Below are 115,343 nucleotides of genomic sequence, written 5' to 3'. Positions count from 1 at the left end.
GTAATCTTTTATCCCCGTGTTACGTGCCTTACTCGGGACTACCCATATTTGATCCCTTTTGGAGCATTCGCCCCATAGGTTGGGGAAGTGAATGAGATAATCAATTTTGCCAAGAAACTTAATTATCTGTGTCCATCTGCGAAATCTGTGGTTAAACAACTCTTAAACTCCCCAAAACTATTTCCCATCTGGATCACTTGTTTTTCACCTTTCATAAATTCCATCAATCTTTCTGGGATAGGTAAATCAATGCCCAAGGTATCGTCCACGACGGATTTGAATTTAGCTGGATGGGCGGTTTCCAGGAAAACCCCGACATATTCACCGGGATTCATTTTCATGTAATTCCTCAAACCCAAATACCCCACAGCACCGTGTGGATCCATGATATATCCCGTTTCTTCTTTGATTTGGACCATGGCTCTCTGGGTATCCTGATTGTCAAAATAGAAACCTTTTACTTTACTGCGGAACAGTTTTTCATCATTGCCATACAGCGCCAAAAGCCTAGAAAAGTTGCTCGGATTACCCACATCCATGCTGTTGCTGATGGTGGCCACGGAAGGCTTGGATTGAAAAGGATTTCCCTCCAAAAAATCCGGTACAACCCGGTTCACATTGGTGGAAGCGATAAAAGTGTCTATCGGCAAACCCATTCTCTCAGCCAAAATCCCTGCTCCGAGATTTCCAAAATTCCCACTTGGAACGGAGATCGCCAATTTTTTATTACTCTTTGGAAGTCGGGAAAAGGCATAGAAATAATACAGACATTGTGGAATCCACCTTGCCACATTGATCGAATTGGCGGAAGTCAGGAGCATTTTTTGGTTGAGTTCGGCATCGGAGAAAGCCTGCTTCACCAAAGTCTGACAATCATCAAACACACCATCCACCTCAAGGGCGGTCACGTTTTCTCCCAAAGTGGTAAACTGCATTTCCTGCAATTTGCTCACTTTCCCCTTTGGATACAGGACAATGACCTCGACTCCTTCTACTTTAAAAAACCCATTGGCAACAGCACTTCCCGTATCACCGGATGTCGCCACCAAAACCCGGATTTTCCTTTCTTCCCCTTCCATCAGGATTGCCATCAACTTGGAGCAAAACCTCGCCCCAAAATCCTTGAATGCTAATGTAGGGCCGTGAAACAGTTCCAAGGCATAGACATCCTCTTCCACTTTTACCAATGGCGCATCAAAAGCCAAGGTATGGTCCACCAATTCTTTGATCTGATCCTTGGTCAAATCACCACTGAAAAGCGCTCCGATCACTTCATAACCAATTTCCCGGAAAGACATATTCGGCAAGTTCTCAAAAAAAGCCTTTGACAAAACCGGAATTTCCGTAGGCATATACAATCCCTGATCCGGAGCAAGTCCTTTGACCACGGCATCTTTGAGGCTGACTATATGGCGGGGGTTGTTGGTGCTGTAGAATTTCATATCTGGTTAAAAGGTTGAAAAGTTACAAGGTTGGAAGGTTGATGGATTGTAAATGTTGCAATGGTTGTAATTGTTGTCTGTTTCGTGTTGTCAGGTTGTCGAGCTTTCGGGATGTCAAGTTCTATCGGTTATATTGATTGTAGTTTTGGCTTCGACAAGCTCAGCCACCGGGGTTAATTGGGCGCTAGGGGAGGAGGGAAAAGCGGCTGCGCCGCTTTTCCCTCCTCCCCTTTAAGATCACAAAATTCCCGTTCCCTGAGCTTGTCGAAGGGCGAATTTTCAATTCTGTCATTAGTAGTGATCCTGTCCGCTGTATTGGAGAAGAACCTCTATTTTTGGTTTTAATTGTTGTATTTGTTATCTGCTTCGCGTTGTCAGGTTGTCGGGTTGTGGATCCGTCATTCTGAGTGTAGCGAAGAATCTCTTGGTTATAATTGTTGTAGTAGTTGTAATTTTTATCTGCTTCGCGTTGTCAGGTTATCGAGTTTTCGGGTTGGAAGAGTTGTATTGTTGTCGAGTCCAGTCATTCTTCATTTCGAATTCATCATTCTGAATTTATTGTCTCTCGTCTCTCGCATCTCGCTTCTCGTCTCTCGGTTCTAATCTCACATCTCCTACACAACAAAAGCTCCCCGCTTATTCACTTCCGACACAAATACATCGACGCCAAGGCCGATTTTTTGGAATACTTCTTTGGCTTTTTCACCTGCCTCATGTGCTATGTCCCCATTTGGAGAAAGGACAAATATGGTCGGTCCTGAACCTGAGATTCCCGAACCCAAAGCCCCGATGGACTTGATGGCATCCCGCAATTCATAAAATCCCGGAATCAGCAATGCACGGGAAGGCTCGGCGATGACATCTTTCAATGAACGGCTCAGCAAAGCCAAGTCTGACTTATACAGTGCCGCTATAAACCCGGCAATATTTCCGGATTGCATCACGGACTCTTTTAAAGAAATCTGCTTGCGCAGCACACTTCTCGAATCGGATGTTTTCAATTCAATATGGGGATGTACCAAGGTACAGAAAATGCCTTCGGGAACCGGAAGCTTCACAATATCCAATGGATCATAATCCCTGATCAACACAAAACCGCCCAAGATAGAAGGCGCAACATTGTCCGCATGGGCTGAACCGCAGGCGATCCGTTCTGATTCCATTGCAAAAGGAACCAACCCTTCTTTGGTAAATGGATTGCCCAAAAGCACATTCGCAGCTTCCAATGCCGCTGCCGCACTTGCAGCCGAGGAACCCATTCCTGAACCTAGCGGCAATCCTTTTTCCAGGAAAATATCAATGCCCTGATTCGAACCAAGCTTGTTGAGCATGGACTGAATGGCTACAGAACAGGTATTTTTCTCTGGCTCCAATGGAAGTTTTCCCCCATCTCCTTCGATACCTATCACTCTCAATATCCCATCCTGATTGAAAGACACTGTCACCTTGTCGCCCAATCTATCGATGGCAAATCCCAGGATATCAAATCCGCAGGACACATTGGCGACAGTTGCCGGGGCGAAAGCTGTAACGACCCGTACCATTATCTGGAGAAATTACCCAAGCGTATCACATCTGCAAATACTCCGGCTGCGGTCACATCTGCCCCTGCACCCGGACCTCTGATGATCATCGGGAAGTCATGGTAGCGCTCGGTGGTAAACAAAATCATATTGTCAGATCCTTTCAAAGTAAAGAAAGGATGCGTGCTGTCAAGAGAATTCAAACCCACTTTTGCTTTGCCGTTTTCCAAAGTGGCCATAAACCTAAGTTTCTCGCCTTTGGATTTTGCGGTTTCCAGCATTTGGGCAAACTCACCATCGTGCGCTTGGAGTTTGACAAAAAACTCTTCTATTGAGGCTGTTTCCCTGCAATCTTCCGGTACCATACTTTGAATAGTAATGTCCTCAAAATGCAGGTCCTGCTCGGCTTCCCTTCCCAAAATCAGGATTTTTCTACCCACATCCATGCCACTCAAATCATCCCTTGGATCCGGTTCGGTGTAACCTTTTTCCTTGGCAATTTTGACCACTTCGGAAAAAGGAGCTCCTTTTTCCAATTCACTGAAAATATAATTCATCGATCCGCTCAAGACCGCTTCTATTCTAAGGACTTTGTCTCCGCTGAGCATCAAGTCTTGTAGGGTGTTGATGACCGGGAGGCCTGCAGCCACATTAGTTTCATAAAGAAACTTCACTCCCCGCTTGTAGGCGAGTTTTTTCAGGGATTTGTAATTCTCCAAAGACCCTGAGTTGGCTTTTTTGTTTGGAGTAACGATGGCCACTTTGGCTTCCAAAACTTGCTCGTAGGTATCTGCCACTTCCTGACTTGCTGTACAATCCACAAAAACCGTATTGGAGAAATTCATGTCCTCCATCTGCGTAATAAATTTTTTCAAATCCATCGGCTGTGCACCTTTGGCGTCTTCAGGCGCCGGGCAATTGGCCAAGTCAAAGCCATCTTCATGGAAAGCCATGAATCTTGAATTGGCAATGCCGTGGATCTGCACATCCAAATCGTTTTCTTTCTGAAGCTTCTTTCTCTGCAGGGAAATCATTTTGATCAAAGCCTTTCCGATCAATCCGACGCCTATTAAAAAGACGTGCAAAACTTTGTTTTCCGAAAGGAAAAATGCCTCATGGAGTGCATTGAGTGCTTTTTGAAGATCGGCTTGGGAGACTACCGCAGAGATATTCAATTCTGAACTTCCCTGGGCAATGGCATATACGTTAACATTGTTTCTGCCCAAAGCCATAAACATCCTGCCACTCGCACCGGGATTGTGTTTCATATTTTCTCCCACAGCAGCTACTACGGCCATCTCCGAAACCACGATCACAGGATCCATCTCCGCATTTCGGATTTCGTTGATAAATTCCTTTTCTATAGCTTCCTTGGCAAGATGCACTTCATGGGTTCGGATGGCCACACAGATGCTATGTTCTGAAGAAGCCTGACTGATGAGGATAACATTGACTCCTGCATCTGCCAAAGCTCCAAATACCCTTCGGCTAACACCGACAACTTCAATCAATCCTGCGCCCTGAATATTAAGCAAGGATATTCCTGCCAAAGAAGAAATTCCCTTGATCAGTTTTCCAGTTGGTGCGTCACTGTTGATCAAGGTTCCCGGGTGCTCGGGTTCAAAGGTGTTTTTGATGTAAATCGGAATTCCCTTCCGCATCGCAGGCTGCATGGTGGCAGGGAAAATTACTTTTGCCCCAAAGTGGGAAAGCTCCATAGCCTCGTTGTATGTCAACTGGGGAATGGTAAAAGCTGAATACACGAGCCTTGGATCCGAAGTCATCACGCCGGACACATCTGTCCAGATTTCCAGCAGATCTGCCGTAAGGGCTGACGCAAAAATCGCGGCGGTATAATCCGAACCGCTTCTACCTAGTGTGGTGGTTTCCCCTTTTTCAGTTGAGGCCACAAAACCCGTAATAATTTTCATCCCCGGATGGGAATGGAAGTAATCCTGGATCAGGTCATTGGTGACAGGAAAGTCAACCTTGGCATTGCCAAAACGGTTATTGGTTCGGATAACATCTCGCGCATCCAGGTAGTGGGTATCTAAACCTTCGACTTTCAAGGCTTCCGCCAACACAAAAGCCGACAGCCTTTCTCCAAAACTTCCCACATAATCCAAGGTCTTGGGGGAACATTCTTTGATCAGGTAAATACCGTGAAAAAGATCCTCCAATTCATTGAAGCGGACTTTCACATAAGTAAGGACGGTGGATTGCTGCTGAATGGGAATTAGTTGTCTGACCAAATCATAATGCCGGTCTTCCAAAACCTTGATCTCGTCGGTGTAGGATTTGTCACCTTCGCGGGCTTTGATGGCACTTCGGAGCAAAACTTCCGTGACGCCTCCCAAAGCAGAAAAAACAACTGCGATTTCATCCTTTTTGGCCTGTTTCTTAATGATCTGAAACACCTTCCGGATATTTTCCTGATTGGCGACTGACGATCCTCCGAATTTTAAGATTTTCATAAAAATGAATTTTTTGATTTTGGCGTATATACTATGCTGTCGAGGTCCAAAATGGACCTAAAGATAAGGGGTCTATATGGATTTGGAAACGGGATTACCCCGTAATAGTGGTGGTTGTAAAAAACATGGAAGTAGATCCACCCAAAACACAGCTTTCTCCGGAAGGGGAGAGATTCCAATTGTTGAGTTCATTTGCTGTGAAAAACATAGAATGCTTTTTTTTGATGCGGCAATCTTAAGTACAATTTCCCGAAATGCAAAAATGTTTTGCTGTTATTTGAAAGAATCAGGAGTTTAATTATCATTTCATCAGCCATTAAGGAGAAATCTTAATTTAATTTTAATGTTTGTACAAAATATTATTTGGATATTGGAATAATGACCCGATTTGGGATAACTACCATTATTCTTCACTTTTCAAAAAGTCCTCCCGCATGGGACTAAACACATCGATCAACACCCCCGGCTCGATGCACACCACTCCATGCATCACATGTGGCTTGACATAGTACCCATCTCCGGTTTGGATCCTTTTAGTCTCCGTTCCGATGGTCATATCAAAAATGCCGCTTTCCACATACGTCACCTGACTATGGGGATGACTGTGCATGGAACCAATCGCGCCAGCCTCAAATTTGACTTTGACCATCATGACTGACTCATCATAACCATACATTTTCCTTTGGATTCCCTGATCGGCGTCTTGCCATGGCAGATTATTTTCAAATTGAAATGGCATACTTTTCATCGGGATAAAATAAAGGTTTGAAATTTGATTTTTTTGAAATTCCCTGACTAAATTAGGTCAACTCTTCACATGTAATCTTATGAAAAAAATTTCAGGTATCATTATTTTGACGATTTTCTTGAGTTTTTCTTCCTGCAGTTCGGTAGGTAATATAAATCCGCTGAGCCTCTTGACCGGAAACAATTGGGTGCTAAATTCCATGGTGGGAAAAGCTTTGGATCCTGCAAAGTTTGCCGGAGGCTTACCTTTTCTCAATTTTCAGGAAGGTGGAAAATTAGCAGGGTTTGCAGGATGTAATAATTTCAATGGCAACTTCAACCTTGAGGGAACTTCCCTGAAATTAGATCCCGGAGCCATGACGAGAAAAGCTTGTGAGGGAGATGGGGAAAAAGATTTCACCTCCGCCCTATCCCAAGTTGCCAACTTCAAAGTCAACAAAAACAAACTTACCCTACTCGACGGGGCCGCCAAAGAACTGATGAGTTTTATTCCGCAAGCGAAACCCTAAAGAAAAAGATATTGATGGATATTTGATATTGGTGGATATTGGACCGAACTGGAAGTTAAAGTAGGATTTGATGTTTTCCGCGCAAGAAAGGGAATAACAAAAAAATCGGAGATGGATTTTATTTCGCCTTCGATAACGTTATAACCTTCCAACTTTTTAACATTCTAACATTTTCAAACTCTACTTCCTCACCCTACTCCACACCTTGGTCGTAAACCTTGGTCTGTCCTCCATCACATTGAGGTCGTCTTCGCTGATTCTTTTGACGCTTTCGATGGTGTAGAATGCTTTGTCATTGATTGACTTTACTTTTCCGATAAATCCTGTGAGGTCATCCCGCTTCATGACTGTAAAGAGCAGGTTCACTTTGCCATAGCGTCCTTCAGCACCTACAGAGGTAAACCTGAAATTATGTTCTTTCATGTATTCGATCAAGGCCGGCATCGGTTCAGGAGTAATCACACGAACCAAAACCCTCCCCAAAGCGAGTTTTTCCTCGATGGTCATACCGACATATGTTCCCATCGCAAAGCCTCCTGCGTAAGCCACATAGGACATGGGATTGTTGACATTCTGAAAAATCTGCCCAATTGCCAAAAGCCAGATCAGGGACTCAAAGAACCCAAGAATCGGGGCGATTTTCTTCTTCCCGTTCATGACAAACATGATCCTCAGGGTATTGATAGACACATCCATCACCCTTGCACAGAATATCAGCAAAGGCATAATCAGGTAATTGAATACTTCAGGTGGGATCCCCAATGAAGTAAAATACTCTTGCATCGCAGTTTATTTTTTACAAAGGTAACAGCTTCGCCATTTGGAAACGTGAGAAACCAAAGAATATTCTATGATTATCAGAATTGGTGTAAGTTGTCAAAATCAGGCAAGGTCATAAAGTCAACAGTCCATAGACCACAGACCATAGCTTGCTCAACTGAACTTCAAGCCATCTAATTTTTAAGAAAAGGGATTTTGACAACTTGCTTTTTGGAGATCAGATGACTTTGGCGACTCCTGACTTTACTCCAAAATAGATAAAAAAAAGTACTACCAAGTAATTTTTGAAAACTTTTGAGCCTCGAGGAAAGGTAGTCTATAAATAGATTGAACCACAAAGTAACAAAGGTGACAAAAGACAAGCCTTTGTTTTCTTTTGTTTCTTTGTGGTTGATTAATACTCGATTCCTCCAAATTCCATTCATGGAAATTTACATAAGGATGCAATTCCTCATTTTAAGATTTTAAAAAAAATAAATACTGGTTCTAAGCTTTAGATAAGGCGGTCTGTGAATAGATTAATACCACAAAGAGTAACTAAGGAGACAAAAAACAGACCTTTGTTTTATTTGTTTCTTTGTGGTTGGTTCATACTCGTCTGGATTTAGATAATTTCAGATTAGATAACCTTTGCGACTCCTGATTTCGCTCCAAAATAGATAAAGAGAACCGAACAGGTGAGCATCAGGTAGATGAGAAAATTCCAATCGTGAAAAATATCAAAGGTAATCCCAAAAAGCAGCGGTCCCAAAGCAGCAAGGTAATAACCGGTGGATTGGACCATTCCGGAAAGTGAGGCGGTGGTTTTTTGATGGTGGGTTCGCAATCCGATCAGGGTGTAGGCAAGGGAGACACTTGAACCCAATCCCAATCCTGCCAAAGCAAGTCCTGCATAATTTACCCAATGCACCTGACTGAAAAGACTGGAAAAACCGATCAGGTACATGCAGCCAATTACCACCGCAATCCCAACTTGGTCCTTGAACCGGACCGCAATCATCGGCGCCAAAAATGAACCGATCAATCCGATCATCTGCATGATGGACAGTATCAATCCAGCCTCAACTGCTGAAAATCCCCTCGAAACCAGCATGTCAGGAAGCCAGGCAATAATGGTAAAGTACAGCAAAGACTGGACTCCCATAAAAAGGCAGATATTCCATGCCAAGCTCGATTTCCAGACATTCACTTTCGCATGAGTATCTGCAGTCTTTTTGTTTTTAGGATGCAGCTTGACCTGAGGCCACCAAATCAAAATCCCCATTACCAACAATCCCGCCCAAGTCAACAGCGATCCTCTCCATCCCCAACCCAAGTCAATGGCCATCGGGGCAGAAATGCCGGATGCCACAGCAGCAAATAAACTCATGCCTGTGGTATAGGACGCGGTAATCAGCCCGGTCTGGGTAGGCAAAAGGTGCTTGATCAAGGGAATCAACAATACATTGCAGATGACAATCCCGATTCCGGTCAGGCCTGTTCCGATAAAAAGCCATTCCGGTCCTCCCTGAACCCTAATGACTGTTCCGATAAGAATCAGCACCAAGGCATAAAGGATTGCTTTTGAGTTACCGAGTTGCTTTCCTATGGCTGCCGAAAAAAGAGAAAACGTCGCAAAAGTAAGCAGCGGCAAGGTGGTGAGAAATCCAGCCCAACCATTAGAAAGACCCAAGTCCTCCCGGATCATGGGTATCAATGGTCCGACGGCAGTAATGGAAGGCCGCAAGTTGAAAGAAACCAACAAAATCCCCAAAATCAGGAACCAGGGTTTTTTGTAGAAAGGTTGGGGCTTGGGAGTCAACTAAGGTAGGTATTATTTGGAGGTCCTTTTTTTTCAATAGAGACAAGATACGAGAACCGAGAGCCAAGACAATGTGATAGAAGGAATCTTAAAATTTTTCAATTTTGCAATCTTTCAATTCCACACTACGAATTCTCCTCCACCAAATCTTTGACACAGGCTACCCAGGTGTCCCGGGAGTTTAAGCTGGGAACAAGGTCCCATTTTTCACCGCCAAGCTCTTCAAATTGCTCCTTGTATTCTTCGCCTACTTCTACGGTAGTTTCCAAGCAATCCGCCACAAAGGCCGGGGAGAAAACGAGTACTTTTTTTACTCCTTTTGCGGATAATTCCTTGATCAGGTCTTCGGTATAGGGTTTGATCCAAGGGTCTTTCCCGAGTCGGGACTGGAAGCAGGTCACAACTTTATTTTCCGGCAAATCCAATTTGGCAGCGATCAATCTTGTGGTATGGAAGCATTGACCCCGGTAGCAGAACTGGTTTTTCTTGGTATAGTTGCCACAGCATTTGTCACTGAGTTGGCAGTATCCATCCACAGAACCTTTTCGGATCTGTCGCTCCGGAAGTCCATGGTAAGAAAAAAGGTAAGTATCGTATTCTTCCTTTTCCATCATTTCTTTTCCCAATTCCGTCCATGCCTGGACAAAAAGCGGGTGATCGACGAAGTTATTGATAAAAGTGATATTTGGGATGATCTGCCAGGTGCGTGCGATTTCCATGACCTTGTCTACCACAGAACCGTTGGTAGCGGAAGCGTATTGCGGGAAAAGCGGGAGTACGATGATTTTTTTGACATTGGCTTTGTTCAGCTTTTCCAGGCCTTGTTCGATACTTGGCGTCTGATAGCGCATGGCAAATTCCACATGGTATTTTTCAGGGTCAAGGACTTTGATGAGTTTCTCTGTCAGGTCTACGGTATGGAACATCAGCGGTGAACCCCTTTCGGTAAAAAGTTTGCGGTATTCATGTGCGGATTTTGGAGCACGGAATGGTGCGATGATGAGGTTGACCAATGCCCATCTTGGGATAAATGGAAAATCGATCACCCTTCCATCCATCAAAAATTCCCTTAAATATTTCCTGACATCGCCTGTGGCTGTACTGTCGGGAGTTCCGAGGTTGACCAATAATACGCCGATTTTCGCTTTATTTTTGCTCATTTCTGTTTCTAATTCTTGATAATTTTAAAGAGAACCAAATTACAGGCTTTTGGTTGGAAAATGCCAATGGATTTGGATAAAGAGTGGGTGGGATATGGCACTAGTACTGGGTGTTATTTGAAATTACACCCTTTTATCCTTACCAATTTGTAATTGAGTTCAAATTAGGATCTTCCATTTGAAAGATAATTCTCGGTAAATTGAATTAAAATTCATTTCAAATGAAGGGGAAATTACAAACGCATAGAGTCATCGCCAATCGTCGCCCATTTAGGCTACCTCCATTCTTATGCGATAAACTTATGTAATGACTCAGGAAGGCGCCTTTTTAGAATGTTTAACACAATTGTTTTCGGTGTATTTGAGTCTAGAATCAACAACTCTTCCTTGATGTACTCTACCGAATTCACTTTCGGGTTAATTTCTCTTTCAACACCGAAATCCTCAACATTGATTTTGAAAACTACCTCCCCGTTTAATCCGATGATAGATACCAATGTGTCATTTATCCAATTGATTTTTTTTGACAATATTGAGTAATCAAATTCAGTTGTGTCAAGCTTAAAAAGCAAAACTTCCTTAATCGATTCCTTTCCCTTAAATATTTCGGCAAAAATATCATTTGAATTCAGCCCTGGATTTAAGGTTACTCGCGCTCTTAGCTTTCGGTTTGGAGAACTTTCTTCTTTTTTCAGTTCGAAACGATGCTCGAACCCAGAAGATAACAAAGCCTTTTCAGCATCTCTGATCACCTTGGTTTCCCAACCGTTTTTTTGAAATATCTCCTGCAAGACTTTCGACAATTCCCTTGTTATTGAATGCCACCTTTTTAATTCGTTGGTTTCATCCAAATCCTCTTCTGGATGGAAAGGCCAATAAACTGATAAAACCGAGTACATAAATGGGTCAAAACGCGTTTTTTCGAATTTAGGTGAGAATTCAATATTTATCCTATTGACACCCTTGATACTGGCCTTTCTCAGCAACATGGTATATAACCTGGAAATAAGGAGACCCTCGTTTTTTAGAGTTGCATAAAAATGTGAGTTTTCAGACTGTAAGGTGATTCCAAGCCCTATGTGCATAAAGAATTAGGTTTACTGAGGTCGAATATTCAAAGGCAAATTTCAAGGTCCATCAATCCTTCTTTGGTCGTAGTCAAACGTCTGATGCTAGGACTGGGTGTATCCAGCGGGCCATCACAGATGAAATTATTATCCTTTATCCATCCATCCAAGAAAATTCTCGGGATGCAATTGGACTATTCAACCATACGTTCAAACGAAAGATAGTTCCAGGTCATTTGAATTACAAATTCAAAAAAATAAAAAGGTGCATGTAATTACGCTTGGTGCCATCGCCATTCTCCGCAAAGGGAGGAAAGTCAGTATTTTTTCCACCTGAAAAAAAGGATATAAATTTTATTTTTTGTAATTTTATTTTGAAATTTAGAACATTTTGTTTTACTTTTATACATGCGTATAATAACTTTTAAAAGGATCAAAGAATTTTCTGAGACACATGCAGACGCTGATATTCCCTTACGCCTTTGGTATTCAGTGAGCAGTAAAAGAGAATGGAAATCACTGTTGGATATAAAGAAAGACTTCAATTCTGTAGACTATGTTGGCAATCAAAGATTTGTATTCAATATCAAAGGCAACACCTATCGTTTAATTGCGATCATTTCATTTAATGCACAGAAGATTTACATCAGATTTATTGGTACCCATGCGCAATACGACAAAATAAAGGACATTCAAAATATCTGAATCATGATCAAGACAGAAAAAGAATATAATGCCATTATTGAAAGAATTGAGGAGCTTCTTTCCGTTCCCGAAAATATAGAAAATCAGGATGCTAAAGGATACTTGGAATTAAACCTACTTTCGGATTTGGTGGCGGATTACGAAGAAAGAAACTATGCTATTGAAGCCCCGCCACTTTCTGAAATTATAAAGCTTCGAATGAATGAGAGGGGCTTAAATCAAAAAAATCTTTCAGAATTACTCGGTGTCAGTACCTCAAGAATCAGCGAATATCTCAATGGGAAGAGTGAACCTACTTTAAAAATAGCGAGGGAAATAAGTCGGAAATTGGATATCGATGCTTCTATTGTATTGGGGGTTTGACAAATAAAAAAAAGGGAAGCAGATTGAATACCTGCTTCCCTTTCATTTTTCTTTTTGGTCAACTGAACATTTCCTAATGAGATCCTTCAGTCGTACCTCCTTCAGGATGACGCTATCAAAAACTGATTACTGCAAACTGAGACTGCTTACTTCTTAGCAGCCGCTTTCTTCATCGGATTATCTCCTCTTGAAGCTCCCCGTACTCCCGCTCCTCCTTTGAACATCTCAAACCTGCTTGGCGCATATTGTCTTGGCCAGGCATTGTTGGATTCGTCGATGTCAGCGGTCTCACGGTACGGATCGAGGACAATGCTTTTCACCTCTTTTTTCTTGGCAAAAACCTTGCTGACCTCAGATTCATTCAATCTCCAGATTTCTGCAGGGATTCTTTCGACCTCAGAAGTTCCGTCTGTATAGTTGAATTGGATGATCAAAGGCATTACCAATCCACCCACATTCTTGAATTTCATTTCGTAGAAATTCATGCCTGAGTTGACCAATTCTTTTTCCTTTGGATTAAGGCTTGCCATGAAATCCTTGTAAGCCTTTTCATCTTCAGGAGTTACAGAAAAAGGGTTGTATGAATTGTAAAAGTCTTTTGTACTTGGATCCGCTTCCACCACAGTTTGCGGAATGTCTTTTTGGTTGTACTCTTTGCTGATATAAGTTTCCTCTTTGTCAAAAGCTTTCTTTTGGTCCGCCTTTTTCTCAGCAGGAGTCCTGTTGTCGAGTTTGTACCAGTTTACCGTTTCCAAAGAAATATCCACCGGCTCAGTGCCATAGAACCAACCTCTCCAAAACCAGTCCAAATCCACTCCTGAGGCATCTTCCATCGTCCTGAAGAAATCATCCGGAGTCGGGTGCTTGAACATCCAACGTGTCGCATATTCCTGATAAGCAAAGTCAAAAAGCTCGCGGCCCATAATGGTCTCTCTTAGGATGTTCAATGCCGTTGCAGGTTTTGCATACGCATTTGGTCCAAATTGGATGATGTTTTCTGAGTTGGTCATGATCGGCTCGAGGGTGCTTTTTTCACTCGCCATGTATGGAGCGATTTTATGGGCAGGACCTCTTCTTGATGGATAATCTCTGTCCCACTCCTGTTCGGCTAGGAACTGCATGAAAGTATTCAAACCTTCATCCATCCAAGACCACTGTCTTTCGTCTGAGTTGACGATCATCGGGAAGTAATTGTGTCCCACTTCGTGGATGATCACGGAAATCATGCCGTATTTTACTGCATCAGAATAGGTGCCGTCCGCATCGGGACGGCCGTAGTTGAAGCAGATCATCGGATATTCCATGCCATTGGTTGCCTCCACGGAGATCGCCACAGGGTATGGATAATCAAAAGTTCTAGCAGAATAAGATTTGAGTGTATGGGCTACCACTTTGGTGGAATACTGTCCCCAAAGCGGATTGGCTTCTTTGGCATAGTAAGACATGGCCATAACTTCATTGCCGCCTTGCTTCACAGCCATGGCATCCCAGATAAATTTACGGGAAGAAGTCCAGGCAAAATCCCTCACATTTTCAGCATGGAATTCCCAGGTTTTTTTGTCCTTGGCTTTGGTCTTTTCTAATTTTTCAGCTTCTGCTTGGGTACGGATGACCACAGGTGTGTCAAAAGTCTTCTGTGCTGTTTTCCAACGGTCGAGTTCTGTTGCGCTGAGTACTTTGTCCGCATTTTGCAAAACCCCGGTAGAACCCACCATGTGGTCAGCAGGAACGGTGATCTTCACTTTGTAATCTCCAAATGTCAAAGCAAATTCTCCTCTTCCGACGAATTGCTTGTGCTGCCATCCTTGGAAATCTGAGTAAACAGCCATTCTTGGAAACCATTCCGCCATTGTGTAGAGGTAGTTTCCGTCTTTTTCAAAATACTCATATCCCGGACGTCCGCCGATGAAGCTCATCCTGTCATGGATATTGAAAGTCCAGTCCATTGTAAATTCAGTCTTCTGACCAGGCATCAGAGGCTGTGGCAAATCCACACGCATCATGGTTTTGACGATGGTGATTGGAATATCTTTTCCGGAAAGGTCTTTCACAGAAAGGATTTTATACCCCAAATCCAGGTCATGCCAAAGAATCCCTTCCAATTGACGGAGGTTCATCCTGTCATTGATATTGCTTTGTGCAATTTTCGGAGTATTGGAATCTTTTGCTCTTTCGTTTTGATCCAATTGGATCCAAAGGTATTTGAGCGGGTCAGGGGAGTTGTTGTAATACGTGACTTTCTGCCAACCTTTGATGGATTGGTTTTCGTCATTCAGTTCCACTTGGATTTCGTGATCGGCTTTTTGTTGCCAATATTGGTGTCCTGGAGCACCGGATGCAGTGCGGTACACATTTGGACTGCGGAGCATGGGGCCGAGTTGCTCAAAACGCTCTGCATGGTTTTGCTCTGACCATTGTGCCAAAGCGGGCAGGGAGAGCATTAAGCTAAAAGCAATAATTGCTGCTGATAAGATTCTTTTCATAATGATTTTTGTACTGAAATGGGCGAAACCTGGATTCCAATGAAGTCATCGTCGGGAGCCGTCACTCTGAGTGTAGCGAAGAGTCACTTTTTTTAAAGATTCTTCGCCTTCGCAAGCTACGGTTCAGAATGACGCAACACGATTTGGTAATCCAAGATCCAATTAATACTTTTTTTGTGAATGCTCAATTTAAATTTTTACCAAAGGCAAATATAATTTTGGCTACCAAAACTTAGTGTCGATCATCATCATGACGGCCATTCCCAAAATCACGGAAGAAACAACCAATGCCCAATCTTTTCTGTTGACACCAACTATCCCTACAAGGAGCCCCGAAATGACTACAGCAATAGCAACAATGACCAACTGTCCTACTTCTAAACCAATATTAAAAGCCAATAGCGGCTGAAATATGGAAGCTTCTTTACCCAATAAAGATCTGAGGTAATTGGAAAAACCCAAGCCATGGATCAATCCAAATAACAGCGCAAATACATAATTGATCTGTATGCCTCGTCCAGAACTTGGTTTTGGGCTGAAAATATTGCTCAGAGCGGTCACTGCTATAGTCACAGGAATCAGAAATTCGATCCAATCGGAATTGACTTTTACCAACTTTAAAGTCGCCAAAGCCAAGGTAATGGAGTGACCAATAGTGAATGCGGTAACCAAAATCAGAATTTTTTTCCAATCCCTCGTCACATAGATCGCACAAAGCGCCACCACGAAGAGGATATGGTCAAATCCTTTTAAATCCAATATATGTTGAATCCCTAACTGAAAATACAACTGAAACTGTCCCATTTGCGTTTTTTAAAATTTGTGCCCAAAAGGCGCACTAGGCTATTTTATTTCTGTCTAATTTGCAAAGAAAATAAAATATAGTGAGCCAAATGCAATTCAATTACATTTTCATATTCTTTTTGGGTTGGAAGTCTTTATTTCATCCCTTCTACATCAGTCTGACAGAAATCCGCTTTAATCCCACCAACCAAAGTCTTGAGATCGCCCAAAAGATTTTTTGGGATGATCTGGAAATAGTGTTGAGCGAAAAATTCAACACCAAAGTGGATTTCCTGAATCCAAAAAATAAGGCTGACCTAGAGAAAATGGTGCAAGCTTACCTTTTGGAGAAAAATGAAATCAAGGTCAATGGTCAAAAAGCAAACCTCAGCTATCTGGGTTATGAAATAGAGGAGGAAGCGGCTTGGTTCTATTTGGAAGCAACAGGTGTACCTGTTCCCAAAAAAGTGGAAATCAAAAATGAGATTCTGATCTCCAATTTTGAAAGCCAGCAAAACATCATCAACTTTTATCTGGAAAAAAGTCCCAAAAGTTTGATTTTATATAAGGACAATGAACATGGGGAGCTGAATTTTTAGGCTGCACCTTCCAACATGAATATAGAAATTGAGTCAATCATTTTTGCATCACCGTCCCACATTTCTTACAAGTGGTATGATCAGGATTATTCCAAAACCGCTCCATGATGGGAGGAAGTTGGTTGACGATATCGGTGATTTCGGCATATTCCTCATAGAGCTTGTTGCCGCAGTTTTCACAGTGCCAGATAAATCCATCTTTTTCGCCCGCTCTGCGATACCGCTCAAAAACCAACCCGATTGTATTGGCCGGTCTTCTTGGTGAATGGGGCATCCTAGCCGGAAGCAAAAACATTTCACCTTCTTTGATCTGCACATCCTTTACCTCGCCTTCATCCACAACCTTCAAGGTGATATCGCCTTCGATCTGATAAAAAAATTCCTCGCCCTCGTCATAGTGGAAGTCTTTCCTGGAATTGGGCCCGCCGACGACCATGACGATAAAATCATCATTGCCTTGGTAGATGACCTGATTTCCGATAGGCGGTTTGAGTAGATGGCGATTTTCTTCGATCCACTTTTGAAAATTGATAGGCTTTGAAATTGGCATTATTTTTTTGTTTTTTAAATATGCACTCGATTTGGCTGCAAATTAGTTTTGAACTTGAATCTTTTTCTACCTGATATTCATTGATATTTGATATTGGTTGATATCAAGCTGGAAGTCGACTCTAAAAAGGAAAGAACAGCGGTAGACCTGCATTGGTTTTCAACAGGAATGAATTTTAAAAGTATAAAAAAACTCTCATTTTATGCCTTACTTTGAGTTTCAATCCTTCTGATTTATGAATCTTCCCATCATCGATACCCATTGCGACATCCTTTCTTACCTGGCCAAAATCCCAAATGCAGCTCCTGACAAATCCAGCGACATTGCCTGTGCGCTGCCTTTGTTGAAAAAAGGAAATGTCAAAATGCAGGTCTGCGCCATCTATACCGATGTCGCTGCAGGAAGCATGGAATCCGCTACCCGCCAAGCAGAAAAGTACAGGATGATGCTCAAAGATTTCGCAAAGGACGTTTCTCAGGTGGACAAAGGTTTTTTGGAAAGCATGGATTTGGACAGTAAGATCGGTCTGATCGCAGCGGTGGAAAATGCTGCAGGATTGGCAGATGAGAAAGCACCGATCGCAGCTGCCTTTGAACAATTGGAAAATCTGATCAAGCTGACTTCCAAAATCGTTTATATCAGCCTTACCCACCATACCGAAAACAGGTTTGGAGGCGGCAATTACACCGAAGGCATCGGCCTCAAAGATGACGGAAAGAAGATCTTGGATTATATCTCAGGCAGGAACATCGCCATCGACCTGTCGCATACCTCCGATTTATTGGCTGAAGGAATACTGAAGCACATCGATACCAACAAACTTCATATCCCTGTCATCGCAAGCCATTCCAACATGAGGAGCATTTGGAAGCATAAGAGGAACCTTACGGATGAATTTGCCCAAGAGGTAATCAGGAGGAAAGGAATCATCGGCATCAACTTTCTGAGGGCATTTTTGGATGATAAAAATCCTGAAACGATCATCGACCATATCCTACACGGAATTGAAATCGGTGGGGAGGACTGTCTCTGTTTCGGTGCGGATTTTTTCTATACCAAGGATTTCCCAGATAAAAAGCGCCATCCGTTTTACTTTCCTTTGGTCGAGGATGCCTCCAAATATCCTTCCTTTTTGGATGAATTGTCGGATCTCCTTCCTCAAGAGCAATTGGAAAAATTAGCTTTTAAAAATTGTCAGCGGTTTTTTAAAACCATTCTTTAAAATTCCAACAGATTTCGTATTGATTCTAAGCCAAATTGAGTGTCCTCACTCACTTCCATTTTAAATTGAAGCCGTCAGTGAAGACACTGACGAGGGCGCTAAATCAATCTTCACGCCAAAGTGAGAGTCCTTACTTCCAATTTAAGTTGAATTGTGAGGACGTCAGTGCAGACAATGAGTGTGGCGCCCCCGAAAAATTGTAAACAGTTTTTCAAGAGTTTGTACTAAACCAAAAGGGAATAGGATTTATTTAGCCGATTATAATTTATCAGCTTTCAACTGTCTTTTTTATCTTTGAGGTAATGGCACAAAATAATTAGAACCTTTTAATTTAAGTACCTGTTTAGAACCAATATGTGTGTCAAAAAACTATTGTTCAGCCTGATCTTTTTGGTTTTTTCTTTTCAGGCTCTTTCGCAAGGCTTTGTCAAAAGATATATCAATGGGATCGTCAATGACACCTCAGACATCAGCAGACCTCAATTTTTGGTTTATCCAACCGTCGCTTATGCCCCGGAGACAAGTTGGGAGATCGGTTTGTCTTCACTTTGGGTTTATTATGCTAAAAGGGATACTACCAACCGCCTCAGCGAAATCAGTGGTTTTACCTTCATCACTTTGGAAAACCAATACGGTCTTTGGTTTGACCATGCCATCTATTCCGACCAAAGTAAATGGTTCTTTTTGGGTAGGCTTAGATTTCAAAGTTTCCCGCTGAAATACCACGGAATTGGAATTGATTCTCCGGAAGATTATTTGGCGCTAGTGGATGCCAATCAGATTATGATCAAAGAAAGGGTGCTTCGCCAACTCCGTCCCAATTTGTTTTTTGGATTAGAAGCAGATTTCCAGCGCATGTCAAGGGTTGATTTTAAGCCTTCTCCGGAAGCTCCTTCATTCATGCGGCCTTTGGGCTATGAAGGTTCTACCAATATTGGTCTGGGTTTCGGATTGGTATATGATGACCGACACAATGTATTGAATGTCAGGAAAGGCAATTTTGCTGAGTTTGCCTATTTGAAGTACTCCCCAGCTATAAGTACTTTTGGATTTGACGCCGTATTGATGGACACTAGGATTTTCAGACCTGTTGGCAAGAGCGGTGTCCTTGCATGGCAGGCGATTGGGCAGTTTTTCTCTGGTGATGTTCCTTTCAATCAGTTGGCGCTACTGGGTGGGGACAGCATGATGAGAGGTTATTACCTAGGTAGATTTAGGGACAGAAACCAGATTGCAACCCAGTTGGAATATCGGATTTTGCCTCTTCCTCTGGGATTCTCCAAAAGGATTGGAGCAGCGGCATTTGCGGGTACGGGAACAGTCTTTCCGGACTTTTCTTTGGCTTCCATTAATAAAGTAGTCTGGTCAGCAGGTGGAGGATTGAGGTTTTTGCTTTTTCCCAAAAAGGATATCTATACCAGGTTTGATGTCGCCTTTACACAGGAAGGATCTGGATTTTATTTGTTTATCGGAGAAGCGTTTTAGAAGCGAGAGGCGAGAAACGAGAGACGAGAAGCGAGAAACGAGAGGCTGGACACGAGAAGCGACTGCAAGAAGAGAATGACCAGAAGGGAGAAGAGGGTCAAGTTCTAGGATAGAATTGATCCTGAATGGTTCTATGATTAGCCCTGAGTGAGGCAAAAATCCCGAAAATTATTGATCTGTCCATTCCCTCTCAGAAGGTCCGCGATATCTGCGGGAGAAAATTGGACAAAATTATTCCCGCGGATCACGCGGATTGGCGCAGATAATTCCATTCTATTTCGGAACAGTTATTAAAATTGCAGTGAAGACACTGACGATGGCATCAGCGCAGATGAATTCAATCATATATTCAGAAAATCTTTCAATCTGTCCATTCCTTCTGCGAAGGTCAGCGATATCTGCGGGAACATATTTAGGTGCCAAAGTGAGTGTGTTCACTCACTTCATTTTTATTGCAGGATATCTGCGGGAGAAAATTGAACAAAATTATTCCCGCGGATCACGCGGATCGACGCAGATAATTCTCTGTTTCGGAACAGTTATTAAAATTGCAGTGAAGACTCTGACGATGGCATCAGCGCAAATGAATTCAATCATGTATTCAGAAAATCTTTCAATCTGTCCATTCCTTCTGCGAAGGTCAGCGATATCTGCGGGAACGTATTTAGGTGCCAAAGTGAGTGTGTTCACTCACTTCATTTTTCGGTTTTAATGAAGATGACATTGAAGACACTGACGAGGGCTACAGAGTACGTCAGTGAAGACTCTGATGACGGTATCATAAACAAACAAAATTGCAAATCATTCAAACCAACTCCGCTCCGATTCCATTTCCCTCGGGAAAAGTCACGCTATTGGGGGTAATGACCACGCCTTTGGCAATGTCCTCAGCAAGCAACATCGCCCCGTCCATATCCACATAGTTCAACAATGGTGCAATATGGGCGATGGCCGTGATGCCAATCGATGATTCGGTCATACAGCCCACCATCGTTTTCATCCCCAATGACTTGGCCTCCCGGATCATCCTCAAAGCCGGTGTGATTCCTCCTGCCTTTACCAACTTCACATTGATCCCGTGAAAAAGTCCGTGGCATTTTTTGACGTCTGATTCTACGATGCAGCTTTCGTCCGCCATCACAGGCAGTTTGGAATATTTGAAAACTTCCTTCATTCCTTCTAGGTCATCTTTTGCCAAAGGCTGCTCCATAAATTCGACACCGAGTTGGGCGAGTTCTTCCGAATAAGCAATCGCCTGCTGTGCTGTCCATGCACAGTTGGCGTCAATCCTGAATTTTGAATAGGTATGCTTCCTCAGTTCACGGATGATTTCGAGGTCATTGTTGGTTCCAAGCTTGATCTTATACAGCGGCCAATCGACTTCCTTCATCTTGGCTACCATTTTTTCAAGGGAATCAATGCCTATCGTGAAATTGGTCAAGGGAATATCCTGAGGATCCAAACCCAAATACTCGTAGAGTTTCTTTCCTTTTTTCTTGGTAAAAATATCCCATGCAGCCAAGTCCAATGCACATTGGGCGAAAGGATTGTCCTGAAAAACAACTTTGCCCATCTCCCAAAGTTCTTCAGGGGAAGACCAATTTCCATTCTCGACAATGCTTCTGCTTTCTTCGAGTTTGCTGCAGATATTCTCCGCCGTCATCCCATAAAAAGGGTTGGTCGTCGTCTCCCCCAAACCATAAAAGTCCCCGTCTTCCAGCTTTACGATGATCGTATCCTGCACATCACGGCTTTGGTGGGCAATGGTAAATGTGTGTTTGAGAACTAAATCACGGACAAAGAAAGAAAGCTTCATTTCGGTTTATTTTGGAATTGTGGCAAAAGTAAATTTATTTTTTTGGCTAAGTTTATAACTTAGACAATTAATTTCAATCACTAAGATACCATGCAAATCCTCCAGAAATCCATTTCCCTGATTGCCTTTTACTCGATTTTATTCTTCAGCATTTCATGTCAGCCAAAAGAATCGGAAACAGCATCGACGCCTGTTGATGTGACCGAATTGGACCTTGCTTATGAGAAATATCAGGAAAAAAGCATCACAGAACGCAGGTTTAAGCATGCGGATGTGATCCATTTGGTCAAAGACAGAAAAGGTAAATTCACAGTGGAAGAAATCGGGAGATCTGTAGAAGGAAAGGAAATCTATCAGATGACAATCGGCACAGGCGAAACCAAAGTCATGCTTTGGTCACAGATGCACGGCAATGAAAGCACGGCGACGATGGCTTTATTTGACCTGTTCAATTTTTTTGAAGGAGAAAATGATGGCTTGGATGAGTTGAGGAACAAATTATTGGAAAAGCTGACAATCCGATTTATTCCCATCGTCAATCCTGACGGCATGGATAATTGGATGAGGAGAAATGCGTTGGATATTGACCTCAACAGAGATGCTGCCAAGCTCGCTTCGCCTGAAGCAGTTATCTTGAAAAATGCGAGAGACGTATTTTCCCCGGCTTTTGGGTTTAACCTTCACGACCAACAGACCTATTACACTGCAGGGGAAGTAGCTACTCCGGCAACCATTTCCATATTGGCACCTGCATACAATTTCGAAACAGAAATCAACGATGTCCGCAAAAAAGCCATGCAGGTGATCGTCGGGATGAACAGGATGATGGAGGTCGTCGCTCCGGGCCATGTGGGTAAATACGACGATGCTTTTGAGCCGAGGGCTTTTGGTGATAATTTTCAGAAATGGGGTACCAGCACCATCCTGATCGAATCCGGCGGATATCCTAACGACCCCGAAAAGCAATATATCCGCAAACTCAATTTTATGATCATGCTCCACGCCATGGAAGAAATCGCCGATCAGTCGTTTGTGAATTATTCTTTGGACGAATATGATGCCATTCCCGAAAACGCCACAAGGCTGATGGATGTCATGATCAGGAACCTGCAGATGAAAAAAGATTCATTGTCCTACCCAATTGACTTGGGCATCCGCAGAAGAGAAATAGACGCCAATGGCGCTTTCTATGTGAGTGGAGGAATTGACGACTTGGGGGATTTGTCGATTTTCTATGGCTATGAAGAAGTGGATGCAAGCGGAATGGAAATCACAGTGGGTAAAATTTATGAAACTGCTTTTGCGAAAGTCTCCGATATCAGTGGTGATAAAGCTTTGGAATTGTTGAAAGCCGGTTATCTAGCCGTAAAAGTAAAAGAAGCCGAAGCCAGAGAATTACATGGCTTGCCGATTTTGGTATTTAAAAACGCCACATCAATACCTTTTGGGATCCGCACCGGAGGAAGTCCCAATTTCTTCCTTTCCAAAGATGGTGTTTTGAAATACGCCATAGTGAATGGATACCTGATTGATCTCGAAAAACCAATGGACAAAACCTATCGGATGAGTGTCAATTGATTTTGATTGGATTTATAGCTAATGGGATTATCTTCAAAAATCAATTGATCTTCTTGCTGATAATCATCCGTTTTTATTTATAAATTTAAGTACCACTTTTCTTAAAACTAATTTTAATTACGCAAACCATGAGAAAACACCTGACCTCAATCATTTTCGCCATAGCCATCATTATTTCCGCCGCGATTCTTGGCAATGCTGTGATCAACAGAAACAAAAAATCTGGAACTGTTGATGTAACAGGTTTGGGAGAAAAGAACTTTACCTCAGATCTCGTGGTTTGGGAAGGAAATTTCAGCAGGGACAATTTTGATATCAAAACAGCTTATTCTGATTTAGAGAAAGACAGAAAAGCTGTCACGGATTACTTGATTTCCAAAGGTATCCCCAAGGAAAAAATCATTTTTCAAGCAGTCAATACCAATCCCCTTTACCAGCAAAATTACAGTAGCAGCGGAAACTTCACAGGACAGACTTTCTTGGGATACCAACTCAATCAAAATCTTTCAATAGAATCGACTGAAGTGGATAAAGTAGAAAAAATCAGTAGGGAAATCACAGAACTCCTGCTTCAGGGGGTTAAATTCTATTCCCAACCTCCGCGCTATTACTATACCCAACTTGAAAGTCTCAAAATCGAAATGATCTCCAAAGCTACTGAAGATGCACGTGTCAGGGCAGAGAGAATCGCCGAAAATTCAGGCTCTAAGCTTGGTAGGCTGATCTCAGCCAACATGGGGATTTTTCAGATCACGGGTCAAAATTCCGCCGAGGATTATTCTTGGGGCGGTACTTTCAATACCTCTTCCAAAGAAAAAACCGCTTCGATTACGATGCGGTTGAGTTATGGGGTGAGGTGAAAGGTTTTGAATTAAAAATTTATAATTTAATGTCGTTTAGTTAGTGAAGATCCCATAAACTTTTCCAAAGTTCGTAAAGGGTATTTTAAGATCCTCCTGGACTTGTCCCAACTTTGGAAAAGCTTTTCACAACAGAGTATGAACCATCAAGATTATATTGAAATTCGGGCAGAGAAAAGATTTGGCAAACCTTGTATCAAAGGGACTAGGATTACTGTTTATGATGTTTTGAATTGGCTGTCAAATGGCATGAGTAAAGAAGAAATCATGAACGATTTCGAGGAGCTTAATGAACAGATGATCAATGCCTGTTTGGCATTTGCGGCGTATAAGGAACAAAAAATCCGGATTGCTTCTTGAAATAACTTTTTGAATTAATCATACCGGCGAAGAAAATTAGGCAAGTAACAATTTGAGATACTGGTATATCAGTGCAGACACCGCCAAAGGCGGGCAGAACAAAGGCTAAGTAAAGTGAGACATCTTTCAGCCAAACTTTGTTTTTAATATTCCATAAAATTCGATACCTTCATCAAGGTCCTAAATGCATGTACTATGAAAAAATTGATCCCAATTTTTGCTATCCTATTGCTCGCTTCTTGTACAGGCCAAAAAAAATTGATGAACAAGTGGGTTGGTTCAACCAAAGAAAACCTGATTTCGGATTGGGGAATGCCTTCAAAAATTGTTGAAATCGAACCAGGCGGAGAGATTCTGGTCTTTGCCGAAGAGGTGAATTTCCGTCACTCTTCAGCGAATATAGGATCTGCCTCGCAAAGTCAAATGGGAAATGTGGTACAGAACAATATCGAGGTTAGAAAGTGGCAATACACCATATTTATGGTTGATCCGGAAGGTACCATATATCATTTGACCCAAAAATTCTATTCAGTTTCTCCTGACAAAATCAATTTTCAGCTTAGTCAAAAAAGTGACAAGAACTAATAATTGTTCAAATTAAAGATAATGATTACGAATGTAATGCGCTATTTGCAGTTAATATATTTTTAGCAATTCTATTTCAATCTCAGCAAATCCAAGTCTAATTTCTTTACTGACTCATCCTGAATTATCAGCAAAAAATTTTGAGAGACTATGGCCACCCCTTTATTTTTAATTGATGCAATTTCAATTTGATTATGGTTGATTATCGAAATAAGGCCATCTTTTTGCAAAATCAAAAGGTCCTCATACTTCCCCACTACTTTATAAAAATCAAAAAGTGAAAATTTTCCTTCATATTCCAAATTCTCATTTATCATTATCAGTTGGTTTTTGAGAGTACTGATAAAATGGGCCTGGGGATTTTCTTCCAGAAGGTTATAGAACTTTTCGTTTTCTTTAAAAAATACTGGAAAATTCCATCGGGACACATATTCCTCTCCTTTTTCCAATGTTAAATTAAGCTCTTTGATGATTTGACCACTTTTTTTATCCAGTCTGACAAAGTCCTGATTGGACAGAATATCGATGGAAGTCTCATTCATTTGGTGGTCCAATACAAAACCATCAAAAGTAAAGGGTGTATAAAAGCCCTGTTTTCCTGTATTTGGGTCATATACTACCAAATAGGGAACGCCCATTTTTATTAGCCTTCCGTTGTTTTGTGCCCTGTCCAGATTCAATTGATACAATAAGCCATTATCCATGTATAGATAGCCCGAACTGACCAAATTATCTGAAAGCGGATTGCTCCAAATTACTTTTCCTGTAAGGGCATCTATGCAGGAGATTTTTTCATAAGAAGTTAGATAGAGTCTATTGTCAGAATAAATCGCATTTGAAACAATGTCAGTGACTACATTGATCCCAACACCATAATAATAAAACCCTGTAAGCAGACCCAAGCCTAATCCAACTGCGTTCATTGCTGCTGTGCTTTTGCCATCAATTTTTTCTGTCCCTGTGGTAGTATAATAGGCCCAACCCGACCCGTCATGAATATTGACAGCCTGTATTCCTGATGCTACTATGCCAACTGTTGAATCATTTAAGGTGATGACATCATTCCATCCATAATCCCGGTGAATGATCCTTTTCCACAGTTCTTCACCTGTATTGATATCAATTCCTTTGAGAACATTGGAAGGTTTTTGTCCGGGTTTCAAAAATGGGTATCCTATTCCAATGTTTGTTGGTTTATGAATATGGTAAATATCGGTTTTTGCTTCCCATTTGATTTCACCTGATTCAAGGTTTAGGCTGTAGCTATGTGTCAGGCTGGATTCTAAAAGGTAATCCGGAAATTGTTGAAATTCGGTGGTAGCATAATTGATAAGCTTTGACCATTTAAGCCTTGCTTCAGAAAGGTCAAAAAACAGAATTTCTCCTGAAATCAAGAATTTTGTCCTCTTTTTGTTGACTTCCCTCAGCTTTAAAGTAAAAGTGTTTCTAGGTGTATCCAGATAATAATCAATGATCATTTTATCAAACTGGTATTCAACAGCATTTATCGAATCATTTTGGACAAATGAATACCCAATTGGCACCTGATTAACCTGAATTTTAGAAGATTGTGCTATCCCTTGGAATACTAAAAGGATAAGCAAACAAAATAATAAATGGAATTTCATATAGACTCTTAAAGTTCTTAATCAGTAAAATATGCTTCTGAAAAGCAATGTCGGATTAAATTTGACTGACAAAAAAATGAATATTAGTTCAATATAAAAATATTACGACTCAAATTATTTTTGAATAAAATTGAAGACAGTTCCAGTTTAGTCCAAAGTTCGTTTTTTATAGAAATGCCTTTGGAAATTTTCAAGAAAAATCAGTGTTTAGAGAAAAAGTAGGTCAAAAAAAAAGCGGGACCTATTCGGTCTCGCTTTTTACGGTTAGTTCTATTTCTTCTCCTGAGTCGTCCAGGAATTTGTACTCCGTCACCGGGAGTGAAGAGTCTTTAGTCAGCTTTACCCACTTAAAGTATTTGAAAAACCACCTTACTCTCTGAGAGATGACTCCATGCGTGAAGTACGCATACAGGTAAGGGTGTAATCCGATCTGGATGTTGGAAACATTCTGGATAGTGGCAATATGCTCGAGGTCTTTTTCCAATTGATCAGCCACCAAGATGGAGGCTTGGATCTTGCCTGTCCCGTTACATGCCGGACAAGTTTCTTTGGTGACAATGTTGACTTCGGGTCTCACGCGCTGCCTTGTAATCTGCATCAGACCAAACTTGGTCAATGGCAATACGGTGTTTTTCGACCTGTCATCTTTCATTTCTTCCCTCATGGCATCATAAATAGCCTTTTTGTTGTCGGCCTTTTTCATGTCGATGAAGTCGATGACGATGATTCCTCCCATATCCCGGAGGCGAAGCTGTCGTGCAATTTCTTTTGCGGCGACCAGGTTGGTTTTCAATGCTGTTGTTTCCTGATCGCTTTCTTGGTTTGACTTGTTTCCACTGTTGACGTCGATGACGTGGAGCGCTTCGGTATGCTCAATAATGACATAGCCGCCCTGTGGAAGACTTATCGTCTGGCCAAACAAGCTTTTGATTTGCTTTTCTATTCCAAAACTTTCAAAGAGCTTCGCTTTACCGTTGTAAAGCTTCACAATTTTTTCCTTTTCAGGGGCAATAGATCTGATGTAAGACCTGATTTGATCATAGGTCAATTCATCCTCTACGGTGATTGCATCGAATGATTCGTTGAGCAGGTCTCTAATGATAGAGGAAGCCATGCTCATTTCTCCAATTACTTTGTCGCGTCCTTTGGCTTTAGCCAGTTTTTTCATGCCTTCTTCCCAGGTCGTCAATAGGTTCCGGAGGTCTTTGTCAAGTTCTAAAACTGACTGACCTTCAGCTACCGTTCTGATGATGACACCAAAATTGGCCGGCTTGATGGAGGTAATTAAGCGTACCAGTCTTTTTCTTTCTTCAGCACTACGTATCTTTTTGGACACGTTGACTGTATCTGAAAACGGGACTAATACCAGGTAGCGACCAGCGATGGAGAGCTCGCACGATAGTCTCGGGCCTTTTGTGGAGATGGGTTCTTTGACCACCTGCACCAAAACCTGATTTCCTTTAGTCAATACATTGGAAATTTTTCCAAGTTTTTCTATATCAGGTTCTTTCTCAAATCCTTTTAGATTCAAGTTGGGATAATTATTGTTGCGTACGAGTTTTGTAAACTTGTTAAGGCTTGTGATCTGGGGACCCAAATCCTGATAATGCAGGAAAGCGTCCTTTTCATAGCCGACATCAATGAAGGCGGCGTTGAGGCCATTGACAATTTTACGTACCGTACCCAGATAAATATCTCCGACTTTAAACTGATTTTCACCACCTTCTGAGTGGATTTCTACCAGGTTTTTGTCTTTGAGTAGGGCAATCCGACTACCGTTCTGAGCAGAATCGATTAATAATTCTGTGCTCAATCGTGTCTGTTTTTATATGATGTAAATGAACGTTTAGTGTAAAAACTCAAAAAGAAGAAGTGTATTACTTCTTCTTATGTCTGTTTTTTCTAAGTCTTTTCTTACGCTTGTGCGTAGCGATTTTATGTCTCTTTCTTTTTTTACCGCAAGGCATAGTTTTTAGGATTAAAGTTGAACAATTATTTATAGCCTATCAAGGTAACCCTCTACACTAGCCAAAACCATAGGGTCTTTGCTCATATTTTGGACCAACTCGAATTGCTGTTTTGCTTTGTTGTTTTGCTTGGATTCGAAGTAGCTTACGCCAAGATAAAATTGACCCTGCACATTGTCAGGATGGTGTTTTACCAATTCTTCAAATCTTTCGGCAGCTCTTTTGTACTGACCTGACTGCATTGACAAGACTCCCATATTGAAAAGGCCGTCTTCATTCCTAGGATCTTCTTCCAATACCTCTCTCAGCATGGTAATTCCCTGCATGGGATTGGCTGAAGACACATAAGTCATTGCCATTTTCGTTTTCAGATCAAGACGTTTTGGATCTTTTTCCAAAACTTTGGCAAGGTAAGTACGGGTTTTTTCTGCAAGAAGAGAAACTTTTTCTTGATCCATGGCAAAAGTGTAGGCTTCATAATAAGCAGCCCCTGCTTTTTCCCAGCTTTCCGTAGTTTCAAGTTTTGCAGCAGCCCGATCAAAGGTATAGGCTGCACTGTCAAATTTCCCTGCTTTGATGTAAAGGGAAGCAATTTCTTCTGACAGAGAGGCTATTTTTTCCCTATTATCCTGTTTTTCAAGATCAGTTAACAATCCGTTTAGAATATTTCTGTCACCGGCATCCATCGGCGTATCATGCATTGATTCGGCTGTAGCAGGTGTCGAAGTCTGTTCTTCGGAGATTTGGGTATTGCCCTCATCATTGTCTACCACCACACGCGGAAGAAAATACAGTATCGCAATCGTGGCTACCCCAAGGATTATGACTAGAATTTGGGATTTTTTCATAAGGAAAAAAGCACTCAGGATTAATCCTGAGGTGCTAGTTCTTTGATTTTTTTACTGTTTTTGATTTTTTCAATGAACACTTTTGAAGGTTTGAAAGATGGCACAAAGTGCTCATCGATCACGATCGCTGTGTTTTTAGAGATGTTACGAGCAATTTTTTTAGCTCTCTTTTTATTCACAAAGCTGCCAAAGCCTCTTACATAAATATTATCTCCCTCCGCCATGGAATCTTTTACCACTTTGAAGAATGCCTCAATTGTCTGAGTTACATCGTCTTTCTGGATACCGGTTTTGTCCGAAATCTTGGTGATTACTTCTGCTTTAGTCACTGTTTAATGAATTTAATTTATTATCGAATAAGCTTAACGACCTATTAACCAACTATTTTTGGGACTGCAAATTTAAAGGAAGCAATCCAATATAAAAACAAAATGCCCAAAATTAGATTGAAATGTTTAACATTGCCGTAACACCTTAACTGCTTAGATTTTGATTTCTGATCCGTTTGTCCATACTTTATTAGAGTGGTACCCCCATAATAAGCGTGATTTGCCATGGAGAAACACGAAAAATCCATATATCATTTGGTTGTCTGAAATTATTCTTCAGCAGACAAGAGTAGCCCAAGGCCTTCCTTATTTTGAAAAATTTTTAGAAAACTTCCCAAATGTGGAGGATTTGGCAAATGCAACTGAGGATACGGTCATGCGTCTCTGGCAGGGTCTGGGATATTATAGCCGTGCCCGTAACCTCCATTATTGTGCCAAAGAGATCAGGGATATGCATGCCGGCGTATTTCCTTTAAATTACCAATCCTTGCTTCAATTGAAAGGTGTGGGAAGTTATACTGCAGCTGCTATAGCATCTTTTGCCTTTGATGAACCTGTGGCTGTGGTGGATGGTAATGTCTTTAGGGTAATGGCAAGGTACTTTGGTATTGCTACTGACATTGCAGGAAATTCAGGAAAAAAAGAGTTCGAAGCCTTGGCAAACACGCTTATTCCAAAAGACCGGCCGGCAGAATTCAATCAGGCCATCATGGAATTCGGGGCCTTGCAGTGCGTCCCAAAAAAACCCGTTTGCATACAATGCCCAATGAAGTCAGCATGCTTTTCTTTCAAAAACGACCTGGTGGATTCCCTTCCTGTAAAAATTAAAAAGCTCAAAATCAAAGAAAGGTATTTTAGATATGCATTGATAATTTGCGATGATGAGGTGGTGGTCAAAAAAAGAGGAGAGGGTGATATTTGGCAGGGGCTTCATGATTTTCCAATGCAAGAATTGAAGGACCCCAAAGAAAATTGCGAGGAAATGGCTTTTTTGCGAGAAATCGAAAATTTTGCGACATCTTCTGTCAATGAACCTTTAAAGTGGTACAAGCATATCCTTACGCATCAAAGAATTTTTGCCAACTTTGTCAGGGTCATCGTTCAAAAAGAAAATAGAAACACACTTCAATCCTGGGTTGAAGACAACGGATTCCAATTGGTACGCTATGAAAAACTGGAACAATTGGGAAAACCACGATTGATAACAAAGTTTTTGGACGACCAAAAATAATCCTTAATTTAAAGACAAAGTTTTCGTTAACAATATAAACAAACAACAATATGGCCGGAGTAAACAAAGTAATATTGGTAGGCAACTTGGGAGCAGATCCTGAAGTGAAGCATTTGGAGGGAGATAAAGTGGTAGCAAATCTGAGGCTTGCGACCACTGAGGCTTATAAAGATAAATCAGGAAACAGGGTTGAAAACACGGAATGGCATGATTTGGAGCTTTGGGATGGGCAAGCAAGAATAGCAGAACAATATTTAAAGAAGGGAATGCAGCTCTTTGTAGAGGGTAAAATCAAGTCTGACACATGGCAGGATGACCAAGGCCAAAATAGGAAAAGGACCAAAATCAGGGTCTTGGGTTTCACTATGCTTGGCGGTAAGCCCGATGGTGGAGGAAGTGCCCCGGCTTCAACACCGAATTACAGTAATAATATGGCGTCAAATCAGCCTTCTTCTGTGAGTGAACCACCAATGGAAGATGACGATTTGCCCTTCTAAATCAAAAAGTTGAAAAATTTCTGAGTATTTGATTAATTTTGCAATGATCATATTCTGGAATTAATGGACGACCCCTACCCGAGTCTTATTTTACTGGCTGAAATTGTTCAGGTTTCAGCCGGTTACATTTTGTTTAATTCATTGACTTTTATTTTGCTTTTAATCGCCTCAGGGTTGGTTTCAGGCTCAGAAGTAGCTTTTTTTTCGTTAAACTCCGATGACATTGCATCCTTTGACGAAAAAGCAGACGCTAGAGCAACAAAAGCAATTTTGCTCATAGAATCCCCTAAAAATCTTCTTAGTACCATCCTTATTCTCAATAACCTGATCAACATCGGTATCGTCACCTTGACTACTTTTGTTGCTTGGAAGTTTTTTGGCCCTAATGCTACAGGTATTCTTGTTATCTTGGTACAAACCATCGGCGTGACCTTTGCTATTGTATTCTTTGGGGAAATCGTCCCAAAAGTCTATGCAACAAAGGCCAAAATAGAGTTTTCGCTAATGATGGCACCCATTATTTATTTTTTTTCGGTTGTGCTTAGACCCTTATCCTCTTTTTTGATGGTGATAAGTAATGTGGTCGAAAAAAGGATCGTCAAAAAAGGTTATTCTTTGTCAGTAGATGAACTCAATCAGGCTTTGGAAATCGCCACTGAAGACACATCTGAAGAAGAAAAAGATATTCTTAAAGGAATTGTAAATTTTGGTACGCTATCTGTCAAACAAGTGATGCAGTCAAGAATGGATATCACCGCCATAGAAATTGACATGGATTTTCATGAATTGATGGATAAAATCAATAAAAGCGGTTACTCCAGAATCCCTGTCTTTAGAGAGACAATTGACAATGTAGTAGGAATTTTATATATCAAAGATCTGCTTCCACACATCGATCAGGATGAAAACTTCGAATGGCACGCTTTGATCCGTAAAGGCTTTTTTGTCCCTGAAAACAAAAAAGTGGATACCTTACTGAAAGATTTTCAAAAGAAGAGAGTTCATATGGCCATTGTGGTAGACGAATATGGGGGAACTTCAGGTTTGGTAACACTCGAAGATTTAATTGAGGAAATCATCGGAGAAATCAATGATGAATTCGATGATATCGAAGATTATTATTTCAAGGAAATAGATCCGTCCACATTCATTTTTGAAGGGAAAATATCTTTGAATGATTTCTGCAAAAAACTTGAATTAGACCAACAGCTATTTGATGAGGTCAAGGGAGAAAGTGAATCTTTGGGTGGTCTTTTGCTTGAAATCAATTCCAATTTTCCCAAAAACGGTACCAAGATTACCTTTGAACAATTTGAATTTACCATCTTGGCAGTTGATGCCAAAAGAATAAAAAAGGTGAAAGTGCGGATTATCGGCAATGAGAAGGAGAATGGGGGACATAATGTGGATTAATGTGTTTTTTTAACAGAATATAATTCTGATATTTTTTTTATATATTACTATTTGTTCTTCACATTGATCTTTCTATGATTTTTCAGAGATTCGGTTCTACTTTTTACGATATAAAAAATTTTAAAAAAAATCAATTTTTTGTGAATTAACCATAATTCTATCTACGGTCAAAAAATTTTCATTTTAAGGTTAAAAAAAACACCCATTTTTTACATTTTTCTGTTTTTTTTCAGAAATATAATTTAATTTTTTACCAAATTATAATTTTTGTAATATGTAAACTTTACTCTATTTAAGTACAAACTATGTATTTATAAGCCCGTTTCATTGCTTCTATTTTAAAAAACACAAATTTTTTTGTAATATTCGCAACTATTTATTAAAACCTATTAAACCTGATTATAATGAATAATGGACTTTATCATGAGGAATTTGAACATGATTCCTGCGGTATTGGAGCGGTAGTGAATGTCAATGGAGTCAAAAGCCATGAGACAATCAGCGATGCGCTCTTTATGCTTAGCAATATGGAACATAGAGGAGGCAGGGGTAGTGATCCAAAAACAGGAGATGGCGCAGGTATTTTAATACAAATACCCCATTCCTTTCTCAGAGAAGTAACAGCTAGAGCAGGTTTTCAATTGCCCGAACAGGGAAGCTATGGCGTGGGAATGACTTTTTTTCCTAAAAACAGGCAGCTCTACAAAAAATCAAAAGAACAGCTTAACCAAATCATAGATGAATTGGGCTTCAACCTGATCGGGTACAGAAATGTCCCTGTAGATGAAACTGTACCTGGTTCGGGAGCTTTGGATGTCATGCCCAATATTGAGATGGTTTTTGTCACACACAAAAACGGACTCAGTGGCCTAGAGTTGGAAAGGAAACTGTATGTTTTGAGAAATTATTCCTCCAGTACCATCAACTTAGCTATTCCCGGTGTCAACTCTGCCTTTTATTTTGCGAGCTTTTCTGCATTTACATTGATTTATAAAGGTCAGCTAAGAACCGATCAGGTGCTGCCTTTTTATAAAGACCTTCAAAATAAAAATATCACCTCCGGATTGGCCATCGTCCATTCCAGGTTTTCGACCAATACTTTCCCAAATTGGCGATTGGCACAGCCATTCCGATACCTTTCGCATAACGGTGAAATCAATACCATCCGCGGTAACCTCAATAAAATGAAGTCCAAGGAGACATTGATGCGCTCGATTTTCTTCACCGATGACGAGCTTTCAAAGCTAATGCCGATCACCAACAAGAAAAATTCGGATAGCGCCAATCTAGATGCCATGGTGGAGTTGCTGACCTTAAGTGGCCGAACCCTTCCCCATGTGATGATGATGATGGTTCCGGAAGCTTGGCAGGACAATCAGATGATGGACAAAGACCGCAAGGCATTCTATAAATTCCATGCCTCACTTATGGAGCCTTGGGATGGTCCCGCAGCGCTGTTGTTTACAGATGGCAAATCCCTTGGAGCGACCTTGGACAGAAACGGGCTTAGGCCTCTCCGGTATTTCATTACCACGGATGACAGGTTGATTCTATCTTCTGAGGCAGGCGCTCTGCCCATCCGAGAAGCGACCATCAAGGAAAAAGGACGAATCAGTCCCGGAAGAATGCTTTGGGCAGATCTGGAAAAAGGAAAAATTTCTTTTGATGATGAAATCAAATCCTCCGTCTGCGACAACAAACCCTATGAGGCTTGGGTCAGAGAGGAGCGTCTGAAGCTCAGAATGATGCCTGATCCGGAAAAATTAGAGCATCCTTACACTACTGAAGAAATCAAAAAACGCCAAACTATATTCGGTTACACTTCTGAAGAATTGAAAGTAATCTTATCTCCCATGGGTGAATCCGGCTATGAAGCTGTAGGTTCGATGGGAGCAGATACTCCTCTGGCTGTGCTTTCAAAACAAAGCCAACATATATCCAATTACTTCAAGCAGTTGTTTGCCCAAGTCAGTAATCCGCCAATCGATCCTATCAGGGAGAGATTGGTCATGTCATTGTTTACAAGAATCGGAGAAAGCCACAATATCCTGGCCGAAAGTCCACGTCATACAAGGCAAATCCACATTTCCCAACCTGTCCTACTCAACGAAGACCTGGAAAAGATCAAACATCTGGAAGATCAGGGATACCGAACAGTGACATTATATGCGCATTTTGAAACTGATCACCAGCCGGGCAGGTTGCTTGAGGCCTTAAACCACATATGCAAAGAAGCAGAAGGCGCCATCTATGCAGGCAAGAATATTATCATTATATCTGACAGAAACAGTACAGCCTCCAAGGCACCAATACCTACTCTTCTTGCAATCGGTGCAGTCCATCACCACTTGGTGAAAAAGAAATTGAGGACCCGTGCAGGTCTTGTGGTGGAAGCAGGGGACATCCGAGAAACACACCACTTTGCAACAGTGATCGGATATGGGGCTTCGGCCATCAATCCTTACCTGGCTTTGGAATCCCTCATTCACTTAAATGAAAAAGGGGCCTTCGCCAAAGATATCCCACAGAATCAGCTCTTCTATAATTTCCAAAAAGCGGTCGGAAGCGGGCTTTTGAAAGTTCTTTCCAAAATGGGAATCAGTACTTTACAATCTTATCAAGGCTCACAGATCTTTGAAGCCATCGGACTTGGACCTGAAGTTATAGACAGGTGCTTTAAAGGAACAGTAAGTAGGATTTCTGGGATTTCATTTGATGAATTGGCTGAAGAAGTGCTGATCCGTCACCATGCCGCCTATGAAACCGAAAGCCCGATTTTAGAAACAGGGGGTGTGTACCAGTGGAAGAGAAGGGGTGAAAAGCACATGTTCAATCCTGAAACTATCCACCTGTTACAAAAGTCAACCAAGCTGAATGATTATGGGATGTACAAGAAATTTGCCCAGAAAATCAATGAGCAGACCAAGGATGCATTGACGCTTAGGGGACTATTTGAATTTAAAAAGAGAATCTCCATACCTATAGATGAAGTGGAGCCTGTTGAATCCATCCTGAAGCGTTTTGCCACGGGTGCAATGTCATTTGGGTCTATTTCACATGAAGCCCATTCTACTTTGGCTATCGCCATGAACAGGATCGGTGCCAAAAGCAACAGCGGGGAAGGTGGAGAGGATGAAATCCGATTTGAGAAAAAAGAAAACGGAGATTGGGAAAGGTCCGCCATCAAGCAGGTGGCATCCGGAAGGTTTGGCGTCACAAGCAATTACCTGACCAATGCCGCCGAGCTTCAGATCAAAATGGCCCAAGGTGCAAAACCGGGAGAAGGCGGTCAGCTCCCAGGACATAAAGTTGATGAATGGATCGGAAGGGTAAGACACTCCACTCCTGGGGTTGGCTTGATTTCGCCACCTCCGCACCATGATATTTATTCCATCGAGGATTTGGCTCAGTTGATATTTGACCTTAAAAATGCAAACAGAAAAGCACGGATCAATGTCAAGCTTGTTTCGCAAGCTGGTGTCGGAACCGTTGCTGCAGGAGTTGCCAAAGCCATGTCGGATGTGATTCTGATTTCAGGCGCAGATGGAGGCACAGGCGCCTCTCCTTTGAGTTCTATCCGTCATGCCGGATTGCCTTGGGAACTTGGATTGTCCGAAGCACATCAGACTTTAGTCAAAAATAATTTACGTAGCCGTGTGGTATTACAGACCGACGGACAATTGAGAACAGGAAGGGATATAGCCATTGCGACCTTGTTAGGGGCTGAAGAATGGGGTATTTCTACAGGCGCATTGGTAGTGGAAGGCTGCATCATGATGCGAAAGTGCCATCTAAACACCTGCCCTGTCGGTGTAGCAACACAAGACCCCGAACTGAGAAAACTCTTTACAGGAGATCCTGACCATGTCGTCAATTACTTCATGTTTTTGGCACAGGACCTTAGAGAAATCATGGCTTCGCTCGGATTTAGTACCATATCAGAGATGGTCGGACAAAGTGATGTCCTGAAAGCCACCGGTCACATGAACCATTGGAAATGGGATAAAATAGATTTGAGTCCTATCTTCCACAAAGTTGAGGTACCTGACCATGTAGGGATCCACAAGCAAATTGATCAGGAATTTGACCTCAAAAATGTTTTGGATAGACAGCTGATTGAAGCTGCAATTCCCGCTTTGGAACAGGCAAGCCCTGTTATAGGAACCTTCAAGATCCACAACATTGACAGGACTGTCGGTGCAATGCTGTCCAACGAGATTTCAAAAATTTATGGTAGTCCCGGTCTGCCGGAAGATACCATCCATTTTAATTTCTCAGGATCAGCAGGACAGACTTTCGGAGGTTTTCTGACTAAGGGCGTGACTTTTGAACTAGAAGGAGAATCCAATGATTACTTCGGAAAAGGTCTTTCTGGAGGAAAATTGATTGTGTATCCTAGCCGTAATGCCAACTTCCTAGCCCATGAAAACATCATTATCGGAAATGTGGCATTTTACGGTGCTACCTCCGGTGAAGCCTATATCAATGGAAAAGGAGGGGAAAGGTTCTGTGTAAGAAACTCAGGGGTACAGGCTGTGATCGAAGGGATCGGAGACCATGGCTGTGAATATATGACCGGAGGGCTTGTGATCAACCTCGGGGAGATCGGCAGAAACTTTGGTGCAGGAATGAGCGGTGGTATTGCTTACATCCTCAAGGATTATATCCACCTGATCAATCAAGAAATGGTAGATCTGGATCCGTTGAATGAGGACGATTTTGTAACTATCAGAGGACAGCTCAACCAACATGTTTCATTTACCAATAGCCAATTGGCTGCTGAATACCTCAGCAATTGGGATGAATACAGGGGACGTTTTATCAAGGTGATTCCGAGGGATTACAAAGAAGTTTTGAGAAAAAGAGCATTGGAAAAATCAACAACATTGGTGTAAGATGGGAGCTAAAGAGGGATTTATATTATTCAAGAGAGAACTTCCGGAATCCAGAAACCCAGAAGAAAGGATTCACGACTATAAGGAAATCTACAAGCCCTTTGAGGGAGAAAAACTCAATCATCAGGCCGCAAGATGTATGGACTGTGGTGTGCCATTCTGCCATCAGGGATGTCCATTGGGCAATATTATTCCGGATTTCAATGATGCTGTCTTCAGAAATGAATGGGAAGAAGCTTTTCAGATATTGAGAAGCACCAACAACTTCCCGGAGTTTACCGGTCGAATCTGCCCTGCACCTTGTGAGGGTTCTTGTGTACTTGGGATCAATAAAGATCCGGTGGCCATTGAACTCATAGAAAAAAATATTGCAGAAAAAGCTTATGAACTTGGCTTTGTCAGGCCAAAGATGCCAACTTTAAAAACAGGATTTAAAGTAGCAGTGATAGGTTCCGGACCAGCGGGATTGGCAGCCGCTGACCAACTCAATCAGGCTGGACATGAGGTTACTCTTTTCGAAAAGGACAAAAAAGTCGGTGGATTGCTACGGTATGGAATTCCTGATTTCAAACTCGAGAAATGGGTCATTGACCGTAGGGTGGAAATAATGGAAAAAGAAGGGGTGATTTTCAGTACAGGGACCGAAGTTGGTTTCAATATCAAAGCCGAAAATATCCTGCGAAATTTTGATGCAGTCGTACTTTCCACAGGGGCACAACAGCCCCGTGAACTTAAAATCAAAGGATCCGACCTGAAGGGAGTCCATTTTGCGATGGAATTTCTTGGTAAACAAAATCAGGTCATCGCAGGTGAAATTCAATCAAATCCGATTTCAGCCGAAGGAAAGCATGTCCTTGTCATCGGAGGCGGTGATACCGGAAGTGACTGCATCGGCACCTCCAACAGACATGGCGCTTCGAGCATTACCCAATTGGAATTGCTGCCCAAACCTCCCAAGCAAAGAACTGTACTCAATCCTTGGCCGGAATGGCCTATGACTTTGAAGACCTCAAGTTCTCATGAGGAAGGTGCAGATCGGGTATTCTCTGTATTGACAAAGGAATTTGTAGGCAATGACAAGGGGGAAGTCACTGGGTTGGTATTGGTAGATCTGGAATGGAAAGAACAAAACGGCAGGATGCAGTTTGTAGAAGTTCCCGGAACCACCCGTACAGTGCCTTGTGACCTAGCCTTCATCGCGATCGGCTATGCAGGTCCGGCACAGAATGGCCTGCTCGAGGCATTTGGAGTACAGACCATGGACAACACACTTCCAATATCAAAGGAATACCAAAGTACAAATAAGAAAGTATTCCTTGCCGGGGATATGCGAAGAGGTCAATCTCTGGTCGTATGGGCGATATCTGAAGGTAGGGAAGCGGCGGTCAAAGTCGATGAATTCCTTCAGGGCAATTCTGCACTACCAAGAAAAGACGAAGGATATTACGAGGTCGAACAACATATCCACAATTAAACCTAATGAAGCAATAAGCCTAAAATAAGAGTAAGCGTGATAATAAGTTTAGTTTGTGATTGTTATAATTTTTTAGCAATCTAATCAGAAAGAGCAGGTCGGTGGCCTGCTCTTTTTGGCTTTTCTGTTCTTATTCCTTTACTTTCAGTATGGCGATACATCTTTTTTAAGTCGTTTCCAACTAAAAAATACTGCTATTTAGGACATTTCTATTCCAAGTTTCGTCTCCATAAAAACCTCATTCCATGAAAATTTTCCAAAGCCTCATTTTTGCACCCATCTTTTTCCTAACTCTGTCCTGTAATTTTGATGACAAGGATTTTACTCAGGAAGATCTGCAGGGTATCTGGGAATTGAGTAGGTACCAAGCAGAATCACAATTATTTTTTGTCGATACTTATGTATTCAATGAAGATGGAACATTTGAAAATAGGGCAACGGCACGTCAACAGGATTCGAATGATGATACTGGAATCAATTCTCTTATTAGCGGGACGTACTCAATGGCAGGGAATAAGCTTTTTCTTCAAGAAACGGAATTTTTAACTCTCCCTGAAGGAAGTACGATTTGGCATACTTCTTTGGATAATCTTGTTGGATCAGACTGGAACAGGGAAACAGAAATAACAATATCCATGCAGGATAGGAGATCACAATTGGTGTTGGATTTTGGGCCATGCGCACCCAACGAATTGTGCACCGGTCCAATCACCTACTTCCGGAAGTAGAAATTAAGAGTTTAAAAAAAAAGCAGGCCAAAAGCCTGCTTTTTCGTTATAAATAAACCCAATCAATCTGTTTTAAATATTGTTTCCGGAGCCGGCTCTTCCTCCCGAAGAACCTCTGCCTCCTCGATGACCTCTTCCGTTTCCACTACGTTCTTGAATTTCCTTTCGGTTTTCTTTTTTGACTTCCTCCCATTTGGTTTTTTGTTCAGGAGTCAAAATAGCCTCAATCTGTTTATTCTGAGCTTGGTTCTGGGTCTGCATTTCTGTTCTTTTGGCCTTTCTATCTTCTTCCATGGCTGCTCTTTGGGCTTCTCTTTTTTGGGCATTCTCCAGGTTGATCTTATAGATCTTTTGTTTTTGATCTTCAGAAAGACCCAGCTCTTCGGTCATCCTTGTCGTCATTTTCTCTGCTCTTTGTTCGGCAGTCAGTGATTCCCTCTGTTGCCCTCCTTTTGAACCTCCTTGTCCTCTTTGCGCAAATGCACCTGCAAATGTCATGGTAAATATTGCGGCAATCATCAATAGCTTTTTCATCTCTTTATTTTGTTTTTAGATTTTTTTTGAAAGGAACATCTTAGAATCTTTGATTTCCCGGGCAAATCATTGGAACTCTAAGCTGTGAATTTGAAGATTAGACTTAGACCGCGCTAGTTGGTTTAATCTTTCTTTTGGAAAATACTGTTAACAAATCTTAAATTGGGAAATGGACAGTTTTTATTATTTCGGATATGCGAGCAATTTGGATACAAGTACCTTAGAAGGTAGGCTACAAACTAGACCAGTAAAAATCGGAATCGGCGTATTGCGCCATCATGGTTTTCGGTTCAACCATCCCAATCAGGATGGTTCTGCAAGGGCCAACATAGTACCAAGTGAAAATGAATCCGTGTATGGGCTAATTTTCAAAATTCGAAATCATGATATGGAATATTTTTTGACTTCCGAACCTGGATACGATTTGGAAGAAAAAGAGGTGTTTACCAAAGATGGAAAAGTCAATGCTTTTGTTTTTATATCCAAAAATACTCAGGAAGGAATTTTCCCAAAAGAAGAATATTGGAAATTGATTTTGAAGGGGGGCAAAGAATCCGGTATTCCAGATTCCTATCTCGCACAGGTCATCAATAGAGTGGGAAAAATCTGATTTTGTTTATTAATTACATCCTGTGGCTTCACTTGCATAATACCTCTCATCGCCGACATAGAGTTGCTCATCCTGTAAAATCAACGGAACAGTCAAGGGACTCAATCCTCTCTTGTTGAATGTCAAATTCAGAGTGGCTTCAGGTCCATCCCCCACTACGGTCCAAGTGCCGGACATCCTGTTTTTGTATTCAGGATTGGTATTTCTCATGATTCCCCTTTTTTTGACGTTGGCAGAAAAGGTCCCGTCCTGGCAAAGGTTGATTTGGGTTTGTCTAGCACCTCCCAATACTTCATCATAAGTGATCATGAGTTTATTTGAAAGGAATTCTTTCCAGTCAAAATTCTCATAAGGAGACTCCAAAGAAGGAAGTTCAAAGGTCCCTTTCTGTAAAAATTCCAAAGCTGCATTGGATACATTTGAAAAAGACTCCTCGGTTCCTACCGCTAAAACCGTGATGCATGTTCCCTGATTGCCGCATTTAGTTGCAGCAAAAGCCCTGGATTTTCTTTGCACATAATCTCCATCTGCTACTACTTCGGACTGCAGAATTTGTCCTGAAACTTTAGGATCTATTGCTTTCAATCTCAACTTTTCGGTCACATCCACCCCTTGTTTCCAAATCTCTGAAAGTTGCTGAAGGTCGGTCGCTGTTCTTCCAAAGACATACATCTCACCAAATCCACCGTTGCCTGTGGTCAATAGAAAAACCTCACTTTCCCGGGGCAAGGTTCCGACCCAACCCATAGGAACCTGAGTACTAAAACCATAACTCGGTGCGTATAGCGTATCTAGGGAATTATACATTTTTCCGGGCTGAATTCTTTTTTTGGATGATTGTCCCCACGACGGATAGCAAAAGGTGATGGCAATCATTATTATGATAAAGGAAATGGCATTTCTCATAAATCAAGGCTTTAAAAGACCAAATATAATTATTTATCAATCCTCATAATCTTTCTCCTCAAGCATCCACTGTCTTTTAAAATCCTTGATATATCTAGGGCGTATCAAAAGCCGCAGGCTTGGATCAAACGAAAGGTACTTCCAAGACCAGGTCAGAAAAACCATGAGCTTGTTTTTTACTCCCAAAATGGCCATCAAGTGGACAAAAAGCCAAACTAACCAAGCGAAGGAGCCTTGAAAACTTACAAAAGGCAAATCCACCACTGCCATTTTTTTTCCAATTGTGGCCATTGATCCAAGGTCATTGTATTTAAAAGGATTCCATGGTTTATTTTTCAGTTCATTTTTCAGGTTTTTGGCAAGATTTGCAGCTTGTTGGATGGCCACTTGGGCTACTTGGGGATGGCCATTTGGAAAGGCCTCTTCTTTTTGGACACATTGGTCACCTACTACGTAGATGTCCTGTTCCCTTACCAATTTGTTAAACTCATCTACCAACAGCCTTCCATTTGGGGACTTTTGGTCATCCTCGACACCAATTAGCGTGTTGGCTTTGATCCCCGCAGCCCATAATAAAGTAAGCGTTTTGATAGGTTCCTGACCTTTCAGCTTCACTATGAATCCGTCGTAATCTTCGACCATTGTATTGAGTAAAACCTCTACGCCCAATTTCTTGACATACTCTAATGCTTTGTCCCGTGATTTGGGTGTAAGGCCATTTAATAATGATCCGCTTGCCTCAATCAAAATCACCCGCATATTCTTGAAGCTGAGTTGCGGGTAATCTTTGGGCAGCACCTTATTTCTCAATTCGGCGATAGAACCTGCCAATTCTACACCTGTAGCTCCACCTCCAACAATGACTACGTTCATGATAGGCTTGCGTTCTTCCACATCAGCGATGTTGACTGCACGTTCATAATTGGAGATGATCTTGTTCCTAATATATAATGCCTCAGAGGTGGACTTCATCGGTGCACAGAATTTTTGGATGTTTTGGTTTCCAAAATAATTGGTATTAGCACCTTGGGACAGGATCAGAATGTCGTACTGAAGCGTACCCAAATTGGTTTGTACAGTTTTATTGGTTTTGTCAATTTCCCGGACCACTGACATTCTGAAGACAACATTATCAATTTTGTGAAAAATCCTTCTCAGAGGAAAAGAAACTGCACTTGGAGAAAGTGCTGCGGTAGCTACCTGGTATAGTAGAGGCTGAAACTGATGGTAATTGTTCTTGTCCAACAGCACCACTTGATAATCAGTGTGGGCGAGTTTTTGCGCAATTTTCAATCCCGCAAATCCAGCTCCGACGATTACAATCCTTTTATGTTTTGGTTGGGGGATATTGGGAATGGGAAGGTTTTCAGATTGGCTCATGATAAAAGTTATTGGATTCAAAATATCAGTAAATCTATATAATTTTGACTTAGAATTACCGTTCCAAGAAGATTTGTTAGCATTGGTTTTCTTTGTTTTAGGCACTTTAAAAAGATTTATTAATTTTACCCACCTTTTAAAAATAGATTAATAATGGGAAGAGCATTTGAATTCAGGAAAGAAAGAAAATTTAAGCGTTGGAGTCAGATGTCCAAGGTATTTACCCGCCTTGGAAAAGAAATCGTCATGGCCGTCAAAGCAGGCGGACCAGACCCAAGCAATAACACGAAGCTAAGAACTGTAATACAAAACGCGAAAGGTGCTTCGATGCCCAAAGACAGGATAGAAGCAGCTATCAAAAGGGCATCTAATAAAGACGAAAAAAACTACGAGGAAATCGTCTACGAAGGTTATGGTCCTTACGGCGTAGCTGTAATCATCGAAACCTCTACAGATAATATAAATAGAACAGTAGCCAATATAAGAAGTTATTTTACCAAATCCGGTGGATCTCTAGGGACTTCAGGATCGGTAAGTTTTATGTTTACCAAAAAGGCAGTTTTTCGTTTTGCCGCAAAAAGCTTTGATATAGAAGAGTTGGAACTAGAACTGATCGACCATGGTCTTGAAGAAATCGCCGAAAATGAAGGTGAGATTTTTGCTTACACCGAATTCGAAGATTTTGGGAAAATGCAAAAGGCCCTTGAAGATATGCATATAGAAGTGATCAATGCTGATTTTCAATGGTTTCCTTCCACGACCGTTGACCTTACCGAAGAACAGGAAGAAGATATCAACAAATTGATAGAGAGGCTTGAAGAGGACGATGATGTCAACCAAGTATTTACCAATGTCGCTTAAACCAATCAAAAACTTACTTTTCACATTATTTAATCCTTATAGCTGATCATCCATGACCGGACAAATGAGTTTTCCAAAAAGAAAGAATATCCAAGAGCAACAAAGACAAAATTTAGTAATCGTAGGAAGTAGAAATCCGGTAAAGATCAGTTGTACAAATGGGGGTTTTCATCAGGTATTTGAAGGAACCTACCTTGTAGAAGGTTTGAATGTAAGCTCTGATGTGGATGCACAGCCTGTGGGTGATGAGCAAACCTACAAAGGGGCATTGAATCGGGCAAAAAATTCCAAAGCAGTATTTCCAGAGGCAGATTATTGGGTGGGTATTGAAGGTGGCGTGGAAAAATTCCAGGGAGAAATGGCGGCTTTTGCATGGGTTGTGGTCTTGGATAAAAATGGAAAAATAGGCAAAGCCAAAACTTCCCTGTTCTTTCTCCCAAAAGCAATTGCTGACTTGGTAGATGGTGGGATGGAACTTGGTGCAGCTGATGATGCTTTTTTCAACAGGGAGAATTCCAAGGAAAATGATGGCGCAGTTGGTATATTGACTAAAGGAGCGCTTGACAGGAAAAATTATTACCAACAGGCTGTTATTTTGGCTTTGATACCTTTTGTAAAAGAAGATATATACTAAGGTTTACTAAATATCTGATAGATTTTTTCAATTGGATTTAAAAAATGGTTATGATTATCTTTAAATAATTGTTTCTCTTATCTGCCCATAGGTATTGTCAGGGTTTATAGAAAAGCAAAACAATTCGGTATAGTACTATTTAAGATACCAAGTTTAAAAAAAACACATGAGTATCCGCAATGTGGGACGTTGGGCAATAGGAGGTGGTATCGAATGCAGCTACTCGTCCACATGCGAAAGTCCACTGGGTGTTTAGTGGCTTCTCCAACAAATTATTGTTTGGCTACGTGCAAGAAAGCGGATACACATAAAAAAATAAAAGCTTGAATACTTTCTTACAGAAGAATTTCAAGTCTTACAGATAAATAGCAGAGAGTGTTTGGTCCCCACTACAGTCAACTGTAATTTTTAAAGAGCCCTTCCAAGGGCTCATTTTATTTTCAGGTTATTCAGAAAATTTCCCAATGATACCTTCCAATCAGGGTCTGCATCCCATACCGGACCGATATATAATTCGTTGCGGACCAAGAAGCGGATATAATATTTTACTACTATTCTGTTACCATCTTGGAGATTATCTGTATTCAAGCCCATATTCTGCATTAAGTCGGCCTCTCGGGCCTCCACCCTCATCAGGACAAATTGAACCCTCTCTTTGATCAGATCAGCATCAGACTTTGGACTACTTAGGAACTCTACTTGGTGGGGATATGACTGCGTGAAAATCGCCTGCAGCCCATTTCTTTCTTCATTCTGCTCTGCAAGTATGCTTTCCTCTGATTTTCCCAAAAGGTCATATCTAAATGTATTCAGGTAGCCACTCTCACCGGCAGCTCCCGAAAGTGGGATTCCAAGCTTGAATACATCAAGGTTGAGTGGATTTCTGTTTAGATACCTTTGGGCTGCAGAAGCAGTCGCATTGGCTCCGGAAGGAAACTCCGGTACTTCTAATACCATCAGGTTTTTAGATTTGACGGTCTGACCGATTGCTGACAAAGATTCTTTCATCTGATCTATCCCTGAAGCATCCATACCCCACATCCCCTCAGTGGGGATCATGTTTTTGTTATTGGTAAAGGGCCCAATGTTCAAAACAGTACCACCGTTTGCTTTTCTGGTTAAGATCACAACAGAAGCGACCATTCTTTTGGAAAACATCGCGGCAAAGCCTGCCTGCACCTCTTCCGAAATGGCCACATCTTCCAATTCATAATAAGCCACCGGGTCGCCACCTGCCGATACCAAGGCACCGTGTATGGCATGGGCAAGTTCAGTCCAAGATATCGGAGGCCTTGCCTGAGGGGAGTTTGAAATGAGTACAACAGATTTTCCGTCCAAAAAAGTCTCAGGTAGGGAGTTCTGAGCCATACTTGGTCTTAAGAAAGCCAAAACCATCAGCAAGGCAAAAAGATATTTCATAGGTGTTAAGATTCGAGCGATTATATCTTACTATTTTTACGAATATACATAACGGACCAATTTAAAAAGACATATGCTTAATTTATTGAAATTTTTAATGCTAATTTTTCTTGCAGCCCCATCGGCGGTATTGGCACAAAAAATCGACCAAAATAAGTTGCTCAAAGATATTGAGTACCTTTCTTCTGATGAATTGGGTGGAAGGAAACCACTTTCAGAGGGAAATTTAAAAGCCAGAAAATACATTCAAGATAGGTTTAAGGCATTAGGTATCAAATCCCAGTACCAGGATTATACCCAATATTTTGATTTCAATAACAGCCGAGAGGGCAAATTATATGAAAAAGCTGCCAATATAGTCGGCTTTATCGGGGGAAAAGAAACCGACAAGTTGATCGTGGTAATGGCGCATTATGACCATATAGGAAGAGACGGAGAAAAGATTTTTAATGGTGCAGATGACAATGCTTCAGGAACAGGTGGTGTTTTGGCCATAGCGGAGTACTTTTCCAAAAACCGACCCAATCACTCGATGTTATTTGTTGCTTTGGATGCTGAAGAAATGGGTCATCAGGGAGCAAAAGCTTTGGTAAATGATTTCCCTTTTCCAATTGATCAGGCTGTCCTGAATATAAACATGGACATGATCAGCAGAAACATTGATGGTGAAATATATGCCGTGGGAACTTACCATTATCCTCAACTTAAACCAACCATAGAAAAAGTCGCGGAAGGCCGGTTTCCAAAATTATTGTTTGGGCATGATGTCCCCGGCGAAAAAGCCGATTGGACCTATGCCTCTGACCATTCCCAATTTCACAGGAAGGGAATCCCTTTCATTTATTTTGGTGTAGAAGACCATGATGATTACCATAAGGAGACCGATACATTTGACCGGATTCAGCCCGAATTTTATATTGGTGCCGTTGAACTGATTTTGGATATTGTAATTGCCTTTGACCGGGACCTTAATAATGATTAGAATGAAATGAATATCTTCAAATGAACTTCGATAAATAGAATTGGCCAAAACAGACTACATAACACGATTCTTGATTTGGAGGCTCCGCCACCTCAGTACAAAAAACTTTGTATTATTAGTAAGCGGAGTAATAGGCATTGTTTCGGGAGTTGCGGCTGTGATTTTAAAAAGTTCTGTGCATGCTATTCAGGAATTTCTCACCAACAGCTTTTATGAGGAATACGCCAATTTTTTCTATATCATCTATCCTATCATCGGAATTTCTTTTGCTTACCTTATAGGCACCTACGTCCTCAAAGACAAGGGTGGACATGGAATTCCGGATATCCTGTACATCATTTCTAAAAAAGGAAGTTTAATCCCTAGAGTCAAAATGTACAGTCGGGTGATTACTTCCGCACTGACAGTTGGATTTGGAGGTTCCGTAGGATTGGAAGCGCCTATTGTCGTAACAGGTTCAGCAATCGGATCAAACATAGGTGTACTGATGCACCTTAATGCTAAAAAAAGAACCCTTTTGATAGGCTGTGGAGCGGCTGGAGCCATATCAGCCATCTTCGGTGCACCAATCGGAGCAGTCATTTTCGCCATCGAGGTAATCCTTATGGAAGTAAGTATCGGTAGTTTTATTCCACTATTGATAGCTTCGGTTACCGGAGCCCTGACCTCAATTCTTTTACAAGGCAATGAGAGTATGTTCAACTTTTCGATATCCGAAGAATTTGTGGCTTCCCATGTGCCCTATTACTTTGGCTTGGCAGTTTTTACCGGTTTTGTATCGCTTTACTTTAGTAGAACCATCCTAAGTACAGAGGGATTTTTGGATAAATTCGATGAACCTTTTTTAAAACTCCTCTATGGCGGCGCATTTTTGGGGCTGATTCTTTTTATTTTCCCTCCTATTTATGGGGAAGGATATGACACCCTCAACCACCTGGTATCCGGTCAACCCAATAACATCCTCTCAAAGAGCCCTTTTTTCTCAGAAATTGATAATCCTTATTTTATTATTCTGTTTTTATCAATGATTATTTTAATCAAACCCATTGCCTCAGCCATCACAATCGGTACCGGGGGAAGTGGAGGTATTTTTGCTCCTTCATTGTTTGTAGGAGGAATTGCTGGTTTTCTGTTCGCTTATTCTGCCAACCTTCTTAACCTTCCAATTGAACTTCCTTTGGCTTCATTTACATTGGTCGGCATGTGTGCGGTGATGAGTGGGGTGCAGCATTCCCCACTGTCAGCCATATTTTTGATCGCAGAGTTGACAGGTGGCTACGAGCTTTTGATACCACTGATGCTTGTTTCGTCCATTTCTTATGTCACTACTACCTATTTTGACAAGGATTCACTTTACAAAAAACAACTGATAGCCAAAGGTACTTTCCTCCCGGCCACCAAAGATGAAGAAGTGCTCGAACTCATGGACATCAAAAAAATAATGGAGACTGACCTGCTACCTGTTTCGCCTGAAGCAAGTCTTGGTGACCTTTGCGAACTGGTAAAACTTTCGAGGAGAAACATTTTTCCGGTAGTGAATGCAGATGGTGACCTGAATGGAATAGTCACTTTGGACGATATCAGAGAGCTTATGTTTGACTCACAAAGTCAGAAAACACTGAAAATCAAGCAACTGATGCATTCTCCCCCGGAAGTGATAAACAGTAACGAAAATATGCAAAATGTAATGGATAAGTTCGAAAAGTCAGGTGCCTGGAACCTTCCTGTGACAGAGTCAGGCAAATACATGGGTTTTATCTCCAAAGCCCGAATTTTTCACGCCTATAGAAAGAAATTGATCCGACAAAATCAGGATTAATTGCTTCGACCTTCTTTCGCTCTTCTTCGATATAAACAACCCAAAAAAATACAATGATTTTATAAAATTCTCATTTACAGTTAATTATCCACAAAATCACATAAAAGTGAAGTGAGTTAAATGATTGAAAATCAATATTTTATGCCCTATTTTTTGACCTGTGTGGAAAAGTATCCGAAAATGTGGATAAAAAAGGCTTGTATTTTTAGATATGTCATTACATGCTGATTTCGAAGTTTTTGGAGCTCTTCGTAGCATCCTACATTACTTAATCTAACCTTTGTTGACTTATTTTTATCACATCATTGCAAAAAATATTTCATACTCCTCACAACAAAAAAGTTAAGATGAAATACTAAAATTTCATTTTAAAAATTCCTGTTTGGATAATTAATAAAATTATAAAAAATATACAATTTTAACATAGAGAATACAATTTGATTGGTAGGATTGGAAACACATTCCAAGTAAGAAGTTTTACAGAATACTAAAAATCATAAGGGGGAAAAAACTGCCTCTTAAGAAGCAGTTTTTACTTTATACAGCCTTGGCTTTATCCATCTGGTAAAGTATGTCTTCATAATCCAATTTGTCCCAGTTTTGGGAAATCAATGGACTTGACATCACCTTGTCCATGATTTTTTCCTGCAGTTTTCCTTGGGCATATGCCTCCGAGTATGGCATATTGGAAAACGTCACCATGGTATAGAGAGGAATCCATTCCTTTGGGTAAAGGGCATGTAGCTTTGCTTCGATTTTTTTCCTGATCAGGAATTTTGGATCAGACACTTCATTCCTCATTTCTTCGAAATTTTCCATCGCAAGCTGACAGATTGCATCCGTGTCCTTCTTTCTCTTCTTCTGGAATTTGGCAAAAACCAACTCCCATGCATTGGTACCAAATTTTTCCACCAACTCATCCAAGATGAAGCAATCCTCAAATCCGCAATTCATCCCTTGACCATAGAACGGGACCATGGCATGGGAAGCATCCCCTATCAGGAGAGCACTTTTCAGCATCCAAGGATAACATTCAATATTGATCAGCGCAGAGGTGGGGTTTTTAAAATACTCCACTTGCAAGTTGGGCATCATTTTGTAAGCATCATCAAAGTAGGTCTGAAAAATGCTTGCCACATCTTTTTCGTCCCTTATATTTTCAAAACAAACCCGCTCGCCATCAAATGGCAGAAAAAGTGTACAGGTAAAAGATTTGTTGGGATTTGGCAGGGCGATGAGCATAAAGCTTCCCCTAGGCCAAATATGAAGTGCGTTTGGATCCATGGCAAATTCACCGGATTCTGTCGGCGGAATGCTCAATTCTTTGTAGCCATGTGTAATGTATTCCTGCTTGTAATTGAACCTTACCTGCTTGAGCATGGCGTTGCGAAGGGCCGAGTATGCCCCATCGGATCCGATGATCACGCTGGAAGAAAATCTCTCCTGTTTTCCTTCCTTGTCTGTAACCAACAACTCATTGCTCCGAAGATCCACATCTTCGATCTTGTGCTCAAAAAACATATTGACACCAAGCTTATCCGCCTCATCTATAAGTAATTGGTTGAACCTACCCCTTGAAATAGAGTAAATAGCTTGGCCTTCTTTTCCATAAGGAATAAAGCTTGTTTTCCCATGTTCGTCATGGATCTTGCGCCCATACATAGGCATGGTCAATGGGAGTACTTTTTCTTTTAATCCTGCCTTTTCGAGTGCATTCCATCCCCGGTCGCTCAGCGCCATGTTGATAGACCTGCCTTCTTCCTGGTATTGACCTTTTCGGTTGTCGGGTCTTTTCTCGTAAACATTTACGTCAAGACCTCTTTTTTTCATATATATGCTCAACAATGACCCGATAAGCCCGGAACCTAGGATGCTGATTTCATTTTTTTTCATGGTTTGAGAGATACTTTCTGCCTGATCAGGCAAATTTGTGAAGGGATTGTTCTAAGATCTTGGCAAACCTGTAGACATCCATAAAGCTGTTGTATAAAGGTGTAGGCGCGATTCTGATTACATTAGGATGACGCCAATCTCCAACTATTGCATTTTGGTAAAGTTCATCAAAGACAGCTTTTCCGCCTTTTAGGACAAGCAAAGATAATTGACAGCCTCTTTCGTTGGTGTTTTTCGGGGTAATTATTTCTAATACACCACGTTCGCCATTGATTTCTTGGAGTAAAAACTCCAAATAACCCGTCAAAAGTTCACTTTTTTGCCTCAGCCTATCCATGCCCGCCTCCTGAAAAATATCCAAAGCAGCCTGATGCGCCGCCAAGGCAATTACATTGGAATTGGCCAATTGCCAACCATCAGCGCCAAACATCGGCTTAAAACCCTTCTCCATCTTAAACCGCTCTCCCTCATCATGGCCCCACCAACCTGCAAATCTTGGCAAGTCAGGACTTTCGGCATGTCGCTCATGTACAAAAATACCAGAGATATTGCCAGGTCCTGAATTCATGTATTTGTAACTGCACCAGGTGGCAAAATCCACGCTCCAATCATGCAGCTGAAGGGGAACATTTCCTGCAGCATGGGCTAGGTCAAATCCCACTTTTGCACCTGCAGCATGACCGGCAGCAGTGATTGCCTCCATGTCAAACACCTGCCCGGTATAATATTGCAAACCTCCCATCATGACCAAGGCAAGTTGGCCCTGATTTTCTGATATGGTTTTAAGGATGTCTTCAGTTCTCAGCGTATATTCTCCCTCCCTTGGCTTCAATTCGATGATGGTCTGATCAGCATCCAAGCCATGAAACTTGACCTGCGTCTCTAGCATGTACATGTCGGAGGGAAAAGCACCCGCTTCAGTGATGATCTTAAAGCGCTCTTTGGTAGGCTGGTAAAAGGACACCATCAAAAAATGAAGGTTAGAACTCAGGTTATTCATCGCCACGACCTCATGTTCATGTGCACCGACAATCTCAGCCAAAGCTGGTTTTGATTTTTTGCGGACATGATACCAGGCATCTTCCCCATGAAAATGCCCATCTACTGCCAGATTGGCCCAATTATCCAACTCCTTTTGGATGTATTCTTTTGTGGTTTTGGGTTGTAGCCCAAGGGAATTGCCACAAAAGTAAATTGCCTCCCTTCCATCCACTTTGGGAAAATAAAATCTCGACCGAAATCCTCCTAAAGGATCCTTTTCATCCATTTCTCTGGCAAATTCTTCTGAAAATCGGTATTCTGTATTTTTCATTTTTTAGTAAAAGAAAGAAGGGTGTTGGCAAAGACTAAACCACCACCAAGGCAATAGGTTTGTCTTCATCATCAAAATTACCATGTTTCCGTTTTGAAAAAAACCGATTTGATTTCGGCGGTTGTTTCTGAATCTGTATTTTGCACAAAAATAGATATCCCATGTCCAAAGAAATCATCTTTTCAAGTGATGCCCCTGCGCCTATCGGGCCATATAGCCAAGCTGTCAAATCCGGAAATACGCTTTATCTGTCAGGTCAGATTGCCTTGGATCCTGTCACCGGAGAGTTGATCAATGAAAATATTACCGAGGAAACCCACGCTGTCATGAAAAACATCGACGCGGTGCTGAGAGCCGGAGGTTTTACCTTTGCCGATGTGGTCAAATGCACCATATTTATCAGGGACATGGGTCAGTTTGTGACTATCAACGAAGCATACGGACAGTATTTCAAAACCAATCCTCCCGCAAGGGAAACCGTAGAAGTCAGCAAACTTCCGAAGAATGTCAATGTGGAAATTTCCTGCATTGCTGTGAAATAATGAAGTCTCTCGGTTAGGGATAAAACCTTTGCCTTGTTTGCAGGCTGTGGTTTGCTCCACAACTTTTTTTATTGACTAGAGTTAGGATCCCATGAATCCATTTCCCAACCATAGTGAAGTGCTTGTTTCTTCTTTTTCCAAAAAAGAAGTGGAAGAGAGGCTATCCATGGTGACAAGGGACGTCAACTTTTTGGATTATGAAGAAAGACTCCAAAAGGGGTGTAAGTTTAACGGTAAACTAGGCAAAGACGCATTCAGACTTTCCTTGGTAGTCGATAAGCCCGATAGCTTTTTGCCACTGATTTTGGGCAAAATCGAATCCACTCCAAAAGGATGCATTCTTTTTCTTCAGTATAGACTTTTTCCAAGCTCAGCATTTTTTCTTGGATTTTGGACGGTAGTCACCTTGGCCTTGGCCATGTTTTTTGGTTTTGTTTCACAAAAGCCAATTTATGCGCTTTTATGTCTTCTTGCCTGCGTGGGCAATTACTACTTTGCCTGGAACTATTTCAAAAGAAAAATAAGCCTTTCGAAAGAAATATTTCATGAAATCCTCAACATCAAAGTGGTGGATTAATTCCCCTTATCCTTATGTATTCTTCCGATCAGGTAGTAATTTAGCGCATCAAAAAATAACCAAAGTATCAAAAATATGAGCATCAGGATAGAAAAAGATACCATGGGGCCTGTAGAGGTTCCTGCTGACAAATATTGGGGAGCACAGACCCAAAGATCCATCAACAATTTCAAAATCGGCGGTGAAAAAAATAGGATGCCTATAGAAATCATCAGGGCATTTGCCATCCTCAAAAAATCCGCTGCCATCACCAATGCCGAGCTCGGTGTCATGACTCAGGACAAAGCCGACATCATAGCCAAGGTCTGCGATGAGATATTGACAGGACAGCATGACGATCAGTTTCCACTTGTGATCTGGCAGACAGGCTCGGGAACCCAATCCAACATGAATGCCAACGAAGTAATCGCCTACAGGGCACACGTGCTTTTGGGAGGCTCATTGGAAGATGTCAAAAAGAAAATCCACCCCAATGATGATGTGAACAAATCACAGTCTTCTAACGATACTTTCCCTACCGCCATGCACATTGCGGCCTACAAGATGGTAGTGGAAACAACCATCCCCGGTGTGGAATTACTCAGAAATACACTGAAGTCCAAATCAGAGGAGTTTATGGGTGTGGTAAAGATAGGAAGGACCCACTTTATGGATGCCACGCCACTTACTTTGGGACAGGAGTTTTCTGGCTATGTCGCCCAACTCGATCATGGACTCAAGGCCTTGAGAAATACTTTGTCCCACTTGTCTGAACTTGCCCTTGGAGGAACTGCAGTAGGCACCGGATTGAATACCCCTGCAGGTTATTCTGAATTGGTGGCTGCCAAAATCGCCCAATTCTCAGGTCAGCCTATGGTCACTGCCCCCAACAAATTTGAAGCACTTGCAGCCCATGACGGCATTGTCGAAACACACGGCGCCTTGAAGCAATTGGCAGTAAGTCTGATGAAAATCGCCAATGACATCCGGATGCTTTCTTCAGGACCAAGATCAGGTATTGGTGAAATCCTGATCCCTGAAAATGAGCCGGGTTCTTCCATCATGCCGGGCAAAGTCAATCCTACCCAAGTGGAAGCCATGACCATGGTGGCAGCACAGGTCATGGGCAACGACGTGGCTATTTCTATCGGCGGATCCAACGGACATTTTGAACTGAATGTCTTCAAACCGATGATGATTGCCAACTTCCTGCAGTCAGCCCGTTTGATAGGGGATGCCTGTGTGTCCTTCAATGAAAACTGCGCCATCGGAATCGAACCAAATACAGCATTTATAAAAAGACATTTGGAGAATTCCCTGATGTTGGTTACAGCATTAAATCCTTATATTGGCTATGAAAATGCTGCTGCCATTGCCAAGAAAGCACACAAAGAAGGGACAAGTCTAAGAGAAGCAGCTTTGGCATTGGGTCTGTTGACAAACGAACAGTTTGACGAATGGGTCAAGCCAGAAGACATGATAGGCAGTCTTAAATAACCACATTAATTTTAGACTATATGAAAAAATCGAATCTTTTGATGACTACGGCAGCAGCCATGCTCCTATTTTCCACCACCCCTACTCTTGCTGAAGGCAAAAGCAAAAAAGAAGCAAAAGTTTTGACTGTCGAAGAGCAGGTAAAACTTGAGGAAATCGAAGCCCGGGTTCTTGAAATTAAAGAAATGGAACTTTCTTCTTTAGAAAAAGCTGAGAAAGCCGCTGTTAAAGAAGAATTGAAAGGTCTTGAAAAAGAAGCCAGAGCCCTCCGTGGAACAGGTCTTTACATTTCCACGGGGGCTTTGATCCTTATTATCATCCTTTTGATTATCCTTCTTTAAGATTATCAGCACTTCAGATTCAAAGCAGAGAGGTAATCAAAGCTTTTTTGAAGCGCATTTACATGGTCAGGAGTCAGGTCTTTTTCTAAAAGAAAATGCTTGGCCCCTGATTTTTTTGCCTCGCAAAGTATCCCCGACAAGTCCAAAACCCCATCGCCTGCATCAGCCAGGTAAGGGAATAATCCCATCCATTCTCCCATATTTCCGCCATCGCCCGGGAAAGTCTTTTTTTCACGCATGTCTTTCACATGAAGTAAAGGGAACCTTTTTGGGTTTTCTTTGAGGTATTTGATGGGGTCAATGCCCGCTGCGGTAAACCAAAAAACATCCATCTGCATTTTGACCAGATCAGCATCCGTATTGTCTAGGATCATCTGGAAAGGAACCATACCTTCTACGGCTTTGTGGCCATAGCCATGGTTATGATAGAAGAAAGTCAAGCCGTTTTTCTTGGCAGATTCCCCGACCTGATTGAAGATCTCAGCGGTTTTTTTGTAGTCGTCTAGGCTTTTCCTCATGTCATCCGGAATCATGGCGATGCCCACATATTTGTGCCCGACCACATGTGCTGCTTCAGCGACACCTTCCATGTTGTTTCTCAAAGTCGGTAAATCCACATGGATGCTTGGGGCAGAAAGTCCATACCTGTTTAAAATTTCCTTGACCTCTTTTGCTGTTTTCCCGAAATACCCACTTCCTGAAAAACCCAATGCATTGGCTGCCATTTTCCAACCTTCCTTGGTGGCTTCATCCGAAAATGTGTAGGGCCCAAAAAACTCCAACTCTTTGTAGCCAATTTCGGAGATTACTTTTAGCGTTCCTTCAAAATCCGACGAAAGGGCTCTTGGCACAGTAAATAAGGCGACGCCTAAGGAATCGACTTTTTGCATGTCATCGGCAATGGCCAAATGGGGCATCAAACTTCCTGCGGCTACCGCAACGGCACTTTTTTGGATAAAATTTCTTCTGTTCATGGGTTTAGGGTTGTTGAAATAAAGATTTGAAATCGAAGTCCACCCATAATTTCAGGGTGCAATGGTACCACCAACGATATTGGCTGGGATATTTTTTGAGTTTAGGTTGTGATTGAAGGCTACCAAATATGGGATTTAACTATCAAGTGTTTGGATATATTTTTTTACCTTGACGGAACGTAAAAATACGACAACAAGCAAAATCACCCAGATAATTTGATTGAAACCGATTTGGAACACAGTCCTTTTGTTCCATCCCAAATCAGGAATAAAAGCGATGAAAATCCAAACAAGAAGTGACAGATGCCCGACGATCCCGGCCAAAATTAAATACTGCCAACTGATCGGATAAAAGGCACTCATAAAAATCAGAAATCCCAAGATCATCCCGAAAATCCCGAAGACGTTGGTATTGGACTCAGCAAGGTAATCAGGATTCATAGACAGCCATTTCAAAAAGTCTTCTCCAAAATATCGGAAGAAAGCCGACCAAGCAAAGGTGTACATCCCTGTAAGCAATAACAGGCCGCGCAGGGGCATTGGAAAACTTGGTGTAATGCTGTTTTTGTCCATAATCTAAATTGGCTATATTCCTCGAAAATAACATTTACTTATCCCAATAGGTTTTTAGCAAACGTAAATCTACATGAAGAGAACCATAAATAGGAAACAGATTGGATTAATTGTTGGAGGAATACTTCTTTTGTCTGCTGGGTTTGTAGGCGGCAAAATGATGGCGGACATCAATCCGGAAAATATTGCCAATGCCGAAATCTTGATCGGACTGGAATTTTCTCCCGCCGAGAGGGACAGTATGAACCGCAACCTGACCAATTATAGGACAAGCTACGAGACCATGCGCAAGCAACCCATCACAAATTCAGTTGCTCCGGCCATTGGTTTCAATCCCCTGCCACATGGTTTTGTACCAAACCAGATTCAGGAAAAAAGTGATTGGGGAATACCTGCACCTGTCAATTTACCCAAAAAAGAATCCGACATCGCCTTTCTTTCTGTTGCTGAACTTTCTTCTTTGATCAAAAGCAAAAAGCTGAGCTCGGAAATATTGACCAGAATCTACCTCGACAGGATCAAAACTTATTCGGATACACTTCAGTGCCTCATCACCTTGATGGAAACTGAGGCCATGCAAAAAGCCAAAGCCATGGATGCAGAGCTTGCAAAAGGAATCTACCGCGGTCCGCTGCATGGTATTCCCTATGGTATCAAGGATTTGTTGGCTGTGAAAGGCACCAAGACCACTTGGGGCGCCATGCCTTACAAAGATCAGACGATCGATGAGACGGCCACAGTAGTAGAAAAACTCAATGAAGCAGGCGCAGTCTTGGTGGGTAAATTTACCTTGGGCGCATTGGCCATGGGAGATGTATGGTACGGAGGTGTGACTAAAAATCCCTGGAATATGAAGCAAGGTTCTAGCGGTTCATCGGCAGGATCGGCCTCTGCTGTGAGTGCGGGATTAGTGCCTTTTGCCATTGGAACAGAAACACTAGGAAGCATTGTCTCGCCTTCCACAAGAAACGGAGTGACAGGACTGAGACCTACATTTGGAAGGGTGAGCCGACACGGTGCCATGGCGCTGAGTTGGAGTATGGACAAGATCGGGCCAATTTCCAGGTCAGCTTTGGACAACGGTATCGTGCTCTCTGTCATTAATGGATTTGACCCCAAAGACAAAAGCACCATCGCTGCTGCATTCCAATACAACACCAAAAAATCGATCAAAGACCTTAAGATCGGTTATTTTGCTCCTTTCTTCGAAGGTGACAGGCCAAATATAGACAAAGACCAAAAAGTATTGGAAGACCTGAGGGCGATGGGATTGGAACTCCATCCTGTCGAACTCAAAACTTCTGTAGACCCGAGCAGTATGCTGATTTCACTCTATGTAGAAGGCGCCGCAGCTTTTGATGACTTGACGAGATTGAATCTCGATGACCAACTGGTCGCCCAACACCGCAATGCCTGGCCAAATCTCTTCCGTGCAGCGAGGTTTATCCCAGCGGTCGAATACATTCAGGCCAACAGGTACCGAACCATTTTGATCGAAGAGATGCACGTCTTGTTTCAGGAATATGATGTGATCGTGACTCCTTCATTTGCTGGAAACCAACTTCAGATCACCAACCTGACTGGACATCCTGCTCTTTGCATGCCAAACGGTTTTGCTGAAAACGGAAGCCCAACCTCCATTACTTTTCTCGCCAATCTTTTTGACGAAGAGAAGCTGGTCATGCTGGGCAAAGCTTATCAGGAAAAAACTGAATGGCAGAAAAAGAGACCTCCCTTTTTTGACAAATAAAAATCCATCCTATCCTCATGGAAAGAAATACATATGATGTGGCAGTGATCGGCCTTGGCGCATTGGGCTCATCGACCCTTTGGCAACTGAGCAAGTCTGGAAAAAGGATTCTTGGTATCGACCAATTCTCCCCTCCACATACCATGGGTTCTTCCCATGGGGAAACCAGGATTACCCGACTTGCGGTCGGCGAAGGAATGGATTTTGTACCCATTGTCAAGAGATCCCACGAAATCTGGCGGGAGTTGGAATCCCAAACCGGGACTACCATCATGACGACCACAGGCGGTTTGCTTTTTGACTCTGGAATACAAAGTTGGGCGAAGCATGGTTCGGAAGGGTTTTTCGAAAGGACAGTGAAATTCGCCGATGAAGGAAATATTCCCTATGAGGTTTTTGATGCCCAAGAACTCCGAAAGCGGTTTTCAGAATTCAATCTGGAAGAAAGTGGCAAAGTCTATTTCGAGCCGAGTGCAGGATTTCTCCGACCGGAGTTGGCGATTTCGACCCAACTCCAACTTGCAGGACAAAACGGCGCCGTGATCAAAACCCATACAAAAGTATTGGGGATCTCGCCTGTGTCGGGTGGAGGTGTGCAGATCCAAACCAACCAAGGGACATTCGAGGCGGGTCAGGCTGTGATCAGCGCCGGTCCTTGGGTCAAGGATTTCCTGCCTTCCTTTGTCAAAACCCAATTCAAAATCTGCAGACAGATCTTGCATTGGATTCCCAAAAAAGGAAAAGCATTTGAACTGGGAAAAACCCCCATATTCATGTGGGGCTATGATTCGGGTCCGGAAGATTTTATCTATGGTTTTCCTTCTTTGGATGGCGCTACGATCAAAGTCGCCTCGGAATCATTTGTAGAAAGAAACCATCCCGACACGATTTTGAGGGATGTTTCAGCAGCCGAATGTGAAGATTTTATCCAAAATAAAATTGCCAACCGGTTTTACCACATCGAAAAAAAGGTGGTCCAATCCAAAGTCTGCATCTATACCGTCACCTCCGATTCGTATTTTGTAGTGGATGAATTGCCTGATTTCCCCGAGGTTTTGGTGGCTTCTGCCTGCAGCGGTCATGGGTTCAAACACTCCGCCGGACTCGGAGAAGGCATTGCTGATAAAATCCTCGGGAAGAAGCCAAGGATTGATTTGGGGGTTTTTGGTTTCCGGGATTATTAGCTTAGGAGCATATATTTGTATGCTAATCCGGCCTTATCCATCATTTCATTTGTAAACAGATATTTATTGATATTGGATATTGATTGATATTGTTTTGGTCACAAGCCCCTTTATTTGCTTTAAGCGCCATGGTTGTCCTAGTTTATTTTGATTGTTCTTCATCTCGCATTCTTCTTTATCCAGTTATCCAAAGTAGGAATAACCGAATACTTTATCCCTTTGTATTGCTCCGGAGGTGTGGTGTCCAAGGCTTTTCGGACTTCGAGGATCGCAGGATAAAAATCCATACCCTGTCCCGCAAGTTGGCCATCAACTACACGGAGTAACCTTTCAATCCCAAAATGGTCAAACGCCCATTCCTGAAGGTTGTCCGCATTGGGAATGATAGCCCTGATATCTGTAGCTGTAGCCATCTGCAGGATACTGAGGCGGACCGGCTCGATAAATAACCTTGGATGGTCCACATTATTTCCATCCAAAAAATCATAGGCATAATGGTAATTGTATTCAGATACCAGAATCCCGATCAATTCACTTTCCCAATGAGGCCTTGATTTGATTTTGGCCACTGCTGCCTCCCTGACTTCCGCATCATGGTACTTTCCGGTGAGCGGTAAAATCCCGAGGATACTTTGGGTAGAATCCAAACCCTCAATTTCACTCATGTAAGTTTCATGTTGTTCTTTGTCTTGCGTCAGGATTTGGGAAATCATTTCTTTTTGCTGCTTACTCTGGTAGACAAGCCAATCCATCAACAGGCCGATCGTAAAGACAAGACTGAACATAAATCCTATGGGGAAAAAGATCCTGACCGGTGTAAAACTTGGCTCTTTTCCCAAAAAATGCACCAGAAACGAGGGAATAAAAATCAACAAAGGAAACCAAATCAGGGAATTCATGTTGGCTAGCCAAGGGGAAAAACTCACTGCCTCGGTGATATTGTCCCATTTTAGCGCGGCTGAAAAAAACACAGCAAATACAAATGCGGCGCAGAGTATTACCGCCAAAAAATTTTTCCAAAATGGATCCGTAGTCAACATACCAAAGACCCCAAGTTTGGACAGGTAGAAAAACAATCCAATGCTCCCCAAGAAAATTCCCAAACCGGATAAAGCCAACCCCAATCCATATCCCATGGCATGGTCGCCTACCATATTCGGCTTTGGATAATTCAAATACAACAGGCATAGGTAGAATACCAAGGTCAAAACAAATGAAAATTTACCCATACTATTTTGGGTTGAAGTTATTTTTGAGAAGAAATAAAATTACCGACAAAAAATCGGCTCAACATCAAGTGTGTAATCTCAGATGAGGGATTTCATAATTACCTGAAAATGACACCAATCATATTTTGGTAAAATTTTAATCACCGCACATTAGGCTATTTTTCGTCCAGAAATGAATAATTTAGGGTTGTGAAAATCAGGTAAAATTTAATCAAAAAATATAAAATTCTGAATAAAGAAAGAAATAGGCTTTTTGGAATGGATGCCTGTGTTTTTACAGCAAAAAAACTTACAATTAACTTTTAAACCCAAATTTTAACTTTAAAAAACAATCTGCTAAAATCAAGAAACTATGCTGACACAAATCAAAACTGAATTAAAGGACTGGGTGGATTCCATGATAAGCCACTTCGGACCTGATAATGTCCATTGGTGTGATGGTTCTGAACAGGAGTATGATACACTTTGCCAAAAAATGGTCGATAAAGGGACCTTCATCAAACTCAATCCTGAGAAGAGACCCAATAGTTTTGCTTGTTTTTCGGATCCAAGCGATGTGGCAAGGGTTGAAGACAAGACTTTTATCTGTAGCAGAAGAAAAGAAGATGCCGGACCGACCAATAACTGGATGAATCCCTCGGAAATGAAGGAGATTTTGAATGGTCTTACTGCAGGAAGTATGAAAGGCAGGACGATGTATGTTATTCCTTTTTGTATGGGACCCGTGGGTTCGCACCTTTCTAGATACGGTGTTCAGATTACGGATAGCGAATACGTAGTCGTCAACATGAGAATCATGACAAGGATGGGAGCTCCGATCTTAAAATACATCGATGAAGACTTTGTAAAGTGTATTCATACCCTTGGGGCGCCTTTGGAGCCCGGAAAGAAAGATGTCAAGTGGCCCTGCAATCCTGCTGTCAAATACATTTCCCATTTCCCTGAAGAGAGGCTGATCATTTCTTATGGCAGCGGCTATGGCGGAAATGCCCTTTTGGGTAAGAAATGTTTTGCACTTAGAATTGCCTCCACCATGGGAAGGGAAGAAGGATGGCTCGCCGAGCACATGCTGATCCTAGGAGTTGAAAGTCCTCAAAAGGAAAAAAGCTATATCGCAGCAGCGTTTCCAAGCGCTTGCGGCAAGACCAACTTTGCGATGATGATCCCTCCAAAAGAAATGGAAGGATGGCGCATAACTACCATCGGAGATGACATTGCATGGGTTCACAAAGGAGAAAATGGAAGGCTTCACGCCATCAATCCCGAAGCAGGATACTTTGGCGTGGCTCCGGGCACCAACTACAAGACCAACCCCAATGCCATGGAAAGCATCAGGGCAAACACGATTTTTACAAATGTCGCTGTTACCGCTGACGGAGATGTATGGTGGGAAGGCATGACAAAGGAAGTGCCCGAAGGTCTCACTGATTGGCACGGCAAACCCTATGACAAAGCAAGCGGAAAACCTGCAGCGCATCCCAATTCAAGGTTTACTGCTCCTGCAAACCAAAATCCTGCAATAGATCCGGAGTGGAATAATGCTGAGGGAGTACCCATCACAGCATTCGTTTTTGGAGGAAGAAGGAGCACTACAGTGCCTTTGGTATACCAGGCTTTCAACTGGAATTTTGGTGTCTATATGGCTGCGACAATGGGTTCAGAGACTACTGCGGCAGCTTTTGGCGAAGTAGGAAAGGTCAGAAGAGATCCATTTGCGATGCTGCCATTTATGGGCTACCACATGGGAGACTATTTCAACCACTGGCTACAGTTTGGCAGGGACCTGCAAAACGCCCCAAGGATCTTTGGTGTCAACTGGTTTAGAAAAGACGAGGAAGGCAACTTTATCTGGCCGGGATTCGGTGACAACATGCGTGTCCTTAAATGGATCATTGGTCGCTGCAAAGGAAGGATTTCAGCTGTCGAATGTCCGATTGGCTGGAGACCTAGGTACAAGGACATGGACTGGGAAGGCATGCATGATTTCAGCAAAGAGGATTTTGACAAGATCATGATGATTGAGCCTGAACCTTGGAAAACCGAATTGCTGGGTCACAGTGAGCTCTTTGAAAAAGCCTATGACAAAGTCCCGAAAGAGTTTTTCTTTATGAGGGAATTGTTGCTGTCGGCACTTTGGAGATCACCTGAGAAAGTAGACCTTGCGTCTGAGAGAGGAGATCATTAAGCCAATGAAAATTTTTAATGTATAAAAATTGATATTCATTGATATTGGATATTTATAGATATTTATCCCTCAATTGATGTAAAAATTGGTTTTTGAACCAACTGGAAACAAAGGGAATATCAAGATCCTTTTAAATTGAAAAATCCCTGTGAGAGCGATCTTATAGGGATTTTTTATTTCTCCCGCTTGGACCCTGCTATCCCTTCAGGGCTACCTAAAATCCAGACACTCCTATGGATGGGCTGCACCCATCCCTTTGGTATCCCGCCCTTTCAGGGCTTTTACCAAGAAAAAACAAAAACGCTGAGATTTCTTTGCCCGTGAGCTCCTGTGATAAGATATGTCTGAAGGGATAAACTTCTCCCTTTGCGTCCCATTGCGAAACCTTCTTTTCCGCGGTAAGAAATATACCTCGCGCAGAGACTGGGAGAAAATTAAGAATTAAAAAATGCTGAATGAATAATGGTTTGAGATGCACTATCATCGGCGCGAGAAATGATCCTGAAGGGATCAAATAAAAATAACCCCGAGTAAGGAACGCAACTCGGGGACAAAGACAAAAAAGACGATTCCGGTTTTTGGCCGAAACCATGCAAATTGTGAATTGAGGTTTCCGACAAAAACAGGGATGTTCAAAATCCTTTGCACCCCATTGCGAAACCTTCTTTTCCTATGCGGAAAAAAATAAACCTCACGCAGAGACTGGGAGAAAATTAAGAATTAAATGCTGAATGAATAATGGTTTGAGAGGCACTATCATCGGCGCGAGAAATGATCCTGAAGGGATCAAATAAAAATAACCCCGAGTAAGGAACGCAACTCGGGGACAAAGACAAAAAAGACGATTCCGGTTTTTGGCCGAAACCATGCAAATTGTGAATTGAGGTTTCCGCCAAAAACAGGGATGTTCAAAATCCTTTGCACCCCATTGCGAAACCTTCTTTTCCTATGCGGAAAAAAATACCTCACGGCAAAATGTGGGATATACATAACATGTTGTTTAATATCCGCAATGCTTACCGCTTCAAAGATGGTCACCTTTAAGATTGTAATAATTCTTTCATCTTTTAAACCATAACAAAATGGAAAACTTGAAAAGTTGTATTGACGCTTGCTTGGCCTGTATGGTGTCCTGCGAAAAGTGTGTCACCGATTGCATCAAAGAAAGCAACCTGAATTGTATTTCATTATGCCGGGACTGTGCTGACATATGCGCAATATGTGCAAGGTTTGATGCAAGGGGATCTGCTTACGGGTCGGGACTCCACGCCTTGTGTGCAGAAATCTGCAGGGCCTGTGCTGCAGAATGTGAAAAACATGCCGCACATCATGCCACTTGTAAAGAGTGTGCAGAGGCCTGCAAAAAATGTGCGGAGATCTGTGAACAAATGGATTCTGCAAAAGCCTGATCCCAATCAAGCCAGGAAAGGGAGGATTACCTATGCTGTCCTTCCTTGGCTTGATTACTTCGAAATACGGCAATTACCCATATTTCTCAAGGCAATTTTTTGAGCTAACAATCCAACAAATGCCAACCCTAGTCTAACACTTTGTGCTGGGGAGACACATCTTCATCAAAGCCTTCCTCTAGGTCTACTGCCATTTTTGATTCCTCTATTTCGGATTTTGGAATGGAAGTATGCTCTCGGAAATGCTTTCGACACAGGTAGGGAAGAGATCCTTATCCGATTAAATTAAAGACAAACCAATATGGCCATTCAAACAACCAATCCTTTTACAAATAAGACATTAAAGTCATTCAAAGAAATGACGGAGACGGCAGTGGAAGGTAAAGTAGCCAAAGCACAGGAAGCTTACACCAACTGGAAAGAAACCGGTTACCGGCACCGGGCTGATTTACTGCATAAAGTTGCAACATTGATGCGCGTCAAAAAATCAGAACTCGCCCGAACCATCACCCTAGAAATGGGCAAACTCCTAGCGCAGGCGGAGGGTGAAATCGACCTGAGTGCGGATATTTTTGATTATTACGCGAATCATGGAGAAGCTTTTTTGGAAGATAAAATTCTCGATCCTGAATATGGAACGGCCATAGTACACAGCAGTCCTATTGGGGTTTTGTTAGGCGTGATGCCTTGGAATTTTCCATTCTATCAGGTAGCCCGCTTTGTCGCTCCCAATATCATGGTCGGTAATTCCATTTTGCTCAAGCACGCCTCCATCGTGCCACAATGTGCCGCTGCCCTGGAAGAACTTTTTGCAGAAGCAGAAGCGCCTGAGGGACTGTACACCAATCTCTTTATTTCAGGCAAGCGTGCATCTGCACTTGTTTCCGACAAAAGAATCAAGGGAGTTTCCCTGACGGGAAGTGAAGAGGCAGGCGCAAGTATTGCCATGGAAGCCGGGAAATATCTGAAAAAGGTGGTCTTGGAGCTTGGCGGAAACGATGTCTTTATTATCCTGGAAGATGCCGATATGGATAAAACCGTCGAATGGGCAGTTGTCGGCAGGATGAATAACAACGGTCAATGTTGTGTTGCCTCCAAGCGTTTCATCGCAGTGGAAGCAATTGCAGACACATTTCTCCAAAAATTCAAGGACGCGCTCTCAAAAATGAAAGTAGGTGACCCAATGGATCCCGACACAGAATTGGGCCCTTTGAGCAGTGAAGAAGGAGCAGTTCAGGTAGCTGATCAGGTAAAACGCTCTGTTGAACAAGGCGCTACAATCTTATTGGGAGGAAAACGCGCAGACCGTGAAGGTGCCTTTATGGAACCAACGATTCTCACCGACCTGAAACCGGGCATTGTGGCCTATCATGAAGAATTATTTGGCCCGGTGGCTTCCTTCTATGTGGTGAAAGACGAAAAGGCAGCCATAGCCCTTGCCAACGATTCTGATTTTGGTTTGGGGGCATCCGTTTTTACCCAAGACATCAAGCGTGGTAAAAGGATTGCCGATCAGATCGATGTCGGAATGGTATTTATCAACCATCCTACCTGGACGCAGGCTGACCTTCCTTTTGGCGGAACCAAGCGTTCGGGATTTGGCCGTGAACTCTCCGAGCTGGGAATCCATGAATTTGTCAATAAGAAGCTTATCCGTGTAAGTGAGCTCAACGATCCTTTTTAACACATAAAAGAATAGATATGCACTTCCGGGCCAGTAATGGAATTATCTACTTCACGCGTGACGGAAGACCGAAGTCGGAAGACCGATGTACCGGACATGTCAGTCTCCATCATTGAATTACTTTGAATTAAAGTTTTCACTGGCATCATTGCTAACATAAATACAACATATGTAAACGCTACTTTGCCTGTAGCCAAACAAATAATGATTGGGGAACGATTAGCGGTTCCGTGGACAGTGGACTGTCGTCCGTGGACAAGTATCCAAATTCGATAAAGTCACCTCAAGCCCAAAGTGCAACATTGCGAATACTCATAAAAAACTAAACACTAAAACTATGAAAACACTACAAAAATTTGTTGGGCTTATTGCCCTCACCGCGCTGTTTGCTTCATGTCAGTCTCCGAAGCAGGTTCTTTCTGAATCAGATTCCAGGATGGAGATTATGAACAACATAGCCAGCGACCATGATATGTCAAAAGAAATGATGCAGGCCATCATGTCCGGTGACCATGGCAAAATGCTGATGCATGAAAGAATGAATATCATGATGGAAGACAAAAGTATGATGAAGAAAATGATGAAAGAAAATCCTGAAATGTCAAAACGCATGATGTCAGTAATGATGGAAACCGCCAAAGAAGACACCACCATGATGTCAGACATGTGCAAGTCCATGATGAAAAACAAGGAAATGATGGAAATGATGAAAAAGATGAAAGAAAAGGAATCCAATCAATAAAACTGACAAATCTCCGGCAGCAATCAGGATCTAAATATTAGATAATATATGTACGCAATTATGGCAGTAGATCTGATATCCATATAAATTCTTGCCTGCGGACTGAAATACCCGGTACATCCCTGCCCGACGGCAGGCGGGGGTCTTCCGACTTGCGTCTTCCGTCTTCCGTCCCCAATGAAAAAGAAAATAGGGTTACCGGCAAAGAAGAGTCTATCCACATAATAATAAACACAAAAACATATTGATTTTAATTAAAGCAATTTGACATGAAAAAATTAGAGAACAAGGTTGCCATCATTACCGGTGGTGCAGGCAGTATCGGCATGACCACAGCCAAGCTATTTTTAGAAGAAGGCGCAAAAGTCCTGTTGGTAGATTTGGAGGAAGAGCCTCTCAAAAAGGCCATGACTGATTTGGGAGGAAAAGCCGTGCAGTATTGTGTGGCGGATGTGAGCAAATCTGCGGATGTCCAAAGGTACGTGGACACAGCAGTAAAAGCCTTTGGGAAAATCGATGTCTTTTTTAACAATGCAGGAATTGAGGGAACGGTCAAACCGATCGTGGACTACCCGGAAGAAATGTTTGACAAAGTCATTGCCGTCAACGTGCGGGGTGTATGGTTGGGAAATAAATACGTCTTGCCCCATATGAATGACGGCGGCAGCATCATCATCACCTCCTCTGTGGCAGGATTGCTTGGCAGTCCCAATGTCAGTGCCTACATCATCAGCAAGCATGCCGGCGTAGGCATCATGCGGGCGACTTCGGTGGAGGCTGCCCCTAGAAAAATCCGTGTCAACAGTGTGCATCCTTCCCCGGTCGACAACCGCATGATGCGCTCGCTCGAAGAAGGATTTTCTCCGGGTCAGGGTGATGCGGTCAAGAAGCAACTCGAGCTGACCATCCCACTTGGCCGGTATGCCAAGCCCATCGAGATTGCCAAACTCGTCTTGTTTTTGGCAAGCGATGACAGTCAGTTTATCACAGGTACGACACAGGTGATCGATGGCGGTATCAATGTTCAGTAGAATAAAAATCTATCAGTACTCTTTTTATATTTCTTAAGAGTCTTTTTTATTACACCTGAATAGATTTTGAATTTTGTGTGTCCGCTTTATTGCACATAGCCAAACAAATTAGATTTGTAGAACAGTTAACTGTTCGGTGTACAGTAGACCCGTCGTCCGTGGACAAGTACCCGCATCAAGGAAAGTCTCATCAAGCACAACATGCAAAATTGCGGATACCCATATTCTTTTTCAATTCAGGTGAATTCAATTTTAATACATAAAAAGTCTTTTTTTTAGAGCGGGCATTCATTTTTGCTACATAGGTCCTTTTTCAAAGTTACTGATGGATCACTTTTTCACTTCTGAATAAATTATTAGGCCTCAAATCAAAAAATTCGTCTGATGGGCGGATTGGATTTGTAACTAAAAGGGAGTAAGTTTAGGTAATTGAAAAGTGTCACCTACACTTTTTGATAATCCATCTTTTTTTCAGCCCAAGGATTAATGACAAATGAAATTTGACCCAATAACCAAAGATGTTTTTACAGATCAGGGAGAATTTATCAAGCAATTGTATTGCCCTTATAAAATGAATTGGGCGGCACTAGAAGGAACCGACTCCAATAGAAGGAAATGTTCAAATTGTGACCATTTTATCATCAATACAGAACACCTTGGGGATTCAGAACTCCTAAAGATGGTCAAACAAAATCCTGAGGTTTGTTTAAAAATCGATTTAAATCAAGACAATGTAAAACTTACCTCAAATGGCTCATTCGGACAGAAATAAAACTACACCAAAACTTCGGATCATTGAAACTGTAAGGGATGAAAAAAGCATCAATCAGGCTGTGAAAAATGGATTTAAACCATTGATAAAAAAAGTGATCCCGTCTGAGGATATAAGCACAAAGTATAAAGTCGTTCAATACAAAGAAACAGGGGAAATTGAAGTGTTGGGAGATTATCGCGGCGATATGGTTATGGAGGATACCAGAGAATTTGACACTGTCATTGACTGGACATGGTATTATCCCTACAGTTTCAAATCACCCTTTGCGGCTTATCTGATTCCTAAAGACATCCAAGTTGGAGAAAGGGTTTTTATCAAAGACTTGATTGAAGATTATGTCGGATCTACTTGGAACCAAGGAGATACTTTTCGCCTTGAAAGTGCCGAAGCCATTTGGAATGGTTCAGATTTAGAAATCCAATTTGATCCAAAAAAGGATCGATCGGATTTTATTGGGTAGTGCGTTATGAGGGTAAGCTTTGCAAGGTCAGTATTCAAACAATTTAACTAAAAAATAAGTAATATCACAGTTTTAAAAACCTGAAAATACTTGAATTTTTAAAAACACATTAAATAAGTAAAATGGAACTTACAGATAAATTATTAAATGAACTTCAAAAGAGACTAAAAATAGGTAATCGAAGAGGGGTTCATCTAAATGCAATACCTGCAAATTCAAGATACAAGTTTGACTTAACCAGACTATCTCATATTGATAAGAATCTTCCCAACAGTTTCATAGAAAGATTACTTTCCGAACAGCCATTAAAATTCAGGATTAGTTGGAAGGGAAATGTTCCTGACTTAAACACTCTATTTGAAGATGATCAAACGCAATTAGTTAGGATCACAAAATCCTTTGAAAATTTAATTAATCAGACAGAGGCTATTGAATCAGAAAAAGGAATCAACACCTTCGGATTCGGTTTTCCAATTCTTGTTAGACGAGACCAATCAGACAACAAACTCACAGTCGCTCCAATTCTAATTTGGTCATTAAGAATTAAAAGAACCAAAGAATTCAATACTTGGGAAATTAACAGAAATGAAGACGACCCGATTTATTTGAATGAAGTTTTAATCAATCATTTACAATCGGATTCAAATTTGGAAATAAAGCAGATTCCAAGTGAAATGCTTGATGATGGGCTGATCTCTAAGGATGAATTACTTGAAATCTGTGTAAAGCTTATAAAAGAAATTAATACTTACGTTCCTTCTAACATTAAAGAAGATTATAGCCTAAAACTTGGAAAAATTGTTTCAATCGGCGAAAAAAAACATTACGATGAGCTTCCAATTAATTCCACCAATGCAGTTATCGATTTTGGTGGCTTGTTTTCAATTTTTGAAGTCCAAAAACAAAATATTATAAACGATTATTCTAATTTGATGAATTTGGAAGATCTAATTTTTGATCTTCGCGATCTAGAAAATCACACTTTTCAACCAATTTCTTCGGTAGAAACAGATCCATCCCAACAAGGTATTTTACATTCTTTGCAAACAAAAAGAAATATTCTTATTCAAGGTCCTCCGGGCACAGGCAAAAGTCAAACATTATCAGCAATCCTTATCAACGCGCTAGAGAATCAAAGAAAGACCATTGTAGTTTGCGAAAAAAGGACAGCCTTGGAAGTTTTACATAATGCACTCATTGAAAAGAATCTAAACTACCAATGTGTATTAATTCGAGACATAGTTAAAGATCGCAAAACCGTCGTTGATTCGGTTAGAGACAGAGTTGACAACTCATCTTATAGAAGCTACACTTACACATATTCAAAGGATTCTCTTGACAATCTTGTCAATAAAGCAAAAACCCTAATTGAGTCGATAAATGGAAAGCATAAAAAATTAGGTGAAAAGTTATTAGGTGAAAAGTCTTGGTCAGCCATTGTGGGAATTCTATTAGCTGAACTTAATGGATTTGGGGAAGACCACACAATAAAAATTAATAAATCACAATTCAAGTTTAATTCTCAAGAATTGACGGATTTTATGGAATTGGTCGGGAGGGCTCAAATTTTATTTAAGGATTTTCAAAGTATAAATTTTATTCCATTTATAAATACTTCTAAATTTCAGGGAGAAAATCCATACCAACTTGAAAAAGTAATTTCTGACAAATTTAAAAAATATGAAAATGATTACACTAGAATAAAAGATCTAATTCATAATAAAAATTGGTGGCAAAAAATATGGTTTCCAAAATTATTAAAAGCAGTCACCAATCTAAAAGTTGAGATTAATTCTGATAATCTTTCTAATGTTACCATCAATTCTAGAAAATATACACAAGTCTTGATAGAGATTGATTCTTTGATAGCAGAATCAAAAAAATATTTTAAAGATACCGAAAGATTTCTGATTGATTTCAAGTGGTTTCAATTTTACAATAGTCTCACTTCTGAAAATAAACTTATCATTAATGAATTAAAGGGTAAAAAAGATTGGCGAAAGGCTTTTCTAGTAAATTATTTAAATTCATTACTCCTTAATTCAGCAAATATTGATTTGCCCACAAATGACTTTGATCACATAGAGCTAAATGGAACTTTGGGTGGTTTAGAGAAAGAGCAATTAAAATTTATTAGGGAATTTTGGTTCTCTAGGCAAATTCAGACATCAAGAAAATTTGAGCTACGAAATACAAATCTCTCAGTTGAAAATTTATATAATAAGCGTAGTAGCAACCGGTTCAAACGCCTTTCTTTACGTCAAATAGTTCAATTTGACCCAGAATTGTTTACAACATTTTTTCCAATAATTCTTACTTCCCCTGATGTAGCAAGTAACCTATTTCAAGGGATGAATGGGTATTTTGACATTGTAATGTTTGACGAAGCTAGTCAGCTTCGTTTGGAAGATAACCTGCCTGCAATATTGAAAGGAAAGCAGAAAATAATTGCAGGTGATGAACATCAAATGCCTCCTTCAAATTATTTTAGTAAAGTTTTTGACGGCACCATTGAAGACGAAGACGATATTGAAGATGAAGATGAAATTTTTGTGGATAAAGATAATATCCTTTTGTCTTGTGAATCCCTTTTAGACTTTGGCACAGAACTTAATTTTGAGAAAAGACACCTTGATTTTCATTACAGGTCAAGACATCCCTTCCTTATAGATTTTTCAAATTACGCATTTTACAATCAAAGACTTAAACCACTGCCAAATACATTTGATTATACACCAATAAAGTATATTCAAGTAAATGGAACCTTCTCTGACCACATTAATGATGCAGAAGCTGAAATGGTTTTATCAATTCTTGATAATAATTTAAATCGACTTCCAAATGGAAAATATCCAACCGTCGGAATTGCTACTTTTAATATTGCCCAACGGAATCATATAAAAAGCAAAATCCTAGAGAGGCAAAAGTTCTCAAAGTTTGAAGCGTTCAACACTAAAATTCAGGAGTTGGAAGAAAATGGAATGTTCATCAAGAACTTAGAAAATATTCAAGGGGATGAACGAGATGTAATTATTCTGTCAACAACATATGGACCAGGAAAAGACGGCAAATTTGCACAGCGTTTTGGCCCGATTAATCATTCAAAAGGATACAAACTTCTAAATGTAATTATCACAAGAGCTAAGTATAAAGTTTATGTATGTTCATCCGTTCCAGAAACAGCATTTATGAATTATAAAGAATCACTGATAACTGAAGGTTCTAATAACAAACGAGCAGTTTTCTACGCATATTTAGCCTACAGCAAAGCCATAAGCGAAGGAAATGATGATTCTAGAATAGGAATTTTAACTGCTCTTAGCGAGAACTCAACCATAAACAGCACTTTCAATCCGAGAAGTCTTGGAGAGTTAGAGTCACCTTTTGAAGAAGAAGTTTATCAGCGTTTAATTGATGAAGTAGATGAATCAAAGTTAATTCCTCAAATGAAAGTTTCTGAATTCCGAATTGATATTGTTTATGACCCTAAACTTGCAGGAGTACCAAAAATTGCAATTGAATGTGATGGGGCTAAATATCATTCTAGTAGAGAAGCATACCTTCACGACATTCATAGACAAAAAATTTTAGAAAGCCATGGTTTTGTATTCCATAGAATTTGGAGTACGAATTGGTGGAGAAATCCGCAAAGAGAAACAAAACGGCTAATTGAGTTTATAAGGAGTGTTGAATCAAGAAATGACCATAATCTAATTGACCGTTCAAAAACTTCATTTGCATTTACCGACAATGTTGGAATGGTTGAAAGTTACGTTGCCGAAACAAATTTTTTAGATGTGGATAAAGAAATTTCGATAATTAAATCCATTGAAAAGAATGGAAAATCTCAGTTAAAGCTCATTATTGATCAAATTAAATTAGGAAGTAAAGTCACTGTGAAGTATTTGAATAATGGCAATGATATTAGAGTACTTATCGTAGAGTTTGCTGGTAAGAATGAATTTTCTGATGGCTTTCAAAAAATAAGTTTAAAATCACCTTTAGCGTCATCTATACTCGGACACTGCACAGGTGACATTGTAAAAATTGGTGATCTTGACAATTTTGTAGAAATCATCGAAGTTAAAAACTAACGCCAAATCGTTTAAGCTATACACATTAGCTCCTTAAAAATCCAAGTTGATGCGTTAATCGAAGAAAACTAAATAACTATCTGTCACCTATGGAGCTTGACTCCCCCTCATCCTGACCCCCCTCCGGCCTCACCGCCAAATAAACCCTCTCGGCTTTGTCTTTGCCGACCACTTCGGCAAGGGCTTCGATATCGGCTTCCTGGATTTTTTTGAAGGAGCGGAAGTGCTTCAGTAGTTTGTTGGCGGTGTTCTCGCCGATGCCCTCGATGTCGGTCAGCTTGGTGTTGAAGGCGTTTTTGCTGCGGACCTGACGGTGAAAGGTGATCGCAAAGCGGTGTGCTTCGTCCCGGATCTTTTGGATCAGACGCAGGGATTCGGATTTTTTGTCGATATGCAGCGGGTAGTTGTCATCGGGAAAGTAGATTTCCTCCAGCCTTTTGGCGATGCCGATGATCGGTACCTGACCATAGATGCCGAGTTCCTTCAGCGCTTCCACGGCGGAAGAAAGTTGGCCCTTTCCCCCATCAACCACGATCAGGTTGGGAAGTGGTTTTGCCTCCTCGAGGATCCGTTCATACCTTCTGCCCACGACCTCCTTCATACTCGCAAAGTCATTGGCACCGGTGACGGTCTTGATATGGAAGTGTCGGTATTCTTTGTTGGCGGGCTTGCCGTTGATAAAGCAGACCATACTTGCCACGGGATTTGTACCTTGGATATTGGAGTTGTCAAAGCACTCGATCGTGACCGGGAGTTCCTTGAGAGAAAGGTCCGATTGCAGCTGCCGGAGCACGCGGTTTTTTTTGTCCTGCACTTCACCTGAAGCCAAAAGCTTTTCCTTTTTATAGTACTTGGCGTTTTTGAGGGAGAGTTCTACGAGTTTCTTTTTGTCCCCGATTTTTGGGACGGCAAAGTTCAGTCCTTCAAATTCCTCTTCCAGGGGAATATTGGCGATAATTTCCAGTGACTCGGAGTTGAATTGGTCCCTAAGGCGGATGATGGCCGTCAGAAGCAGTTCTCCGTCCGTTTCATCCAGTTTCTTTTTGAGCTCGACGGTTTTGGTGAGGATGACGGCGCCGTTTTTGATTTTGAGGAAGTTGACATAGGCAGATTTCTCATCCGACTCTATCCCAAAGACGTCGAGGTCGTGGATGGCGGGATTGGCGACCATGGACTTGGCTTGGTATTTTTCGAGGAGTTCGAGTTTGTTTTTGAAATAGTGTGCCCTTTCAAAAGCCAAACTTTCCGCAGCCTCCTGCATTTTCTTTTTGAAGTGGATTTTGGGCACGCCCAGATTTCCCTTGAGGATATGCTTGGCCTGCTCGACCTCCTTCATGTAATCGGATTCCACCTGCAGTCCTTCGCAGGGCCCAAGGCAATTGCCGATATGGTACTCGAGACAGACCTTGTACTTCTTTTCTTTGATCTTGTGCGGACTCAGGTCGAGGCGGCAGGTGCGGATGGTAAAGATGCTGCGGATCAGTTCGAGAACATTGTTCATCCCTTTGACACTGGCAAAAGGCCCGAAGTACGTTCCCCTTCCGGGGATCATTCTCCGGGTGGGAAATAAGCGGGGAAAAGGCTCATTGGTCAGCAGGAGGTAAGGATAGGTCTTGTCATCCTTGAGCATGATGTTGTACTTGGGCTGGATCTTTTTGATCAGGTTATTTTCCAGCAGCAGGGCATCAAACTCTGTGTCCACGATGGTGATTTCGATCTTTCGGATCTCCTTCACCATCCTTTTGGTTTTGTAATTGATGCCGAGGGTTTTGACAAAATAGCTAGCCACTCTTTTCTTCAGGCTCTTGGCCTTGCCTACATAAATCAGTTCATTTTCGGCATTGAAATACTTGTACACTCCCGGCAGATCCGGAAGGGAATGGTAGTCTTCAACGAGGTAGGAGGATGCCTGCATGGGTGCAAATATAAAAAAAACAGCCCTGTGAAAGGCTGAATTTATTTTCTAGAAATGGTTTTTCTCTAAGAGACAATAGTTGACAGACCATAGTCCATAGTGTCATGAACTGATTTTCAACTTATCCATTCTATGGTGAGGTGAGTAAGCATGAAATTGGAAAAAGAAAAAAACAGCATGTTTCTTCCCTCTTACAGCCCCAACCAAATCAAACTCGGATTGAAGTTCAATTGCCGCGGCTATGGACTGTCGACTGTGGTCTGTCGACTTTCAACCATGGACTATGGACTATCAACCATGGACTAAAAATCATTCTTCTTCTGATCGTAATCAAAATCCGTGAAACGGCTGTTTTCCAATTCGTATTTGTCACAATCGATCTCGATGCTCAGCGGTCTTTCCGGTCTTGGGAATGGGCCTTTGGTATATTCTAAGGTTGGATCGGCATAGACTTTTGACATGTACTTGACCCAAATCGGTCTCGCTGTCTGACCGCCCTGACCACTGACCCAACTTCTGAAGTGGATCGCCCTATCATCCCCACCGACCCAAGCTCCTGACACAAGGTCTTTGCTCATCCCGATGTACCAGCCATCTGAGGCATTTTGCGTGGTACCCGTTTTCCCGGCCAATTCATTCCCCTCATCTCTCAGGGTCCAGGATACTCCTTGGGAAGTTCCCCTTGATTCTTCAAATCCGCCTCTAAGCATGTACACCATCAGGTAAGCATGCTCCTCGCTCATGGCAGGTTTTTTCTTAGGGGTAAATTGCTGCAATAAATTGCCGTTTTTGTCCTCAATCCTGTCAATGTAGAATGGAGTAATATGCTCTCCCTTGTTGACAAAAGTGCCCATAGCGCCGACCATTTCATACACCGATACATCAGAAGTACCTAAAGAAAGCGCGGGGACTTCTTCGAGGTCTGAAGTGATACCAAGACGGTGGGCGGTTTCGACGACGACTTTTGGTCCGAGTTTCTTCATCATAAAGGCCGTAACCGAGTTGATGGACTGGGCCATCGCCAGACGGATTGTCATCTTTTCGTAGGAGAATTTTCCATCGGCATTGTTTGGACTCCATGTAGGCTGTCCCGGTGTATTGATTTCTACAGGTTGATCGATGACCGTGTAGCAAGGGCTGTAGCCGTTTTCGATGGCTGCAGCATAGACAAAGGCCTTAAAAGTTGAGCCAGGCTGTCTTTTGCTTTGCTTGACATGGTCAAACTTGAAGTATTTATGGTTGATACCACCCACCCAAGCCTTGATATGTCCGGTATGCGGATCCATGGAGACAAAGCCGGTCTGCAGGTGTTTTTTGTAATGACTCATGGAATCCATAGTACTCATCAGGGTATCGATTTCTCCTTTTTCCCAGGAGAATATCCTCATTTTCTTTTTCTCATTCAGTTTGATATCGATGGAATCAGCACCCGAACCGTACCTTTTTTCCAAATTTCGATAAGCATCAGTCCGCTTGACGGCAGTCTCTAGGAAACCGGGGATGACCTTTCCGTTGCTGTCGATCCATGGTGCGCGGGTACCCATTTCCTTTTCAAACTTCTTCTGCAACTCGCGCATGTGTTCATCGACAGATTCTTCGGCATACCGCTGCATGCGGCTGTCAATGGTGGTGTAGATTCTCAGACCGTCACCAAACAAATCATAAGGAGTGCCGTCTGATTTGAGGTTTTCCTTGGTCCATTTGATCAGGTCAGCTTTGATTACTTCCCTGAAGTAGGTGGCCAAACCTTGGTTTTGGTTGCCGACCCGATAATCCAACTCAATCGGAATCTGGGAAATGGAATCATATTCAGCCTCTGTGAGGTAATTATACTTTTCCATCTGTCCCAGCACAGTATTCCTTCTTCTCAGGGAATTGTCAGGGTTGAAGACAGGGCTATAAAAGGAAGGTGCTTTGAAAAGTCCCACCAATGTGGCTGATTCCTGGATATTGAGGTCTATGGGTTCTTTGTTGAAGAAAGTTTTTGCCGCGGTTTTGATTCCGTAGGCATTGCTGCCAAACTCAGAAGTGTTGAGGTACAAGGTGAGGATTTCTTCTTTGGTATATGACTTTTCCAGCTTGGCCGCTACGATCCATTCTTTGGTTTTGATGATGAGCATCCTCAGCCCGGGAATCCTGCTCAATATCCCTTGGGATTCAAGATTTCTGGTTTTGAAGAGGTTTTTGGCAGTCTGTTGGCTGAGTGTGCTTCCCCCCCCTGCGCCTTGCCTCAGGATGATGGACTTGAACAATACCCTGGCCATACTCTGGAAGTCGATTCCCGAGTGGTCCTCAAACCTTACGTCTTCAGTGGCAATGAGTGCGTTGACCAGATTGGTGGACAGTTCATTGTAGCTTACGGGGCTTCTGTTTTCCCTGAAATAGTTGCCGAGCAATACCCCATCCGAGGAATACAATTCGGAGGCAAGTTCACTTTGGGGATTTTCAAGTTCTTTGAAATCGGGCAATTCTCCGAAAAGTCCGAGGAAGTTACCGCTTACTGCCCAGACAAACAAAACGAAACCCAAGAGTCCCGCTGCAAAAACCATCCAGATATATTTAATTATTTTTTGGGTCATCTATGTTCAGGTATTTGGTACTGCGATTGATTATTGTGGATATATGCTATTTTGCCGGTAATCCTTTGTTATTCTACAAATGGGACGGAAGACCGAAGACGGATGAACGGGACATCCCGGTTCCCAGCCATATTCTATATTTGGTAATTAAATTACCGGAATCATTGTGGATAAACATAATCAGTAATAGGTGTTGGTGTAGAAATCCCGGTATTCGTCCAGATTTTTCCTTTTGTTAAGTTCTTGGAAATTTTCTATCGAAATCAGGAAACAATTGGCTTTGTCTTCATCGGTCATGGATGCATTGTTAAATCCTTCCATGAATTTTTCTCTGTATTCGATTCCTTTTTGGGCGGAGATAAATGGACTGACAATGAAAATCGTATTTTCCCTACTCAGGTTCATGTTTCCGGTCCGCAGTCTTGATCCTTTGAAGTTTTCATTGTGAAAACCTTCCAAATCAGCAAGGAGGTTTTTGGATTCCCCTGATTTATCAGCACCCAAGACGATTACAAATATATGGGTTTGGTTAGGATTATTTTTGTAAGGTGACTCGGCTTCTGCTTCCTCTTCTTCAGGTCCTTCATCGGCGAGGGCTTCTTCCTGCACTTCAGTTTCGCTTTCTTCGGAAACTTCCGCTTCGGTTTGTTCTTCATCCACCTTAAATGCACCAAGCATATTTCTTGCCATTTCTGCGAGTCCTTCGTCCTCGGTGGTCTGGATATAGTTTTCCAGCCTCTCTTGATACCTTGATATATCTTCTGTCTTGCCGGTGACCATGATGTCCAAAAGGAGCAGTCTGTCAGTATTGGCTGTCAGGGGATGAGATTCGAGTGTAGACCTTATCAATGACTTTGCATCTGCGTATTGGCCTGTGTGATACAATTCATAGGCCCGCTTGTAGTTTCGGGAAGTTTCGAGGAAAGCCACATTGCCGGAAGCCTGGTCGGGATTATTGACTGACATGGTAAACGGTGAATCCGGGAACTCCCTGTTGAGCCGCTGCGCAAAAATGTCAGTATTGCCTCCTGTTTCTTTGTTTGCCAAGTAAAGGATATAATATGCCTCGGGTTTTTTGATGGTATTGGGATACTTCGTGATCAGACTTTCTAGATTTTCAATGCTGATTACAGGATTTTTGAAGTCAAAAAACAAAATCTTACCCAACTCAAAGTACGAGCGTTCCAATTCCACTTTCATTTCACTGATCTGATCGGGATTGCTTGGGATTTTTGAAAGCAGCTCTTCGGTGGTCGGAATTCCTGACAATATGGGATTTTCTCCTGCGGAAGTTGTATCCGACGTGGTGGTCACCTCTGCAGGACGGGTAGAGGAGGTCTGGAAGTTTTGGCTTGTTCTCCTCCAATTGTCCTGTAGTGGCCTGTTACCCCAATTCCTGTTGAAATCAATAGAACCTTGCTGAATGGCAACAGAATTATTAAAATAGAAAGATTCTCCACTGCCTCCCCTGCCTCCAAAGGCCAACAGGTTGTCGAAAATACTGGAAGGTTTTTGCACATCTTTTGCGGCTGCTTCCCTGAGGAGTCGTTCCTCTTCCTGTTTGATAAAATTTTCCGCGATCAGTGTTTGGGCTTCCAAACTCAGGTCAGCAAGTAACAGAAGGCTGTCATTTTTGGTGACAATATCATAATGAAAAACGTATTTGTCTAAGATTTCCTTTCTGGCGGTAATGTTCTGAAAAAGGGGATCTGTAGGGCGGAAATTGACCAAAGCACTGTCGAGGTAAAACTTTGCTGCCCTGAAATCATTTTTTTTGTCAAAATTGACCATGGCAAGTTTTTCGTAGATATAGCCTTTTTGGATTGGGTTTTGGCTTTCCTCTTTGGCTGCCCTGATCAAAAGGCTCTCTGCGGCTTCGATGTCTCCCTGCTTGAGTTCAAAATTTGCTTTTTCGAAAAGGATGACGTCTTTCAGGTCTTTGTTTTTGCTGTCTTTGTAGAGTCCATCAAAGTAATTTCTGACTTTGTCTATGTCTTTGGTTTGATTCAGCTCGGCTACTTGCTGTGCATACAGCTGTGCAAAGAAAGCCCTCTCATAGGGGGGATTCCCCTTGACGGATTTCATGTAATAATCATAGGCCAAAGCGTCGATTCCTTCCCTTTGGTAAAGCTGTCCGAGAATAAAATTGATCCGAGATTTTTCTTTTTTGTCTTTGGTATAGCCGAGTGACTTGTCCAAAGCACCGATTTTACCGTTCAGTTCACCCCTATTGTGGTAATAATAGGCCAAGGTTTTGTAGAGCAAAAATTTGTTTTCCGAACTGATCCCTGATTCTTTGGAAAGAAAATCAATCACATATGCCGCATCGTCAAAGTTTTCGAGGTCAGTAAACAAGCGCATCAGCTGGATCAGGCTCCGGTGGCGGATGTCTTTTTTCTTACCGTTGACATTGAGGTATTTGAATGTATTGGAAGCATCGTCAAATTTGGCTTCGTAATAATCCGCCATTCCGATCAGGAAATAACTTGGACCTACCCATTTGGAAATCCTGTGCCAATCGACAGCCTTGGAAGCAAAGGACCTCACTTCACCGAGCAATTCTTTATTGGAATCTATAAATGTACTGTCAATGGTATAAAATACCGGAAGTACCTGACTGAAATCCTCCCTGTGGTTTTTGGCGATACCGGCTTCAAGTTCACTGATTTTGGTATCAGCATAATAATAGGCGTTGTATCGCGCCGTTGTATTATGAAACAACCTGTTGGTGAAGGTATTCCTCTCGGAAGAACACGACAGCAGTCCTATGGAAAAAAGAAAGAAGAGAAGAAATACGATTCTATTCATGAGTGAGCCAAAGGCTTAGAACGTCGAAATTACTTGAATTGGTGTAAATTAATAAACGCTTCGGAATAATATTATATTTTTACAGCTTTCATACAAAAGATACAAGATTGAGTTTAAGAACGAAAATAAGAAACTGGCTGACTGAAAAATACCTCATCGTCATCAGGAAAAAACAGGATTTTTCTGTTTTGGGATCTTTTAATGTGTCATTTTCCCGGATAATCATCGTAGGTGTCCTTTCCCTGTCCATGATTTTTTTTATTTCCCTTGTTTTGACAAGAACGATCCTGAGACAATGGTTTGACCCGGTATATATGGAGACCGAAAACACCGCCAAGATCTTGATGTTATCAGATATTGTGGATTCCTTGTCTGTGGCAGTCAGTCAAAAAGATGCCTATCTTGCCAATATCCAAGGGATTATCAGCGGAGACGGTGGGATTGATACCGCGGATTTGGAGGAATCCGCTGCAGCCATGCCCAATTCGGGCATTTCAAAGCCGGCTGATTTCAGACCAAGTGATGCTACGCTGAGTATCCTTGATGAATTCAAAAGCGCGCCCATGGAAAGCTCAAGTCCCTTAGAGATTTCAGGCAATTCTTTTGCGGAGACTTTTTTCTTTACTCCTATCAAAGGCGTATTGACAGCTGTATTTGATCCCCAAGATGACCACTTTGGAGTGGATATTGTGGCCAAAGAAAACGAACCGGTCAAGGCCATTGCAGATGGAACAGTCATTTTGGCTTCTTGGACACTAGATACCGGATACATTCTCAGCGTCCAACATTCGAATGAATTGATTTCAATTTATAAACATAATTCGGTAATTTTGAAAAAAGTTGGGGACATTGTCCGTGCCGGGGAAATCATCTCCATCATCGGAAATACAGGAGAACTTACCACAGGGCAGCACCTTCATTTCGAATTATGGTACAAAGGTTCACCCCTTAATCCTCAGGAATTTATTACTTTTGATTAGCTATGTTCAACAACAAGACAGAAGAAAAAAAATCGGTAGCAGACATGGTCAGTTCTACAAATGTCATATCCAGGGAAACCAAAATTACCGGAGACATTACCGCAGCCGGAAATATCCGTATAGAGGGTCAACTTGAAGGATTGGTTGAATCAAAAACCAAAATCGTGGTAGGGGATTCTGCTTTGATCAAAGGAAATATCACTGCGCCTGAAGCAGAAATCTCCGGAAAAATAGATGGGGAAGTTTTTTGTTCAGGCACGCTTTATCTTACAAAGACGGCTGTCATTATGGGCAACATCACCACACAAAAACTGATTGTTGAAAACGGTGCTGTTTTCAATGGCAAATGTCAGATGGTAGCCAAAGGAATGGTTGTATCCAAAAACACTGATGCCGAAGACACGCCCCAAAAACAGTTACAGTCCATCTGACCCGCCCTTATATTTAAAATATATCGGTCTTTCTTTTCAGCTTTTTGTTTTTATCGGGGCCGGGACATGGTTTGGATGGTACCTTCAGCAAAAAAGTGAGATGAAGTTTCCTGTCTGGATTTTACTTTTTTGCTTACTATCAGTTGTGGTTTCTTTTTACCACCTGTATGTCAATCTCAAAAACGATGATAAATCCGAAGGAAACCGCAAAAATAATTAGCTTTGCGGGCTCAAATCGGTTTCTATGAAGGCCATCAAAATTCTAACAGTCAAGCTGCTTCTTTTTTCACTCCTAATTGGGGGCGTATTTTACCTCCTTCAGGAATATATCAAACCTGAATGGGTTCATGAAAGTCTTTGGACGATTCTTTCGTTTTTTGTTTTATTGACTTGGCTTACCGGAATGTTTACCCATTATCTCTTAGAGATCAGCAAAGAAAATTCTGTCAATATCTTGTTGGGAGCAATAGGTATTCGGTTTTTGGCAAGTACCGGTTTCGTTGCGATCATGTTGTTCCTCAGGGTTGAGAATTTAATTCTGTTTGTGGTCAATTTCTTTATCATTTATTTCTTTTACTTATTGTTTGATATCTACATGCTTCTAGCTAATTTGCGCCCAAATTCGAAGTAGGTATTAAAAAATCATTTGATGGTCCGTAAATTTCTTTGCCTAAGTATTTTATTGTCAATATTTTGGCTAGGTTTTTCAAATTCTGTTCAAGCAGCCGGAGACGGTGAGAGCAAGACTGGATTTCTTATTCCTCACGTCATGGACAATTACGAGTGGCATTTTGCTACTATTGGCCATACACATGTAACGCTCCCTTTACCGGTAATAATTTATTCTCCTGACCAGGGATTGGAGTTCTTTTTATCCTCGGATTTTCAGAACCATGAAACCCACAAATTCGGAAAAGATTACGGTGTCGGTGGGTATTATATAGATGAAAATTATGACCTACATGCTCTTGATGAGTTAAGGACATTTTATGACTTTTCGATTACCAAAAATGTAATGATGATGTTCATCATTATTGCGATACTGCTCTACTTGATGATTTCTACTGCAAATCATTACAAAAGGCTGCCTGGTACTGCACCTAAAGGAATTGCGTCTTTCATAGAACCCATTGTCATATTTGTCAGAGATGAAATCGCATTGACTCAGATCGGTCACAAGCATTACAGAAGATTTACTCCGTATTTATTGACACTTTTCTTTTTTATCTGGGTGGGTAACCTCGTAGGTTTGTTTCCCGAAGCAGGTAACCTGACAGGAAATATTGCTTTCACTTTGACTCTGGGTGTTTTCACTTTGATTTTGACAGTTTTCAACGGCAACAAAGGGTATTGGAAGCATATATTTATGCCTCCGGGAGTACCGGTATTGCTACTGCCAATAATAGTACCTGTAGAGATATTTGGTATCTTAACTAAGCCTGCCTCTCTTGTTGTCCGTCTTTTTGTGGCGATCACAGCAGGACACATCGTTATCTTGAGTTTCATTGCCTTGATATTTGTCTTTGAATCCCTTGCAGTCGGAGTGGCAAGTACAGTTATGCTTGTATTTATCAATTTTATTGAAATCTTGGTTGCAACCATTCAGGCCTATGTATTTACCCTGTTTACTGCTATGTATGTAGGTACGGCGGTTGCAGAGGAAGATCATCATTAATCAGTAATTACTTTGTTCAATTTATAAATCAAACACGTATGTTAACTTCAATCTTATTAACTGCCGGATTTGCACTGATGGGTGCTGGTATCGGTGCTGGAATTGTTGCGATAGGCGCAGGTCTAGGTATCGGTAGAATCGGTGGACAAGCTATGGAGGGCATTGCCCGTCAGCCTGAAGCAGCTGGAAAAATCCAGACTGCCATGTTGATCATCGCTGCTCTTATTGAGGTGGTTTCCCTGTTTGCGGTGGTAGTTTGTCTACTTATTGCTTTGGGAGAGTACACTTTCTAAAAAAAAAGAAGAGGGATTGGCGCTAGGCCAATCCCTTCCTTTTGATTAATTGAACAAGCACTGTTATTCATATAAAATAAATCAATATGGGACTTATTACACCTGGATTGGGATTGGTATTCTGGTCGGCACTTGGGTTTTTGATCGTATTATTTCTTCTCACAAAATTTGCATGGAAGCCCATACTTGCTGCATTGGATGAGAGAGAAAAAATCATAGATGATGCCCTAAAGTCTGCTGAAATAGCAAGAAATGAAATGGCTAACCTAAAGGCTGAAAATGAGAGAATCATCCACGAAGCCAAAATTGAGAGAGATACCATGCTTCTCAAGGCATCGGAAGCTGCCAAGCAAATGATAGAGGAGGCAAAAGAAAAGGCCCAACTTGAAGGTGCAAAAATGATTGAGAATGCAAAAGCCACGATCGAAACAGAAAAGTCAGCGGCTATAGAAGATATCAAAGTACAGGTTGGGATTCTTTCTCTTGCTGTTGCTGAAAAACTCCTCAAGAGAAATTTCGCAGAGGATGCAGCCCAACAAAAACTTGTGGAAGAATTGGTTAAGGACATTAAGTTAAACTAATATGTCAAACATAAGAGTTGCCTCCCGATATGCCAAATCCCTTCTCGAACTTTCGGTCGAGAAAAATGCGCTTGAGGCAGTAATGGGAGACATGAAAGGATTGCTTTCCATTGCAGAGCAGAATAGAGAACTTGGGCTGGCATTGAACAGTCCCATTGTCACCTATGACAAAAAATTCAATATTCTTAAAGGTCTGTTGGGCAAAGGTGCCCACCACATCACCATGAGCTTCTTTGACCTTGTCACCAGAAAGAACAGGTCAAATGTCCTGATTACAACAGCGCAAGAATTTCAGAAGCAATACAATGAATACAATGGGATACAGGTAGCCGAAGTAACGGTTACTCTGCCTTTGACTGAAGACTTGAGAAAAGAAATCATTGAAATAGTAAAGGAAATTTCCGGTCTTCAGAAAATTGAACTCGTCGAAAAAATTGACAAAAGCCTTATCGGTGGATTTGTTCTCAAAGTCAATGACAAGCTATGGGATGACTCACTTAGCGGTAAGCTGAGAAAAGCTAGAATGAAATTTGCCCAACGGTATTTCGTGAAACTATACTAAAAATCAAAGAAAACATTTTAATAAAAATATAATGGCACAAATAAGACCTGATGAAGTTTCGGCTATTTTGAGAGAGCAACTCTCAAACGCCAAGACTGATACTGAACTTGAAGAAGTGGGAACCGTCCTCCAAGTAGGTGATGGGGTAGCCCGAATCTATGGACTAACCAAAGCTCAGGCCGGTGAATTATTGGAATTTGACAACGGTCTTAAGGCAATGGTCCTCAACCTAGAGGAAGACAATGTCGGTGCTGTACTTTTCGGTGATTCCAAACTTGTCAAAGAAGGTGACAATGTCAAGAGAACTAAAAAGATTGCCTCTATCAAAGTCGGTGATGGCATGTTGGGCCGTGTAGTAGATACTTTGGGTAATCCTATCGATGGCAAAGGTCCATTGACGGGAGACCTTTATGAAATGCCTTTGGAGCGTAAAGCGCCGGGTGTTATCTACCGTCAGCCTGTAAACGAACCGCTTCAGACAGGTATCAAGGCTATTGACTCCATGATTCCTATCGGAAGAGGTCAGCGTGAGTTGATCATCGGTGACCGTCAGACTGGTAAGACCGCTGTGGCCATTGATACAATCCTAAACCAAAGGGAATATTACGAAAAAGGAGAACCGGTATTTTGTATCTACGTGGCCATCGGACAGAAGGCCTCTACAGTGGCAGGTATTGTTTCTGCTTTGGAAAAAGGCGGTGCACTTCCCTACTCGGTAGTAGTATCTGCGGCTGCTTCTGATCCTGCGCCTATGCAGTTCTTTGCTCCGTTTACAGGCGCATGTATCGGTGAGTTTATCCGAGATACAGGTCGTCCTGCATTGATTATTTATGATGATTTGTCCAAGCAAGCAGTAGCTTATAGGGAAGTTTCTTTGCTTCTTAGAAGACCTCCGGGGCGTGAAGCATATCCGGGCGACGTATTTTACCTTCACTCAAGACTTCTCGAAAGAGCAGCAAAAATCAACAACTCGGATAAGATTGCAAGTCAGATGAATGACCTTCCTGAATCCATCAAGCATTTGGTGAAGGGTGGCGGTTCTTTGACAGCACTTCCTATCATTGAAACCCAGGCAGGAGACGTTTCTGCCTATATCCCTACCAACGTGATCTCTATCACTGACGGTCAGATCTTCTTGGAGTCCAACCTTTTCAACTCCGGTATCCGTCCTGCTATCAACGTAGGTATCTCGGTATCCCGTGTGGGTGGTAACGCACAGATCAAATCCATGAAGAAAGTAGCCGGGACATTGAAGCTTGACCAAGCTCAATTTCGTGAATTGGAAGCTTTCTCCAAATTTGGTTCTGACCTAGATGCGAGTACCAAAAGAACCATCGAAAGAGGTAGAAGAAATCAGGAAATCCTGAAGCAACCTCAATATGCTCCTGTACCTGTGGAGCTTCAGGTGGCGATCATTTATGTTTCTACTAAAGGTTTCATGGATAGTATTGCGCCGGAAAACGCAAGACAGTTTGAGAAAGAATTCTACAACTTGTTGAAGAGCAGCCATCCTGAGGCATTGGAACTCATCCTTAAAAATGACATCGATGCAGCCGGAAAAATCCTTGAGCGTGCTGCAAAGGACCTTTCTGCGAAATTCGCTAAACTATAATTGAATCAACAATAAGGACCAAGAGCGCAGCTGCCTTCTTGGTTCTTTAAAGTTTCTTTTCTGATAAAAGAATAATATGGCCAACCTTAAGGAAGTAAAGCAAAGGATCACCTCGGTAAGCTCCACCCAGCAAATCACCAAAGCCATGAAAATGGTCGCGGCGGCAAAGCTGAGAAGGGCACAGGACAGGATCATCAAAATGCGTCCATACTCCCAAAAACTGACCTCGATCCTCGACGAAGTAGTGTCTGCCATGGGCGGTGAACTTGAAATTGCTTTTGCTGAGCAAAGAGCTGTTCAAAATGTGCTTGTTGTGTCTATGACCTCTGACAAAGGATTGTGCGGTGCCTTTAACTCCAACATCATGAAGGCAACCGTAAGCCTCGTTGAAAAAGAGTACAAAGGTAAAAATGTGACCATCCTTCCTCTAGGAAAAAAGGCTTTCGAGTTTTTCACCAGGAGAAACTATAACGCCAAAACCGATTTTTACGAGGTATTTTCCGATGTGAAGTACGATGAAGTAAGGGTTATAGCAGAATATGCCATGAATGGTTTTCTTTCAAAGCAATTTGATAGAGTTGTATTGGTATATAACCATTTCAGAAACGTGGCTACCCAAGACATCACCGTGGAGCAGTTCCTTCCGATGGGAGGAGTAAAAGACCTTACCTCCAAGGGAAAAACAGCATCTACTGATTATATCCTTGAACCTTCCAAAGAATATGTCATTCGGGACTTGGTTCCTACGGCTTTGAAAACACAGTTTTATAAGGCTGTTTTGGACAGCAATGCTTCGGAGCATGGCGCAAGGATGACTTCCATGGACAAAGCAACTGAAAATGCCAATGAATTGCTCAAAGAATTGAAGTTGATGTACAACAGGAATCGTCAGGCTGCCATCACAAACGAGATTCTCGAAATCGTGGCTGGAGCAAATGCCCTTGAAGGAAGTTAAAAATAGCTAGCAATAATACCCTATTTAAGCCACCTGAAGGTGGCTTTTTTGTTTAATGCACTTTCTTCTTTAAAATAGGAATTAGGGATGCGACCTCCTTTTTGTATTGGACGTACTTGGAGCCGTATATTTCTATAAGTTTCTTTTCTTCAAAGTAAATCCCAAACGGAAGGTAAACAAACAACATGGCCAAATGGACGATTGAGCTGATGGTAGGCTCAAAAAAGAAAAACCCCAAAAATATCAATATCGTACCCGAATAAATGGGATGCCGCATGTAGGAATGAAGGCCGGCTTGGACAAATTCCTCCCGATATATCAAATCATCATGGGGTTCCAGGCCAATAAATTTTTTCTTGCTAAAGGATTTGAATGATTTTACAATGATGATGGTGCCAAAACTCGCAAGCATATAGCCCAAGTAGGTGGAAGTAGGGGTTTTGACCAAGATATCATACTGATCCAATGATGAACTGTAGACCAAAATGCCAAAAATGAATACTGTAGAAAAAATGGTATACAGCAAACGGTACCATATGTAATGGCCTCCCATCCATCCTTTGATTTTTCTTTTTATATTCAGGCTTGCAAGCAGAGAATGCTGGTAATAAAACAAAACCCAAAGGATAACCAAAATCAGATAAGGCATGACATCGACTTTTTTTACGAATATCCCATTTCTATTGACAAAAAGAAAGTTCTTCCGGTTGAGGTGTGGAGAATTGTCCCTTCCTTATGAAGAAACCCTGATCTGTCAAAAAAAATAAACTTTAGCACATAATTATCCCGATTTCATGAAGATAGGCTTAATCAAAGAAGGCAAAGTTCCAACTGACAGGAGGGTTCCTTTTACCCCCAAACAACTGTCACATTTATCTGAATTGTACAAAGATACCCTTTCCTTTTATGTCGAATCCAGTCCCTTCAGGTGTTTTTCTGACGAAGAATATATACAGGAAGGCATCGAAGTGGTTGGTGACATTTCATTTTGTGATTTGCTGATGGGGGTCAAAGAAGTACCTGTCGCCCAATTGATTTCTGATAAAACGTATATTTTCTTTTCCCATACCATCAAAGAGCAGGTCCATAACAGGAAGTTGCTTCAGACTGTATTGGAAAAAAACATTACCCTGATGGATTATGAAGTCTTAAAGGATGAAAATGGAAACCGTACGGTGGCTTTTGGCCATTGGGCAGGGATTGTAGGCGCATACAACGGACTGTGGGCATATGGCAAAAAGTCTGGACTTTTTGATTTAAAAAGGGCTATGGATTGCTTTGACAAAGAAGAGCTCCAGCAGGAACTAGGCAAAGTTCAATTGCCTCCTATCAAAATAGTGGTAACCGGAACAGGCAGAGTGGGTAAAGGGGTCGTGGAAATATTACAACTTGTTGGCATCAGGCAGGTAGGAGCCAAAGAATTGTTGCAGCATTATTTTGATGAGCCGGTTTTCTCCGTACTTTCCACAGAGGAATATTATAGGAGAAAAACTGATGGAGGATATGAAAGACAGGAATTTTATTCTTCCCCGGACAAATATGAGAGCCATTTTCTAAAATTTGCTGAAGTAAGTGATATCCTAATGGCAGCTTCCTATTGGGATCCCCGGGCACCAAAATTATTTGAAATGGAAGATATCCGCTCTGAGGAATTCAGCATCTCAGTGGTAGCAGATATCACCTGTGATATCAATGGGTCGATACCGACCACACTAAAACCAAGCTCAATTCTTGATCCCATTTACGATATAGACAGGGATACTTTTGAGGTTTTACCTGCATTTGGTAAACAGACGAGCATATCCGTCATGGCCATAGACAATCTGCCGACAGAACTCCCAAGAAACGCCTCCGAAGATTTTGGCAAACAGTTGATGCAACATTTAATTCCAGAATTATTGAAAGGTCAATCCAGGATTTTGGATCAAGCGACCATTGCAAAAGAAGGTGACCTGACAATAGAATTTATTTTTTTGAAACAATATATAAATACACCTCAAGAGTAACCAAATGAGCCTTATTAAAATAGAAAAATACATTGAACAAACTGTTTTAAAAGCCCAAACAGTAGATGCAGATATTGAGAAACTCATCCAAGAGGCAAAAGAATTTGGATTTGTGGGCGTGTGCGTTCCTCCTTTTTGGGTGAAAAAAGCCAAAAGGGAAATTGGTGATGCAGACATTCAATTGGTTTCTGTCGTGGGTTTTCCTTTAGGGTATAACCTCACCGAGACAAAAATATTCGAAACAGAACAACTCATCAAAATGGGGGCAGATGAGATAGATGTTGTTTGGTCTCTTTCGGCTTTCAAGGCTGGAATGAACTGGCCAAAGATAGAGCTGGCGAAGCTTTCGCAGGTCTGCCATGACCAAGATAGAATACTAAAAGTTATCTTAGAAACTGCTTACCTCAGCCATTCTGAGATCATTCAGGCTTGTCAAATCTGCGCAGATGCTGGAGTCGATTATGTAAAGACCTCCACAGGATTTGCTCCGGAAGGAGCCAAGGAAGAACACATCAAATTGATGCGGGAAAACCTTCCAAGTACCGTGGGTATCAAAGCAAGTGGGGGAATAAAAACATTTGAACAGGCAATGGGGCTGATAAGGGCCGGTGCAGATAGGCTAGGAACTAGTTCCGGTGTACAGATAGTCCAATCAGCAAGGGAATAATTTTTATATGAATTTACTCCACATAACGTTCTGTTTTGGGGGGTACATTTGATTCTTGATCTTTACCGGCCCTACTGTCATCCTGATTGAAGTAGATCAGAATAAAAGGAATGATAAAAAAGGTCAGCAGGATATAAGCAACACCAACAAATTTTCTTTTTATAGATTGATCCCCCAGAAATGTGGCCAGCTTGACAGGAATGTTTCTGAGTCCCGGAAAAGGCAAAAATACCAAAGCCCCGAAGAAATTAAACAGAATATGTACAATGGCGATGCTGATAGCTGCTTCAGTCTTGTAAATAGAAGCAATGACGGCTGTAATGGTGGTACCAAGGTTAGCCCCAATAATAAATGGAAAAACTTTGGAAAGAGAAACTTTCCTATTGGCTACTGCAGGCACGATCAAAGAAGTCGTAACAGTACTTGATTGGACCGCAGCAGTGAAAAATAACCCATACATAAAAGAAACATAGGGCAATTTGAACATCTGTCGGCTTACTTTTTCAAAATTGGTAGAAATAAAAGTTCTAAATACCGTGTCAGACAAGAATTTTATGGAGAAGAAAACAAGCAAAATAGAAAGTATCAAACCAATGATGGGACTGTTGAGGAAATCTACCAGCCAGGTCGTTAATGGACGGGTAAACAACACATTGTAAGTATATTCACCTGTAAACTCCGTATTAGCATCAAAAAATGTATTGGTCAAAAATGAGGCTGACCGACTCAAAAAACCAAGATAAATTTCCAAAGGAAATAGAATCATTACAGTAAGTATATTGAAAATATCATGTGCCACACCGGCAGTAAGTGCTCTCTTGAATTCCCCTTTTTTCATAATGTAGGAGAAGGCCACTAAGGTACTTGTCAAGGTAGTCCCGACATTTGCACCCATGACCAATGGGACAGCCTGCATCAAAGTCAGGTTTCCTGAGGCCACTACCGCTACAATCATGGATGTGACCATGGAACTGCTCTGCACCAATGCAGTAATCAATAATCCTACAAAAAGTCCTACAAATGGGTTATTGGTGGCCTGAAAAAGTTCCTCGGCCAAGTTATTGTTTAACTTGACCATGGACATGGTCAGCAAATCAATAGAAAACATAAAAAGAACAAATGCCAACAGCATTTGAAATACTATCAATCCTTTGTTGGACTTTTGATTAGCTTCTCTGAGTTCGGTCATTTATATAAAACCCCTCATTAAGGGGTTAATTCCCTTTAATTTAGGTGCAAAATAAAAGTAAAGCAAATTAATAAAACGGCTTTTAGGATGAATATTTTGTTAACAATAAATTTTTTGGAATCAAATCTTCACCCATACAAAAAAATGTAGCCCTTTTTGTTCTTTTGACCTATATCAAGTAATTTGAGTCTGAAACATGGCCATTTTTAAAAATATAAAGCAAATATATGACTTTAAAGTGTAGCCTTGCTTAACAATTTGTTAATATTGACACCAAATAAACTTCTTTAAATTTGCAGCGGAAAAAATCTTTCACCCATATCCAACATGGCTAAGCTTAAAGACCAAAATATAAATCAGGATGCCCTGTCCAAAGCAGCCTATTCACTTTTTGATTTTACAAAGAAAGAAAGAACATTTTTAGTCACAATTTGTATATTAATTTCCATAGCAGGAGTCATTTCTCCTTATACATATTGGGCCATGTGGTTTGGGTTTATCTTGGCGGCCTATTCTGCGATTGCCAATGACAGCATTCAGACTATCGGAACATTCATTGCTTCCAACCAGAATCGAAAGTGGTACTGGCTTTGGTTATTTATGGGGTTGATTTTTTTGGCTGTGGTCACTTACAGCTGGTTTACTTATAACGGTGACGTCAGCTACCAGAGATTAATGGTACCGGGATTGGAAAAAGCCCCGGAAAGTTTTGTATTCCTCCAACTTGCGGCACCGATCGTACTTTTGGTCATGACTAGATTGAGGATGCCCGTTTCTACCACGTTCTTGTTATTGAATGTCTTTACCTATAAAGCAGGAACAATCGTAGACGTGACGAAGAAGTCTTTTATCGGTTACTTGCTTGCATTTACCTTGGCAATTGCGGTATGGTTTATTCTTGAAAAATTTGTAGAGACATACCTTAAAGGAAAACCCAAACCATATTGGTCCGTCCTACAGTGGATCACCTCGGGTATTCTTTGGGGAGTTTGGATCATGCAGGATGCCGCCAATATTGCAGTTTTTCTTCCAAGGAGTTTGAATGTCTGGGAATTCATCGCTTTTGCCGGTTTTATTTTCATTGGCTTGGGATTTTTGTTCTATATGAAAGGAGACAGGATTCAGTCAGTGGTCAATGAAAAAACCAGGGTAACTGATGTAAGAGCTGCTACTTTAGTTGACTTGGTTTATGCGATTATCTTATTCTATTTCAAAATGGCCAACAATATCCCAATGAGTACAACCTGGGTTTTCATCGGTTTATTGGGTGGAAGGGAAATAGCCATCGCTTTGGCAAAATCCAAAAAACTTGAAAAAAGAAAATTAAATATCATGCAGGCCTTGTACCTGACCAGAAAAGACCTCACCAAAGCAGGTATAGGCTTGCTTGTATCTTTGGTCATGGCATTGATCATCAATGAAGGAGTAAGAAATGAGGTATTTGATTACTTCAGGTAAATAATTCAAATAGCAAAGTAATGGCGTAGGTTTTGAAATAAATCTACGCCATTTTTATTTTTGAATAAAGCATAAAAATGGAACTATATACAGATGCATACTTTATGAATGAAGCAATGAAACTCGCCAAACTTGCTTTTGAGGATGGCGAAATTCCCGTAGGGGCCATCATTGTGTGCAGAAATAAAATTATTGCCAAAGCCTATAACCAAACCGAAAAACTCACCGATGTGACTGCCCATGCAGAAATCCTGGCAATCACTGCCGCCGCAAACGCCTTGGGTGCAAAATACCTGACAGAATGCAAAATGTATGTAACCCTCGAGCCTTGTGCCATGTGTGCAGGAGCTTGTTTTTGGGCACAGTTAGGTGAGCTTCATTATGGAGCTTCCGACCCAAAAAGAGGATTTTCAAGATTAACTGAAGACCTTTTGCATCCCAAAACAAAGGTGACAAATGGACTTATGGCAGAAGAATCCAAGGAACTTTTAGATAAATTCTTCAAAAAATTAAGAAATTGACCGATTTTAAGGCTTTTTAGAACCTTTTTAAATCCAATTTGGTTGATCCTAGGTACGAGACTATTGAATTTCACAATTTATGTTTAACCATAAACCTTTATAATAATGGCTTTTGAACTTCCAAAACTTCCTTATGATTTCAATGCGCTTGAGCCGCATGTCGACACCAAAACCATGGAAATCCACCATGGTAAGCACCACAATGCTTACGTTACTAACCTTAACAATGCTATTACAGGAACTGACCTGGAAAACAAGAGCATCGAAGAATTGATGAAAGTAGCAGGTAGTAATGCTGCTGTTAGAAATAACGGGGGGGGACATTATAACCACAGCCTGTTTTGGACCATCATGAAACCTAATGGTGGAGGAAATCCTTCAGGAGAAATCGGTGCTGCCATCGACGCAAAATTCGGCTCTTTTGACAAATTCAAAGAAGAGTTTGCCAAAGCTGCCGCGACCCGTTTTGGTTCAGGATGGGCTTGGCTTTGTGTGGATACCAAAAAGGAACTTTGTGTATGTTCATCTCCAAATCAGGACAATCCATTGATGGATGTGACCGAATGCCCTGGAACCCCAATCCTTGGTCTTGATGTATGGGAACATGCCTATTACCTGAATTATCAAAACAGAAGACCTGACTATGTAGCTGCTTTCTGGAATGTAATCAACTGGGAGGAAGTGGCAAAAAGATACGCTGCGGCAAAATAATGATAAAGTCCAAATAAAAATAAAGCCTTGGAACTAACCTTCCAAGGCTTTTTTTGTACTCCTATCGAACGATCTTTGTGTACGGTACTGTACAGGTATGGCATTGTAGATATATTTTAACTAATTGAAAATCAGTGTATTAATGTTTTTTCTGGTTATTGGCATTCATTTTTCAATAAGGTTGGTACAGCATAAGAAAACTAAACCAACCAATTACAATGAAAATTTCAATTCAGATTTTTACAGTCTTCTTTTTCTTCTTTTTGGGATTAAGCAACCTTGCAGCAAAAGATGTCGCCCTCATAACCGGACAGGTTAAGGGTCAAAAAGGAGAATCACTTCCATTTGTCAATGTTGCACTTGTGGAAGCGCAGACAGGGACCTTGATCACAGGAGCCGTGACAGGCGACTCAGGTGAATTTCTCATTGAAACGGCTAGATCCGGAAAAGTACAGCTTGTGGTATCTTCCATAGGTTTTGAAACTTTCAAATCAGAAGAATTTGAAATCAAGGTGGGAACCAACAAAGAATTCGGAGCAATCGCCTTAACGGAAGAAGCAGGAAACCTTGAAGAAGTCACTGTAAGGTCCACTAGACCCGACATCATTGTCGAAGCGGACAAGACCACCATCAATGTCGAAGGCACTGTTATGGCAGATGGAAATACCGCCCTAGATGTAATCGGAAGATCTCCCGGTGTGTATGTCGATGAAAATGACAATATCAACCTCAACGGGCGTCCGGGTGTGACTGTCATGATCAATGACCGTCAGACCTATATGTCTGCTAATGACCTTGCCAACTTCCTCCGGTCCATGCCGGCTGACAATATCAAAAGTATAGAAATCATCAATAACCCTACTTCAAAATTTGATGCCGAGGGTACTGCCGGGCTGATCAATATCAGGTTGAAAAAAAATAACCTAGATGGCATCTTTGGGAATATTCAGACCGGTGGCATGTACAATGGTATTTTCGGACCCAATGCAGGAATCGCATTGAATGTGAAAAAAGGAAAATGGACCAATACGGCCAACTTAAATTACAATGAATTCAATTTCTTAAACGATATCAGTATCAATAGAAACTTCCGGTTGGAAGAAGGAATCTCAAACTTTGACCAAAGCAGTCAAATTACTACAATCAACAAAAGCCTCTTTTTCAACGGTGGGACAGATTATGAGATCAATGACAAACACAGCGTGGGCATCAATATACAGGCTTCTGATTACAATGGTGAAAATGATGGCAAGTCATATACCGAAATCAACAATCCTGGAACAGAAGACCTCTTCTTTCTAAGGTCAAACAATGACGGTGAAAGCAATAACAAAAGGATTTTCGGAAACTTCCATTATGTGGGTCTTTTAGATACACTTGGGACAAAATTTACCACCGACGTGGATTATACCAAAATGATATCCAATTCCAGTTCTTTGCTTTCAAACAATAGATGGATCAATGACAATGAGCCAACGGCTGCCAGAGACTATATCTTTACGCTCAATGAGATGGATTATAACATCTTCACCGCAAAAGTTGATTTTACCAGACCCCTTGGCAAAGGGAGGGTTTTGGAAACAGGGCTCAAAGGGAGTTGGGTCAAATCAGATAATGACCTCGACCTCAGCAAAGCAGTTGAAGAAGAGCCTTTTGAACAGGATCCCAATTCCAACAAATTCATTTATGAAGAAAATGTCCTCGCTGCCTATGCCACTTACAAAAGCAAATTTTCTGAGAAAGTGAGCTATCAGGTAGGTTTGAGAACAGAATATTCCGACATCACCGGAAACTCAGTAACCTTGGAAAGAGTAGATAAGCAAAACTACTTAGACCTATTCCCAAGTCTATTTGTACAGCAAGAAGTAAGCAAAAATTACCAAATCATCTACAATGCCAACAGAAGGATCAATAGACCAAATTACCGCTTGCTCAATCCTTTCGTCTTCTATATCGATCCCCTGACTACCGAGCAGGGAAATCCTCACCTCAGACCACAATACTCTAACAACCTCGAAATGAACCATGTCGTCAAAGGCCAGTACCAATTTACTTTGGGATATTCTTTGACCACAGATGTGTTCCAACAAATATTCACTCAGGATGAGGAAACAAGAACCACAACCACCTACACAGCCAATCTGGATAAATCCCAAAACTGGAATTTCAGGGCAATGATTCCGGTAGAAATCAGGAAATGGTGGAATACCAGCAACATGGTACAGGTAAACAATGCCCGCTGGAAATCCATGATCGGAGATGCATTGCTAGATGTTTCGCAAACTTCCCTGACCCTCAGGACGCAGCATACCTTCAACTTGCCTGCGGGATTTAGGGGAGAGTTGATGGCCATGTATATCGGCCCTTCCCAATATGGCCAAGCTGCCATCAAGGGATTTGGATGGGTAGATGCAGGAATTTCAAAAAACCTGATGAAAGACAAGCTAAGTATCACGGTCAACGGAACGGATCTTTTCCGAACTCAGGTCATCAATGCCGCAGTGGCATTTGATAATATTGACACCAAATTCCAGCAATATAGAAGCAATCAGGGTGTAAGATTTACCTTGAGGTATAAGTTTGCCAAAGGAGAGAATTTCAAAATCTCCAACAGAAGCGGCAGCACAGAAGAAAGAAACAGGTTGGATAATTAAACAATCCCAAACCCTGTACCGATTTGGTATGGGGTTTTTGGGTTTAATTGGATTTCTTCAAGTAACTTAAGGTCTTAAAAGAACCATTTATATCAAAAGATAAGTCATCATGGCAAAATTATTATCAACCATAATTGCTCTCCTTTTATTTCAAAGTCTGCTTGCCCAAAACTTCGATAAAGCCAAGCTCGACCAATATTTTCAAACTTTGGCTGACAATCAGAAAATGATGGGCTCCGTCACCCTCTCCCATGAGGGCAAAGTAGTCTATCAAAAAGCCTTTGGTTTTGCTGATGTCGCGGCCAATGTCCCTGCCACTTCTGCTACAAAATACCGGGTTGGATCTATCACGAAGATGTTTACCTCAGCTTTGATAATGAAAGCTACGGAAGAAGGTAAAATCAGCCTTGACCAAAAAATTGACAAGTTCTTTCCGGAAATAGAAAATGCCTCCAACATCAGCATCAGCCATTTATTGAACCATAGAAGTGGTATCCAAAGCATTACTTCAAGACCTGATTACTTGACTTGGAATACACAGAATAAGTCCAGAAAGGGACTTTATGATATCATAAAAGAAGGAGGAAGCGACTTTGAACCTGACTCCAAAGCCGATTACAGCAACTCCAATTATGTCCTGCTGACTTGGATATTGGAAGACATTTACAGGCAGCCTTATCCGGATCTTCTCAAAAAACACATCACTGGGCCCTTACAGCTCGACGATACTTATGTGGGACAAAGGACTGCCATAGCGTCTCAGGAATCCTATTCTTACAAATTTGTAGGGAAATGGGAGAAAGAAACAGAGACAGACATGTCAATTCCTTTGGGTGCAGGAGCTATTGTCTCCACTACAGAAGATCTTACAAAATTTATTGAAGGCCTTTTTGCAGGGGAAATTATTTCTTCCACAAGTCTTGCTTTGATGATGGAGTTGAAAGATAATTTTGGCAGGGGAATGTTTGCAATACCATTCTATGATAAGATGTCGTTTGGACATACAGGCGGTATTGACGAATTCAAATCCATGCTGAGTTATTTTCCGGAACAAAAACTTGCCTTTGCCATGGCTGTCAACGGATCCAGCTATGACCCAAACCAAGCTGCCATTGCGGTTTTGAGTGCGTATTTTGGGAAAGAATATGCCATTCCGACCTTCTCCGCCAATACCCTCAAGTCAGAAGATTTGGATCCATATCTAGGTGTGTATGGAAGCCCTTCTTTTCCTTTGGAAGTGACCATTACCAAAGAAAATACAACGCTGATCGGACAGGCTACAGGCCAACCCAAATTCTCATTAGAGTATAAAGAAGAGAATGTTTTTATATTTACCCCTGCTGGACTGACCTTGGAATTCAATCCGGAGTCCAACGAGATGACCCTGAAGCAAGGTGCCGGAAATTTTGTGCTTACCAAAAAATAAAAAGTAAAACGGTTTGCAACTTGAAAGGAGGCTTTTTATAAAGCCTCTTTTTATTTTAGGATATAGGTAAGTCCAATGTTGAGGACTAGATTTCCTCTATCAAGACCGGGCACAAAATAAATGTCGGGTTGATTTTCAAGGTACCATTTATAATTCCAGGTATTGACATATTGAAAATTGCCATGGGCAAGGAGATTTCCAAATCTCCACTCTGTAACAAGAGACGGCACAAGGTCCACATATTTGCTTCTCCAATCTTTGGAAGCCTCAAACCTGAAATTATAAAAGTCATTGTTGTAGACTATTCGTTCCATGTGAAAAGCGATTTTGCTAAAATCCCTTACCCAAGCTAATTCTGCCCAATTGACGTTGGCCGCAGGACCATATCCTATACCCAAAACCTGACCCTGATGGGTATAACCATGCCTCACATGGTTATGAATATACCATGTGTCAAGGTTTCGGATACTTTCCCTGATCGTCTGACCTGATTGGGTCATTTCCGAACTGATCTGAATAAACTGCCTGTCTCTTCTTAATGGGATCAAAGTTGAAAAACCTAATGTAAAGGCCCTGTTTCTCTCAGGAGTGATTAAAAAATCTGCAGCCCTGATACTATTTCCATTGGTTCCGTATTCCCCATAAAACTCAAAATGGCCTTCTGAACTCAGCCATCTGAAAAAACCTGAGCTAAATTGCTGCCTTCGGTCTCTGGTAGGATTATGCACTTCAAAAAATCCTTTTTCACCGTTGAAGACAGGTAGATAATCAGCAAAAGTCTCCATATCCGCCCTGTACATATGGTTTATTGAACCATAACCTAGGGACAAACCCGGCAACCACTTGGGCTGGTAAGTTAAAATCAACCCAGAAATATACCTGTCCCCGTTTTGCCTTTTTGGAACTAAAACAGCATTTTGTTGGAAAACATAATCTGAATGAGGAGACGGGTAACTGGTGCTTTTTAGAAAACCGGAAATTAACTGCCCCTCAAAATGTCCGATTTTGGTCTTTATAGGCTTTTGGGTATTGAAGGTAAAATGTAAAAACCCGGGTGCATTATTGCTCATGAGCAATGAGTTCCTTTTGCCCGGTCCCCACCACAGGTTTTCAGTCGAAATACCAAGAGACATTCCTTTGTGGTTGAACCTAAAACTGGATTGTCCGGGTAGAATACTATTTAAGGGTTCGGTCCCAAAACGCTCCGGCATATCAATCCTATTCATGTATTCATAGTAATATAGAATCGTAGACTGATGCTCTATAGGAAATCCAAGGTAATCTTTGTTTTGGGCAAGCAGGAATTCGGGCTGAAGCTGAATGCTGAATTTTCCATATTCCAGATATGTTCCGAGACTGAAGATATTCTGTATGCCCCTGTTAGGAATCATCGGCCCATCATTCAATCCAAATGCATAGTTGGAAGTATATTGAAACCTGTTGGTAACAGGCATCATGAGAAACTTTAGCTTTTTCTTCTTTCCAATAAATCCATAGAATGGAGAGGTATCCATATCAATAAATGTGCTGTCAAGGTCAAAACCCACCTCCCGGTCAAAAACATGAACAGGAAGGATTGGCCTGATCAAAAAACTGCTTTTGTCATTCAATTTGCCTTCAAGCTGCATCCTTCGCATATATTCCTCGTGTACCGGCGTGCCCACCGCCACCGATTGGGAAAAAGATACCCTTGCAAATAGAAGTAAATGGAAAAGAACCAACCCAAATCTGAAAGATGCTATCATACTTGTCTTCATCCGATTACATTACAAACAAGGTTGCTACTTCAATTTTGCCTACGGACCAGCTTTCGTCACATTTTGGGTTTGGGCTGTTGGTTTGGAGGAGTTGGTCTCCCAAAGTAATCCTCACTTTTTGGTCCGCATGCTTTACCAATTTTGTAATTCTGTACACAGTCGTATTGTTGGGCTGGTTTGCAAGGTGACAAAGCCCGGGAATGTTGGTTCGGATAGCTCCGGTTTTTGGAAAATTCTGTCTGAAATAATCGTGAGGATAAGACTGCCTTGGACAAAATGTCGATTCGCAGGGCGTATTAGAAAAAGTCGTCCGCATCACTTCCTCTCCCTCTACTTTCATATACCAAAAATCAGGCCCACCAATAGCATTATCCGGATTGCCGTCCCAGGAATCGTGAACCCAAAGCTCCACTGTCACCCGGACAATGTTGTGCTTCGGCAATTGCTGAAGAGTCAGGGAAACTTCCTCATTGTTGTAATTGCCAAGCAGTGTATCCCTTTGAAATACCAACAGCCTGCCATTTTCTATATTGCTAAGGTCGGATTTTGAAAAATCATTGGAATAAACCTCATCCACTCCCGCACAGTCACAGACAGTATCTTGCTGACAGGAACCGAGCCCAAGCGAAATAATCAAAAGCATGAAAAAAAAGAGAAAAGACAGTTTAATCTTGGGAAGCATACAATTGAAGAGTATTTTTTGCAAAACCACTGTATAGTGGAACTTACAGGTGACAATCGGATTACAAATAAATGAATTTTTGATGGAATAAGAAGCTAAAAGGGCTCATTTTGACTGAACTTAAAGCAAAATTTGTAGAAATAAACCTAGCCTTGAAAGCCAACCAACCCAAATGTCAGAACAAAAACTCACCCGGAAGTATTCACCCTGTGGTTACCTGCAAAAGTTTCTTTTTGATTTAGATAACAATTAAAATTTCCCCATTTGGAGAATTGGGTATTTGAAAAAATAGTTTTAAGTTTAGAGTAAAGAGAAGCCTCGGTTACGGTGAATTATATCACTGCCAATATTGAACCGGACATTAAATTTTCTCTTGAAACAAACCGAATTATGTGTTCGTAAAAAAAATAAAACGAAATTCAGTCATCAAAAAATAAGAAAAATGAGAATTCAACCAAAATTCAAAAGCATATATACAAAGTCCCTGATAGCTTCATTCTTATTTACTTTAGGCTTTTCATCAAATGCGCAGGATCAGAGTTTATCAGACCTCAAAGATTTCAAAATTACAATTGAAAAAACTGATAATGAGCTTAAAATGAAAAGCTCTGAAGGAAGTGCCTGGATTGATTTAAGCTTTAATCTTGCTAACAACAAACCGCAAGCAATTGATGAATATGGGATGACACAATTAGAGAAAGTATCAACTTATAAAGATCCCAAACTCGCTGATTATTTATTTACAATCACCAGAACCAAGGACGGAATTACCTTAACAGGCATCGAAGGAACAGCTTGGAAAGAATTAAGTTTCCCTCTGACAAAAAATGGGAAACAGGTCATAGATCAATTTGGGATGAGGGATTAAATCCAAAAATACCCTAACTCAGTCATTTTGCTAAATTGGGATTCTTTCTTTGAGCTAGTTAAAGTGAAAAATATCTCATCTTTAATTAATTTACAGCTTGTCAGATTTTCAACCTTCGGCCCAAATCCAAATATCCCAAGCTCATGACCATCCAAAAACCCTTTGGACTCCACTCCAAAATCGGAAGAACCGTCGTCCAAGATGGCAGGGAGTTTTTGTTTTTTAGCGGAACGGCCTATCTGGGTATGGGAGGGGTGGAAGCATTCGAAAAACTGGTCATCGAAGGAATCTCCAAGTACGGCATCAGCCATGGACTCAGCCGGGTCAATAATGTTCGTTTGTCTGTCTACGAGCAGTTTGAGGTTTTTTTTGCAGAAAAGGCAAAGGCTGAAAAATCCCTGGTTTGGAGCAGCGGCTATCTAGCCGGAACTGCAGCCATCTCTTATTTAAAGAAAGATGCCTATCAGATTTTTATCGCTCCTGATACGCATCCCGCGGTTTTGGCAGAGGGGCTTCATCCCTTCCCCAATCCAAGTTTTGATTATTGGGTCGGCTATTGCAAGGAAACCTGCGAGAATCTTCCCACCTCCAAGATCCTGATTTTGGCCAATGCCGTTGATCCGCTAAAACCTGCTGTCCATGATTTTGATTGGATAAGGGAACTGCCATCACGGCACCATTATACTTTACTCATCGACGACAGCCATGCCTTAGGGATTTTGGGTGAGGATATTTTTGGAACGTATAGCCAATGGAAAAACCTTCCTGTGAATTTAGTCATATCTGGTTCTTTGGGAAAAGGACTTTCCCTTCCTGCCGGAATCATTTTGGCAGATGAAAAAACCATTTCAGGAATCTCCCAAATGTCTATTTTCCGTACTTCCTCGCCACCGACGCCGGGATTTTTGCAGGCATTTCTTCAGGGACAGCATCTTTTTGAAGCGCAGCGCGCAAAATCCAAATCCAACCTCAGCCTGTTCAAAAGTTTATTGGGAGGACAATCCGAATTCCTTCAATCCGGCGATTTTCCTGTTTTCTCCTTTCCTGATCAAAATTGGGTTACCGAGCTTGAAGAGGCAGGTATCATCGTTTCCTCCTTTCCTTACCCAAAGCCAACTGATCCATTTGCAAACAGGATTGTGGTTTCGGGCTGTCACGAAGAGTCGGATATCCTGCTACTCTACAAGGCCATTACAAGCCTTATCTGAAGATTTTTAAACCTGTTGTTTGGGTAAAAAAAGGAATATGGCTTACTTGAAGTCAAATTTGATGCGCATGTTACAAAAACCTGTTTTGCTTTTCCTGATCGGTATTCTGTTGATTTCCTGTTCCCAAAAAGAGCCTGTTCCATTTGCGGATATCCCGGAAAGCTATCCTGTTCTCAGGGAGGTTTTGGAACAACCTGAGACCTACAAAGCACAGATTCTGTACACACAGATTGACCGGGATTCTTTGGGAAATCCTGTTTTCAGGGACTTCAATGTGGGTCTGGATGATCAGGTTTATTTTTATCCCGCAAGTACAGTCAAGCTTCCGGTTGCGATATTGGCTTTGGAATGGTTGGCAGGGCAAAACATAGCCGGACTTACTGCAAATACCATCATGCTTACCGATTCGGTCAGGCCTTCTCAGCTTCCCGCTTTGGTTGACAGTTCGGCAGAAAATAACCTGCCGAGCATCGCCCAATACATCAAAAAAATCCTCCTTGTCAGCGACAATGATGCGTATAACAGGTTGTACGAACTCTTGGGACAAGATTATATCAATACAAAGCTTAAGGAAAAAGGGCTGAACAATACAATCATCAACCACCGGCTTAGCATGCCGATGAGCGAAGGGGAAAACAGACATTTCAACCCGATTCGTTTTGTGGACAGTGTAGGGAATATTTTGATGGAAATACCTTCAAGAGAAACCTCAGAAATCTACGCCAACACAAACCATCCAAACATCGGAAAGGCTTACTACAGCAATGGTGAATTGGTAAATACGCCGATGGATTTTACCTTCAAAAATAAGTTTGCGCTTTCGGACCTTCATGGTGTCGTCCAAAGGATCATTTTCCCTCAAAAATTTTCTCCTGAGCAAAGGTTTCAGATCAGTGAAGCAGACAGGGAATTTGTCTTGAAATACATGTCCATGTTGCCATTGGAAAGTGATTACCCTAAATATGAATTACCAGAATTTTACGACAGCTACTCTAAGTTTTTCAAATTCGGAACGGACAAAAGCTCCATTCCGGAGCGCTTCAGGATTTTCAACAAAACCGGAAATGCCTATGGGCTCCTTTTGGACGGTTCTTATTTTGTGGATTTTGAGACGGGAACGGAGTTTTTTGTGTCAGCTGTCATTTACACCAATGCCGACGAAACCCTCAATGACGATGTCTATGAGTACGATTCCATTGGTTTTCCGTTTTTTGCTGAGCTTGGGGAATATTTGTACCAATTGGAATTAAAAAGAAAAAAAGAAAATTCCCCGGACCTTTCACCTTTCAGGTTCAGCTACAAATAACTTTTCTCCCGCTGATTTCGCGGATGTTCGCAGAAGGGATTGACAGGTCAGTTGTTTCTCGGGACATTTTATCGTAATCATCTGCGTCAGTCTGCGCGATCTGCGGGACCAAATCAGGAATTTTTGAATACTTTTCTTCCGCTGATTTCGCGGATGTTCGCAGAAGGGATTGACAGGTCAGTTGTTTTTTCGGGACACTTTATCGTAATCATCTGCGTCAGTCTGCGTGGTCTGCGGGACCAAATCAGGAATTTTTGAATACTTTTCTTCCGCTGATTTCGCGGATGTTCGCAGAAGGGATGGACAGGTCAGTTGTTTTTTCGGGACATTTTATCGTAATCATCTGCGTCAGTCTGCGTGGTCTGCGGGACCAACATTTAAATTCCAGTTTAAAGTGGTGAGTGTAGTTGAAAAATTGATGCAGTTTTAAGATTAAAATAACCTACAAAAAAACAACCCAAACTTTTCCCCCACCTTTGTCCCGATCAGGAATTCCTTTCCGCCGTCTTGGAGTTTATATTTTTTCTTGAGTTCGTCGGCAGATAAAGCGTAATTTCTGGTAATGACATTGACTTTTCCCGTTGGGAACAGTTGCTTCAGCTCTTTTTTTGGGTTTCTGATTTCTTGGATGACTTCGAATATTCTTCCGGGAATTCCCTGAGTCAAGTCCCCACAGGCATACAGATGGGAATTGGGATGGAGTTTTTTCAGTCCAAACCTTTTTCCGAAACTCCTGAATGCCCCGGCTTTCAACACTGAAGCATAAGGCTCTATCAGGTATTTACCCACCTCACCTAATAGACTTTCGCTGGATTCTTCCTCTTCGTAAGTAAAGGAAAATCCCTTTGGACCATCCGACTGCAAATCGACCGCTTGGATAATTCTTTCGCCAATTGATATCCCTTTTTCCCAAAGGAGCAAAACTTCCTTGACTTCATTTTTGACAGAAATAACCCATACTTTCTGGATCTCCGGAATTTCATGCAAGGCCTGCTTGATGTCCAGCATCGGGGAGGCTTTGATCAATATGGCATTGGATCTCGATTGGAGCAAACCCCAATTGCTGACAATATCCGGCTCGCAATCCGCCAATTTGTACAGCTTCTGATTGTGGTCGCCTCTTCTTGCCGGATCGACATAGGTCAGGTCAAAGATTTCATCTGATTTGGAAATGTATGCCAATGAATCACCTTCCGCAATTTCAAATTTACTGGGTTTGAGCAGGTCAAAATTGTGACGGACAATCGCTGCCAATTCCTCATTCCTCTCACAATAAATGGCTTTTTGGAAGTTTTCCGAAAGGAAAAAAGTATCAACGCCAAATCCTCCGGTGAGGTCAATCATTGTTTTCCCTTTGACCAGAGCAGATTTAAATCTGGCGGTTTCCTCAGAAGAAGCCTGCTCCATTGAAAGACTGACGGGAAAGAGAAGATCTTGATTGGCTGTCCAAGTCGGGAGTTTATGTTTGGCTTTGTGACGGGATTGGATCTGCTGCACAGCCGCTTTGAGGTCAAAATCGGTTTTTCCCGAATAGGCAAAAAGCAATTGTGCAGGATCCTCCGATTGGTGGTCCTGCACAAATTTTTTTAAAGCTGCTGAATAAATTGAAATTGCCATGACCTGACAAAAATGTGGAATATATCCGGGCTTCAAAAGCTGCGGACATATTTACCTATTTGCTTAACTGAATTATAGGGAAAATTCACGATTTAAGATTGAATTTTGGATTTTAGTTCGATCCACATCCGTCATCGGTCATCGGTCTTTTCCCCCACTCACGCCATGCTGTGTTCCATCAGGTATTCTGCGATTTGCACCGCATTGGTCGCTGCTCCTTTTCTAAGGTTATCAGCCACGATCCACATGTTCAGAGTATTTGCTTGGGATTCATCTCTTCTCAACCTGCCGACAAATACCTCATCTCTCTTGTGTGCCGTCAAGGGCATTGGATAGATGTTGTTGGCAGGATCGTCCTGCAAGATGACACCGGGTGTGTTGGAAAGTATTGCCCTCACCTCATCCAAATCAAAGTCCTTATGGAATTCCACATTTACCGACTCAGAATGTCCGCCCATCGTAGGAATTCTTACTGTGGTGGCAGTCACTTGAATGCTGTTGTCGTTGAAGATTTTTTTGGTCTCATTGATCATCTTCATCTCCTCCTTGGTATACCCATTTGGCTGGAAGACATCGATATGAGGCAATACATTCAGGTCAATTTTATGGGGATAGACCATTTGTGCAGGAACACCCGCACGCTCAGCCATCATCTGATCGACAGCTGCCTTGCCTGTTCCGGTCACAGACTGGTAGGTGGAGACCACGATTCTTTTGATACCATATTTCAACCTCAATGGATTCAGGGCCAACACCATCTGTATCGTAGAGCAATTTGGATTGGCAATGATGCGGTCGTCAATTCTCAGGTCTTTGGCGTTGATTTCAGGAACCACAAGTTTTTTGCTCGGGTCCATTCTCCAAGCAGAGGAGTTGTCAATAACGATCGTCCCTACTTTGGCGAATTGCGGCGCCCATTCCAATGAAGTACTTCCACCTGCCGAGAAGATCGCAACGTCCGGCTTCTCAGAAACAGCCTGTTTCAATCCAATTACCGTGTATTCCTTACCCTTGAAAGTCATCTTTTTTCCTGCGGACCTTTCGCTTGCAACAAGGAGTAATTCATCAAATGGAAATTGGTGCTCTTCCAGCACCTCGAGGATCTCTGAGCCTACCAATCCGGTAGCTCCTACAACGGCTAGTTTCATTTTGTTTTTGGATTGTTTTTTTAAAATTGAACCGCAAAGGTAAGTCAAGAATTCTCAATAATGATAGCAAGTCGACATATAATTGCTTTATTTTCAATAATTCAGCTTATTTTTTGTTGGTTTTGAAATTTATCTCACTTAAACGTTTAAAATCGGATTGACAAAAACCTGTTCTTTATTTTTAGTCATATGGAATCCCGGTTTTTTGCCAAAGTCTTATTTATAACCTTTCTCTTTCGGGGAATGTTCGGATCGCAACTGGTATTTTCCCAAGTGCAGGATTTCGAAGCCAATTTTGATATTGTCAGCCACCCCGATGAATTTCTGCAGAACTGGTCTGCCAATGAAGTAAGGAGTACTGCTGCGAGGGTTTTTCAGGCATCGGGTGAAGGGCGCTTTGGTTCCAAGGCTTTGGCCGTGCAACCCATCAGTTCCTTTAATGGAATCATTTTTTTCAAGACAGAAACAGTGGGAATGTTTGAACCAAAAATCGCCTTTTTTGCAAAATCAAAACAAAACGGAACCGGAACTAGGCCTGCGATAGTAGAGATTTCTTTTGCTGAAGCGGTGTCAGACGATTTTCAAAACATTACGGCTGTAGGAAGTGTCCAAACTTTTTCCAATCAGAATAAGGGGTATCAACTTTTTGAAATTCCAATTCCGGAGAGGTTCCATGATATGGCCGAACTTGTAGTCAGGATAGAAGTCAAAAATGGGCCCGGGACAGGTTCTTCCGCAAGGTTTTTTATGGATGACTTTGGGATTTTTGATGGGGATCAGATGATTGATCCGATCAGTATCAAAAGTGCAAAGCTTTTGACACCCTATTCTTTGGGAGTGATTTTGGACAGGGAAATAGTGTCCCTTGTCAGAGAACAAGTCACTTTGGCTTCAATTCCGATAGAAGAAGTTTTGTTCCATACAGATTCCTCCTTTGTGATTTATTCCAATACGGTGATTGAAAGTTTGAAAATCCCGATCCTATTGGAGAATATTCAGGATAAAAATGGGAGGATTACCGAGGAGATAGAATTTGAATTGGACAATCCAAGCATCCAAATTGGTGATATCCTTGTAGAAAGTGCAGACCAAATCAAGGTGAGTTTTGGCCAATTTTTCCTTGCTTCATCAGTCAGCCAAACCTCAAATTTTTTGATCAATGGAAAAAATCCGCTCAATGTGGAGTTGTTGCCAAACGGATTTGAAGTCCTGCTGCGCCTGTCAGAAGACTTGCCCTTAGATATGAATTTTCAAATTGCTGTTTCCAACATTCAAAACAGTAGAGGAATCCCACATTCTGATCCTGACGTTAGAAGTTTCTTTTACGATGACTTTGTGGAGGAGATTGCTGTGGTCGATAACCGGACCCTGCATATCGAACATCTTGTGCCCTTGAATCAAGGAGACCTGAATGTTGAAATTCAAGAAAAGCCTGAGTTTGGTTTTCAGATCAGTTTCCCAAAACCTGAAGTAATCGAATTGAAAAGCAATGAGCCTTTTGAGGAAAGTCTGACCTATACTTTGAAGCTTTCCCCTAGGACAACCGATAGAGGATATCCCATTCCAGGTTCTTCGAGGGATTTTGTTTGGGACATTACGCCTCCTGTTTTGGTAAATGTAATTCCTCTGGCATCGGATAAAATCATTGCTGTGTTTTCGGAGCCTTTGGATTTGGTTTTTGCTTCCATCCTTTCCAATTTCTCGATCTTAGCTAAAAGTCCCCGTTCTGCGGTTTTACAACAAAATGCAACTCAAATCCTTCTGGAATGGAATTTTGTCTTTGAATCAGAGAAAGAGTATATCCTCCAAGTGGAGGGACTTACAGACCTGAAGGGAAATTTTTTGACCAACCAATCTTTCCCCTTTCAGTTTTTATCCCCACCAAAACTCAAGTTTAAGGATATTGTCATCAATGAAATCATGCCTGCGCCGCGCTCCGGAAACGTTCTGCCGAATGTGGAATATGTCGAAATTTTCAATCCCGGCGATCGATCCATCTACTTGGGAGGATTGCAGTTGGCCAACTCCAAGAGGAAAACCACCATTCCCCCTTTCCTTTTGGAACCCCAAAAATACATTGTCCTTACGCCAAGGACGGCTGCCCCATTATTTGCAAATTACGGCCAAGTACTTGGCTTGTCCAATTGGCCCACATTACTGAATTCTGGAGATCGGGTAAAAATCCTGGATCCGGAAAACCGGGTCATCGACAGCTTGGCTTACACGACAGCCACTTTTGGGGGGAGTGTTTTTGCACAAGGTGGCTATAGCCTTGAAATTGTAAATCCGTTTTTGGATTGTAATATCGCTACCAACCTCAAGCCATCCGCAGATCCCAAAAGAGGAACTCCCGGAAAGCAGAATTCAGTTTATGAGGATACACCTGATTTGTTGCCCCTACAGTTTATTAGGTCAAGGCTTATTGGAGAGACAAGTGTTGTTTTGTCATTTTCTAAAATTCTTTCTCAAAATTTAACTCAGGTTTCCTTAGAATTTCAGCCCTCAATTCCGATCAAAAACATCAGGATCGGTGATAATCCAAATGAACTTGTGGTTCAATTTGAACAAGCCATTCAAGAAGGAATTTATTATGAATCGAAAGTCTCAAACTTGAGGGACTGTACCGGAAATCTATTTGACTCAGACCAAAAAGTGTTTTTTGTAGTTCCATCCGTTGCCCAATCAGGGGATGTGGTTCTGAATGAGGTGCTTTTTAATCCCCGAACAGGTGCACCAAAATTTGTAGAAATCTACAATGCCTCCCAAAAATTCATCAGTTTAAAGGACTGGAAATTGGCCAACCTAAACAATGACAATCTTGTGGCAAACAGGCGAGTATTGTTCAGTGAGGAATTTATCCTTGTTCCCAATTCATTTTTGGTATTTACCACAGATGCCGAAAAGCTCAAACAGGAATATCCAAAAAGCCGGGAAGAAAGGTTTATTGAATACTCTTCTCTTCCAAGTTATCCCATTTCCTCAGGAAATGTGGTATTCTTAAATCCTGATGAATCAATCTCTGAAATTCTCAGCTATAATGACAAAATGCACCACAGGCTTTTGAAAGAAACCAAAGGGATTTCTTTGGAGAGGCTTTCACCTTTTCAACCGATCGGTAATCCAAACAATTGGCATTCTGCCTCTTCCTCAGAAGGTTTTGCCACGCCCGGTTATCAAAATTCAAATGTTTTTGAGGGAAATAACCAAATAGGAATCGAAGTCGAACCCAAAGTTTTTGTGCCGGATGCTCCGGGGACTCAGCCTTATACCACCATTGCCTACAAATCTGATCAGGCGGGTAACTTGGCGACAATCAGGATTTTTGGAATTGACGGCAGCCTGATACGCGAATTATGTCAAAATGCAGTTTGGGGAAATGAAGGCTTTTATCTCTGGGATGGCACCTATACCAACGGCTCAAAAGTAAGACCCGGCATTTATATCATTTGGGTAGAAATTTTTGACCTTCAGGGGAAAATAAATCAAATCAAAAAAACTGTGGTAGTGGGCACAAAATTTCAATAACCATGGCGATTAATTCCACAAAATCAGTAATTTAGGAGAAGCCAAAAAGACCCCCTCAGATGAAACCCGATATCGTATCCCAAACATTGAAAACTTACTTTATCCTAAAAGGCAAAAGTTTGAAATCTATCCAACGTTACCTGAGTATCAAATACCGCCTGTATTTAGATGAAAAGCTGTTGGAAAAAAGATTGCGAAATCTCCTCACCCAATAAAAACCGTTAGACAACGGTTTTTTAATTTTTGATTTTAATCAGGTAAGTGTATTTTAGGGAACTTTTCAAGCACCCAACCCTGATTGGGACAAAACATCAAAAAAATAAAATTATGAATCAAGAAGGAAAGACCGCATATTCTCCCGAAGAATTAAAGGAGTTTGAAGATATTATTTTGAAAAAGATCGCTGTTGCCAGAGAAGAATTATTGATTCTAAAAGAAACCTTGAGCAAAAAAAATGACAGCGGAACTGATTTTACAGCGTCTACATCCAAACTTCTTGAAGACGGTGCAGATACTTTGGAAAGAGAAAGTATGAGTCAACTTGCTGCTAGGCAACAAAAATTCATCATCAATTTGGAAAATGCACTTGTCCGAATTAAAAATGGCACTTACGGCGTTTGTGTAGATACAGGAAAATTGATTTCCAAAGAACGTCTCAGAGCCGTACCACATACTATGCATTCGATAGAAGCTAAGCTTGCCAAAAAATAATTGGACTTTTTACCAAAGCATATAGAAGCACTGATTTTCTGTTCTCCATCTCCGTTGGGTATTGAAGAAATTCAAAAATGTCTGACGGAGATGTTTGAATCTGAAGTTCCCCTTGCCCATATTTTGGAGGCTATTGATTCCTTGCAATCAAAATATAGCCATGATGATTTTTCCTTTGCCTTGGAAAATCTAGCAGGGGGCTATCAGTTTTTGACCAAGCCGGCCTATCAGGCCAGCATTTCCATACTTCTCAGGCAACAATCCCACAAACGCCTGTCTACCGCCCAATTGGAAACATTATCCATCATTGCTTACAAGCAGCCGGTGACCAAGACCGAAATCGAGCATATCCGTGGGGTGAATTGTGATTATTCCATCCAAAAGCTGCTTGAGAAAGAACTTATCACCATCAAAGGAAAGTCTGATAGTGTCGGTAGACCTCTGCTGTATGGAACAAGTGAAAAGTTTATGGAATATTTTGGGATCAATTCATTGGTTGATTTGCCTCAGCCAAAGGATTTTTCTCAGGAAGAAAATCAGATAGGGGAAGAGAAGGCTTAATCTTTCTCAATTTTTTTTACCTCTGCATGGGCTGAAATCAAAAATTTCCTTCCTGTATTTACCTCTTGGCAGAGTACACGGGTTCTTCGGGTCATTTCTTTCTTGAAAGCCCTTCCCTGCAATTCGAAAAGAGCCCCCGGTGTCAGGTCAGCAAGCAAAGAAATGTCAAAAGCTTTGTTTTCATCATACCTTTTGATGGATTTACTCAAAAAAAGATCTGCTCCCGAACTAGCCTTGGGATTTGTGATATGCCTTTTGAGTGGAATCAAGATATCCTTTGGGAAAACCTGATCGATCAGCAGCGGCGACATCAAATCCCTGAAAGTAGCTTTCCATTCCAATCCATGGGGCTTGATGCTCAGCCCAAATTTTTCAAAAGCCCGGTAATGTGCCACCTCATGGACATAGGTAATCAAAAACTGGTAAGGGTTAAGGTCGTGGTTGATCGTGATGGTCTGGATTTTTTGATCCCTGCGGTACCTGAAATCCCCCAATTTGCTCTGCCTCGTCCGGGTGATGTAAAAATTGAATGGCAGTTCCTTCCATAAATTCCAACAATATTCCGCTGCAGGCAGCGGGACATGTTTTTTGAAAGTTTCCAAAAACCGTAACTCATGATCCATGGGTTGAATATAAGACAATGCAAAAAAAAAGTCCCACATTTCTGCGGGACTTTCTTGAGAGTGAGAAGAAATTAACCTTCTACAACTTCTTTAACTTCTTCAGTAGCACCTTCAACTGCACCTTGTACCTCTTCAGTAGCTTCTTCAACTGTCTCTTCAACAGCCTCTTCAGTCTCTTCGATGACAACTTCTACTTCTTCAGTAGTTTCTTCTGTAACTTCTTTGTTTCCGCAAGATGCAGTGAATAACAAACCTGCTACAGCGAACATTGCAAATACCTTTTTCATAATTTTTTGTCTGGATTTTTAAATCAGCACGCAAAGGTAATACCATTCATCAGATTGTCAAGCAATTCATCAAAATATATTTTTATTTCTTTTTATAAGTAATCTTGATCGGAACACCCTCAAAATCAAAATTCTCACGGATCCTGTTTTCCAGATACCTGTTGTAGGGATCTTTGATGTACTGAGGCAGGTTACAGAAGAATGCGAATACCGGGTTTTTGGTAGGAAGCTGCGTGATGTACTTGATCTTGATGTACTTTCCTTTCCAGGCCGGTGGCGGATATTTATCAATTTCCGGTAGCATGATGTCATTCAGTTTGGATGTAGGCACCTTCTTGGTCTTGTTTTCATAGACTTTCACGGCCAATTCTATCGCCTGCATGATCCGCTGCTTTTCTTCCACTGAAGTGAAAATGATCGGGATCCACTTGTTTTCACCCAACTTTTCGATCATCTCCTTTTTGATCTTGTCCATGGTTTTATGATCCTTTTCGATCAGATCCCATTTATTGACCATGATGACAATGCCTTTGTTGTTTTTGATTCCCAAAGAAATCAGGTTCACATCCTGCGCTTCCAAACCTCTCGTCGCATCAATGATGATAATCAGCACATCGGATTCTTCCAAAGTCCGCAAAGAGCGCATCACCGAATAAAACTCGATGTCTTCCTTTACCTTTGCTTTTTTCCGGATCCCGGCTGTATCGGTGATGATAAAGTCCTGACCAAAGAGTTTGTACCTCGTGTGGATGGCATCTCTCGTAGTTCCTGCTTCATCGGTCACGATGGACCTTTCCTGTCCCAAAAGGGCATTGAGGAAAGAGGATTTCCCCACATTGGGTCTTCCCAAAATGGCGATCTTGGGTATGCCCGCATCAGGATCTTCTTCCCCTTCATCGGGAAAATGCTTGATCACCTCATCCAACAAGTCTCCTGTACCGCTTCCGCTGACTGCTGCAATGGGATAGACGTCATTGTCTCCCAATCCCAAACCGTAAAACTCTGCTGCCAACATGGACTTCTCCGGGCTGTCAGCCTTGTTGGCCACGATATAGATGGGCTTCTTGGAAGCACGGAGTTCCGCCGCAAAATCCTTATCCAAATCCGTCAATCCATCCAGGCAGTCCACCACAAAGAGAATGACATTTGCTTCTTCGATGGCAAGCTTTACCTGCTTTCTGATCTCAGCTTCGAAGACATCATCCGAACCGATCACATATCCCCCTGTATCAATGACAGAAAAGAATTTGCCTCCCCACTGTGCGTGGCCATAATGCCTGTCACGGGTCACCCCGCTGAGATTGTCCTCAATGGCCTTTCTCTCCTCTACCAACCTGTTGAAAAAGGTAGATTTGCCTACATTCGGCCGCCCAACTATTGCTACTATATTTGCCATTTTGTTATTTTCTTATTGGTCGTAACCAAATTTTCTCAATTTATTTTTATCCTTTCTCCAGTCATCTTCCACCTTGACAAAGGTCTCTAGGAAGATTTTTTTGCCAAAGAATTTTTCCATTTCGTGCCTCGCCTGAGTTCCAATCCTTTTTATGGCTTTGCCGCCCTCGCCGATGATGATTCCCTTTTGGCTGTCACGCTCTACATAGATGACGGCCCGGATGCGGATGATATTTTCTTCTTCGAAAAAATCCTCAATGGACACCTCTGTGCTGTAAGGAATTTCCTTTTTGTAGTTGATGAAGATTTTCTCACGGATGATTTCGGAAGCAAAAAAACGCTCCGGCTTGTCGGTAAGTTCATCCTTATCATAAAAGGGTGCGTGGTAAGGAAGCCTGTCTAGGATTTCTTGGAGTATGCGCTCGGTGTTGAAACTTTCGGTGGCAGAAATCGGGATCACGGTATCTGCTTTGATTCTTTGGGTCCAATACGCCGTCACTTCCTCAAGTTGCCCCTCTTTGGAGAGGTCAATCTTGTTGATTACAAGCAGTACAGGAACTCCGGAATGGTTGATCTTTTCAATTACGTCTTCTATTTCCTCGTCGGATTCATATAGATCGGTTACGAAAAGAATCACATCTGCGTCTTCCAAAGACATGTGGACAAAACTCATCATGCTTTTGTGAAGCTCGTATTTGGGCTTCAGCATGCCGGGAGTATCAGAAAATACAATCTGATAGTGTTCGTCATTGATGAGTCCCATAATCCGGTGACGGGTGGTCTGTGCCTTGGAAGAGATGATCGAAAGTCGCTCACCGATAAGCACATTCATGAGCGTGGATTTGCCGACATTGGGTTTTCCAATGATGTTTACAAAGCCTGCTTTGTGTGTGTTTTCGGTCATGACAATAATTTTTTTCTGCAAAGGTACTTGATTTTAGAGAATATGTCCTTACCTTTGTACCACAATTACGGCGAAAGGCTGTTTTCACATAGATTTCTCTAAGAAAAACATATATCGCGGGATGGAGCAGTTGGTAGCTCGTCGGGCTCATAACCCGAAGGTCACAGGTTCGAGTCCTGTTCCCGCTACTCGGAACCAAGCAGAAATGCTTGGTTTTTTTGTTTTACAACGAACGGTATTCGTCGGCTTATATCCGCCGCGGCGGACATTGGTTCGAGTCCAATCCCCGCTACTACAAGGATACTAGAAATAGTATCCTTTTTTATTTTATATCTTTCAGCTCGTCGTGCTCATATCCGCCGCGGCGGACACAGGTTCGAGTCCAATCCCCGCTACTACAAGGATACTAGAAATAGTATCCTTTTTTATTTTATATCTTTCAGCTCGTCG

Annotated in this window: 99 protein-coding genes and 1 tRNA gene; 61 read left to right on the top strand and 39 right to left on the bottom strand. The window is 41.6% G+C overall.

Annotation, left to right across the window (positions count from 1 at the left end; translation table 11 throughout):
• Positions 1–122: 122 nt before the first annotated feature.
• From thrC to MMU07_RS05785, 4 genes are all read right to left on the bottom strand, one after another.
• Positions 123–1,442, bottom strand: a complete 1,320-nt coding sequence (gene thrC / locus MMU07_RS05800; protein WP_241124897.1) for a threonine synthase — start codon at positions 1,440–1,442, stop codon at positions 123–125.
• A gap of 614 nt (positions 1,443–2,056) precedes the next feature.
• Complete coding sequence (locus tag MMU07_RS05795; protein ID WP_241124896.1) at positions 2,057–2,986, bottom strand: homoserine kinase; 930 nt, start codon at positions 2,984–2,986, stop codon at positions 2,057–2,059.
• The gene (gene thrA, locus MMU07_RS05790; RefSeq protein ID WP_241124895.1) at positions 2,986–5,439 is read right to left on the bottom strand and encodes a bifunctional aspartate kinase/homoserine dehydrogenase I; all 2,454 of its coding nucleotides are present in this window, start codon (positions 5,437–5,439) and stop codon (positions 2,986–2,988) included. Before thrA ends, MMU07_RS05795 begins: the two co-directional genes overlap by 1 nt.
• Positions 5,440–5,842: 403 nt before the next feature.
• Positions 5,843–6,187: a cupin domain-containing protein gene (locus MMU07_RS05785; protein ID WP_241124894.1), complete on the bottom strand. Its 345-nt coding sequence runs from the start codon at positions 6,185–6,187 to the stop codon at positions 5,843–5,845.
• Between the two features lie 79 nt (positions 6,188–6,266).
• Here MMU07_RS05785 and MMU07_RS05780 point away from each other — a divergent pair, with 79 nt between their 5' ends.
• Positions 6,267–6,695 carry an META domain-containing protein gene (locus MMU07_RS05780; RefSeq protein WP_241124893.1) on the top strand — a complete coding sequence of 143 codons (429 nt, stop codon included), beginning with the start codon at positions 6,267–6,269 and terminating at the stop codon, positions 6,693–6,695.
• Between the two features lie 180 nt (positions 6,696–6,875).
• Here the strand turns inward: MMU07_RS05780 and MMU07_RS05775 are convergent, their stop codons facing one another.
• The 4 genes from MMU07_RS05775 to MMU07_RS05760 all read right to left on the bottom strand — a co-directional run bounded on the left by MMU07_RS05775 (position 6,876) and on the right by MMU07_RS05760 (position 11,287).
• Positions 6,876–7,478 carry a DUF2179 domain-containing protein gene (locus MMU07_RS05775; RefSeq protein WP_241124892.1) on the bottom strand — a complete coding sequence of 201 codons (603 nt, stop codon included), beginning with the start codon at positions 7,476–7,478 and terminating at the stop codon, positions 6,876–6,878.
• Positions 7,479–8,094: 616 nt separating this feature from the next.
• Positions 8,095–9,276 (bottom strand): CynX/NimT family MFS transporter, encoded by a 1,182-nt coding sequence (locus MMU07_RS05770; RefSeq protein WP_241124891.1) that lies wholly within the window; start codon positions 9,274–9,276, stop codon positions 8,095–8,097.
• A 125-nt stretch (positions 9,277–9,401) separates the two neighbouring features.
• Positions 9,402–10,436 (bottom strand): ferrochelatase, encoded by a 1,035-nt coding sequence (gene hemH / locus MMU07_RS05765; RefSeq protein WP_241124890.1) that lies wholly within the window; start codon positions 10,434–10,436, stop codon positions 9,402–9,404.
• Positions 10,437–10,723: 287 nt separating this feature from the next.
• The gene (locus MMU07_RS05760; RefSeq protein ID WP_241124889.1) at positions 10,724–11,287 is read right to left on the bottom strand and encodes a hypothetical protein; all 564 of its coding nucleotides are present in this window, start codon (positions 11,285–11,287) and stop codon (positions 10,724–10,726) included.
• A 624-nt stretch (positions 11,288–11,911) separates the two neighbouring features.
• Here MMU07_RS05760 and MMU07_RS05755 point away from each other — a divergent pair.
• Both MMU07_RS05755 and MMU07_RS05750 read left to right on the top strand, forming a co-directional pair.
• A complete protein-coding gene (locus tag MMU07_RS05755) occupies positions 11,912–12,208 on the top strand; it encodes a type II toxin-antitoxin system HigB family toxin (protein ID WP_241124888.1) in 297 nt (98 codons plus the stop codon).
• Positions 12,209–12,211: 3 nt separating this feature from the next.
• The gene (locus MMU07_RS05750) at positions 12,212–12,571 is read left to right on the top strand and encodes a helix-turn-helix domain-containing protein (RefSeq protein ID WP_241124887.1); all 360 of its coding nucleotides are present in this window, start codon (positions 12,212–12,214) and stop codon (positions 12,569–12,571) included.
• A gap of 146 nt (positions 12,572–12,717) precedes the next feature.
• Here MMU07_RS05750 and MMU07_RS05745 read toward each other — a convergent pair whose 3' ends face one another.
• Together MMU07_RS05745 and MMU07_RS05740 are read right to left on the bottom strand one after the other, a co-directional pair.
• Positions 12,718–15,054 (bottom strand): M1 family metallopeptidase, encoded by a 2,337-nt coding sequence (locus tag MMU07_RS05745; RefSeq protein WP_241124886.1) that lies wholly within the window; start codon positions 15,052–15,054, stop codon positions 12,718–12,720.
• A 222-nt stretch (positions 15,055–15,276) separates the two neighbouring features.
• The gene (locus MMU07_RS05740) at positions 15,277–15,858 is read right to left on the bottom strand and encodes a HupE/UreJ family protein (RefSeq protein WP_241124885.1); all 582 of its coding nucleotides are present in this window, start codon (positions 15,856–15,858) and stop codon (positions 15,277–15,279) included.
• A gap of 89 nt (positions 15,859–15,947) precedes the next feature.
• On the opposite strand from MMU07_RS05740, the gene MMU07_RS05735 reads away from it, so the two are divergent.
• Entirely contained in the window at positions 15,948–16,436 is a 489-nt protein-coding gene (locus tag MMU07_RS05735) for a DUF6702 family protein (RefSeq protein WP_241124884.1), read from the top strand.
• Positions 16,437–16,473: 37 nt separating this feature from the next.
• Here MMU07_RS05735 and MMU07_RS05730 read toward each other — a convergent pair whose 3' ends face one another.
• Positions 16,474–16,986, bottom strand: a complete 513-nt coding sequence (locus MMU07_RS05730; protein ID WP_241124883.1) for a 3-hydroxyanthranilate 3,4-dioxygenase — start codon at positions 16,984–16,986, stop codon at positions 16,474–16,476.
• 235 nt (positions 16,987–17,221) lie between these two features.
• Between MMU07_RS05730 and MMU07_RS05725 the strand changes: the two genes are divergently transcribed.
• Together MMU07_RS05725 and MMU07_RS05720 are read left to right on the top strand one after the other, a co-directional pair.
• Positions 17,222–18,208 (top strand): dipeptidase, encoded by a 987-nt coding sequence (locus tag MMU07_RS05725; RefSeq protein WP_241124882.1) that lies wholly within the window; start codon positions 17,222–17,224, stop codon positions 18,206–18,208.
• A 354-nt stretch (positions 18,209–18,562) separates the two neighbouring features.
• Positions 18,563–19,693, top strand: a complete 1,131-nt coding sequence (locus MMU07_RS05720) for a BamA/TamA family outer membrane protein (RefSeq protein ID WP_241124881.1) — start codon at positions 18,563–18,565, stop codon at positions 19,691–19,693.
• A gap of 273 nt (positions 19,694–19,966) precedes the next feature.
• Here the strand turns inward: MMU07_RS05720 and MMU07_RS05715 are convergent, their stop codons facing one another.
• Together MMU07_RS05715 and MMU07_RS05710 are read right to left on the bottom strand one after the other, a co-directional pair.
• The gene (locus MMU07_RS05715) at positions 19,967–20,131 is read right to left on the bottom strand and encodes a hypothetical protein (protein ID WP_241124880.1); all 165 of its coding nucleotides are present in this window, start codon (positions 20,129–20,131) and stop codon (positions 19,967–19,969) included.
• Between the two features lie 367 nt (positions 20,132–20,498).
• Positions 20,499–21,509, bottom strand: a complete 1,011-nt coding sequence (locus tag MMU07_RS05710; protein ID WP_241124879.1) for a dipeptide epimerase — start codon at positions 21,507–21,509, stop codon at positions 20,499–20,501.
• A 90-nt stretch (positions 21,510–21,599) separates the two neighbouring features.
• Between MMU07_RS05710 and MMU07_RS05705 the strand changes: the two genes are divergently transcribed.
• The 4 genes from MMU07_RS05705 (at position 21,600) to MMU07_RS05690 (ending at position 24,892) form a co-directional block, all read left to right on the top strand.
• The gene (locus tag MMU07_RS05705; RefSeq protein WP_241124878.1) at positions 21,600–23,087 is read left to right on the top strand and encodes a M14 family zinc carboxypeptidase; all 1,488 of its coding nucleotides are present in this window, start codon (positions 21,600–21,602) and stop codon (positions 23,085–23,087) included.
• Between the two features lie 128 nt (positions 23,088–23,215).
• Positions 23,216–23,947 (top strand): SIMPL domain-containing protein, encoded by a 732-nt coding sequence (locus MMU07_RS05700; protein WP_241124877.1) that lies wholly within the window; start codon positions 23,216–23,218, stop codon positions 23,945–23,947.
• Positions 23,948–24,085: 138 nt separating this feature from the next.
• The gene (locus tag MMU07_RS05695; protein WP_241124876.1) at positions 24,086–24,307 is read left to right on the top strand and encodes a DUF433 domain-containing protein; all 222 of its coding nucleotides are present in this window, start codon (positions 24,086–24,088) and stop codon (positions 24,305–24,307) included.
• 195 nt (positions 24,308–24,502) lie between these two features.
• Entirely contained in the window at positions 24,503–24,892 is a 390-nt protein-coding gene (locus MMU07_RS05690) for a hypothetical protein (protein WP_241124875.1), read from the top strand.
• A gap of 71 nt (positions 24,893–24,963) precedes the next feature.
• Here the strand turns inward: MMU07_RS05690 and MMU07_RS05685 are convergent, their stop codons facing one another.
• The 4 genes from MMU07_RS05685 to MMU07_RS05670 all read right to left on the bottom strand — a co-directional run bounded on the left by MMU07_RS05685 (position 24,964) and on the right by MMU07_RS05670 (position 29,664).
• On the bottom strand, positions 24,964–26,496 hold the full coding sequence (locus MMU07_RS05685; protein ID WP_241124874.1) for an outer membrane protein assembly factor BamB family protein: 1,533 nt from the start codon (positions 26,494–26,496) through the stop codon (positions 24,964–24,966).
• A gap of 265 nt (positions 26,497–26,761) precedes the next feature.
• Positions 26,762–28,333, bottom strand: coding sequence for an Rne/Rng family ribonuclease (locus tag MMU07_RS05680; protein WP_241124873.1), 1,572 nt, complete (start codon positions 28,331–28,333; stop codon positions 26,762–26,764).
• Positions 28,334–28,516: 183 nt separating this feature from the next.
• Positions 28,517–29,335: a tetratricopeptide repeat protein gene (locus MMU07_RS05675; protein WP_241124872.1), complete on the bottom strand. Its 819-nt coding sequence runs from the start codon at positions 29,333–29,335 to the stop codon at positions 28,517–28,519.
• 20 nt (positions 29,336–29,355) lie between these two features.
• Positions 29,356–29,664, bottom strand: coding sequence for an HU family DNA-binding protein (locus MMU07_RS05670; RefSeq protein ID WP_241124871.1), 309 nt, complete (start codon positions 29,662–29,664; stop codon positions 29,356–29,358).
• A 160-nt stretch (positions 29,665–29,824) separates the two neighbouring features.
• Here MMU07_RS05670 and mutY point away from each other — a divergent pair, with 160 nt between their 5' ends.
• The 6 genes from mutY (at position 29,825) to MMU07_RS05640 (ending at position 39,902) form a co-directional block, all read left to right on the top strand.
• Positions 29,825–30,895 (top strand): A/G-specific adenine glycosylase, encoded by a 1,071-nt coding sequence (gene mutY, locus MMU07_RS05665; RefSeq protein ID WP_241124870.1) that lies wholly within the window; start codon positions 29,825–29,827, stop codon positions 30,893–30,895.
• A gap of 50 nt (positions 30,896–30,945) precedes the next feature.
• The gene (gene ssb / locus MMU07_RS05660; RefSeq protein WP_241124869.1) at positions 30,946–31,392 is read left to right on the top strand and encodes a single-stranded DNA-binding protein; all 447 of its coding nucleotides are present in this window, start codon (positions 30,946–30,948) and stop codon (positions 31,390–31,392) included.
• 63 nt (positions 31,393–31,455) lie between these two features.
• A complete protein-coding gene (gldE, locus tag MMU07_RS05655; protein ID WP_241124868.1) occupies positions 31,456–32,805 on the top strand; it encodes a gliding motility-associated protein GldE in 1,350 nt (449 codons plus the stop codon).
• A gap of 404 nt (positions 32,806–33,209) precedes the next feature.
• Complete coding sequence (gltB, locus tag MMU07_RS05650) at positions 33,210–37,700, top strand: glutamate synthase large subunit (RefSeq protein ID WP_241124867.1); 4,491 nt, start codon at positions 33,210–33,212, stop codon at positions 37,698–37,700.
• Between the two features lies 1 nt (position 37,701).
• Complete coding sequence (locus tag MMU07_RS05645; protein ID WP_241124866.1) at positions 37,702–39,174, top strand: glutamate synthase subunit beta; 1,473 nt, start codon at positions 37,702–37,704, stop codon at positions 39,172–39,174.
• A 245-nt stretch (positions 39,175–39,419) separates the two neighbouring features.
• On the top strand, positions 39,420–39,902 hold the full coding sequence (locus MMU07_RS05640) for a hypothetical protein (protein WP_241124865.1): 483 nt from the start codon (positions 39,420–39,422) through the stop codon (positions 39,900–39,902).
• Between the two features lie 72 nt (positions 39,903–39,974).
• On the opposite strand, the gene MMU07_RS05635 is transcribed toward MMU07_RS05640, so the two are convergent.
• On the bottom strand, positions 39,975–40,436 hold the full coding sequence (locus MMU07_RS05635) for a DUF4890 domain-containing protein (RefSeq protein ID WP_241124864.1): 462 nt from the start codon (positions 40,434–40,436) through the stop codon (positions 39,975–39,977).
• Between the two features lie 169 nt (positions 40,437–40,605).
• Here MMU07_RS05635 and MMU07_RS05630 point away from each other — a divergent pair, with 169 nt between their 5' ends.
• Complete coding sequence (locus tag MMU07_RS05630; protein ID WP_241124863.1) at positions 40,606–41,046, top strand: gamma-glutamylcyclotransferase family protein; 441 nt, start codon at positions 40,606–40,608, stop codon at positions 41,044–41,046.
• A gap of 9 nt (positions 41,047–41,055) precedes the next feature.
• On the opposite strand, the gene MMU07_RS05625 is transcribed toward MMU07_RS05630, so the two are convergent.
• Positions 41,056–41,952: a hypothetical protein gene (locus MMU07_RS05625; protein ID WP_241124862.1), complete on the bottom strand. Its 897-nt coding sequence runs from the start codon at positions 41,950–41,952 to the stop codon at positions 41,056–41,058.
• Positions 41,953–41,988: 36 nt separating this feature from the next.
• The gene (locus MMU07_RS05620; protein ID WP_241124861.1) at positions 41,989–43,332 is read right to left on the bottom strand and encodes an NAD(P)/FAD-dependent oxidoreductase; all 1,344 of its coding nucleotides are present in this window, start codon (positions 43,330–43,332) and stop codon (positions 41,989–41,991) included.
• Positions 43,333–43,485: 153 nt separating this feature from the next.
• On the opposite strand from MMU07_RS05620, the gene MMU07_RS05615 reads away from it, so the two are divergent.
• Both MMU07_RS05615 and yjjX read left to right on the top strand, forming a co-directional pair.
• Positions 43,486–44,193 carry a YebC/PmpR family DNA-binding transcriptional regulator gene (locus MMU07_RS05615; protein WP_241124860.1) on the top strand — a complete coding sequence of 236 codons (708 nt, stop codon included), beginning with the start codon at positions 43,486–43,488 and terminating at the stop codon, positions 44,191–44,193.
• Positions 44,194–44,257: 64 nt separating this feature from the next.
• Positions 44,258–44,827, top strand: coding sequence for an inosine/xanthosine triphosphatase (gene yjjX, locus MMU07_RS05610; RefSeq protein WP_241124975.1), 570 nt, complete (start codon positions 44,258–44,260; stop codon positions 44,825–44,827).
• A gap of 429 nt (positions 44,828–45,256) precedes the next feature.
• Here the strand turns inward: yjjX and MMU07_RS05605 are convergent, their stop codons facing one another.
• Positions 45,257–46,246, bottom strand: coding sequence for an NTPase (locus MMU07_RS05605; protein ID WP_241124859.1), 990 nt, complete (start codon positions 46,244–46,246; stop codon positions 45,257–45,259).
• A gap of 97 nt (positions 46,247–46,343) precedes the next feature.
• On the opposite strand from MMU07_RS05605, the gene MMU07_RS05600 reads away from it, so the two are divergent.
• Complete coding sequence (locus tag MMU07_RS05600) at positions 46,344–47,228, top strand: M28 family peptidase (RefSeq protein ID WP_241124858.1); 885 nt, start codon at positions 46,344–46,346, stop codon at positions 47,226–47,228.
• Positions 47,229–47,298: 70 nt separating this feature from the next.
• On the top strand, positions 47,299–49,047 hold the full coding sequence (locus MMU07_RS05595) for a chloride channel protein (RefSeq protein WP_241124857.1): 1,749 nt from the start codon (positions 47,299–47,301) through the stop codon (positions 49,045–49,047).
• Between the two features lie 537 nt (positions 49,048–49,584).
• Here MMU07_RS05595 and MMU07_RS05590 read toward each other — a convergent pair.
• Together MMU07_RS05590 and kynU are read right to left on the bottom strand one after the other, a co-directional pair.
• Positions 49,585–50,940: an FAD-dependent oxidoreductase gene (locus MMU07_RS05590; protein WP_241124856.1), complete on the bottom strand. Its 1,356-nt coding sequence runs from the start codon at positions 50,938–50,940 to the stop codon at positions 49,585–49,587.
• Between the two features lie 25 nt (positions 50,941–50,965).
• Positions 50,966–52,252 (bottom strand): kynureninase, encoded by a 1,287-nt coding sequence (gene kynU, locus MMU07_RS05585; protein WP_241124855.1) that lies wholly within the window; start codon positions 52,250–52,252, stop codon positions 50,966–50,968.
• Positions 52,253–52,413: 161 nt separating this feature from the next.
• Between kynU and MMU07_RS05580 the strand changes: the two genes are divergently transcribed.
• The 4 genes from MMU07_RS05580 (at position 52,414) to MMU07_RS05565 (ending at position 55,188) form a co-directional block, all read left to right on the top strand.
• The gene (locus MMU07_RS05580) at positions 52,414–52,794 is read left to right on the top strand and encodes a RidA family protein (protein WP_241124854.1); all 381 of its coding nucleotides are present in this window, start codon (positions 52,414–52,416) and stop codon (positions 52,792–52,794) included.
• Between the two features lie 91 nt (positions 52,795–52,885).
• The gene (locus MMU07_RS05575; RefSeq protein WP_241124853.1) at positions 52,886–53,371 is read left to right on the top strand and encodes a hypothetical protein; all 486 of its coding nucleotides are present in this window, start codon (positions 52,886–52,888) and stop codon (positions 53,369–53,371) included.
• A 75-nt stretch (positions 53,372–53,446) separates the two neighbouring features.
• A complete protein-coding gene (fumC, locus tag MMU07_RS05570) occupies positions 53,447–54,847 on the top strand; it encodes a class II fumarate hydratase (RefSeq protein WP_241124852.1) in 1,401 nt (466 codons plus the stop codon).
• Positions 54,848–54,867: 20 nt separating this feature from the next.
• Positions 54,868–55,188, top strand: coding sequence for a hypothetical protein (locus MMU07_RS05565; protein ID WP_241124851.1), 321 nt, complete (start codon positions 54,868–54,870; stop codon positions 55,186–55,188).
• A gap of 5 nt (positions 55,189–55,193) precedes the next feature.
• Here MMU07_RS05565 and MMU07_RS05560 read toward each other — a convergent pair whose 3' ends face one another.
• Together MMU07_RS05560 and MMU07_RS05555 are read right to left on the bottom strand one after the other, a co-directional pair.
• On the bottom strand, positions 55,194–56,162 hold the full coding sequence (locus tag MMU07_RS05560) for a sugar phosphate isomerase/epimerase family protein (protein ID WP_241124850.1): 969 nt from the start codon (positions 56,160–56,162) through the stop codon (positions 55,194–55,196).
• Positions 56,163–56,297: 135 nt separating this feature from the next.
• Positions 56,298–56,735, bottom strand: coding sequence for a hypothetical protein (locus tag MMU07_RS05555; RefSeq protein ID WP_241124849.1), 438 nt, complete (start codon positions 56,733–56,735; stop codon positions 56,298–56,300).
• 73 nt (positions 56,736–56,808) lie between these two features.
• On the opposite strand from MMU07_RS05555, the gene MMU07_RS05550 reads away from it, so the two are divergent.
• Positions 56,809–58,485: an amidase gene (locus tag MMU07_RS05550; protein WP_241124848.1), complete on the top strand. Its 1,677-nt coding sequence runs from the start codon at positions 56,809–56,811 to the stop codon at positions 58,483–58,485.
• A 17-nt stretch (positions 58,486–58,502) separates the two neighbouring features.
• The gene (gene solA / locus MMU07_RS05545) at positions 58,503–59,669 is read left to right on the top strand and encodes an N-methyl-L-tryptophan oxidase (protein ID WP_241124847.1); all 1,167 of its coding nucleotides are present in this window, start codon (positions 58,503–58,505) and stop codon (positions 59,667–59,669) included.
• Between the two features lie 158 nt (positions 59,670–59,827).
• Here the strand turns inward: solA and MMU07_RS05540 are convergent, their stop codons facing one another.
• A complete protein-coding gene (locus MMU07_RS05540) occupies positions 59,828–60,898 on the bottom strand; it encodes a hypothetical protein (protein WP_241124846.1) in 1,071 nt (356 codons plus the stop codon).
• A gap of 352 nt (positions 60,899–61,250) precedes the next feature.
• On the opposite strand from MMU07_RS05540, the gene MMU07_RS05535 reads away from it, so the two are divergent.
• The 8 genes from MMU07_RS05535 to MMU07_RS05500 all read left to right on the top strand — a co-directional run bounded on the left by MMU07_RS05535 (position 61,251) and on the right by MMU07_RS05500 (position 73,278).
• Entirely contained in the window at positions 61,251–63,083 is a 1,833-nt protein-coding gene (locus tag MMU07_RS05535; protein ID WP_241124845.1) for a phosphoenolpyruvate carboxykinase (GTP), read from the top strand.
• A gap of 1,082 nt (positions 63,084–64,165) precedes the next feature.
• On the top strand, positions 64,166–64,492 hold the full coding sequence (locus tag MMU07_RS05530; RefSeq protein WP_241124844.1) for a four-helix bundle copper-binding protein: 327 nt from the start codon (positions 64,166–64,168) through the stop codon (positions 64,490–64,492).
• A 301-nt stretch (positions 64,493–64,793) separates the two neighbouring features.
• Positions 64,794–66,176, top strand: coding sequence for an NAD-dependent succinate-semialdehyde dehydrogenase (locus MMU07_RS05525; protein WP_241124843.1), 1,383 nt, complete (start codon positions 64,794–64,796; stop codon positions 66,174–66,176).
• Positions 66,177–66,513: 337 nt separating this feature from the next.
• Positions 66,514–66,918, top strand: a complete 405-nt coding sequence (locus tag MMU07_RS05520; protein WP_241124842.1) for a hypothetical protein — start codon at positions 66,514–66,516, stop codon at positions 66,916–66,918.
• Positions 66,919–67,187: 269 nt separating this feature from the next.
• Positions 67,188–67,949: an SDR family NAD(P)-dependent oxidoreductase gene (locus MMU07_RS05515; protein WP_241124841.1), complete on the top strand. Its 762-nt coding sequence runs from the start codon at positions 67,188–67,190 to the stop codon at positions 67,947–67,949.
• A 493-nt stretch (positions 67,950–68,442) separates the two neighbouring features.
• Complete coding sequence (locus tag MMU07_RS05510; RefSeq protein ID WP_241124840.1) at positions 68,443–68,721, top strand: hypothetical protein; 279 nt, start codon at positions 68,443–68,445, stop codon at positions 68,719–68,721.
• Positions 68,699–69,184, top strand: a complete 486-nt coding sequence (locus tag MMU07_RS05505) for a hypothetical protein (protein WP_241124839.1) — start codon at positions 68,699–68,701, stop codon at positions 69,182–69,184. The genes MMU07_RS05510 and MMU07_RS05505 overlap by 23 nt, the downstream gene beginning before the upstream one ends.
• Positions 69,185–69,306: 122 nt before the next feature.
• On the top strand, positions 69,307–73,278 hold the full coding sequence (locus tag MMU07_RS05500; protein ID WP_241124838.1) for an AAA domain-containing protein: 3,972 nt from the start codon (positions 69,307–69,309) through the stop codon (positions 73,276–73,278).
• A 76-nt stretch (positions 73,279–73,354) separates the two neighbouring features.
• On the opposite strand, the gene uvrC is transcribed toward MMU07_RS05500, so the two are convergent.
• Complete coding sequence (gene uvrC, locus MMU07_RS05495) at positions 73,355–75,193, bottom strand: excinuclease ABC subunit UvrC (protein WP_241124837.1); 1,839 nt, start codon at positions 75,191–75,193, stop codon at positions 73,355–73,357.
• A 150-nt stretch (positions 75,194–75,343) separates the two neighbouring features.
• On the opposite strand from uvrC, the gene MMU07_RS05490 reads away from it, so the two are divergent.
• On the top strand, positions 75,344–75,499 hold the full coding sequence (locus tag MMU07_RS05490; RefSeq protein ID WP_241124836.1) for a hypothetical protein: 156 nt from the start codon (positions 75,344–75,346) through the stop codon (positions 75,497–75,499).
• On the opposite strand, the gene MMU07_RS05485 is transcribed toward MMU07_RS05490, so the two are convergent.
• Both MMU07_RS05485 and porW read right to left on the bottom strand, forming a co-directional pair.
• On the bottom strand, positions 75,496–77,772 hold the full coding sequence (locus MMU07_RS05485) for a penicillin-binding protein 1A (protein ID WP_418884504.1): 2,277 nt from the start codon (positions 77,770–77,772) through the stop codon (positions 75,496–75,498). The genes MMU07_RS05490 and MMU07_RS05485 overlap by 4 nt on opposite strands.
• Before the next feature lie 180 nt (positions 77,773–77,952).
• On the bottom strand, positions 77,953–80,580 hold the full coding sequence (gene porW / locus MMU07_RS05480) for a type IX secretion system periplasmic lipoprotein PorW/SprE (RefSeq protein ID WP_241124835.1): 2,628 nt from the start codon (positions 80,578–80,580) through the stop codon (positions 77,953–77,955).
• A 107-nt stretch (positions 80,581–80,687) separates the two neighbouring features.
• Between porW and MMU07_RS05475 the strand changes: the two genes are divergently transcribed.
• The 10 genes from MMU07_RS05475 to atpG all read left to right on the top strand — a co-directional run bounded on the left by MMU07_RS05475 (position 80,688) and on the right by atpG (position 87,669).
• Positions 80,688–81,560: a M23 family metallopeptidase gene (locus MMU07_RS05475; RefSeq protein ID WP_241124834.1), complete on the top strand. Its 873-nt coding sequence runs from the start codon at positions 80,688–80,690 to the stop codon at positions 81,558–81,560.
• A gap of 2 nt (positions 81,561–81,562) precedes the next feature.
• A complete protein-coding gene (locus MMU07_RS05470; RefSeq protein ID WP_241124833.1) occupies positions 81,563–81,991 on the top strand; it encodes a bactofilin family protein in 429 nt (142 codons plus the stop codon).
• Entirely contained in the window at positions 81,951–82,211 is a 261-nt protein-coding gene (locus tag MMU07_RS05465; RefSeq protein WP_241124832.1) for an AtpZ/AtpI family protein, read from the top strand. Before MMU07_RS05470 ends, MMU07_RS05465 begins: the two co-directional genes overlap by 41 nt.
• A 24-nt stretch (positions 82,212–82,235) precedes the next feature.
• Entirely contained in the window at positions 82,236–82,622 is a 387-nt protein-coding gene (locus tag MMU07_RS05460) for a hypothetical protein (RefSeq protein ID WP_241124831.1), read from the top strand.
• Positions 82,623–82,640: 18 nt separating this feature from the next.
• Complete coding sequence (gene atpB, locus MMU07_RS05455; protein ID WP_241124830.1) at positions 82,641–83,666, top strand: F0F1 ATP synthase subunit A; 1,026 nt, start codon at positions 82,641–82,643, stop codon at positions 83,664–83,666.
• Between the two features lie 38 nt (positions 83,667–83,704).
• Positions 83,705–83,959, top strand: coding sequence for an ATP synthase F0 subunit C (gene atpE, locus MMU07_RS05450; RefSeq protein WP_241124829.1), 255 nt, complete (start codon positions 83,705–83,707; stop codon positions 83,957–83,959).
• A gap of 86 nt (positions 83,960–84,045) precedes the next feature.
• Positions 84,046–84,540 carry a F0F1 ATP synthase subunit B gene (gene atpF, locus MMU07_RS05445; RefSeq protein ID WP_241124828.1) on the top strand — a complete coding sequence of 165 codons (495 nt, stop codon included), beginning with the start codon at positions 84,046–84,048 and terminating at the stop codon, positions 84,538–84,540.
• 1 nt (position 84,541) lies between these two features.
• Positions 84,542–85,102, top strand: coding sequence for an ATP synthase F1 subunit delta (gene atpH / locus MMU07_RS05440; RefSeq protein ID WP_241124827.1), 561 nt, complete (start codon positions 84,542–84,544; stop codon positions 85,100–85,102).
• Between the two features lie 31 nt (positions 85,103–85,133).
• On the top strand, positions 85,134–86,714 hold the full coding sequence (gene atpA, locus MMU07_RS05435) for a F0F1 ATP synthase subunit alpha (RefSeq protein ID WP_241124826.1): 1,581 nt from the start codon (positions 85,134–85,136) through the stop codon (positions 86,712–86,714).
• Between the two features lie 76 nt (positions 86,715–86,790).
• Positions 86,791–87,669 carry an ATP synthase F1 subunit gamma gene (atpG, locus tag MMU07_RS05430; RefSeq protein ID WP_241124825.1) on the top strand — a complete coding sequence of 293 codons (879 nt, stop codon included), beginning with the start codon at positions 86,791–86,793 and terminating at the stop codon, positions 87,667–87,669.
• Positions 87,670–87,721: 52 nt separating this feature from the next.
• Here the strand turns inward: atpG and MMU07_RS05425 are convergent, their stop codons facing one another.
• Positions 87,722–88,318, bottom strand: coding sequence for a methyltransferase family protein (locus MMU07_RS05425; RefSeq protein WP_241124824.1), 597 nt, complete (start codon positions 88,316–88,318; stop codon positions 87,722–87,724).
• Positions 88,319–88,463: 145 nt separating this feature from the next.
• Between MMU07_RS05425 and MMU07_RS05420 the strand changes: the two genes are divergently transcribed.
• A complete protein-coding gene (locus MMU07_RS05420) occupies positions 88,464–89,675 on the top strand; it encodes an NAD(P)-dependent oxidoreductase (protein ID WP_241124823.1) in 1,212 nt (403 codons plus the stop codon).
• Between the two features lie 4 nt (positions 89,676–89,679).
• Positions 89,680–90,342, top strand: a complete 663-nt coding sequence (gene deoC / locus MMU07_RS05415) for a deoxyribose-phosphate aldolase (RefSeq protein WP_241124822.1) — start codon at positions 89,680–89,682, stop codon at positions 90,340–90,342.
• Between the two features lie 13 nt (positions 90,343–90,355).
• Here the strand turns inward: deoC and MMU07_RS05410 are convergent, their stop codons facing one another.
• Entirely contained in the window at positions 90,356–91,531 is a 1,176-nt protein-coding gene (locus MMU07_RS05410) for a Na/Pi symporter (RefSeq protein WP_241124821.1), read from the bottom strand.
• Between the two features lie 327 nt (positions 91,532–91,858).
• On the opposite strand from MMU07_RS05410, the gene MMU07_RS05405 reads away from it, so the two are divergent.
• The 5 genes from MMU07_RS05405 (at position 91,859) to MMU07_RS05385 (ending at position 98,301) form a co-directional block, all read left to right on the top strand.
• Complete coding sequence (locus MMU07_RS05405) at positions 91,859–92,989, top strand: hypothetical protein (protein WP_241124820.1); 1,131 nt, start codon at positions 91,859–91,861, stop codon at positions 92,987–92,989.
• 77 nt (positions 92,990–93,066) lie between these two features.
• Positions 93,067–93,510 carry a nucleoside deaminase gene (locus tag MMU07_RS05400; RefSeq protein ID WP_241124819.1) on the top strand — a complete coding sequence of 148 codons (444 nt, stop codon included), beginning with the start codon at positions 93,067–93,069 and terminating at the stop codon, positions 93,508–93,510.
• Between the two features lie 105 nt (positions 93,511–93,615).
• Positions 93,616–94,221: a superoxide dismutase gene (locus MMU07_RS05395; RefSeq protein WP_241124818.1), complete on the top strand. Its 606-nt coding sequence runs from the start codon at positions 93,616–93,618 to the stop codon at positions 94,219–94,221.
• A 218-nt stretch (positions 94,222–94,439) separates the two neighbouring features.
• Complete coding sequence (locus tag MMU07_RS05390) at positions 94,440–96,875, top strand: TonB-dependent receptor (RefSeq protein ID WP_241124817.1); 2,436 nt, start codon at positions 94,440–94,442, stop codon at positions 96,873–96,875.
• Positions 96,876–96,984: 109 nt separating this feature from the next.
• Positions 96,985–98,301: a serine hydrolase domain-containing protein gene (locus MMU07_RS05385; RefSeq protein ID WP_241124816.1), complete on the top strand. Its 1,317-nt coding sequence runs from the start codon at positions 96,985–96,987 to the stop codon at positions 98,299–98,301.
• 50 nt (positions 98,302–98,351) lie between these two features.
• On the opposite strand, the gene MMU07_RS05380 is transcribed toward MMU07_RS05385, so the two are convergent.
• The gene (locus MMU07_RS05380) at positions 98,352–100,046 is read right to left on the bottom strand and encodes a capsule assembly Wzi family protein (RefSeq protein ID WP_241124815.1); all 1,695 of its coding nucleotides are present in this window, start codon (positions 100,044–100,046) and stop codon (positions 98,352–98,354) included.
• 16 nt (positions 100,047–100,062) lie between these two features.
• Positions 100,063–100,740: a hypothetical protein gene (locus MMU07_RS05375; protein ID WP_241124814.1), complete on the bottom strand. Its 678-nt coding sequence runs from the start codon at positions 100,738–100,740 to the stop codon at positions 100,063–100,065.
• Positions 100,741–101,182: 442 nt separating this feature from the next.
• On the opposite strand from MMU07_RS05375, the gene MMU07_RS05370 reads away from it, so the two are divergent.
• The 3 genes from MMU07_RS05370 (at position 101,183) to MMU07_RS05360 (ending at position 104,122) form a co-directional block, all read left to right on the top strand.
• Complete coding sequence (locus MMU07_RS05370) at positions 101,183–101,608, top strand: hypothetical protein (RefSeq protein ID WP_241124813.1); 426 nt, start codon at positions 101,183–101,185, stop codon at positions 101,606–101,608.
• Positions 101,609–101,751: 143 nt separating this feature from the next.
• Positions 101,752–102,816 (top strand): aminotransferase class I/II-fold pyridoxal phosphate-dependent enzyme, encoded by a 1,065-nt coding sequence (locus tag MMU07_RS05365; protein WP_241124812.1) that lies wholly within the window; start codon positions 101,752–101,754, stop codon positions 102,814–102,816.
• Positions 102,817–102,883: 67 nt separating this feature from the next.
• Complete coding sequence (locus MMU07_RS05360) at positions 102,884–104,122, top strand: serine hydrolase (RefSeq protein WP_241124811.1); 1,239 nt, start codon at positions 102,884–102,886, stop codon at positions 104,120–104,122.
• Between the two features lie 432 nt (positions 104,123–104,554).
• Here the strand turns inward: MMU07_RS05360 and MMU07_RS05355 are convergent, their stop codons facing one another.
• Positions 104,555–105,739 (bottom strand): class I SAM-dependent methyltransferase, encoded by a 1,185-nt coding sequence (locus MMU07_RS05355; protein WP_241124810.1) that lies wholly within the window; start codon positions 105,737–105,739, stop codon positions 104,555–104,557.
• A gap of 158 nt (positions 105,740–105,897) precedes the next feature.
• Positions 105,898–106,887 (bottom strand): aspartate-semialdehyde dehydrogenase, encoded by a 990-nt coding sequence (locus MMU07_RS05350; RefSeq protein ID WP_241124809.1) that lies wholly within the window; start codon positions 106,885–106,887, stop codon positions 105,898–105,900.
• Positions 106,888–107,130: 243 nt separating this feature from the next.
• Here MMU07_RS05350 and MMU07_RS05345 point away from each other — a divergent pair, with 243 nt between their 5' ends.
• From MMU07_RS05345 to scpB, 4 genes are all read left to right on the top strand, one after another.
• Positions 107,131–110,412, top strand: a complete 3,282-nt coding sequence (locus tag MMU07_RS05345) for a lamin tail domain-containing protein (RefSeq protein WP_241124808.1) — start codon at positions 107,131–107,133, stop codon at positions 110,410–110,412.
• 59 nt (positions 110,413–110,471) lie between these two features.
• The gene (locus tag MMU07_RS05340; RefSeq protein WP_241124807.1) at positions 110,472–110,627 is read left to right on the top strand and encodes a hypothetical protein; all 156 of its coding nucleotides are present in this window, start codon (positions 110,472–110,474) and stop codon (positions 110,625–110,627) included.
• A 112-nt stretch (positions 110,628–110,739) separates the two neighbouring features.
• A complete protein-coding gene (locus tag MMU07_RS05335) occupies positions 110,740–111,123 on the top strand; it encodes a TraR/DksA family transcriptional regulator (RefSeq protein ID WP_241124806.1) in 384 nt (127 codons plus the stop codon).
• The gene (gene scpB / locus MMU07_RS05330) at positions 111,124–111,684 is read left to right on the top strand and encodes an SMC-Scp complex subunit ScpB (protein WP_241124805.1); all 561 of its coding nucleotides are present in this window, start codon (positions 111,124–111,126) and stop codon (positions 111,682–111,684) included. It abuts the gene before it with no gap.
• Here scpB and MMU07_RS05325 read toward each other — a convergent pair.
• The 4 genes from MMU07_RS05325 to era form a co-directional block, all read right to left on the bottom strand.
• A complete protein-coding gene (locus MMU07_RS05325) occupies positions 111,681–112,307 on the bottom strand; it encodes a transcription elongation protein SprT (RefSeq protein WP_241124804.1) in 627 nt (208 codons plus the stop codon). The genes scpB and MMU07_RS05325 overlap by 4 nt on opposite strands.
• A 71-nt stretch (positions 112,308–112,378) precedes the next feature.
• Positions 112,379–112,594: a hypothetical protein gene (locus MMU07_RS05320; RefSeq protein ID WP_241124803.1), complete on the bottom strand. Its 216-nt coding sequence runs from the start codon at positions 112,592–112,594 to the stop codon at positions 112,379–112,381.
• Positions 112,595–112,676: 82 nt separating this feature from the next.
• On the bottom strand, positions 112,677–113,990 hold the full coding sequence (der, locus tag MMU07_RS05315; RefSeq protein ID WP_241124802.1) for a ribosome biogenesis GTPase Der: 1,314 nt from the start codon (positions 113,988–113,990) through the stop codon (positions 112,677–112,679).
• A gap of 12 nt (positions 113,991–114,002) precedes the next feature.
• Positions 114,003–114,893 carry a GTPase Era gene (gene era, locus MMU07_RS05310; RefSeq protein ID WP_241124801.1) on the bottom strand — a complete coding sequence of 297 codons (891 nt, stop codon included), beginning with the start codon at positions 114,891–114,893 and terminating at the stop codon, positions 114,003–114,005.
• A 115-nt stretch (positions 114,894–115,008) separates the two neighbouring features.
• Here era and MMU07_RS05305 point away from each other — a divergent pair.
• Positions 115,009–115,081: transfer RNA gene (locus MMU07_RS05305), tRNA-Met, on the top strand.
• Positions 115,082–115,343 lie beyond the last annotated feature (262 nt).

Source organism: Cognataquiflexum nitidum (genome assembly GCF_022538055.1).
In the GTDB taxonomy this organism is placed as follows: Bacteria; Bacteroidota; Bacteroidia; order Cytophagales; family Cyclobacteriaceae; genus Cognataquiflexum; species Cognataquiflexum nitidum.
Note: the sequence above shows the minus strand (reverse complement) of the source record. Positions and strands in the feature narration are given on the sequence as shown.

Excerpts from the sequence above, each read along its gene's own strand:
- MMU07_RS05740 (WP_241124885.1), bottom strand. The coding sequence starts at position 15,858 with ATGGGACAGTTTCAGTTGTATTTTCAGTTAGGGATTCAACATATATTG.
- kynU (WP_241124855.1), bottom strand. The coding sequence starts at position 52,252 with ATGAAAAATACAGAATACCGATTTTCAGAAGAATTTGCCAGAGAAATG.
- MMU07_RS05615 (WP_241124860.1), top strand. The coding sequence starts at position 43,486 with ATGGGAAGAGCATTTGAATTCAGGAAAGAAAGAAAATTTAAGCGTTGG.
- MMU07_RS05500 (WP_241124838.1), top strand. The coding sequence starts at position 69,307 with ATGGAACTTACAGATAAATTATTAAATGAACTTCAAAAGAGACTAAAA.
- MMU07_RS05710 (WP_241124879.1), bottom strand. The coding sequence starts at position 21,509 with ATGAAGCTTTCTTTCTTTGTCCGTGATTTAGTTCTCAAACACACATTT.
- MMU07_RS05370 (WP_241124813.1), top strand. The coding sequence starts at position 101,183 with ATGAGAATTCAACCAAAATTCAAAAGCATATATACAAAGTCCCTGATA.
- MMU07_RS05345 (WP_241124808.1), top strand. The coding sequence starts at position 107,131 with ATGTTCGGATCGCAACTGGTATTTTCCCAAGTGCAGGATTTCGAAGCC.
- MMU07_RS05460 (WP_241124831.1), top strand. The coding sequence starts at position 82,236 with ATGAAGGCCATCAAAATTCTAACAGTCAAGCTGCTTCTTTTTTCACTC.
- MMU07_RS05405 (WP_241124820.1), top strand. The coding sequence starts at position 91,859 with ATGGCTAAGCTTAAAGACCAAAATATAAATCAGGATGCCCTGTCCAAA.
- MMU07_RS05600 (WP_241124858.1), top strand. The coding sequence starts at position 46,344 with ATGCTAATTTTTCTTGCAGCCCCATCGGCGGTATTGGCACAAAAAATC.
- MMU07_RS05365 (WP_241124812.1), top strand. The coding sequence starts at position 101,752 with ATGACCATCCAAAAACCCTTTGGACTCCACTCCAAAATCGGAAGAACC.
- fumC (WP_241124852.1), top strand. The coding sequence starts at position 53,447 with ATGAGCATCAGGATAGAAAAAGATACCATGGGGCCTGTAGAGGTTCCT.
- MMU07_RS05695 (WP_241124876.1), top strand. The coding sequence starts at position 24,086 with ATGAACCATCAAGATTATATTGAAATTCGGGCAGAGAAAAGATTTGGC.
- MMU07_RS05750 (WP_241124887.1), top strand. The coding sequence starts at position 12,212 with ATGATCAAGACAGAAAAAGAATATAATGCCATTATTGAAAGAATTGAG.
- MMU07_RS05335 (WP_241124806.1), top strand. The coding sequence starts at position 110,740 with ATGAATCAAGAAGGAAAGACCGCATATTCTCCCGAAGAATTAAAGGAG.
- MMU07_RS05630 (WP_241124863.1), top strand. The coding sequence starts at position 40,606 with ATGGACAGTTTTTATTATTTCGGATATGCGAGCAATTTGGATACAAGT.
- MMU07_RS05580 (WP_241124854.1), top strand. The coding sequence starts at position 52,414 with ATGTCCAAAGAAATCATCTTTTCAAGTGATGCCCCTGCGCCTATCGGG.
- MMU07_RS05530 (WP_241124844.1), top strand. The coding sequence starts at position 64,166 with ATGGAAAACTTGAAAAGTTGTATTGACGCTTGCTTGGCCTGTATGGTG.
- MMU07_RS05755 (WP_241124888.1), top strand. The coding sequence starts at position 11,912 with ATGCGTATAATAACTTTTAAAAGGATCAAAGAATTTTCTGAGACACAT.
- solA (WP_241124847.1), top strand. The coding sequence starts at position 58,503 with ATGGAAAGAAATACATATGATGTGGCAGTGATCGGCCTTGGCGCATTG.
- MMU07_RS05620 (WP_241124861.1), bottom strand. The coding sequence starts at position 43,332 with ATGAGCCAATCTGAAAACCTTCCCATTCCCAATATCCCCCAACCAAAA.
- MMU07_RS05795 (WP_241124896.1), bottom strand. The coding sequence starts at position 2,986 with ATGGTACGGGTCGTTACAGCTTTCGCCCCGGCAACTGTCGCCAATGTG.
- MMU07_RS05520 (WP_241124842.1), top strand. The coding sequence starts at position 66,514 with ATGAAAACACTACAAAAATTTGTTGGGCTTATTGCCCTCACCGCGCTG.
- MMU07_RS05325 (WP_241124804.1), bottom strand. The coding sequence starts at position 112,307 with ATGGATCATGAGTTACGGTTTTTGGAAACTTTCAAAAAACATGTCCCG.
- MMU07_RS05625 (WP_241124862.1), bottom strand. The coding sequence starts at position 41,952 with ATGAGAAATGCCATTTCCTTTATCATAATAATGATTGCCATCACCTTT.
- MMU07_RS05725 (WP_241124882.1), top strand. The coding sequence starts at position 17,222 with ATGAATCTTCCCATCATCGATACCCATTGCGACATCCTTTCTTACCTG.
- MMU07_RS05605 (WP_241124859.1), bottom strand. The coding sequence starts at position 46,246 with ATGAAATATCTTTTTGCCTTGCTGATGGTTTTGGCTTTCTTAAGACCA.
- MMU07_RS05510 (WP_241124840.1), top strand. The coding sequence starts at position 68,443 with ATGAAATTTGACCCAATAACCAAAGATGTTTTTACAGATCAGGGAGAA.
- MMU07_RS05540 (WP_241124846.1), bottom strand. The coding sequence starts at position 60,898 with ATGGGTAAATTTTCATTTGTTTTGACCTTGGTATTCTACCTATGCCTG.
- MMU07_RS05550 (WP_241124848.1), top strand. The coding sequence starts at position 56,809 with ATGAAGAGAACCATAAATAGGAAACAGATTGGATTAATTGTTGGAGGA.
- MMU07_RS05720 (WP_241124881.1), top strand. The coding sequence starts at position 18,563 with ATGTGTGTCAAAAAACTATTGTTCAGCCTGATCTTTTTGGTTTTTTCT.
- MMU07_RS05490 (WP_241124836.1), top strand. The coding sequence starts at position 75,344 with ATGAAATTGGAAAAAGAAAAAAACAGCATGTTTCTTCCCTCTTACAGC.
- era (WP_241124801.1), bottom strand. The coding sequence starts at position 114,893 with ATGACCGAAAACACACACAAAGCAGGCTTTGTAAACATCATTGGAAAA.
- yjjX (WP_241124975.1), top strand. The coding sequence starts at position 44,258 with ATGAGTTTTCCAAAAAGAAAGAATATCCAAGAGCAACAAAGACAAAAT.
- MMU07_RS05420 (WP_241124823.1), top strand. The coding sequence starts at position 88,464 with ATGAAGATAGGCTTAATCAAAGAAGGCAAAGTTCCAACTGACAGGAGG.
- MMU07_RS05635 (WP_241124864.1), bottom strand. The coding sequence starts at position 40,436 with ATGAAAAAGCTATTGATGATTGCCGCAATATTTACCATGACATTTGCA.
- MMU07_RS05560 (WP_241124850.1), bottom strand. The coding sequence starts at position 56,162 with ATGAACAGAAGAAATTTTATCCAAAAAAGTGCCGTTGCGGTAGCCGCA.
- atpE (WP_241124829.1), top strand. The coding sequence starts at position 83,705 with ATGTTAACTTCAATCTTATTAACTGCCGGATTTGCACTGATGGGTGCT.
- MMU07_RS05775 (WP_241124892.1), bottom strand. The coding sequence starts at position 7,478 with ATGCAAGAGTATTTTACTTCATTGGGGATCCCACCTGAAGTATTCAAT.
- MMU07_RS05485 (WP_418884504.1), bottom strand. The coding sequence starts at position 77,772 with ATGACCCAAAAAATAATTAAATATATCTGGATGGTTTTTGCAGCGGGA.
- atpH (WP_241124827.1), top strand. The coding sequence starts at position 84,542 with ATGTCAAACATAAGAGTTGCCTCCCGATATGCCAAATCCCTTCTCGAA.
- gldE (WP_241124868.1), top strand. The coding sequence starts at position 31,456 with ATGGACGACCCCTACCCGAGTCTTATTTTACTGGCTGAAATTGTTCAG.
- MMU07_RS05745 (WP_241124886.1), bottom strand. The coding sequence starts at position 15,054 with ATGAAAAGAATCTTATCAGCAGCAATTATTGCTTTTAGCTTAATGCTC.
- MMU07_RS05700 (WP_241124877.1), top strand. The coding sequence starts at position 23,216 with ATGAGAAAACACCTGACCTCAATCATTTTCGCCATAGCCATCATTATT.
- MMU07_RS05735 (WP_241124884.1), top strand. The coding sequence starts at position 15,948 with ATGCAATTCAATTACATTTTCATATTCTTTTTGGGTTGGAAGTCTTTA.
- ssb (WP_241124869.1), top strand. The coding sequence starts at position 30,946 with ATGGCCGGAGTAAACAAAGTAATATTGGTAGGCAACTTGGGAGCAGAT.
- MMU07_RS05515 (WP_241124841.1), top strand. The coding sequence starts at position 67,188 with ATGAAAAAATTAGAGAACAAGGTTGCCATCATTACCGGTGGTGCAGGC.
- MMU07_RS05360 (WP_241124811.1), top strand. The coding sequence starts at position 102,884 with ATGTTACAAAAACCTGTTTTGCTTTTCCTGATCGGTATTCTGTTGATT.
- MMU07_RS05355 (WP_241124810.1), bottom strand. The coding sequence starts at position 105,739 with ATGGCAATTTCAATTTATTCAGCAGCTTTAAAAAAATTTGTGCAGGAC.
- hemH (WP_241124890.1), bottom strand. The coding sequence starts at position 10,436 with ATGAGCAAAAATAAAGCGAAAATCGGCGTATTATTGGTCAACCTCGGA.
- MMU07_RS05525 (WP_241124843.1), top strand. The coding sequence starts at position 64,794 with ATGGCCATTCAAACAACCAATCCTTTTACAAATAAGACATTAAAGTCA.
- MMU07_RS05690 (WP_241124875.1), top strand. The coding sequence starts at position 24,503 with ATGAAAAAATTGATCCCAATTTTTGCTATCCTATTGCTCGCTTCTTGT.
- MMU07_RS05575 (WP_241124853.1), top strand. The coding sequence starts at position 52,886 with ATGAATCCATTTCCCAACCATAGTGAAGTGCTTGTTTCTTCTTTTTCC.
- MMU07_RS05505 (WP_241124839.1), top strand. The coding sequence starts at position 68,699 with ATGGCTCATTCGGACAGAAATAAAACTACACCAAAACTTCGGATCATT.
- atpB (WP_241124830.1), top strand. The coding sequence starts at position 82,641 with ATGGTCCGTAAATTTCTTTGCCTAAGTATTTTATTGTCAATATTTTGG.
- gltB (WP_241124867.1), top strand. The coding sequence starts at position 33,210 with ATGAATAATGGACTTTATCATGAGGAATTTGAACATGATTCCTGCGGT.
- MMU07_RS05565 (WP_241124851.1), top strand. The coding sequence starts at position 54,868 with ATGAAAAAATCGAATCTTTTGATGACTACGGCAGCAGCCATGCTCCTA.
- MMU07_RS05410 (WP_241124821.1), bottom strand. The coding sequence starts at position 91,531 with ATGACCGAACTCAGAGAAGCTAATCAAAAGTCCAACAAAGGATTGATA.
- der (WP_241124802.1), bottom strand. The coding sequence starts at position 113,990 with ATGGCAAATATAGTAGCAATAGTTGGGCGGCCGAATGTAGGCAAATCT.
- MMU07_RS05385 (WP_241124816.1), top strand. The coding sequence starts at position 96,985 with ATGGCAAAATTATTATCAACCATAATTGCTCTCCTTTTATTTCAAAGT.
- MMU07_RS05675 (WP_241124872.1), bottom strand. The coding sequence starts at position 29,335 with ATGAAAAAATCCCAAATTCTAGTCATAATCCTTGGGGTAGCCACGATT.
- atpA (WP_241124826.1), top strand. The coding sequence starts at position 85,134 with ATGGCACAAATAAGACCTGATGAAGTTTCGGCTATTTTGAGAGAGCAA.
- MMU07_RS05400 (WP_241124819.1), top strand. The coding sequence starts at position 93,067 with ATGGAACTATATACAGATGCATACTTTATGAATGAAGCAATGAAACTC.
- thrC (WP_241124897.1), bottom strand. The coding sequence starts at position 1,442 with ATGAAATTCTACAGCACCAACAACCCCCGCCATATAGTCAGCCTCAAA.
- MMU07_RS05590 (WP_241124856.1), bottom strand. The coding sequence starts at position 50,940 with ATGAAAAAAAATGAAATCAGCATCCTAGGTTCCGGGCTTATCGGGTCA.
- MMU07_RS05375 (WP_241124814.1), bottom strand. The coding sequence starts at position 100,740 with ATGCTTCCCAAGATTAAACTGTCTTTTCTCTTTTTTTTCATGCTTTTG.
- MMU07_RS05705 (WP_241124878.1), top strand. The coding sequence starts at position 21,600 with ATGCAAATCCTCCAGAAATCCATTTCCCTGATTGCCTTTTACTCGATT.
- MMU07_RS05340 (WP_241124807.1), top strand. The coding sequence starts at position 110,472 with ATGAAACCCGATATCGTATCCCAAACATTGAAAACTTACTTTATCCTA.
- MMU07_RS05465 (WP_241124832.1), top strand. The coding sequence starts at position 81,951 with ATGCCGAAGACACGCCCCAAAAACAGTTACAGTCCATCTGACCCGCCC.
- MMU07_RS05645 (WP_241124866.1), top strand. The coding sequence starts at position 37,702 with ATGGGAGCTAAAGAGGGATTTATATTATTCAAGAGAGAACTTCCGGAA.
- MMU07_RS05390 (WP_241124817.1), top strand. The coding sequence starts at position 94,440 with ATGAAAATTTCAATTCAGATTTTTACAGTCTTCTTTTTCTTCTTTTTG.
- thrA (WP_241124895.1), bottom strand. The coding sequence starts at position 5,439 with ATGAAAATCTTAAAATTCGGAGGATCGTCAGTCGCCAATCAGGAAAAT.
- porW (WP_241124835.1), bottom strand. The coding sequence starts at position 80,580 with ATGAATAGAATCGTATTTCTTCTCTTCTTTCTTTTTTCCATAGGACTG.
- MMU07_RS05350 (WP_241124809.1), bottom strand. The coding sequence starts at position 106,887 with ATGAAACTAGCCGTTGTAGGAGCTACCGGATTGGTAGGCTCAGAGATC.
- MMU07_RS05320 (WP_241124803.1), bottom strand. The coding sequence starts at position 112,594 with ATGAAAAAGGTATTTGCAATGTTCGCTGTAGCAGGTTTGTTATTCACT.
- uvrC (WP_241124837.1), bottom strand. The coding sequence starts at position 75,193 with ATGCAGGCATCCTCCTACCTCGTTGAAGACTACCATTCCCTTCCGGAT.
- MMU07_RS05380 (WP_241124815.1), bottom strand. The coding sequence starts at position 100,046 with ATGATAGCATCTTTCAGATTTGGGTTGGTTCTTTTCCATTTACTTCTA.
- MMU07_RS05395 (WP_241124818.1), top strand. The coding sequence starts at position 93,616 with ATGGCTTTTGAACTTCCAAAACTTCCTTATGATTTCAATGCGCTTGAG.
- deoC (WP_241124822.1), top strand. The coding sequence starts at position 89,680 with ATGAGCCTTATTAAAATAGAAAAATACATTGAACAAACTGTTTTAAAA.
- atpF (WP_241124828.1), top strand. The coding sequence starts at position 84,046 with ATGGGACTTATTACACCTGGATTGGGATTGGTATTCTGGTCGGCACTT.
- MMU07_RS05535 (WP_241124845.1), top strand. The coding sequence starts at position 61,251 with ATGCTGACACAAATCAAAACTGAATTAAAGGACTGGGTGGATTCCATG.
- MMU07_RS05780 (WP_241124893.1), top strand. The coding sequence starts at position 6,267 with ATGAAAAAAATTTCAGGTATCATTATTTTGACGATTTTCTTGAGTTTT.
- MMU07_RS05785 (WP_241124894.1), bottom strand. The coding sequence starts at position 6,187 with ATGAAAAGTATGCCATTTCAATTTGAAAATAATCTGCCATGGCAAGAC.
- MMU07_RS05730 (WP_241124883.1), bottom strand. The coding sequence starts at position 16,986 with ATGCCAATTTCAAAGCCTATCAATTTTCAAAAGTGGATCGAAGAAAAT.
- MMU07_RS05470 (WP_241124833.1), top strand. The coding sequence starts at position 81,563 with ATGTTCAACAACAAGACAGAAGAAAAAAAATCGGTAGCAGACATGGTC.
- MMU07_RS05555 (WP_241124849.1), bottom strand. The coding sequence starts at position 56,735 with ATGGACAAAAACAGCATTACACCAAGTTTTCCAATGCCCCTGCGCGGC.
- atpG (WP_241124825.1), top strand. The coding sequence starts at position 86,791 with ATGGCCAACCTTAAGGAAGTAAAGCAAAGGATCACCTCGGTAAGCTCC.
- MMU07_RS05640 (WP_241124865.1), top strand. The coding sequence starts at position 39,420 with ATGAAAATTTTCCAAAGCCTCATTTTTGCACCCATCTTTTTCCTAACT.
- MMU07_RS05425 (WP_241124824.1), bottom strand. The coding sequence starts at position 88,318 with ATGCCTTATCTGATTTTGGTTATCCTTTGGGTTTTGTTTTATTACCAG.